Raw genomic sequence first — 115,343 nt, 5'->3', positions numbered from 1 at the left:
CGCCGGGTGTCGGCTCCCAACATCCGGGGCGGTGTCACCACCGCACCGGGGGTACGGGCCAGCTTCACGGGTATGCCGAGGACACGGTAGTCGCCGACGTCCAGCACCATACGGCGGTGGCGGACCTGCGGATCCTCCATCACCTCGGGCAGCGGCCGCACAGGGCTGGCCGGGATGCCATGCGCCAGCATGGAGCCGGCGGCTTCGTCCAGATCGATGTCCGCCATCAGCTGCGCGACCCGCCCGCTGAGTTCCAGGCGATGGGAGACTCGCTGGGCGTTGGTGCGGAAGCGCGGGTCGTCGGCGAGACCGGGATCGCCCAGGTACTCACACAGAGCGTGGAACTGGCGGTCGTTCCCACCGCCGACGAACAGCTGGTTCTCGGGCCCGCCGAAGGTCTCGTACGGTGCGACGTTGGGGTGGGCGGTGCCGATCCGCCGGGGTTCCTCGCCGTGCAGGAAGTAGTTGGCGGCCTGCGGATGCAGCAGACTGAGCGCGCTGTCCAGCAGGGCGAGATCGACCAGTTGGCCGCGGCCCGACCGACTCCGTTCGTGCAGTGCGAGAAGGACACCTGAGAGGGCGAGCATGCCGGTGGTGAGGTCGACCACCGGCATCGGCACCTTGACAGGACCGCCATCGGCCTCGCCGTTCATGTGCATGATGCCGCCGAACGCTTGCAATACCGCGTCGTAGCCGGGCAGTCCGCCCATCGGCCCGTCGTAGCCGAAACCGGTGACCCGGCAGTAGACGAGGCGGGGGAAGCGTTCGAGCAGGACGCCCGGTCCCATTCCCCAGCGGTCCATCGTCCCGGCCTTGAAGTTCTCGATGAGGACGTCCGCGTCCGTGAGTAGTTCCAGGAGCAGGTTCTGGCCTTCCGCGCTTCTCAGGTCGATGCTGATGTGTTCCTTGTTGCGGTTCAGGCCCGCGTAGTAGGCGCTGATCCGCTCCTTGCCCGCCGCTCCCCACTCGCGGGTCATATCGCCTTCCGGCGGCTCGACCTTGATGACGCGCGCACCGTGGTCGCCGAGCATCTGCGCACAGTAGGGCCCGGCCAGTACCCTGGACAGGTCCAGCACGGTCAAGCCGCGCAGGGCCCCGCCGCCGACAGATTCCTCGGAGGTCTCGATCCGGTTCACAGCGCTCGTCCTCCGTCGATCACGAACACTTGGCCGGTGACGAAGGAGGACCTGACGCCGTCGGTGAGAAACGTGACGGCGTGGGCGATGTCTTCCGCGGTGCCGAGCCGTCCGAGGGGAATGCCGTTCACGTACCGGCGCCGGACCTCGGCGGGTGATTCCCCGGGACGGCTGAACGCGTCGAACATCGGTGTTTCCAGGGCTCCGGGAGCCACACAGTTGACCCGGATACCGTCGGACGCGAGTTCCAGGGCAAGGGACTGGGTCAAGGACACCAGGGCCGCTTTCGCCGCGCAATAGGCGGTCAGCTCCGCACGGGCGCGGACACCCGCCACCGAGCTGACGTTGACGATGGCGCCTCCATCGCTCCGCAGGAAGGGGATGGCCGCACGGCTGGCGTGCACGGGCCCCATGAGGTTGACCGCGAGCGTGCGCTGCCACAGTTCGGACGTCGTGTCGGTGAGCGGAGCGCTGCCGGTCGCCGCCCCGGCACAGTTGACCACCGCGTCGAGACGGCCCCACACTCGTACGGCCTCCTCGACGGCGGTTGCCACCGCGTACTCGTCGGTGACGTCGGCCTTCCACGCGATGGCGGAGGCGCCGTCGGCCGACAGCTCACGGGCGACGCCCTCGGCGGCATCCACCTGGATGTCGAGCAGGAAGACCCGGTGGGACCGCTGGTGCAGTTCACGCGCCACGGCCCTGCCCACGCCGCTCGCGCCACCGGTGATCAGGGCGACGGGCCGGTCAGGCACCGTGTGTTCGCGGTTGTTCATGTGCTGCCTTTCGTGATGTTCGCGGTCAGCGGGGGATGCTGAAGGACGGCCTTGCGCACGAGGTAGGCGTCCAGACCCTCCGAGCCGCTTTCCTGGCCGTGCCCGGACGCCTTCACGCCTCCGAAAGGCGTCTCCACCCGCGAGAGCACCGTGGTGTTGACACCCACCACACCGGCCTCCAGGTCTTCGGAGACCCGGGTCGCGGTGGCGAGCGACTCGGTGAATACGAAGGCGCCCAACCCGTAGTCCGTGTCGTTGGCCCGCTGCACGGCCTCGTCCTCGTCCCGGAAGGTGGTGATGGGGACGACCGGGCCGAACACCTCGTCGGAGAAGACCCGGTGCCGCTCGCCGACGTCGCCGAGTACCGTCGGAGTGAAGAAGAACCCGGGTCCCTCCAGGCGCCCACCACCGGCGAGTATCCGCGCGCCCTGCTCCGCGGCCTCGTCCACCATGGCCTCCACGGCGTCCCTGCGGCGCGCGTTGGCCAGCGGCCCCATCTCCACGCCGCTCGCCAGGCCGTCGCCGACGCGGAGGCCGGAGGCTATCGATGCGAACGCCTCGGCGAACTCTGCGGAGGCCGATTCATGGACGAAGAACCGGCTGGGAACGTTACACACCTGCCCGGCATTGCGGAACTTCGCCTTCGCGCACGCCTCGGCAACCGCCTCCACGGACACGTCGGGGAAGATCAGCACTGGTGCGTTGCCGCCCAACTCCATCGTGGTGACGATGTTCGCCTCCACCGCGAGGTGTGACAGCTCGCGGCCGACCGCCGCGGAGCCGGTGAGCGACAGTTTCCGGATGACGGGGTCGGCGAGGAGATGTGCGGAAACGCCGGCCGGATCGCCGAGCACCATATGGGCCACGCCGGGAGGCAGCCCGGCGTCCGCCAGGGCCCGGAACAACTCGGCCACGGTGCCCGGTGTCTCCTCGGACGGTTTGAGGATGATCGGGCAGCCTGCCGCGAGGGCTCCGCCGAGCTTCCGGACCGATGAGGTGGCCGGGAAGTTCCAAGGGGTGAAGGCCGCTACGGGACCAATGGGCTCGGGGATCACACTGAGCCGGGTTCCGTGCTCGCCGGGTACGACCCGGCCGTAGGCCCGGCGCCCTTCCTCCGCGTACCAGTCGAGCATGTCGGCGGAGACCAGTACTTCGGCATGCGCTTCCCGGAGCGGTTTGCCCTGTTCCAGTACCAGGGTGCGGGCGATGTCCCCGCACCGCTCGCGCAACAGCGAAGCAGCCCTTCGCAAGATCGCACTTCGTTCCGTCGGGGACGTGCGCCGCCAGGGCCGGGCCGTCTCCCGCACGGCTTCCAGAGCCCGGTCGAGCTGCGCGGCACTCACGTGGCGCACCTCGGCCAGGGGTGTCTCGGAGGAGGGGTTGAGTACGGTCGTGTAGCCGTCCCCTTGCCCCTCCTGCCATTCGCCCGCTATGTACTGGCGGATGGCAGGGTACGGCGCTGTCACCGCGAGGTCCTTTCTTCGAGTGTGCCGCGGTCCGCTGATCCGGTCGGCGGCTCCGGTGAACCCGGTCGCGAGGCGGTGGGATGTGTTCCGGTCATGGCCGGCTGCGCAGGTGGCGCACGGCGACATGCCGGGCGCTCTCCTCGTCCAGGTATCCGGACAGCTGTGTGCCCTCCGCCCGGCGCAGGTTCGTCAGCGCACCGGTCAGTGCTTCGGGGCGGATCGCGCAGAGCTCGCGGACCACCGTGTCCACAGTTGCCCTCAGCTCGCCCGCTGGGCAGTGGATCGTGGCGAAACCTCGGTCCGCCGCCTCACGTGCCCCGATCTTCCGCGGTCGCAGCATCCAGTCCGCGGCGACCCCGGGCCCGAGGAGCCGGGTGAGCCACCACGCCACCCCGAAATCGCCCGCGAGCCCGGCCGTGAGGTAGGCGGTATTGATCACCGTGGCATCGCTCACGACGCGCAACGAGCACGCTGCCGCCCAACCGACCGCCAGTCCGGCGCACGCCCCGTTCAGCATGGCGACCGTGACCTGTGGAAGAGCCGCGAGACGTTCGACCGTGGCGGCCTGCCGTCTCAGCACGGCGACTTGTTCCTCCAGCGGCCCGGTCCGCGGAGGCCGCTTCAGGTCTCCCCCCGCGCAGAACGCCCGTCCGGCTCCCGCCAGCACCACGACTCGTACCGCGTCCGAGGTCCGCAACGTCTCCAGATGAGCGGCGAAGGCTTCGATCATCCGGTCGTCGACGGCGTTGAGACGGTCGGGACGGTTGAGGCGGATTTCGGCGACGTCACCCTTCACGACGAGCTTCACGCGGTCGTCCACCGATCCGGATGTCAGGGACACGGGAGCCTCCTTCGAGGGCGGTTCGGGGCGGCCGACTCGACGTCGTCCACGTGGTCGACGAGCAGGGTCGCGAGAGCCTCCGGCTGCTCCAGGGGGAGCAAGTGGGCGGAGTCGTCGACTACGTAGGAGGACGCGGAGGGGATGGTGGCGGCCAGATCGGCGGCCATGGCCGGAGTCGATCCCAGGTCCTCGCTGCCGGTGATCACCCGGGTCGGCGCGGCGATGTCCGGAAGACCTGACCACACCTCGATGTCGGCCTCGGTGAAGAGCCGGAAGCATGCGAGGAGCGCCTCCCGGTCGTGCCGGCGGATGGCCGCCGCGAGGTCATGTACGAGATCCTGGTCCCGCTTGAGCCAGTGAGGCCGGAACCAGCGGTCGAGCATGTCGTCGATCCCCGCCTCGAAGTCGCCCTCCATGAGGGCGAAACGCTCCCGGACCGCGGCTCTCTCCTCCTCCGTGCGGCGGCCGGCGGTGCTGACGAGGGTCAGGGAACGCACCAGGGTGGGGTGCCACCGCGCGACGTGTGCGGCGACGAGGCCACCTAGCGAAAAGCCCACGAGATGAGTGCGAGGCCGCAGGTGGGAGGCGGTGAAGCCCGCCATGTCGCGCAGAGTGAGCCCCTGGGGCACGAGGGCGCCCGGAGCATGACCGAGCAGCGGATGGGAATCCACGTCGAACCGGCCGGGCAGAAGCCGTGTGACGCGGTTCCACATGGTGGTGTCGAGGCCGAGGCCATGGATCAGGGCCACGTGCGGACGCTGGTCCGCGGTGTTCCGCACGGTGTCCTCCTAAGGTTCGTCGGCACAGGGGCTGCCGTGCTCCTGGTAGTGGCTGAGCGGTCCTCGTACGGTCAGGCGTGCACGGTGGACAGTGCGAGGTCACGCCACTGCGCCAGCTCACTCGCCACGTGCTCCAGCTTGGCCTCGACTCGTGCGACACAGTCCGCACCGAGCTGGATGCGCGTGGGCGGCTCGGGACTGTCGGCCACGGTGATCATCGCGGTGGCCGCCTTCACCGGGTCACCGGGCTGGGCGTGGTTGTTCTGCTCCGCCCAGACCCTGGTGCCACCCGCTGTGGCGGTGTAGTCGTCGATCCTCCGATGGGTGCGGTGCAACGAGCTGCTGTCCAGGAAGTCGGTGCGGAAGACGCCGGGCTCCACGACGGTGACCGCGATGCCGAGCGGTGCGAGCTCCGCCCGCATGGCCTCGCTCAGGCCCTCCACCGCGAACTTCGTGGCGCCGTAGACTCCCCAGCCCGCGCCTACGGTGAAGCCGCCCACGGAACTGATGTTGAGGACCCGGCCGGAACGCTGGTGACGCATGACCGGCAGGACCGCCCGGGTGACGGACAGCAGACCGAAGACGTTGGTGCCGAAGACGGCCTGGGCCTCATCGTCGGAGGCTTCCTCGACGGCTCCGAGGAGGCCCCGGCCCGCATTGTTGACCAAAACGTCGATCCGGCCGAACCGGTCAACGGCCGCATCGGCGGCTTGCCGCACCTGCTGCTCGTCGGTCACATCGAGAGGGAGCGCCAGCAGCCGGTCACCGCCCTCGGCAAGCGCCTTTTCCACTGTCCGGGGATCGCGAGCGGTCGCCACGACGGAGTCTCCCCGCTCGAGGGCCTGACGTGCGATCTCCAGCCCGAAACCACGGGACGCTCCCGTGATGAACCATGCCTTCATTCCATGCCTCCGGATGAACCGTGAGCGGTTCGTCGTGATGTCTGCGTCCGGTGTGGACGGGCGCACGGTGTCGCTCGCCCGGCCAATTACATTACGTGTCTAGCACGTAATGTAATTGGCCACAAGTGAGGACGTGTCCTGGAGTCGCGTGGACGCGCGTCCCACTGGATCAGAGACGGATGATCGCCCAGATGGTGTGGCCCGCTGCTGTCCTCCGGACACTCCAGGCGGCGGCGAGGGTTGCGACGATGTCGAGTCCGCGACCGCTCTCGGAGAGCGCGTCGCACCGATGGCGCGTGCGGGGTCCGCCGTTTCCGGTATCGGTCACGCTGAGGATCAGCTGTCCTGACAGGAGACTGACGGCAAAGGTGACGTACGGGCCGTGCCCGTGCCGGACCGCGTTGGTGAGAAGTTCCGTCAATAGCAGTAGCGCGGTGTCGATGGTGTCGGGTGCCAGCTGCCCCCGACACAGATGGGCACGGGCGAGACGCCGGGCGGTGGGGACGGAGACGTCCTGATGGGGGAGTGTCCAGATGCCGGCTGACTCACTCGTCACGGTCGGCGCTGTGGTGGCCATTTCGGCTCCCTGGGTGCTTGGCCCTTCTGCGTTACGTGTCCAGGGAACACCGCCGCTCGTGAGCTCCCTATGGAGGAACCACCCCACCTCCGGCGCTTTCGGTGTGGGAACGCCCACCGGCTCAGGGGCCTGGTGAGCTCGTCGGCGTCCTGCGCCGCGTCCCCGGCCACCGGGCTCGGGCGAATCGGCCCGAGCCGCCCTAGCGGTCCTCCAGCTCACAGATCTTGCCGAACAGGTCATGGAGGTGCAGAGCAATCCGCAGCTGGAGGGCTCGGGGCTCGGCCTGCCAGTCCGAGCCGAGCAAGGATCCCACCCGGTCGAGGCGCTTGATCACCGTGTTCGGGTGGACATAGAGCTCGCGCGCGGTCTGTGCCGCGCTGGAGCCGGTGGCGAAGAACACAGTGAGGGTCCTGATCAGATCGGATCCGTGCTCCTGGTCATACGCCTGGAGCTTTCCCAGAGTGCTCCCGAGGAAGGTCTTCAGCTGGGTGTCCCGCTGGGGATCCAACAGCAGGCTGTACAGGGCGAAGTCCCGCGTCGTGGCCGCCGCGCCCCGCCGGCCCAGCGCTTGCAGAAGTTGCAGGCAGCGGACCGCGACCGGGGCTTGGGCGGCCAGGTCACCGGTGCGGGGGTCGGCGGCATCCGCGGCGCAGACGAGCACCGGCCCGTCCGTCGCCGCGCTGAGCCGTCGCCTGACCCGGACGGCCGTGGCGCCTGGATCGTCGCCGGGCAGCACGGCCACGAGAGACCGGTTGTACTCGCCTCCCAGGCCCCCCTCGGCCAGGGCCGTCTCCCGAACGGCCTGCCGGGCCTCGGAGCGGGGGCTGTCGGGAAGTGCCGCCGCCACCACCACGTGCGGGCGAGCCACGTCGAAGTGCCGGGAGTGGGCGAACAGTTTGGTGCTTTCCCGGAGTGGCTTCGGCCTGCTCAGCAACTCCTCCAGCAGCTCGCCCCGTACCCTTTCCTCGGCGTCGCCGATGGCCTGCTCCCGCAGCGTCAGGAGGGCCACGATCTGGGCAGCCCGTTCCAGTGTGCGTACATCGAGGTCGGTGAGACCGTGCGTGGTGTGCAGCACCAGGGCGCCCAGATAGGTATGGCCGGAAGGGATGGCCGCCACGTACCGGGCACAACGGGTGGCCTTGTTCACCACGCAATGGCCACTGCGCTGGCTGGCCATGATGTCCTCGGCGATCTCGGACGGTACGGCCCTGCCGTACTGGGCATGCGCGTGTTCGCATTCCTCGCCGGCGGTGACGGGCCGGCCGCGTACGGAAGTGACCTCGTTGTTCTTGCCGACTAGCAGCAGGTCCTCCGCGAAAACATCCGCAAGAGCGTCCGCGACGTCGGTGACATCGGCGCCGCTGATCACGAGGTCTGTCAGTGAGTCGTGCAGCTGGGCCGAACGCTTCATGGCCGTGACGTGGTTCGCCACGGCACGGTGTTCTTCTTCCAGCCCGGCGAAGAGCCGTGCGTTGTGCAGGGCGACCGCGGCGTGATCCGCGAACGCGGTCAGCAAGGAGATCTCTTCCTTGCTGAAGACCCGCTCGATCCGGTTCGCGGCGAAGAGTATCCCCATCACCTCTCCACGCAGCATGAAGGGCGTGCCCAGTACGGAGACCAGACCGTCGTCGGCCAGGGCCCGGTCGAGTTCGGAATCGTGCCGGAAGCCGGTGCTGCGGTTGTAGCGCTGGATCTGCAGGGGAGCCCGGGTGCGTTCGATCACGCTGGACATGCCGCATCCGGACGGGACTTCCACATGCATGAAGGCGGGAGACGTCAGACCCACGCTGGCTTTGACGTAGAACCCGTCCGACGAGTCACTGCGCAGGCACAGGTAGACCGCGTCGGCGGACGGCACTACATCGTGCGCACGCCGCACGATGGAGTCCAGCGCCGTACCCACATCGCGGATCTGTGCCAGGTCGCAGGCGGTGCCGTACAGCGCGATGAGTTCCCGCTCGCGGCGCAGCCGTCGGTCCAGTACTTCACGGAGTCGACGTGTGGAAGCCCGCACCCGCTCCGCGCCCTCCGGGGAGACCCTGCTGACCAGAGCGTCCGCCAGGCCCTCTACTTCATGGCCGCGGGCGTCCGAGGCGAGCGCGTCGAGCAGGCCAGCTACGGTGTCGAGGGATGGCGCACTGCCGTGCGCTGGTGTCGTGACCATCCCGGCCTCCTTCGACGACGATGTCGACGGCCGCGTCAGGACGGAAGAGCCATTCCTTCGTGGAACACTCCACCGGTTTCATCCTACTTTCCCGTCGACTGGCGGAGTGCCCGCGGAGTGGGGCTCGTCGCTCCTCGGCCGGGGCACGGGGACAGCACGGTTCAGCCCTCGGGCGCCGCCGGATGCGCGGTCTGCTCCAGCCAGTCGCGGAAGACCTGGATCTTCGGGCTCTCCGGTCGCCCACCCGGCCAGACGAAGTAATAGCCCTCCGGCAGTTCGACCTCTCGGTCGATGGGTGCGACCAGGCGTCCGGAGCGCAGGTCTGAGCGGACCAGCTCAGGTTGTCCGATGGCGACCCCGAGGCCTTGCATGGCTGCCTCGTAGGCGAGGCTCGAACTTTCGAAGCGCAGCCCCCGTTCCGGGTCGACATCACCGCAGTCGGTCCCGGCCAGCCAGGTCGCCCAGTCGTGTGGCCGGGCGAGGGAGTGCAGAAGCGTGGTACGAGCCAGGTCTGCCGGTGTATGCAGCTTGGGCGGCCCGGTGGCCAGCGAAGGGGACGTCACCGGGATGAGGACGCACTGGCACAGGTGGAGCACGTGGAGCCCCGGCCACTGGCCGTTCCCGGAGCGGATCGCGGCGTCCAGGTCGTCCCGGTCGAAGTTGACATCGCGCGTCGACGCCGAGAGCTGGACTTCGATCTCCGGATGTGCCTCGTTGAACTCGGGCAGGCGGGGGATCAGCCATCGCATGGCGAATGTCGTGTAAGCCTGGATCTTCAGTACGGCGCGACGGCGGCGGCTCTGCAACCGCGCCGTGGCCTGGTCGATCGTGGCGAAGGCGGCGGAAATGTCGGCCAGGTACTGTTCGCCCTCGGGCGTGAGCACGATCAGCCGGTGGCGGCGCTCGAACAGCCGCACTCCGAGTTCGGTTTCCAGCAGGCGTACCTGGCGGCTGACGGCTCCCTGTGTCACGTGCAGCTCCTTGGCCGCGCGGGTCAGGCTGCCGTGCCGTCCGGCGGCTTCGAAAGCCTTCAGCGGGTTGAGCGACGGCAGTTGCCACCCCATCTATCGACTCCTTACATTACTTTTTCTCAGTTAATCATAGCTGAGAAATCGAGTGACCCAACTGCTTGAGCGTGGGTAGTTTCAAGCCAGCGGGCAGGCCGTCTGAAATCTCAGACTGATGCCAGCTTCACGATGGCGCGGGTCGCCCGAATCTCCCCAGCTCTGTGTCACCTCACGATGGCGCGGGTCGCCCGAATCCATGATCGATGTCAGCTCCACGATGACGTGAGGCAGAGACCATGAGTGAAACAACGTCCCTGACCGGAACCGCGGCCTCGACGGCCGATTCCCAGGAAACCGACCTTGATCGCACCAAGCGTCGACGCGCCGTCGTGGCCAGCGTCGTCGGGACGTCGATCGAGTGGTACGACTTCATCCTCTACAGCGTTGCCAGCGGACTGATCTTCCCCGCGTTGTACTTCCACGCGAGCGACCCGTTCGTCGCCACGATCAACGCCTACGCCGTGTTCGCCGTGGGGTTCTTCGCCCGGCCGATCGGTGCGCTGCTGTTCGGCCACTTCGGGGACCGTGCGGGCCGCAAGAAGACCCTGATCGCATCGCTGCTGTTCATGGGCATCGGCACGTTCGCCGTCGCCTTCGTACCGGGATACGACTCAGTCGGTGCCTGGGGTGCGGTGACCCTCACCGTCCTGCGGTTCCTTCAGGGAGTCGGCGTCGGCGGTGAGTGGGCGGGCTCGGTGCTCGTCTCGATGGAGTGGGCGAAGAAGGGCAACCGTGGTCTTGCGGCGAGCTGGCCGCAGGTCGGGGTGCCGATCGGTCTGCTGCTCGCGAACCTGGTCTTCGTCATCGTGGACAGTCTCACCGGCCCGGCCTTCATGGACTGGGGATGGCGGATTCCCTTCCTCAGCAGCATCGTGCTCGTGGGGCTCGGGTTCTACTTCCGCCGCACCGTGGAGGAGACCCCGGTCTTCGTCAAGGCCGCCGAGGAACAGCGCCTGGCACGCCGGCCGGTGTGGGAGGCCGTACGGCGCAACCCCAAGGAGATCCTTGTCATCGCTTTCCTGCGCATGGCGGAGATGTCCTTCTACCAGATCGCCACGGTTTTCGTCTTCACCTTCGGGACTGTGATCGCCGGGTACAGTCGCGGTTTTCTGCTCACCGCGCTCATGCTGTCCGCGGTCGTCTGCGGCGTCGCCATCCCGCTGTTCGGCGCCCTGTCCGACCGGATCGGACGCAAGCGGGTCTTTGTCACCGGAGTGGCTCTCTCCGGGATCTTCGCCCCGCTCTACATCTCCATGCTGGGCAGTGGCTCCGCTCCGCTCGCATTCCTCGCAATCCTTGTCGCCCTCGTGCCGTTCGCGATGTCGTACGCGTCCGAGGCCGTGCTCATAGCCGAGTCCTTCAGCCCCGAAGTGCGCTACAGCGGCGCCTCGGTCGGGTACCAGCTGTCCTCGATCGTTGCCGGTGGCCCGACGCCGCTCATCACGGCACTGCTCTTCAAGTGGGATCACAGCGGCTACGCGGTCGCCGGGTACGCGGTGCTCGGTGCGGTCATCAGCCTCATCGCCGTCTCGTTCCTCAAGGACCCCCGTACCGGCCGCCAAAGCTGTGCGTGAGCCGACGAACCGCGCATTCACCGAACAGGAGCGCATCGACATGGAAACCACTGCCCTTCTCATCGACGGCGAGTGGGCCACCGGCTCAGGCGAGCCGTTCGAATCCGTCAATCCCGCGGACGGCAGTGTCAACCGACTCATCGCCGCGGCCAGTCCGGCGGACGTCGACCGAGCGGTTGCCGCCGCCGCGGTCGCCCAGCCGGCCTGGCACGCCCTCAGGCCGGATCAGCGGGCGGCCGTGCTGCGCCGCATCGGCGACCTGCTGGAAACGCACGGTGAAGAACTCGCGCGGCGCCAGATGCGGGAGAACGGCAAACTGCTCGGCGAATGCCGGGCACAGGCCGCCGGCGCCACCGCTGCCTTCCGCTACTTCGCCGGAATCTGCGACACCATGGTTTCCGAGGTGGCCCCCCATCGCGGCGATTACCTGTCGATGGTCGTCTACGAACCCTACGGGGTGGTTGCCGCTATCACGCCGTGGAACTCCCCCCTGACACTGGAGTCGCAGAAGGTCTCGGCCGCCCTCGCGGCGGGAAACGCCGTGGTCCTCAAGACCTCCGAGGTCACGCCGACCATCGGGCTGGAACTCGGTCGGCTCGCGCTGGAAGCGGGGCTCCCCGCCGGCGTGCTCAACGTCCTCACGGGTCCGGGCGGGGATACCGGAGCGGCACTTGTCGAGCACCCGCGCGTCCGGATGATCTCGTTCACCGGCGGCACCGCGACGGGGCGCGCCATCGGTCGCTCGGCGGGGGAGCGCATGGTGCCGTTCGCCCTGGAACTCGGCGGCAAGTCTCCCCATGCCGTGTTCGCCGACGCGGACCTCGACCGTGCCGTGACCGGGGTCGCTAACGGGATCTTCACCTCCTCCGGCCAATCCTGCATCGCCGGCTCAAGGTTGTTCGTCGAGCGTTCCCAGTACGACGAGTTTGTCGGGCGTTTGGTCGAGCACACGTCCCGGCTCCGGGTCGGGCCGCCGGACAGGCCGGAGTCGCAGATCGCGCCGCTCTCCTCGGCCTCGCACAGGGACCGGGTCGAAGCGTTCGTGGACGAGGCGGTCGCCCAGGGGGCCAAGGTACTGTCCGGGGGCGCCCGCGCCCATGACCCGGAACTGGCCGACGGAGCCTACTACCTGCCGACCGTCCTCGCGGACCTGCCACGGAACGCACGCATCGTCCGTGAGGAGGTGTTCGGTCCGGTGCTGTGTGTTTTCCCCTTCGACGATGAGGCCGATCTCATCGCTCAGGCCAACGACACGGACTTCGGCCTGGCGTGCGGGATCTGGACCCGGGACTACCAGCGTGCCTACCGGGTGGGCCGGGCCGTGGAAGCCGGCACCGTGTGGATCAACACCTACAAGCAGATCAGCGTCGCGATGCCGTTCGGCGGCTTCAAGGCCAGCGGTGTCGGCAGGGAGAAGGGGCTGTACGGCATCCGCACCTACCAGGCCGCTAAGAGCATCTACTGGGGTATGCAGTGAGTGCCCTCCTCAGCGCGCCGATCGGCTTCGTCGGCCTCGGCGTCATGGGAGAACCGATGTGCGCGCATCTGACGGCACGCGCCAAAGGCCCGGTACTCGTCCATGACCTGCGCGATGATGCCGTCAGCAGGGCAGTCGCCGCCGGCGCCCGTGCGGCAGGCTCACTGGCCGGGCTGCGGACCCAGGCCCAGGTCGTGTTCCTGTGCCTGGCCGACGGTGAGGCGACGCGGGAGACGTGCCGGGCCCTGAGCGAGCCCGCGTCGGAAGTCCGACTCGTCATCGACTGCGGCACGACTTCAGTCGCCCTCACACAGAGTCTGGCCGGCGAACTCGCCGAGTACGGCATCGAGTTCGCGGACGCTCCCATGGCACGGATGCGGCAGGCGGCACGGGCCGGCTCGCTGAGCTTCATGGTCGGGGCCGCGCCGGATGTATTCACTCGCATTGAGCCGCTGCTCGCCACCATGGGCTCCGACATCCTGCACTGCGGGCCCGTCGGCAGCGGCCAGGTTGTGAAGACCATGAACAACATGGTCCTGTTCGAGACGGTGCACGCTCTCGCTCTCTCGGTGCGTGTTTGCCGGAAGCTGGGTGTCGATCCCCGGACCCTGCTCACGGCGCTCGGCCACGGCTCGGCAGACAGCGGGCGGTGCGCGTCCAAGGCCCGCACCTCGTCGATGAGCACTTTCCAACAGGGTCCTTCCCCGCGGACTACGCGCGCAAGGACCTCGCGCTCGCTCACGAACTCGCCGCGGCGACCGGCACCGACGACGCACTGCTGGCGGCGACCGACGCCGCGCTCGCCCGCGCCACCGCGGGCGGACGCGGCGACGCCTATTACCCCGTCCTGATCGATTTTCTGGGCACCACCTCGGACTCCGCCCAAGAAAGGCATGTATGACCGGCATCGAGTGCGCCATCGTCCGCGGCGGCACCAGCAAGGGGATTTTCATCGAACGCCATTTGCTGCCCGCTCCCGGCCGGGAGCGTGACGACGTCGTCCTGGACGTCTTCGGAAGCCCTGACGTCCGTCAGATCGACGGTCTGGGCGGAGCGGACAAGCTCACCAGCAAGCTCGCCGTCATTGGGCCGCCCACCCGGCCCGACTGCGATGTCGACTACCTGTTCGGGCAGGTGGGTACGGCGCTCGCGACCGTGGACTGGACGAGCAACTGTGGCAACATATCCGCCGGTGCGGCCGCCTACGCCGTACACCGCGGTTACGCCAAGCCGGCTGGCGGGGCCGCGACCGTGGCCATCCACCAAGTCAACACCGGCCGGCGCCTGCTCACGACCGTTCCGGTGACCGAGGATGGCCGGCCCGCATGGCAGGGTGACTTCGCCATCGGCGGCGTACCCGGCACCGGCGCCCGGATCGACCTGGACTTCGGCGACTTCGGCGGCGGCATCATGAAACGCGGGGTGCTGCCCACAGGCAACGCGGTGGACACGATTGACGTGCCGGGCATCGGACGCCTCGACATGAGCGTCGTCGACGCCGCGAACCTGTGCGTGTTCGTTCGCGCCACCGACGTAGGGGTGGACCCGCGCACCGGTGTGGACACACTCCAGGCGGACAGCGCACTGATCGATCGTCTTGAGGCGGTACGGGCACGGGTGTCACGGGAGATCGGGTTCCTCTCCGGCCCCGGTGTGGAGGAGGAACTGCGCTCCCGGGTCAACCCGTTGGCATTCGTCATCGCGCCGCCCACCGATTACGACGCCCTCAACGGAGTCCGGGTCCACGCGGCCGCACACGACCTCGTCTCCCGTTCCATGGCGCGCCGGGCGTTCTCCAAGGCGCATCCGGCGACCGGCTCGATCGGCACCGCCGTCGCCTCCGGCATCCCCGGCACCATCGCCCACGAGTCCTACCGGGGATACCCGGCCGACGGCGCACCGTACTCCGTCCGGATCGGTCACCCCGGCGGCACCCTCGACGTCACCGTGGAACGGGAGAACGACCCCTCCGGCACGCCACTCCTGCGGTCCGCCGTCATCGGCCGCACCGCTCGCGTGATCATGGAAGGCACGGTGTTCCTGAAGTGACCACGCCACTCGACTCCTTCGGCATCCGCCGTGCGGCCCACCTGGGCGGCAGGCTCCGTGCCTACCTGGACCTGCCCGCTCTGGCCACACACTTTCCGGAAGTGACCCGCCTCCCCGTCAGCCTGCTGATCCTGCTGGAAAACCTGCTTCGGCACGAAGACGGCGAATTGGTCACCGCCGCGCACCTCGAGCAGGTCGCGCGGCGCGGCCGCCACACCGGCGAGCCGGTGGAGATCGCCTACCACCCCAGCCGCGTGGTGATGCAGGACTACTCGGGGCTGGTCGCCCTGACCGACCTCGCCACGCTGCGGGACCGCGTCGCCCAGGCAGGCGGCGACGGAGCCGCGGTCCGCCCGGTACGTCCCGTCGACCTCGTCGTGGACCACTCACTCGTGGTCGACGTCGCCCGCACGCCCGACGCCCTCGACCGCAACCTGGACAACGAGTACCGGCAGAACAAGGAACGTTACGAGTTCCTGAAATGGGCCCAGGCCGAGTTCGACGGGGTACGTGTCGTCCCGCCGGGCAACGGGATCATCCACCAGATCAACTTGGAACATCTAGCGAACGTGGTGTGCGAGGACCCGAGCGGCCTGGTGCACCCCGAGACCCAGATCGGCACGGACAGCCACACACCGATGATCAACGGCCTCGGCGTGCTCGCCTGGGGAGTCGGCGGCATCGAGGCCGAGGCCGCGATGCTGGGCGAGCCCGTCTCGATGCTCGTACCCGACGTCGTCGGAGTACGGCTGACCGGCGCCCTGCCTGCCGGAGTGCTGGCCATGGACCTGGTCCTTACCCTCACTCAGCGGCTGCGCGAGGTCGGCGTCGTGGGACGGTTCGTGGAGTTCTTCGGCCCGGCGCTGGCGAACCTGACGGTCGCGGACCGGGCGACACTCGCGAACATGGCGCCGGAGTACGGCGCGACATGCGGAATGTTCCCTGTCGACCACAAGGTGATCGAACATCTCGGCGTCACCGGACGCGACCCGGCACGGACCCGGCTCGTCGAGGACTACGCCCGCGCCGTTGGACTGTGGGACGACCCGGCTTCCGTCCGTGACTACGCCGAGATCGTCGAGATCGATCTGGGCACGGTCGGGCGGAGCGTAGCCGGCCCCAAGCGGCCCCAGCAACGACTGGAGCTGCCGCAAGTCGCCGCGAGCACGCCCGCGCCACGGATCGGCGACCCATACGGTGCCCACGGCGACATCCCGGCGACGCTGGACCACGGCGACATCGTGATCGCGGCGATTACCAGCTGCACCACCACCTCCAACCCGCACGCGATGGTCACGGCGGGACTGCTGGCGCGCAATGCCGTGGCCCATGGCCTGACCGTCGACCCGCGGATCAAGACGTCCCTGGCACCGGGTTCGCGCTCTGTCACCCGTTACCTTGCCGAGGCGGGGCTGACCGAGGCGCTCGAGACACTGGGCTTCGCGGTCGTGGGCTACGGCTGCGCGACCTGCGTCGGCAACTCCGGCGCCCTCGACCAGGCAGTCGAGGCCGAGATACGTGACCGCGACCTGGACGTCGCGGCCGTACTCTCCGGCAACCGGAACTTCGAAGGCCGCATCCACCCGGTCGTACGATCGAACTACCTGGCGTCACCTCCCCTCGTGATCGCCTATGCGCTGGCCGGCACCATGCGCGCCGACCTGGACCGGGACCCACTGGGCACCGGCGCCGACGGCACACCGGTGTACCTCGCGGACCTCTGGCCCGATCCCGCTGAAACCGAAGCGATCACCGCCCGGTCCGCCGGACCGGACGCGTACGCCGGCGTCGATATCCACGCGGGTGGCCGACGCTGGGACATCCTCTCTTCCCCGGTCGGAACCCACTTCCCGTGGGACCGGAACAGCACCTACATCTCACCCTCGCCGTTCGTGGAACCCGCTGTACCCACCGACGGCCCGATCACCGCCGCGGTCCCCCTGCTCGTCCTCGGGGACAACGTCACCACCGACCACATCTCCCCCGTCGGCTCCATCGAATCAGACGGCCCCGCCGCCCGGCTGCTCACAGAACGTGGCATCGCGCGCGCGGACTTCAACTCCTACGGCGCCCGCCGGGGCAATGCCGACGTCATGGTGCGCGGCACGTTCTCCAACGTACGGCTGCGCAACGACCTCGTCGCCCCACTGACCGGCGGCCTCACCCGGCTTACGGGGGTCGGCGAACCGCTGGCCGTCCACGAGGCCGCCGACCTGCTCCGCAGGGTCGGGGTGCCGGCCGTCGTCGTGGCGGGTGCCGGCTACGGCGCCGGCTCCGCTCGTGACTGGGCCGCCAAGGGCACTCGAATGCTCGGCGTACGGGCCGTACTGGCGCGCAGTTTCGAGCGGATCCACCGGGCCAACCTGGTGCTCATGGGCGTGGTTCCGGTCGAACTCCCCGAAGACCCGGGCCCACTCGACGCCGACACCCGCATCACCGTCGACCTGCCGACCGGACCCGTCCCCGTACAGGCCCACGTCGAGGTTCACTTCGACCACCCGCGGTACGGGCGGCACACGGCCGCCGCCCTGGTGCGTGTGGACACCGCACAGGAGTCGGCCTACCTCGCTCAAGGCGGGGTGCTGCGCGCCGTATTGAACAAGCTCATCCAGCGGCACACGCCGCACACTCAGGAGGCAGTCGCATGACCACTCCGATACCGAGGACCCGCGCCATGTGCGCGGCCGACCTGAACGCCGTGGTCGACTGGTGGCAGACCGACATCGTCGACATCGAGCCCGGCGTGATCCGGCTCCGCGGTTATCCGGTCGAACAGCTCATCGGCCGAGTCTCCTTTCCCGCGATGATCTGGTTGATGCTCCGTGGTGAACTGCCGGAATCGCGGCACGCCGACCTCTTCGGCGCAGTGCTCGTCGCCGCCGTCGACCACGGACCCCAGGCTCCGTCGATCGCCACCGCCCGCATGGCGGCTACCTGCGGCGTCGGTATCAACAACGCGATGGCCAGCGGTGTCAACGCCCTCGGCGACGTGCATGGTGGCGCGGGAGAGCAGTGCATGCGGCTCTTGGCTCGCGTCATCGACGGGCAGGACAAGGGCGAGGAAGCCGCCTTCGCGGTGCGGCGTGAACTCGATGCCTGGCGCACGGAGCATGGGCGCTTCATTCCGGGATTCGGGCATCGCTTCCATCACGTGGACCCTCGGGCAGTGAGGCTGGCGGAACTGGTCGACGAGGCGCACGCCGCCGATCGGGTATCAGGGAAGTACCTGGCCGCGGCCCGGGAAGTCGAGCGGTCCCTCAGCAGTTCCGGCCGCAGCGTCCCGATGAACATCGATGGCATCGCCGCCGTTGTTCTACTCGAACTCGGCTTCCCCTGGGAGCTGGGCCGCGGTGTCTTCATCCTCTCCCGCAGCGTGGGAATCTGCGCGCACGCCTTCGAACAGACTCTGCAGGGTGGGCGTATCAAGGGCCCGACGCCCCCCGCCGTCGGCTTTCGCTACACCGGCCCCGGGCCTCGTTCGCTCCCCGAGGAAGGCAGCACGTCATGAACTTCCCGACGGACGAGTCTCCGACCGAACGGACGCTGCCCCTACACGGCGTCCGCGTGTTGGAGATCGGCCACACCATCCTCGGCCCGTCGTGCGGGATGCTGCTCGCCGACCTCGGTGCCGACGTCGTCAAGATCGAGCCCCCCGGCGGTGAGCGCACCCGTCGTCTCAAGGGCTTCGGCACCGGTTACTTCGGCTTCTTCAACCGTAACAAGCGCAGTGTCGAGGTCGACTACAAGACCGCCGACGGGCTCGCCGAGATCCGCCGGGCGATACTCGACGCGGACGTGCTGATCGAGAATATGGGACCAGGAGCGCTCCGCAGGGCAGGGATTGGGCCGGAGGAGGCCCGCGCCCTCAACCCACGGCTCGTCTACTGCTCGCTCAAGGGCTTCCTGCCGGGCCCCTACGACACCCGCGCCGCCCTCGACGAGGTCGTGCAGATGATGAGTGGCCTGGCCTACATGACCGGCCCCCCTGGCCGGCCGCTGCGGGCGGGTACGTCCATCACGGACATCCTCGGCGGAGTCTTCGGGGCGGTCGGCATTCTGGCGGCCCTGCGCGAACGGGACGTGACGGGCGAGGGCACCCTCGTCCAAGCCTCGCTGTTCGAGACCGCGGCCTTCTTGATGGGTCAGCACATGGCCTACGCGGCACTCGGCGACGGGCCCGTTCCGCCCATGCCCGCGCGGGTCAGCGCGTGGGCAGTCTACGAATTGTTCGAGACGGCGGACGACGAGCACCTGTTCGTCGGCATCACCAGTGACGCCCACTGGACCGGGTTCTGCCGGGTCTTCGAACGAGATGACCTGGCCGCCGCGCCGGAGCTCGCCACCAATGAACTCCGGATCGACGCGCGGCCGCGGCTCATCCCGGAAGTCGCCGCGATGCTCCGCGCCCTCCCCGTCGCGGAGCTGGAGAAGCGGTGCCATGACGCACGACTTCCCTACGCGCGTATCGCACGTCCGGAGGATCTCTTCGAGGACCCGCACCTCATGGCAAACGGCAGTCTCGCGGACACGACCCTTCCGTCGGGGGTGCGCACCAGACTGCCCAAACTTCCCATTCGACTCGGCGGTCGACCGTTCGGCCTGCGCCGCAACCCACCGGCCGGACCCGAGGCGCGAGGATGGTGGTCAGCTCTCTGATTCCCCGGACGTACACGGTACCCCGATGGGAAATCTGGCTGCCTGGCCGTGGGGACGGTCGTACCGAAAACCATACCGCTCTCCTACCGAGCGGAATTTCGCCGTGCGCAAAACCGCGCCAATTATTACACCCGGAAAAAGATGGATAACAGTGAAACGAGGGTTGACCGATCCGATTTCTGAGTGGCAGTGTGAATCTCGTTCAATCCACTCCTCCCGGGTTAGGAGGTGTTGAGGATGGAAATCAAGTTGGAGCGTTTCCGGTCAATCCGAAAGGATCGTCCGGCGCGTACTTCGATCTGATGTAGGGGGGTGGGGGCAGTCAGACCCCTGACTGCCCCCACCTGTCCATCAAATAAAAGGGGCGAGGCCATGGATACCGAAAACTTCCTCAGCTGGCTGTATCGACCTTTCATTGATCTGGGCGTGTGGGAGGCTGATGGAAATCCCTTGACTCTGGGAGCTCATCTGGCATCCAGGGCCCTGTATGAGAATGACGGCAGTTACCCGCGGCTCCATGGGAGCATCATGCCCTCGTCGAGAGAGGTGATCGTCAAGACTGCCGGTGCGATGCGTTACCTGGTCAAAGATCCTCGTGAACTGGGATCAGAGTGGAGGACACCTGAGTGGCAAGGGCTGTGTGACCACCTTGACGCATACAGCGGTCTTGATTCAGGAGCGCGGCTGCGATCGCTTTGGCTGCTGCACCGGATGGGGCTTCACGCGGTAATCCTGAAATGTGAGGTATCCGTGCGGCCGAGTGCGTCGGATGAAGGGATCTCGGAAGATGATGCAGCCCTGCTCTACATGCGCGGCCTCGCCAAGGTGATTCTTTTCTACGATGGACAGACCTCACTCGACACATCAGAGCTTGAGCAGGTCGTAGCCTATGGTCGGCCAGGCTGTTGGGGTCATGTGGAGGCTACGTACTTGCTGGCCCAGCTCAGTATCAAGTCATTGGACGACATCGATGGATTCAGGCACTACGTGCGCGAACATAAAAAATCCATCGGCGCAGTGGATTCAGAAGGACAAGAGCAATATAAACTCTTGAGCCGGTATCACCGCATCGGTGCGTTCTTGCCGCAGTTGGCAGGAGATCACGCCTCGATGAGCCGAGAGATGGACCAAGCGGAACATTACTGCCGACTCTTGTATGACGCTGATCTGGGCAACAGGGACGATTGGCAGATTCTGCGATACGGGGTTTTGGAGAGCAGGACAAAAGAGAATCTGCTCTGCGAAGACATCGAAGCCGCTGAACAGTATGCGGTCGACCTGGTCTCCCATGCCCCTGCGAGTCCGCAAGCCCGATGCACGTTGGGTCAAGTGTGCATCGAGAAGGGCGATCTTGACGGTGCGGTGGAGTCTTATCGCTGGGCGTCTGTTCTAGGGCCACAGGTGAGACACATATCGGAGTTTATGGTAGGTCAATGCATGGAAGCTCAAAAGCGTCTGCCAGAAGCTTGTGCCGCCTATTTCAGGTCAGTGGAATCCGATCCTCTGGCGATTTCCTCCGTAAGACGTCTGAGGGACGTTGCCGCGGTGGCGAGGAACTCACTTTTGACAACATGGGCGGATACGCGCTTGCGGTCTCTCTCCGCACTGAGTAAGGGATCTCAAGAAGATCTGCTGGCCTATCAGAAGTACGGCGGGATACTGGGAAAAAGCTGATGCGTTTCAGCGCAGCGCGGTTCTGCTGATTGCTTTTGCCTCAGGTGTCGAGCACTGCTGTGCGCAGCCTACAAGGGAGCGGGCCACATGGACGATCTGCGTTCTGAACTGAACCTCATGTACAACAGCTATTGTGCCTTCTATGCACTTGCATTCGGATGCACGTCAATCCATCGCGGCTACTATACGGACTTGGCAGAAGGAGTCGCGTTCCGCGATGCCACGGATCGTCTGACGCGCTATATTGTCGACCAGGCAGACCTGCGTGCTGATGACCATCTTCTCGATGTCGGCTGCGGGGCAGGGAATTCCGACTTCCTTATAGCGCGAGAAAAATGCTGCCGCGTGACGGGGGTGGATCTCGGAAAGGGACAAATTTTGAGCGCGCGCATGGCAGTTGAGGCGGCAGCGCTGTCACATAGATTGCAATTCATGGTCGCTGACGCGGAACATCTGCCCTTTCCGGATGATTCTTTTGATGCCGTTCTCTTGTTTGAGTCAATGTGCCATATGAAGGACAAGCGGGGCGCGCTCAGCGAAGCGAAGCGCTGTCTGAGGGCAGGGGGTTCGCTCATTATCGCCGAGACAGTAGAGCTGGCTGTTCCGGAAAACCAAGCGTGGCGCGCCCGGTTTGAGGAAGTATTGCCACTTACGTGTTTTCCGGCCGCTGGGCAGCTTGCCGGCCTGTGCTCTGACGTCGGCTTGGACGTCAAGGGTGCGATCGATCTCACCAGAGAAACGAGCCTGACTTATGCGCGGGGCCTCGCCGAAGCACTGACACGGCGGGCGGAAGTGGAGCAGTTCTTGGGGGAGGAAGCATGCAACGAGATCTATGACGAACTGCCTGAACTCGTTGAGGTGCTGAATGCCGAGTACCTCGGATATGAGGTAGTCATCGGAGCGAAACCCGCCATACAGCGAGCTGGTGCAGCACCGAAGACGATCCTCTGAGGCGGCGGGACGGCCGGATCCGCCAGGACCGTGACGGGGCCCGACGCCCATCGCTTGTGACATCTGACTCAGTTCATGTATGTGAAGGAGAAGTGTCTTGTTCGCTGAGAGCTCGGCAGACGAGCAGATCAAGGAGCAGGGTGACAACCGTGGCAGCCCGGCGGACAGTCGAAGGACGACGGTGTGGAAGCGCCGCACCTTTGTGTCAGCGACGGCCGGTGCCGGCGGTGCGGCGGTCGGCGGTGCGATGCTGGCTGTCTCGTCCTCCGGCGACGAGTCCGCTCCGGCCGCACCATCGAGTGATGTGTCCCTGACGATCAACGGCGAACGTCATGTGTTGACCGTCGACAATCGCACCTCCCTGCTGGACCTGCTCCGCGAGAGACTGGGGCTGACCGGTACCAAGAAGGGTTGCGATCAGGGTGCCTGTGGCGCCTGCACGGTTTTGGTCGACGACAAGCGGGTCAACGCGTGCCTGACGCTCGCCGTGCGGTGCGAGAGCAGCGCCGTCACAACCATCGAGGGCCTGGCCGACGGAGACCGACTGCACCCGCTCCAAAAGGCGTTCGTGGAACGCGACGCGTTCCAGTGCGGTTACTGCACACCCGGACAGATCATGTCCGGTGTCGGCTGCATCAGCGAAGGTCACACCGGGTCACGCGAGGAAATCCGCGAATGGATGAGCGGGAACATCTGCCGGTGCGGCTGTTACGTCAACATCGTTTCCGCCGTGCGGGACGCGGCGGACGGAAGGTAGGCGGTCGTTCATGCATCCTTTCTCCTTCACCAGGGCGCGAACGATCGACGCCGCCCTCGCCGCAGGAGCGCGGGGCGGCCGATACCTGGCGGGCGGCACCACGCTGGTTGACCTCATGCGCGAGACGGTCGAGCGCCCCAGCAGCGTCGTGGACATCAACGACCTGCCGTTGCACGAGATCTCCTCGACGTCGAGCGGTCTGCGCATCGGTGCGCTGGCTCGCATGAGCGATGTCGGGGCGCACCCCGCCGTTCGCACCCGCTACCCAGCGATCGCGCAGGCCCTTGAGCTGAGTGCATCCGCACAGCTTCGCAATGCGGCGTCCATCGGGGGCAACCTCATGCAGCGGACCCGCTGCACCTACTTCCGGGACGTCTCGGCTTCCTGCAACAAACGGGAACCGGGCACGGGCTGCGCCGCGCTCCACGGTCACAACCGCACCCACGCCATCCTGGGCACCTCGGAAGCCTGTGTGGCCGCGCATCCCTCTGACCTCGCCGTCGCGCTACTGGCGCTCGACGCGGTCATCCACCTACGCAGCCGTGCCGGCGCGCGCTCCGTACCCGTGGCGAACTTCCTGCTCCGCCCCGGAACCACACCAGAACGCGAGCACGACATCCGCCCTGGGGAACTCATCACCGCCGTGGACGTTCCTGCCGCCGCGCACACCAGGACATCGGGCTACCTGAAGGTACGGGACCGCCAGTCATACGAGTTTGCCCTGACCTCCGCCGCCGTAGCACTGCACATCGAAGAGGACGTCATCCGCTCCGCCCGTGTCGCTGTCGGGGGAGTGGCCACCGTTCCATGGCGGCTGCCCGCGGTCGAGCACCGGCTGCTGGGCGCCCGCCCTTCGCGACAACTCTGGGTCGACGCGGCGGCCAAGGCCGCCGACGGCGCCAGGTCGCTTCGGCATAACGCGTTCAAGGCTGAACTACTCCGGCGAACCGTAGCCCGCCAACTCGGCACTGTGGGAGGCAGGAAGTGACACCGTCAGCAGTCGGCGCACCCGTATCGAGGGTCGATGGCCACGCCAAGGTCACCGGTGCCGCCACCTACGCCGCCGAGTTCGAAGCGCCGCGCCTGGTCCATGCCGTCATGGTCAGCAGCACCATTGGTCTCGGCAGGGTGACCGGCATCGATACACGGGCCGCCCGCGCGCAACAGGGTGTGCTGGAGATCCTCAGCCACCTCAACGCTCCCGAGCTCCCGTACCGCGACTTCCGCACCTCCATTGACCCTCCCGTCGGGGAGCGGTTGCATGTCCTACAGGACAACCGGGTGCGATTCTTCGGTCAGCCGATCGCCGTGGTGATCGCCGAGACGCTGGAGACGGCCCGGCACGCCGCTGGGCTGGTCGAGGTCACCTACGCGGCGGAACAGCCGTCGACCGAGTTGGCGACTTCCCGGGCGCGCCCCCTTGTACCGGCCGGTGAGCAGGGGAACTACAGCCGGGGCGACGTCGATGCGGCGCTGCGCACCGCGCACAGGGTGGTCGACCGGAAATACCGCATGGTTCGCGAGAGCCACAATCCGATGGAGCCGCATGCCACTGTCGCCCGCTGGGAAGGCGACACACTCACCTTGTGGGACAAAACCCAGTGGGTGCAGTCGACAGCGCCACAGATAGCGGCAGTCTTCGGCCTGCCGAAGTCAGCCGTGCGCGTCATATCCCCCTACGTCGGAGGCGCGTTCGGCAGCGCTCTTCGTGCCTGGCCGCACGTGACGCTCGCGGCCATGGCCGCCCGGCACGTAGGGCGTCCGGTCAAACTTGTACTGACCCGCAAGCAAATGTTTTCGGGTACGGGGTACCGAGCTGCCGTTGACCAGAGGATCGCTCTTGCCAGTGACCGCAACGGGCGCCTTACAGGTCTCGTCCATGAGGCGCGCGCCGAGACTTCCCGCTATGAGCAACATCAGGACGCTGTCCTCGAACTGGCCCGCGTGCTGTACTCCGTGCCCAATGTCCGCGCCTCGTACCGGCTGATCCCGTTGGACGTCCCCACGCCCACCTTCGCGCGGGGGCCGGGTCGCACACCAGCTGCCTTCGCCATCGAGTCCGCGCTTGACGAGTTGGCGTACGAGTTGCGTATGGACCCCATCGAGCTGCGGCTGCGCAATGAGCCCGCGCGCGACGAGTCCACGGGGCGGCCGTTCTCCACCCGTCGGCTGAGGGAGTGCTTCAGCGTCGGAGCCCAGAAGTTCGGCTGGGAACGGCGGAACCCACGCGTGCGCTCCACCCGCGACGGACATTGGCTGATCGGCACAGGAGTCGCCACTGCGTGCTACCACACACTGCGGGGTGCCGCGCGGGCTCTGGCCCGGATCGACGCCGACGGCTCGGCCACGGTGTCGAGCGCAACCAGCGACATGGGCCCGGGAACCTATACCTCCATGTCCCAGGTGGCATCGGACGGACTCGGTGTCGCGATGAGCAAAGTCCGATTCCGGTTGGGCGATTCACACCTTCCCCTCGCCCCCTCTCACGGGGGTTCGCAGACCATGGCCAGCGTGGGATCTGCGGTACAGGACGCCTGCGACAAACTGCGGGAAGCCGCTATCGCCCTGGCTGTTGCCGACCCCCAGTCGCCACTGCACGGTGCCGACCCGCAACAGGTCCGCGTGCGAGGCGGTCGCCTGTTCCTGCGGAGTGCCCCCCACCGAGGCGAGACGTATGAGCGACTGCTGCGTCGGCAGCGGAGAACCCACCTGGAGGCAAGCGGCACCTATACGCCGGGAGAAGAAGTCGACCGCTACTCCAGCTACGCTTATGGCGCGGTATTCGCGGAAGTCGCCGTTGACGAGAGCCTTGGTCTCGTCCGGGTGCGACGGCTCCTTTCTGCCTTTGACGCAGGACGCATCATCAGTCCGAAGCTTGCCCACAGCCAAGCCATCGGAGGCATGGTCGGGGGCATCGGCATGGCGCTGCTGGAGCACTCCGTCACTGACCATAGGGATGGCCGACTCGTGAATGCCGGCATGGCCGACTACTTGGTCCCCGTTAACGCGGACGTGCCCGAGGTAGACGCGTTGTACCTCAATGGCGAGGACAAGACGGCGGATCCCATCGGAGTGAAGGGGCTGGGCGAAGTGACCATCGTCGGCGTCGCACCCGCGATCGCCAACGCTGTCCACCACGCGACAGGCCGCCGTGTCCAGAACCTACCGATCACCCTGGAGTCAGTGCTGTGAGCCGAGCCGCAGAGGCAACAACAATCGCAGGGAGTGGCCCCTGCACCCAGGTTGTCAGCGGTGCTCTCGACGGAGCACTCGCTGCCGTGGTTCAGCGCAGCCCGACGATGCTCGTAGGCCTGCCGATGGCGTTGACCTCGAACTGGGCGCGAGTGGCTTTCGCGCCCTCCACTTCGTAGCCAGCGTTGTTGACCATGCATGTGCGCCATGTCCCGGGCGTCTTTGTCGACCACGGTGGCGACAGTGACAGTGGCGCACCCCGCTCAGAGCTCAGGCGCGTAGCCAAGCGGGCCTGCGACGTGTCAAGAATCTGAGCGGTTCAGTGGCGAATGCGTGAGGGTGGCGATTCGGGTGACGGCGGAAGATCAGCGGACCGAACAGGATGTCGATGACGTCGTCCACCGCAATGGCCGGGCAACCTCGCCGGGGTCAAGGGCACGACGCCACAGGTCAGCGATGGCTTTGCGGCGGCCGTCCACCCTCTAGTGCATGCGGATCACCGCGTAGGTCTCGCCGTCTCTCGGCGGCCGCGTCCAGGAGCGGGTGGCGAACATGTGCAGTCGGCCGTTCATGATTGCGTGACGCGGTAGATGGGCACCGAACTCCGCGGTCAGCGCTTCCAACAGCGACCGTTCCACCTCGGCGCTGTCCTCCAAGCCACCGAAGAACCCGCTCGGGTCCAGCGCTTGCGGTATCTCCCCGCTGGACCGGACCTCTCCCGCGGCGTACGTGAACGCGTACTCCTCGACGCCGTCCCGGGCCACCGAAAGGTGGAAGAACGGCTCCCCGTGCCATGTCCTCAGGCCGCTCCACACCACCACCGCGCGAGTGCCCGCGCCGGCGGCCGCGGCCGGGGAGACGAACCGCCGCGGGTCGAACGGGGCGGGGTCGCCGTCGAAGGCGAAGCTCCAGCCGGTGCCGGCCCGGCCGACCGCCATAAGAGCCCTGTCGTCGTAGGACGAGAACTCCCTCTGGTCGTGCGGCGGCCTGTGGCGCGCCTCCCAGAAGGCCATGGGTTCGGTCAGCACGGTGCCGTCCCCGTCGGCGAGACGGCCGGGCAACCCCTCCGGCTCCACGCCTTCCACCAGGACGAACCGGTAGGAGGTGCGGTTGTTGCCCGGGTCCGGCTCCGCGAGCCACGCCAGGCCGCTCGTGTCGAGCCCGGCCGCCGGCCTAGGGGCCTCGCCGGTCTGTCCGCCCCTTGGAGTGGACAGCAGCTCGCGGCCCCGCTCCGGAGTCAGCAACGGCCCGAGCACCGGGTCCGCCACCCACCCCAGCGGCGCCAGGTGGTCCGGCCCCAGCGGCTCCCACAGGGGCAGCGCATTGATCAGTGTCCGCCATGCCCCGTCGGTGTCTCCCCACCGCGCCAGCTCCCGCGCCCGCTCAACAGCTTGCCCGAACGGACCGGCAGCCGTGTACCGGTACGTGCCGTTGCGCACCTGATCCAGCGTCGCGTAGGCCAGTGACACCAAGTCGTCGTCGGCACCCCGCAGATGGAGCGTCAGCGTGGAGTCGTCCCGGTAGGAGTGCGCCGCGTGCTCGGCGACCAGCGGTGGCAGCAGCTCGGCAGCGTACTGCCGGTCCGTCGCCAATCCGTCGAAGTACACCGTGGAGGTCTGTCCGAGCAGGCGGCGTATCTGGTCGCCGAGCCCGACGGCCCGAGGTCTGCCGTACCCCTTGGCCTCCTCCAGCGCCGCCCCGGCCCGTTCCCATCCGCCGCGCAGCGCCTCCAGCCGGGCCTCCTCCACCTGGGCGTCCAGCTTTCGCGTCGTGTCGTTGGCGAACACCGGCTCCTCGTCGTTCGGTTGCGCACGCAGGCTGTGGAACTCCCGGTGCATATCGCGCATGAACGCAAGGAAGTGCGGGTGCCGCTCGGGTGGCGCGGCCCGCCAGCTCGCCCACGTGTACACGGCCCACTCACCGTCCTCGTCCACGTCCTCGGGATCCAAGAGGACGTGGGTGATGTCGGACTCCACGTCGAGCTGCAGCCCGCGCCGCCAGATGTCCGACTCCCTCCGCTCCTCGGCCCCGGCATCCTCGTCCAGGTATTCCTCGAACATGTCCGCCAGGCCGGACTCGTTGTTGTGCCAGTGCGCGTCCCCGGTCCCCGCCAGCAGCCACACGAACCCGCCCGCATGCCGCCACCCGTCGCTGACCTTGAGGAACTCCCGGTACGACGGGGGGATCCGGCGGCCCAGGCGCTCTTCCATGGCTGCGATCCGCTCCTCGGACGCGGGCGGGAACCCCAGCCACCGCGACTGCCGGGCGGCCTCGTCGTCCTCGCTCCGCCCCTCGCCGTCCGGCAGGGAATCCGCCCACTCCCCGCTCCACCTGAGCAGGAAGGACCGCCAGTCGAATGCCATGGTGTCCGTCATGCACCCGAGGCTGCCACCTACCACTGACAGCGCTCCGCTGCTCGCTGCGGCCAGGACAACGGCGCCTTCCGCGATCAGTTGGCCGTCGCCCGGTCAACCGGCGCCCCACGCGACGACATCGCCGGCCGGCGCGCAAGCCTGGCCCCCGTGGTTTGGCCGAGGCCGCCTCAGGGTGTCGCGGGGCGGTCGAGTCCCCGTGCCTGCCGTGTGGCGGCGGCGAGGACCGTGAGGGCGTCCGGGACGGCGTGGGCGGTGCGCCAGGCGATCACGTGGTCGGGGCGGACCAGTAGGGCTCCACGGTCGCCGATGCCGCAGGCTTCGGTGGGCCACACCGATAGAGAGGCCCCCGTGCCCCCGATCAGTGAGTGACCCGCCAGGAGACTGCCCGTATTTACCGTCACGGTCGCTGGCCGGTTTCTCCCGCGTAGCTGCCGCGGTCAGGGCTCACCGCCACGCCCGCTCCAGCGCCCCGCGCAGCTCCGCCGCGCTCGCGTAGCCGATCTCGGGGCGCTCCCGCAGCGCCGTGTCGATGACCTCCGCGAGGCGTCGTGGGATGGCCGGGTCGCGGCGGCGGATCGGGATCGCCGGCTCCTGCAGGACGACCTGCCAGGGGTCCTTGGCGCGCGGGAACTCGCGCGGGGTCCTTCCGGTCAGCGTGTGGTAGATGCAGGCGGCGAATGCCCAGACGTCCACGGCCGGGGTGGCCTTGCGGAAGTCGATGACCTGTTGGCGCGGCATGAACATCGGTTTGCCCGCCGTGGTGCCGGTACGTGTCAGCCCGCTCAGGCCCGCCTGGTCAAAGGCCTTTCCGATGCCGAAGTCGGCGATCTTCGCCGTCGTCGAGCCGTCGGTCTCCTTGTGCAGCAGGATGTTGGAGGGGCTCAGGTCGCGGTGGACGACGCCCTGCCCGTGCGCGTGTTCCAGGCCCTTGAGCGCCTGCACCGCGATGGGCACCGCTTCCTCGACCGGGAGTCGCCCGCCGCGTTCGGCGACGAGCCGGTCCAGGCTGCCGCCGGTGCAGAACTCGGTCGTCAGATAGAAGGTTCCGTATCCGAAGCCCGCGTCGTGCAGCGCGACGACGTGCGGATGCTTCATTGCCCGGGTGATCGCCACCTCGCGCAGGAACCGGGCGCGCGCCGTCTCGCTCGCCGCCACCTTCGGCAGCATCACCTTCAGCGCCACCTCGACGCCGGTGGCCTCGTGCCGGGCCAGGTACACCGCGCCCATGCCGCCACGGCCGAGCTCCCGGATCACCGAGTAGCCGCGGATGGCCCTGAGGTCGGCGCGGCCGCCGTGCGCCAGCTCGAGCAGCAGCTTGAGCACGGCGTCGGGCCGCGCCTGACAGGCGGCGCACAACAACTCGCCGGGGCGGCCGCCCGCCTCGTCGTCCAGCTCGCGCTCGCACTTGGCGCAGCGCGCGAGCCTCACCGTGGCGACCTGCGGCCGCGTGATGTCGACGCGGAACACGGTGTCACCGAGGCGGATCCGGTCGCCGTCCTTGAGGTCGTGCTCGGGGTAGGAATCGGCGACGGCCTCCTCGGGGGTGAGGCCGCGGCGCCGCTGGCCGATCTTCTCCCCGTTGACGTACGTGCCGTTGAGGCTGCCGAAGTCGCGGATGCGGATGTCCGGCGGGTTGATGTCGAGCAGGCAGTGGTGGCGGGAGACGGTCTTGTGGTCGGAGTCGTCGGGCAGTCGCGGCGAACAGTCGGTGGAGCGGCCGAGGACGCAGGTGGTGCGCTCCTCGAAGACGTACGCGCCGGGCTTGACCCGGCCCTCGACGAGGGTGAGCGTGATGGTGGCCGAGGACGTCACAGAGGATCGTCTCCTGGTGTGTGAGGGGAGGGCTTCGGGGGACGAGACGGTGAACGTGAGCGTGCCGTCCGCGGCGTCGGACAGTACGCGTCCCGCTCCGCTCAGTCGGCCACCAGCTCCCAGTCGAGGTCCCAGAGCCGGATGCCGTCGTCTCCCGCCGTGACCAAGTTGCGCAGGTCGGGGGTGAGTTCGAGGTGCCGGATGCGTTGTTGGTGCCCTTCGAGCACGTGCAGGCACCGGCCGGTGGCGACCTCCCACATCCGTACGGATCTGTCGTGGCCGGCCGAGAAGGCGAACCGGGCGTCGGGTGTGAACCGCACGGCGGAGACCCAGCCCTCGTGCCCCGCGAACTCGCGTACGGACCGCCCGGCACCGGCGTTCCACAGCCGGATCGGTTCGTCCCCGGCGCCCGAGGACATGACCTGGTGTGTGGACATGGCCAGGCGGCCGTCGGCGCTCAGGCACGCCGACAGGATCGGTTCCCGGGGGCCGGTCCAGGTCCGCAGGCAGGCTCCGGTGTCAAGATCCCGCAGCCGGACCACGCCGCCTGAGTCGCCGACCGCCGCGAGCCGTCCGTCCGCGGACGTGGAGATCACGTTGACCGGGCCGTTCCCGGTGATCGTGGCGACGAAACGGTCGGCGTTCAGGTCCCATCGGCGCAGGACACCGTCGCCGCTGCCGAGCCAGGCGTACCTCCCGTCGCCGGTGAACATGATGGTCCGCCTCATGTCCCAGTCCGGAGTCAGCCGACGGCACTCGCCGTCGGCCAGTTGCCGCCGAATGACCGCGAGTGGCTTGGTGCCCTCGCACAGGACGTGCCGGCCGTCGTCGCTCAACGCCACCCCGCCCACCCTGCCCGCGTGATCGTTGAGGATGCGCGTGCACGCGCCGCTGTCCAGGTCCCAGATCCGTACGGTGCCGTCGCCTTGCCCGCTGACGGCGAGCCGCGCATCCGCGGCGACACCGATCGCCGTGATGGCGCCGTAGGAGAGGTGGCCGGCGTCCAGTGGCCGCGACCAGGCCGAGCGCAGCCGTACGTGGCGCGCCGAGCGGCCCAGTTCGTGCCAGGCGGCCAGGACCTGGGGCGCGCGCTCGTATCCCGGTATCTCCCGTGCGCGGGTCAACAGGCCGAAGGCTGTCCGGTGTCGGCCGTTCGACATCGCCTGGCGTGCGTCGGCGAGCAGTTCCTCGGCCAGTCCGCCGAGCCGGCTGACCTCCGCGTACTCGCGCGGCTTGATCACGTGCGGCTCGGCGGCGTATGCGGTACCGGGCAACCGCCAGCGATGCAGCGGGAGTTCGGGATGCCCGCCGACGGAGCAGCCGAACCGGTCGTCGCCGTCCGGGAATCCGACGTGGTGCATTCCGTACGCGTCGGCGGTGAAGGTCCGCAGACACCGGCCGCTGTTCAGCTCCCAGACCTGAACGGTGTGGTCGCCGGTCGTCCCGGACAGCAGCAGCCGCCCACCGTCGCCGAAGGCCAGGTGACTGGCCGCGGCGGTCAGCCCCGTCAACGTACGCGGCGTAGGGACCTGCCGGCCGTCCTCCGCATCCCACAACCGGATCACCCGGTCCTGGCCCGCCACCGCGACCATCCGCCCGTCGGGACTGAAGCACAGCGCATGCGTCGCCGAGCCGGCGGCCAGCACCCGGCACCGGCCATCGGCCACGCTCCACAGCCGCGCCCCGTCCTCCTCTGCGGTGAGCACATGGCGCCCGTCGGCGCTCACCTCGTACTGCGAGCCGTCGAGGTGGTTGCCCTTGAACGCTTCCCCGAGCGACCACCGGCAGGTCCCGGTCCGCGGTTCCCAGACCTGGACGCGCCCGTCCGCACCCTGCCACACACCGATGCGCCCGTCGGCACTCAGCCTGACCGGGCACCCCGTGGCGCGTGCTGCGGAGCGGATGACGCGGGTACACTTGCCCGCCCTGAGATCCCAGAACTGCACCGTGCCGTCGCGGCTCGTGGACAGTGCGTACGAGCCGTCAGGGGTGAGGTCGACGCCGAGCACCTGCGTGCGGTGGCCCTTGCCCTTGACCGCCAACCGCTGTGCGCAGGTCGCCGTGGACCACAGCCGGAGCACACCGTCCCAGTGGCCGCTCAGCGCGAGGCGTCCGTCGGGAGTGAACCGGATCGGCAGGTAGCCCATCACCTCGTGCCGGGCGAGCAGTTTCACCGGCGCGAACGGCAGCGCGAACGGCTCGCGGAATTCGCGGGTGCCGGTGTGGCGGGCATCGGCCACGGTTCCGGAGGCTGCCACCCGCAGCGCCGCCCGTACGTCGGTGTCGTCGGGCCGTTCGCGCGCGAGGGCGTCGAGCAGGTCGTGTGCCGCCGCGAGGTCGCCGCGTTCGAGGTGGACCCGGGCCAGAAGCAGCTGCACCTGCCAGGAGGACGCGCCGGAGCCGCGCGGGATCGCCTCCAACCGGGCGACGAGTTCCCCATCGGTGATCGCCCCCGTACGCCACTGGAACAGGCCACCGTTGTACACGGCCCCGACGTGGTGCGGGTCGACCGCGAGCGCCTGGTCGAAGGCATGCTCGGCGTCGGCGGCCCGGTCCAGGTCGAGGAGCGACAGGCCACGGTTGTTGAGCTCGTCGGCGCGCAGATCGGCGGCCTGCGACGTGGGACGCGGATACGCCGAGCCGGTCACCTGCTCGTAGATCCCGGTCAGTACGTCCGCGATGTCCGCCATCGAGGCCGGCCGGTGGGCCGGGTGCTGCCGCAGGCAGCGCCGGAGCAGGTGGGCGACTTCCGGCGGCGCCGCGACCGGATTCGAGGGGTCGGCCAGGTATTCCTCCAGCGCGAGACCAGCGACCGGACCAGCCGCCCAATGCACACCGCCGGTGAACATCTCCAGGACCGAGACCGCGAAACTGTAGACATCGCTGCGCCGCCCGACGGGCTCGCCCGCGAGCTGCTCCGGGGACGCGTAGCCGACCGTCATGCCGCCGGATGGCACCAACACGCTGACACCCGGCGCCATTTGGAGGTCAGTCGGGGCCGTGGCGGCCTTGGACCGGGCGAGACCGAAGTCGGTGATCTTCGCGGCGCCCGTGCCGTCGAGCAGAATGTTGGCCGGCTTCACGTCCTGGTGCACCAGGTCTCTGCGATGGGCGTGCTCGAGCCCACGGGCCGCTTGGACCGCCGTGTCGAGAACACGGGCGAGGGCCTGCCGCGCGTCCCCGGCGTGGAGGCGCCCGTCACCGATCCACTCGGCCAGGCTGCCGCCGTCGACGTACTCGGCGAACACCCGGGGGACACCGTCGATCACTCGCACGTAATGGCAGGCGCAGACGTTCGGATGGAGCCCGAGGGACACCCACGCCTCGGCCTCCCTGACGAACAGCTCCTGATCGCCGGGGCGCCGGAACAGCTCGGGCCGCGAACTCTTCACCGCCATGTCGATGCCCCAGGCGAGATGCCGTACCCGGTGCACGACGCCCATCCCGCCCCGGCCAAGCTCGCCGATCACCCGGTACCGGCCGTCGACGGTCTCGCCGGTCACCCAAACGGCCCGCGACGTAGGTGCGTTCACTGGCGATTCCTCATCGTGGTTGCGGCAGAAGCCGCTGTCCCGGAAGGCCCGGACGCAGAAGGCCCCGTTGTCAGATTCCGACGAGGGTCAGTATGTGACGCCGTCGATCCTGGTGTCGATGTTTCAGGCTCACCACGGGGGCGCGGGAGCGCGCCGTTCAGCCCTTCGCCGAGATGCCCACAGGGTACTGAGCTGGGCGTTCTCTGTCGTTGGTCGTCTCCGCATGAGTCGCTTTGTGCTCCGGTCCTTCCGTGTCGATGGCCTTGCGGCTCCCCGCCAACGGCCTGCGCGCCGACTGACCGCGTGCGTGATCGGCGTCCCGCGGGCGCACCGGAACGGCGCCGGACGTCCCAAACTGCATCCTGTTTAGGATACAAACTTGGATCCAAGGCAACAAGCATGTGTTTCAAGCGAGTTCCAGCGCTGCTTACCGGCCGAGCCCCGTGGATCAGGCCACTACGGGCGCCGCCTCGTTCACGGACGAGATGCGCGACTCAGGAGAGGTGAAGGTTCCCGGGCGCCCGTACGGCGTCCATCCTGCGCGACGCCGCGGCCTGTACGTCCTCGACATGGAGCCTGGCCTGACGCTCCGCCTGCTCGCGGTCACGGTCCAGCAGGGCAGCGATGATCTTCTTGTGGCCTTCGACGCAGATGACGGCCTCGTCCCGGGTGAACAGGGCGGCCATGTTGTAGGTGATGCCGAAGTCCCGGTTGCGCAGCCACTCGTCGAACAGCCGCTGATTGGCCGAAGCCCGCACGATCGCCTGATGGAACTCCCGGTTCAGCAGGCCCAGTTCGGCGCCGGGCTGTGCCACGTACTCCTCGACCGGGTCCTCGTAGAAGGCGGAGATCACGGCGAGCTGCTCCTCGGACGCGCGTACCGCCGCCAGCCCGGTGGCCATCGCCTCCAGCGCGCAGCGCACCTCGTAGATTTCGCGGATCTCGTCCGGCGTGTGCTCGCGTACGACCCAGCCCTGCCGCTCGCGCACCACCATGCCCTGGTCCACCAGGCGCATCAGAGCGGCCCGTACGGGCGTCCGGCTGGCGTTCAGCTCCGAGGCGACCTCGTCCTCGGGCAGCCGCTGGTTGGGACGGTAGACCCCCTGGAGGATGGCGGTGCGCATGTGCTCGTACGCGCGGTCGCTGAGGGACTCCCCGCTCCCGGCGCGGGGCCGCCTGCCACGAGTGCTGGTCTCCTGCGTGCCCGCCCGCCCAGGTCGCTCGACCATTGCCTCTCCTCCGCCGCGTCCGGACCACAAGTATTCCAGGCCGGCGAAAGGACGCGCTCCTCGGCGACGGCGCCACGTGCACGAGAACGGGTCGCCTGCGTGAACATCGACGACATGCCGGGTCGGCAGCGTTAGCCCTGGGCGGCGTTGAGTGAGGCGGTGTGCTCCCGCACCTGCTGCGGTGTCATGTAGGCGTCGGTCTGTTCGAAGTGCCGCAGCGACGGCTGTTCCTCGGCGAGGAACCCGATCCGTACGAAGTCGTCGCCCGCGGCCGCGTTCAGTATCCAGTTCGTCAACACCCGCGCCTTGGCGACATTGGTGCGCATCGCCCCCACGTGGTAGCCCCGGGCCACCGCCTGCGCGGGCATCCCATGCAGCTCGACGCCCACCGGCTTGGCGACCGCGTCCCTGCCGCCCAGGTCGACCACCAGACCGAGGTCCCTGTGCCGGTAGGACCGAAGCGACTCGCCGCGCAGCGCGGCGATGACGTTGTCCGCCACTGTCTTGGCCTGCCGGTGGGCGTGCTGCGCGGTGGGCGGGCAGACTGCGCCGTCGCCCCCCGTCAGGTCGGGTACGGCGGCGCCGTCGCCCAGCGCGAAGACGCCGTCGAAGCCAGGCAGCGTCATCTGCGCGGTGGTGGCGAGCCGTCCATGTACCGTCTCGGCCCCCAGCGTTTCCACCAGCGGGCTGGCGACCACTCCTGCGGTCCAGATCAAGGTCCGGGAGGGGACGACCCGGCCGTCGGTGAAGGTGACCTGGTCCGGCCTCGCCTCGGCGACGGACACGCCGAGCGAGATCTCCACCCCGCGCCGCTGGAGCACCTCCATCGCGCTGCGGCCGAGCTTGTCGCCCAGCTCGGGCATGAGTTTCGGCGCGATGTCAATCAGGTGCCATCTGATCAGGCTTGGATCGAGCCGTGGGTAGCGCCGCACCGCGTGGGTGGTGAGCCGCTGCAGGCAGGCCGCCGTCTCAGTGCCCGCATAGCCGCCTCCGACGACAACGAACTGCAGTCGGGAGATCTTCTCCTGCTCGTCGAGAGCGGCATCGGCCAGGTCGAGCTGGGCGATGACGTGGTCCCTCAGGTACGCGGCCTCGGCGAGCGTTTTCATGCCGCGCCCGTTTTCCTTCAGGCCGGGGATGTCGAAGGTGCGGGTCACGCTGCCGGGCGCGAGCACGATGTAGTCGTAGCGCTCGTTCGTCAGTTCCCCGGTGATCCGGCGGACGACGCAGACCTTCGCTCGGGCGTCCACGCCGATGGCAAGGCCCGGGATGATCTTGGTGCGGTACCTTCCGCGGCGCAGCGAGAGCGCCACCGACTGCGGAGTGAGTACGCCCGCCGCGACCTGCGGCAGCAGCGGCAGATACAGCTGGTAGGAGACCGGCGTGACAAGCGCGATGTCCGCGTCTCCGGGAGCGAGCCGGCGCTCCAGACGGCCTACGCAGGCGACGCCCGCGAAGCCTGCGCCCACGACGAGAATCCTGAGGCGCGCCACGGTGTCCCTCCCTTCTCGGGAGCCGCGTTTGCAGGATGCCGACTCATTGCGGCCGGCTTTACAAAACTCCGGCATTCGGTTCCTATCACCCATCCTCGTGGCTCACGGCACGATGCGCGCGCCGGTGTGAGGAGGCTCGGGCCTCAGCGACAGCTCCGGGAAGGGAACCGGGACTGGTCACGCCTCTGCCACGAGCCCGGACGGCAGCCATGGAATTCTGGAGCTTCCTGGCGGGCCTGGTGTCCGCCCGTCCTCCGGGTGCGGCGCACCGCAGATCACGAGTTCGGATGGCTACTCTGGATCCGCGAGCCGGAGGAGGTTGCGTCTGCATGGGTGACGGGCACGCGCCGGGGCCGTCTGGGCGGGAGGACGTGCTCGGAGCCGACTGGGAGAGCCATCGGCCCGCGGTCTTCGGTGTGGCCTACCGGCTGCTGGGGAGTGTGGCCGATGCCGAGGACGTGACCCAGGATGTGTGGTTGCGGGCGGCCGGGGCGGATATGCGGGATGTCGGCGATCCGCGGGCCTGGTTGGTCACGGTGGCCGCGCGGCGTTCGTACGACGTCCTCAAGAGTGCCCGCTTCCGCCGGGAGACCTATGTCGGGCCGTGGCTGCCGGAACCGCTGCTGACGGGGCCGGACGCATCGGAACAGGTCCTTGTCGACGAGTCCGTCGGTTCGGCGATGCTCCTGATCATGGAGGAGCTGAGCCCACCGGAGCGGGTGGCCTTCGTCCTGCACGATGTCTTCGGTCTTGAGTTCGGCCGGATCGCCGAGGTGCTGGATGTCTCCGTGCCGGGTGCCCGGCAGCTCGCCTCGCGGGCACGGCGGCGGGTGGCCAAGGCGAGGCAGTCCATGCCGCAGGCGCCGAAAGCGGAGCGTGAACGTGTACTCGCGGTCTTCCGCGCCGCGTACGAGGCCGGGGATCTGGCCGGCCTGGTGAGGCTTCTGCACCCGGACGCTGTCTATGTCACCGACGGCGGCGGCAAGGCTGCCGCGGCGCGCAAGCCCATCCATGGTGGTGAGCGCGTCGCCGAGGTGATGGTGCGCGTGGGCAGCCAGTGGCGTCCGGACTGTATCGACCTCGTCGAGGTCGGCGGCGAGCTCGCCCTGGTGTTCCGCCGGGAGGGCCGTGTCTACTCCGTGGACACGCTGCAGATCACAGACGGTTTGATAACCGCGTACCGCAGGGTGATCAACCCGGACAAGCTTTCTCACGTCTGAGCTGTCACACCCCGAGGGGCTGCCTCGTCTCCCTGATGAGAACCGAATCGACCAATCGGGACAGACGAAGGAACGCTCGCGGGCAGCTGAGATCGATCATGCGGACAGCATGCTTCCACCTCCTGCGCTCCTCCGCCGACGAGCCGCGATGAGCCCCGTGTGTGAACGGGCTGCGCGCTCGTGCGCCCTTCCCCAGTAAGGACTTTTATGCAGGCCATCACCGTTCGAGACCGTGACGCCGGTCTCGCCGGGCTGTCCCTGACGGACCTGCCCTACCCCCACGCGGCCGAGAACGACGTCATCGTGCGGGTGCACGCCGCGGGCTTCACCCCTGGAGAGCTGGACTGGCCAGGCACGTGGACCGATCGCGCAGGCCGCGACCGGACGCCGAGCGTGCCCGGCCACGAGCTGTCGGGGGTCGTCGAAGAGCTGGGGTTCGGCACCACCGGCTTGAGTGTCGGCCAGCGGGTGTTCGGCCTGGCCGACTGGGCCCGCAACGGCTCGCTCGCCGAGTACGCCGCGGTGGAGGCCCGCAATCTCGCGCCGCTGCCGGCGGACGTCGACCACACTCTGGCCGCCGCACTGCCGATCTCCGGGCTGACCGCCTGGCAGGGCCTGTTCGACCACGGCCGCCTGGCCACGGGCCAGACCGTCCTCATCCACGGCGCCGCGGGCGGCGTCGGCTCGATCGCGGTACAGCTCGCCCGCGAGGCCGGCGCCCGTGTCATCGGCACCGGCCGGTCCGCCGACCGGGACGCCGCGCTCGCGCTGGGCGTCGACACCTTCCTGGACCTGCAGACCGAGAAGCTGGAGGACGTCGGCGAGGCCGACGTCGTGTTCGACGTGATCGGCGGCGACATCCTCGACCGCTCGGCCGCCCTGGTCCGGGCCGGCGGCACGTTGGTCACCATCGCCATGCCGCCCAAGGTCCAGCCCGAGGGCGGGCGGGCCATCTTCTTCGTCGTCGAACCCGACCGCGCCCGGCTCACCGACCTCGCCACGCGAGTGAGGGACGGCCGGCTCAAGCCGGTCGTCGGCGCCGTACGGCCACTCAGCGAAGCACCCACCGCATTCGCCCCCGCCACCCGCACCCCGGGCAAGGCGATCATCCGCGTCGCGGAAGACCGGACAGGAGACCCATCGTGACCGGAACGCGGATCGCCAGTGGCCTGCTGGCCGTCGCCACGCTGACCGCGGCCACGGCCTGCACCGCCTCGGACCAGCCCGCCCACGCCAAGACGCCCACCGCGGCCGTGACATCGAAGCACCCCACCGAAACCGTCAAGACCCTGCTCCAGCAGGCCCTCCCGAATGTGAAGGGCAAGACGTTCACCTCGGTGGTCGTCGACTTCCCGCCCAACGCACGCGCGATGCCGCACCGGCACGGCAAGGCGTTCGTCTACGCCTACGTGCTCGAAGGCACCGTGCGCAGCAAGCTCGCCGGCAAGCCCGTGAGCACCTACCGCCAGGGCCGGAACTGGGTCGAGCGGCCGGGCGCTCACCACGTCCTCACCCAGAACACCAGCCGGACCGAACGGGCCAAGCTCCTGGTGGTCTACGTCTCCAACACCGGAGACAAGCTCAAGGTCGACGACCCGAGGTCGTAGCCCGTCTCTCACGGCGGCGCGAGGCGGCCCGAACGAATCGAAGGAACCATGACCAAGACGCAACGCGCCCACATCGGCAGGCAGCGCCCGAGCGCTTCGGTCAGTGCCGGCTGCCGATCTGCGCGGCTTCTAAGCGCGTCGGATCACCAGTACGGCCACGTCGTCGAGGTGATCCACCGCGACCGCGGCGTCGAGGATTCGGTCTGCCGTGGCCTCGACGTCCAGGCGGTCGTGGAGGGCCTGGCCGGCCAGCGTTCCCGCTCGTTCCAGCCCGGCTTCCAGGGTCAGCCCCGGCCCTTCGACGACGCCGTCGGTGACCAGGACCAGCGCGGTGTTCTCTTCCAGCGTGAAGCTGTCCTCGGGGTAGTCGGTCCCGGGCACGACTCCCAGTACCGGCCCGCCGGAAAGTGTGCGGACGTCGTGGCTGCCGTCGTCGCGTGCCAGGAGCAGCGGCACGTGGCCTGCGCTGGTGCCGATGACCTGTCCGTCGCGCGGATCGATGCGCAGCATGGTGCAGCTTGCGAAGCGTGGTGCGTCCATGGTGACGAGCAGCTCGTTGGTGCGGGTCAGCACGGCTCCCGGCCCCGGTTCGTGGGTGGTGATCGCGCGGATGGACGAGCGCACCTGTCCCATGAAAGCTGCGGCGTCCACGTCGTGCCCTTGGGCGTCGCCGATCTCCAGTGCGACCGCGCCGTCGGGCAACAGGAACGCGTCGTACCAGTCTCCGCCGATGTCGAGCCCGTGCCGGCCGGCCTGGTAGCGGGCGGCGATCTTCAGGCCCGGGAGGTGCTCGGGCAGTGTGGGGAGCATGCTCTGTTGGACCGCTGTTGACAGTTCGATATGGGCCTGTTGCAACCTGATGCGCCTGAGTGCCTGGCCTGCCAGCTCGGCCAGAGTGGTCATGAAGGCGAGCTGCTCCGGGGACGGGAGACACTCGCTGTCGTACGTCACCGCCCAGGCCCCCAGCGGCCGGTCACCCACCGGGCTGAGGGGGGTGATCGACATGGCGAGGTCGGGACCGGGCCGCCGGAGGGGCAGGCTGTCTTCATGCGGCCAACGACGGGCAAGCTCCTCCTGGTTGGGGATGAACTGTGGCTGGCCGGTGCGGATCGCACTGGCCAGGGGGCGCTCCTCATCCAGCGACAGGCCGTGCAGGGCGTCGGCCTGCCACGGGGGGATCTGGGCATCCGAGGAAACCCGCAGGCGCCCGTCGTCGACGAGCGCGAAGAGGGCGCCGGTACCGCCGAAGGCCGCGGCCAGCCGGGTCAGGACGACCTGCTGCAGTTCCTGCTCGGTGGCGGCGGTGAAGAGGGCGGAGGAGAATGCGGCGATCTCCTCGGTGCGCTGCCGCTCAGCACTCACGGCGGCCAGCATCTCCTCTCGGTGCGCCTCCATCTGGGTGTCGTCGCGGATCACCCCGAAGACCCTTTCGGGACCCGCATACCCCAAGGTGACCCTGCGAGTCTGGCTGGCCAGTACGCGCCAGCCATCGTGCTCGGTAAGGAACCGCGACCTGATCCAGGGGGACTGGGCGGCGTCCGAGCGCACCAGCCGCCGCAAGCCCATGCGGTCATCAGGATGGGCTTGCCGGATCACCTCGGACAGGGACACGGACGCTTGCGGGAAAAGCGCGGCCAGAGCAGGTGCGCCGCCCATCCATTCCACCTGGTGCTCAGGGGGCGAACACATGCACAGGCCGAGACCGGCGGACCTGGCCGCAAGCTGGAACGGGATCAGCAAACCGCCCAGGTCGTGCTTCGCGTCCAACGAATGCACCCACACGAACTGCTCGCCGCCTGCGGGATCCCTCACTGGCCGCGCCTCGACAAGGCAGACCACAGATGCTGTGCCTGTCCCGGGGAACTCCAGCACACGCATCGCAAGCCTCTTCGTGGTGGCCCCGTGCGTCAGCAGGTTCTCAGCCGCGAGACGCTGATTGTCGGGCAAGAGATCGCTGAAGGCGCGACCTACGCACTGTTCCCACGGCCTGCCCAGCGCCGTGGCCATCGCGGCGTTGAGGCGGCGGATGGCGCCATCCAGGGTCAAGAGAGCCGACGGGGTCGGCCTCTCAAGAAGTTCGTCCGATGCGTCCATCTGCCGCTCCCCGGGAATCGTTGAGCGAGACAACATCAACCAGTGCGGCCTTACGGCGCGCGGCGCAATGCCCCGATCGCGAATCGTGCAGGCGGCTGCCGAACTTTTTCACGTCAAGGGCGTCAATGCCGTCACCCTCGATAACGTGAGGGCGGCCAGCCAGGACAGCGCTTACGGCTGTCCGCTCGGAGCGATTGCAGAGATTCGGCAGCCGTGAGCAGGGAAGCCCCCAGCAAGACGATGTCTTTCACCAGGAACTGACCGGCGAGAGAGAGCTTTGGCTCTCCGCGCCTCTCCTGCCATGCCTCGGGCGTTGTGGCCAGGAAACTGAGAGTCGTGGCAAATATCCCAGCAGCCCCCAGGCTTCCCAGCGCCGAGGCTCTCGGCGCGAATGGTCTCGCCGCGATCAGTGATCCCACAACCATCTCTGTTACACCGAAGACCCTGGCCAGTCTTTGTTCGCCGATTTCGGTGAGGAGTCGCGAGAATACAGGGCTTGCGGTGACCAAGGGCCGAATATTCTCGACCTCATAACTTTCGAACTTGAGCCGCCCAATCGACAGGAGATTGAGCGCCAGTCCATAGCGGATCGTTGAGAATCCTGTGCTTTGAAGGCCCTTGTCGACCGTGGAACGCATTCTCATACGGGTGTCCCTTCACGTGCGCATGGCAGAACTCCCTACATCTGTTCAGCGTACGCCAGGTCCCACCTACTGGCACGCCGGCCCCGGACCTTTTCCGCATTTTCTATTAAGAGGACGTTTTATCCGGTGGGGCGGTACCCTCGTGCGATGAGGAACCCCTGGACGGTATCAATAAACCTGGGGGAGGAGACGGAATTCTCGTCTCGCGTGACGGCGCGATTCCGCCGGAGAGAAACAGCAGCACGGTCCCCGACCACCTCCCACGCACCCGCAACACCTCGAGGTCGACCAGCGCCCCGCTGCCGCGGCGGACTGCCCACCGAGGCTTCTCTCGTCGAGGTGCCGTGTTGACCATGGAGACGGGATGGGCAGCGGAACGGTTCATCGTTCGGGCGTTGTTATGCGCGCCGGTCGCTGTCCGCGCCGTGTCGGGGCGGGGTGCCTGTCGATGTGTCAGCCTGCGGAGCCCCTGGTCCAGCCCGGCACGGGGCGTTCACCGGCTACGAAATCCATGGGTGAGCCGACGGCCGGAGCGGGTCTGGAATTACGTCCGAGTGTTGTCAAAAATCCTCGGCCTTGGCAGGCTGTGCGCATGCGAGTCGTCAGAACGCAGTACGCGCTCCGGCCGCGGCAGGGGTCGGCCGACAGACGCGACGCCGCACAGACGCAGGAAGCGGAACCGCGGCGCGGTCAGAGTCCGACCCCCGACCTGCGGTCTGCGTAGCCGGTCGTCAGGCGCTGGTCGCGCCGCACACGAGCGGCGACGCCGACGACGCGGACGGGTTTCTCAAGTCCGCGGGCAGCACGGGGTGCTCTTCAGGGTGCCTTCCGGACGGGACACATCGGCCGGCCGCACACGGCGAGGCCGAGGCCCCTCCTTCCGCGAACTCAGAACCCCGTTCGACGCCGGACCGGCGTCCGCGCGCCGCCGATGGCTGCTTCGGATCCGATGTTCACCGGATCCGCCCGTCATGAACAGGAGTTGTGCCATGGAGATCAACCAGGACACCAGGGGCCGGCCCGACCGGGGAGGGAACCTGGTCTCGCGACGATGGCTGCTGGGGGCCTCTGCCGGGGCCTTCCTGGCTGTCGGCTGCAAGGAGGAAAGCCAAGGCAGCGGGCCGGACTCGGAGAAGAAGACCGGGGCTGAGGATGCCCCGCAGAACCGCGCTGCCGTCGTCGGCCCGAGCGGTGTACTGGGGGCAAACTTCAATGAGGACCCGACCGGAGTGGACAAGGCCGCGCTGAACGCCCTCGGCGCCACCTGGGTGCGCGGCTTCGTACTGATGGACACCATCAAGGACGGCACGGACCCCTTGCGGCAGCAGGCGATCCGGAAGCTCCTCGAGTTGCGCGAACAGGGGTTCGGTACGATCCTGGCGCTGAAATTCCAGTTCAGCAAGAAAGGTCAGACGGTCCCTTCCCCGACGGGGGAAGAGATGAAGGCCGAACTGGCCGCGGTGGACGAGGTGTTGCGGGCCGTACTGGACAAGGTGGACATCCTCACGGTCGGCAACGAGCCCTTCCTCGAAACCCACGAGGAGGAGAGGCTGACGAAGCTGAACCCCTTTTACCAGGAGGTGGCCAAACACGTCATCGCCTATCGGAAGAAGCAATTCCCTGACGGCTGCCGGACGCATCTCTACATGGGAGCCCTCAACCACCTCGACGATCCCCAAATGATCTCGGACGCGACCAGGGACTGGATCGAGTTCGTCAACGACACTCCACAGCTCGACGGTCTGGATATCCATCCACATGTGACCTCGGCTCAAGCCGCCCAGAAGTACCTCGACTACGTACTTCCCAGGCTCGACGACGACAAGAAGTTCCTCGTCACCGAGTTCTCGCTGGTAAACCACTATGAGAAGCAGATGACCCAGGCCATTCCCGCGGACTTCGTCGATGCCTATGAGGAGGATCTGGACATCACCCGGGAGACGAAGGTGTGGCAGCTTCTCAAGCTCGCCAAGGAACAGCCCTTCACGCAGAAGCAGTGGAACGATTTCCTGCGGATGAGCTCGTGGTTCGAGAGTCACAAGCACTTCATGCGGGATGAGGTGCGTAAGTACCGGGAGACGGACCAGTTGGCGGTGGCCACGTACGGTGTGATGCAGGGGAAGGCGATGGTGACGGGCATCGACGAGGACAAGAAGCCCTGGATGCTGAACACCCTGTACGTCCCCTTCACCGTTCAGCACGAGGGTGGCGAACTCCCACACAACTACACCGTCTTCGACGACTTCACGTCTCTGCAGCGCGAACAGGACCGCCTCCCGGTGCATCCGACGAAGGCACGCGTGTAGGCCGGGCAGCAGGTTCGTCAGCACCGGACCCGGCGGGCGGTGAGAGGTTCCTGCCTCCACGGCGACGGTCCCGCCCTCCCGGACGCGCTTCCGGCGGGGGCCGAGGGGCGCGTGATGGACCGCACGCGCGATGTCCTCGGGGGCGGGGGTGTGACGTTCGAGCGGTACTACCCGTCGATGCCGCTGTGCTAGCAGCGCATTGAGCTCGGCAGCCATCCGCTCCACTGCGACCGCATCAACGGAAGAGCCGCGAGGCGGGGGCCAGGAGGGCCCCGACGGCCACCATCCCCGCGAGCAGCGGCACCGGCAGGTGGGCGCCTGGCGTGTACTTCAGGAGAGTCGTCGGAGTCTGCGCGTTTCTGGTCTCGTGCGGCGGCGTAACCGGCGCTGAGGATGAGGTGGCATACGAGTACGGCCACCGCTGTGACTGCGGCTCCCTTGAGAGGCTGTACCGCTCGGGACATGTTTGCGGCTACGAGCTGTGGGGCGGCAGAGAGTTGCGGAGCGTCACTGCCCGCAAAAGGATCTCCCTCGCCTTATCGGGCCTCCCGAGCTCGTGCAGCACCAGGCCCACCTTGTTCAACGCCGAAACCAGGAGTTCTCCATACGAGGCGTCGGTGGCGGCGAGGGCCTTGTAGTAGCCGGCGGCTTCCTCGAACGGGACGAGGGCATCCTGTCCGCGGCCCAGTTGGTACAGGGCGGACCCGAGATTGTTCAAGGTGAGGGCCAGTTGTGGCACGAAGAATACGTTGTTCCGGGAGAGCTCCCGGAAGACGGCACATGACTCCCGGAGCGATGTGATGGCATCGTCCGGTCGCCCGCTGTTGCGGAGCTGATGTCGTCCGAGGTTGTGCAGGGCTACGGCGAGTGGGGGCAGATACCGGTCCGGCTCCTTCTCCGCCAACGGGCGGTGCACGAGGATCGCGGTTTCCAGGGTGCGACGGATCGCCAATTCCTCGGTCTGTGCTCCGTCCGGCCGTTGGAGTTCCCTCGAAGGTGAGTACACACGTCGACGGCGTGGCGATGGCGGCGGTGGGGTTCGCCGTCGCATCGTCGCAGCCTCTGCGGCGACGTCTCGTGCTTCGTGTGACTTGCCCAGTTCGTGAAGTACACCGGCCAGCTCGTCAAGGATGCCGGCAAGGCGTTCCGGCAATTGCGGAGTCAGCTGTTGGTCCGCCAAGTCCCGTATGGCCGTGCGGGCGTTCAAAAGGTCGCTCTCCGCCTCGTCCAGCCGGCCCAGCCGTCGCAGGAGGTGTCCTCTCAGGCCCAGGTCGAGGGCGATGGCGCCGAAGGAGTCCAGCTCCGGTACGGCGTTCGCCAAGGCCCAGCGGAACGAGAAGGCCTGCCCTGCGGCATCGGCGGCTTCGTCCGTGCGCCCGCACTCGTCAAGCCGGAGCGCGAGCAAATGCAGCGAGTTCGCCAGCGCTTCCGCGTTGGTCGAGTCGGCGTCCCATTCCTTCCGGCGGATCGCGACCGCCTCCTCGGTGACGACGAGCGCTTCGTCCGTCCGCCCCGTCAAGGCGAGTTGCCGTCCGGTCCATTCCAGTGCGTCGGCCAGATCGGGAAGAAGACCCGGTTGGACCTCAACCAACTTACGCAGGAAACCAGTTGCCGTGATGAATGAATTGAGAGCTTGATCCGACAGGCCCATCTCAGCTGTACAGATGCCGAAATCAATGATTGAGCGCACGTTGTCGGCGAAGTGGGTTGGAAAGTCGGCTTTGATGAGCTCCCTGCGCATCTCCATCGCATCGAAGGTCGGACGCGCTGACTCCTGGATCCGGCCAAGTGAACGCAGCCGCCTTCCCAGCGCGTTCAGTGCCGAAGCGAGCTGCGGCAGCACGGAGTCATGCGAAGTCTCCCGGAGAAACAGATAGATGGAGACGGCCTCATCGATGAATTCCAGTGCCGTCTCACCCTGTCCCAGGGCATGGGCATTGTCGCTGGCGGTCGAGAGGCATTCCGCGAGGAGGAGCAGTTCGCTGTCCGAGCCGTCGTCGACAAGTGCCCGAGCGACCTGGGCGGCCTCGGCGGACAGGGCATATGCCTTGAAGCGCAGGCTCCCGGTGTCCATCAGCGCTCGGCTCAGTCGGATCAGGGCTTTGGCCTGGAGGGGAAGCACGGAAGGGTCGGCCTCCGCCATGCTCTGCCTCCCGAGGTCCACCGCGTCTCCCAGGGGCTGGATCGCGTCGAACGGGCGCCCGGCGTGCAGCATCCGCAGCCCCAGCCTGTTCAGCAGCCGCATCCGCTCGTCCGGGACGGTCGTGGCCTCCAGCCGCCGTGGGGTGACCCGCTCACACGTGGCCACGGCTCCGGTGGCCAGGTCGAACCGCGCCAGCTCTCCGCTGAGATCCTCGATCGTGTCGTCGACCATGGTCAGCATGTCCAGGTCCACGTCTTCCATGGAGGCCAGTTGCAGAAGAGCGGTGCTGCCCGCATGAGTGGCGACTTCAGGGTGCGCTCCGAGCATCGGATAGAGGTACCCGGTGCCGACATGCGGCCATCGGGTGGCCGCGGCGGCGAGGAAGGTGACCGCACGCGTGATCCAGTTCCGCGGAAAGGCGTCGGAGAGGGGCTGCAGGAAGGTGGTGCAGATGGCGCCGGCCAAGCGGTCGGTGGGGTAGGCGGTGACGGGGCTGCCTGGGAGGGTGAGTGCCAGGAAGTCCTCGGCGAGGCGGTCCGGAAGCAGAGGCTGGAGCACCCCCTCCGGGAACAGCTCCGTGGGCGGGTAGCAGACGGAGTGGTCGGCGAGTAGTACCTCGGGCGGGATCTCGTCGATCACCACCCCGATCAGTTGCTCCGCATAGCTTCGATGGCTGAGGCCGATGAGGCTGGCCAGAAACACCATGCGTGCCATCACCGCCGGAGGAGTGCGGTAGCCGGACCCCGCCCCGGAAGTCTCGTAGAGCTGCTCCCAGTTCTCGTGCTCGCGGTCGAGCAGGTAGGCGGTGAGCCCAGTCATTCCGGCCGGGGCTCGCCGGCCGTGGGCCGCCGTGTCCACGGCCACGAGGGCGGCCATCAGCACCGCCAGGGTCAGCCCGAATTCCGCATCGTTCAGTGCGTCCGGGGGACTGATCCTTTCCGGTCGTGTGATCTGCCGGTAGTGCCGGGCGAAGCTGTCACGTGCGACGCCGAACAGACGCTCTCGCTGTTCTCCGGCCTCGGGAATCGGGGCCAGGTACTGGTCGGAGGGGTCGGCGTTCACCCTCAGCCGGTTCAGCCTCCCGCGGACCGCCGGCCACTGGTCGACCGACCGGGCCAGGAGCAGGACACGGGCAGGAACGTCCTTCTGCAGCAGCCGGTTGTGGAACAGCCAGCTCAGATGGGAGACGGGCCAGCGGTCCGCGTAGTCGACGAGAACGAGCACCCCCGCATGTCCGTCCAGACGCAGGTCCTGCTTGAGCTCCGCAGGGGGGTGGGTGTCGGTGCCGTGGACCGCGTCCACGACCTTCCAGCCCCTGGCGTCGGCATCGGAGGCCAGTTGGAGGGCGAGCCGGGTCTTGCCCTGTCCGCCCTCGCCGTGCAGCCAGCGGACGGCGAGGCGCTGCCCGGTGTCACGCCACGTGGTCAGCGCCCGTAACTCTTCGTCGCGTCCCGTGAAGTCGACCACCGCGGAGCGTGAGTCGAGCATCCGGGAGGGCTGGGCCCGCAGCCACTCGCTGTCCAGAGCGGTGACCGGCTGATGCTCGAAGAGGCGGTACACAGGCGTACCGTCACCGAAGACATGGATGTCGGCGCCGATTGTGCCGTAGGCGTATCCGGACTCGACCCTGATCTCCTGCAGAGCGTCCCACCCCGCGTCATCCGCACCCGGTCTCACTGCCGTCGGTCCTCACCGGTGGGAGGGTCCGATGGCATTCCCTGGTGGTAGTGAATGACGTTTCCGCCCATCGCCCCGTACACCGTTCCGTGATCACGGGCGATGTTGGTCATCACCCAGTTCCTCCCGCCCTTGGGGAGCTCGCTCTGTATCTCCTCAACGAGGCGACGGAGCTCCGATTCGGCGTCAGGATGTTCGGTCAGCAGCTGGACCAGCTCCAACTGCCACTGGCCTACGATCAGTTGCCTGGCCTGATCCGGATCGCCCGCCCGCTCGATCAGCGTCGCGTGGTGGTCCAACCGCCCTTCCAGAGACGCCCGCTGTGCGTCTCCCTCTCGCCGGAACAGGCGGATGATCCCATTGCGGCCCGTCTGCCACGCATCCGAGGCCATGGCTGACACGAGTGCCCCGGCCCCCGTACCCGCCAGGGCCGTGATCGCTTCCGGCACCATCGAGTCCCCCTCTCAACTAGCCATGTATTCACGGTACTGGCTCGTCGCGCTGACAAGGAGGACACACTCCGGCCGTTGATGCGGGGGCTTTGTTCACGAGTCGTGGTTCTGGCTCGACTTCCGTGAAGCGCACACGCCGACGCCGCCAGGCCGGAGGACCTCTGCCACGGTCAGTGGCAGGGCCACCCCTCCGGCCTCGACGAGTACAAGCCCTCCCTCGACGACCGCTGGAACCAGGGTTGCACCACACCGAGGTCGGACAGCTTCGTCTGAAGGCCGTCCTGGTCCACTGCCCACGACCTGCCGGGCCCGCACACTCCAAGGGCAGCAGCCGGGCCGGGCCGCGGCCGGGCGGCTGGGTGGTAAGAATAGGTACGTGTCGAAAGAGGCCCAGGTCAGCGCTCCGCGCACGCGCAACCGCTGGGGGGAGGGCGAGCGGCTGCGCGGGGAGATCCTCGCCGCGGCCAGCCGGTTGCTGTCCGAGCTCGACGGGGAGGACGGACTGACCATCCGCGGCGTCGCCCGCACCGCCGGTATCGCGCCGGCCAGCATTTACCAGCATTTCACCGATCGTGCCGCGCTCGTAGCGGGCCTCACCGACCATGAGTTCGCCCGGCTGCACACCGCGATGGAGGCGGCCGAGGGTCGCGTGGACTCCGGCGACGTGGTGGGCCGGGTGCGGGCGATGCTCCACGCCTCCTGCCGGTTCGCGATGGACAACCCAGGGCACTACCGGCTGATGACGGCCAACGGGCCTCCCCGGACCGCGCCCGGCGTCCGTCAGGCCGGGCCACTGGTCGACGTGATCGACCTGCTCGTCGCCGGCTTCGCGCGCTGCGCCGCGGCGGGGGTCGCGCTCCGGGTGCCCGCAGAGCGAGCTGCGGTGATCGCGTTCGTCGGCGCGCACGGTCGCGTCGCCCTCTTCCAGAACTCCGCCAAGCACACCGACGCGGACTCCGTGATGTCGTTCGTCGACGAGTTCGTGTCGCTCGTTTTTGCCTGAACGCCGCGTTTTCCCCCACTTCATCCCAGCTGTTCTCCTCTGCGGTGGCGATCTTGACCATGAGGGTGGACGTGCGCCCTCAAGATTCCTAACATCTGTTCAGTAAGTCTGTGAACGATCGTTTGGTAACTTTCTGTAGGGGGACCACGATGTCGAAGGTCGTGTCCGACGTGCCCCGGTACCCGACGGCGCGGGGCCGTTGCCCGTTCGACCCGCCGCCCGAACTCGATCGCAGGCTGCGGATCCCGACGCTGCGGCTCGCGGTGCCGCTGGACGAGATCAAGTTCAAGCAGGACATGGTCGTCTACGGGGTGCACGAACTCCCCGTGACGTGGTGAACCCGGAAAGGATCGACATGTTTCATCTTGATCACCTCTGCCTGGGCGTCCGCGAGTTGGGCGACGGCGTCCGCCGGGTGCAGGAGGAGACAGGACTCGCCCACTACGACGGTGGCGTCCTCGCCGCCGCCATCGCGAACACGATCTTCCCGCTCGGCGGGGACGTCTACCTGGAAGTCGAGGCGGTTACGGCCCCCGCAGCCGTGCGGGATGCGGGGGCCGCCTGGTTCGACCGGGCGGTCGCGGACGGCGACCGGTGGATGTTCTGGAGCCTGCGCGCCGACACCCTCGAGGAGCTGGCCGCGGTCGCGCAGCGGCTCGGCGGCGAAGTGGCGCGGCTTCCGGGGCGCGTCCAGCCCGACGGCACCCAGCGCATCATCACCACCGCGCCCGGCCCCGGCCGCGCGCTCGGCACGTGCTGGCGCCGGGGCCTGCCGAACTGGTTCTACCGGGAAGACCCGGCCACCAACCCGGACCGTGGGGCGGCGGAGCGCGGTGATCGCGGGGTGGCCGTGACCCGGCTGGAGATCGGCGCCGACGCCGGGGAACTGCGGGAGCACATCGGCGCCGAGACCTTCGAGCGGCTGCCGCTGGTGGTCGTGCCCGGCCGGCCGGGCGTGCGCGCGGTCACGGTGCGCACGGCGTCCGGGCGCGAGGTCACGCTGCGCAGGGACCCGGCCGACCTGTAGAGCCGTCGGGGACTACCTCACCGAGGGCTTCTGGCGCTCCAGCGACCCCAACGGCGCGCCCGTCGAGCGGGAAACCGACACCGGATGCCCCGAACTCGGCCGGACCGCCGAGCCCGTTCGGGCCTTCGCCGAGCCGATGAACAACCGGCAGGGCCGCCACCTCGGCGTCTGGATTGCGCGCGTGCAGGACGACGATCTGCGGCTCGCCCCGCATACCTTCACCACCGGCCTGGGGTGGGCCGTCCGCTCAGGTTGCCCAGTACCCCGACGCAGACCTGCGGGGCCTCCAGTCCGGTCGCCGGACGCCTGGCTGTGCGTGCCCGGGTCCGCCCACCAGGGGGCGGCGGGCTGTCATCTATATACGGTTCCATCAGCCCCGCCAGAAGTCGGCGAACTCACGTCGGTCACTGGGCTGTACGTGTCCCTCACTGGAACTCAGGAGGGCAGGTGGTGTGAGCTGCTTCCAGGAGGGTGCGGGTGATCCGGTCACGCATCGGTCGTAGCTCCTGGCCCTGGTAGGTGTCGGGAATCTGGCCATTGCGCCGGGGGACGAGCAGCAGGAGGTGGTCCCCGGTGGCGTATGCCTCGGCGGGGTCCGCGACGGCGGGGTCGGCGAGGTCGAAGCGTGTCGTGGCAGGGCCTGTGCTGGGCTTGAACCACCGGTCCACGGATACGGTCACGTGTACCCGGCCTTGGCTGGCCGGGCGTACCGCGGTCAGGTCGCCCTCTACTACGGCGGTCGCGCAGGCGAGCGCTTCTGGGAAGGTCTGTCCTCGGCCCGTGGTGTCGAGATCGGCTCCGGAGCCGTCGCCGGCGGTGACCGTCACTGTCACGACGATGGCGGCGACGCAGGCGGCTGCCGCTATGGCGAGTGCCGCGCGGACACGTCGCTGTTTGCGCCGGGGGCGGGTCGCCGCCGTGCGGGTGCCGACTGACGCCGCGCGGTCCGCAGGCGCCGTCGCCGGGCTCGCGCGCCCGGCCTCTTCCCCGATCAGCGCGAACGCCCGTCGCAGCCGGGTCTCCTCAGTCTCGGTCGGTTCGGTCACCGTGGATCACCTCCGTCTCGCGCAGCCGGGTGCGCAGTGCGGCCACGGCCGTGTGCAGGCGGCTTTTGACCGTGCCTTCGGGGACGCTGAGCAGCGTCGCGATGTCACGTACCGAAAGATCGGCGTAGTAGCGCAATGTCAGTATCTGACGCTGGTGAGGGGGCAGGGAGCCGAGTCCGTCCGCCACCGCGAGGGCCGTTGTGCGGTCGTCTTCGGTGTGCTCCGCGACGGGCTGCTGCGCCCAGCGGGCGGCGAGCCGGGCACGCAGCCCGTCGTCGCGCGCACCGGCCCGGTGCCAGTCCGCGGCGACGCGAGCCGCGACGACGCTGCTCCACGCGGAGGTGTCGCGAACCGTCGCGCGGGCCGGATCGGCGCGTTGTTCCAGCAGCTTCAGCCGTACCTCCTGCACCCCGTCATCGAGGTCGCCCCACGGCACGCCACCCAAGGCCAGGATCGCGCGCACGCGTGAGACGTCCACGTCGGTCCTGTCGGTCCTGTCGGGCGTAAGGGCGGGGGGCGTGTGTCTGTCGGGCTCGCGGGGGGCAGCGGCGTCCACGCGGCGCCCGATACGGCGTAGCGTGCGGCGGCGTCCGGCCATGGATTCCCTCCCTGTCCCTCCTAGGACGGAGGAGCTCCGGGAAACGTTCGGCGATGCCGGGCGATGAGCGGCCTTCCAGGAGAGCACGACCCATTTCGGGAATCCGGGGCCGAACGTCTCCGGCTCATGCGGGTGAGCGGAGGGGTAGGTCCACTTCCAGGCGGGTACGGCAAGTAGCAGCTCTCCCTGAGTGGTTGCCGCCACGGTTGGGTGGACGAGTCGGCCGCGCGGGTCGGCCGGTTCTGGGCCGCTCTTCCGGATCTTGTGGATACGATTTCGGGAAGGCCGAGTTGGGGGAGTACTGGATGGAACCGTTGACGGGCATGGTGCTCTCAACCGTCGGTACGGTCGCTTCGGGCGCGCTGTCCGGGGCCGGCGGCGAGATGGGCAGACGGACCTCCGAAAGGCTCTACGGACTGCTGAGGCGAGCGCGTGCCGAGGACGCGAGGCCCGCCGCCGGCCCGGACGGGGGCGACCGGCAGCACCTCACCTTGCCCATGAGCGAGTCCGAGCAGACTGCGGCCGCGCATCGCCTTCTGGACGTCGCCCGCAGGTCACCCGAGTTCGCCCGTGAGGTAATGGAGTGGGTGCGGGAGGCATCGTGGTTGGCCCCCCGCGCCGTGCCTGCCGTGGCGGACGACGCCTCCCGCCCGCAGATGCTGCCACCGGCGACTGCGGCGTTCACGGACCGGGAGGACGTGATCGCCGAGATCACGGCCCTGCTGGACGACGCGGGTCGCTCGCCGGGTGCTCCCACGGTGGTCGCCCTTACCGGGCCCGGCGGTATGGGTAAGACCGCCGCCGCCGTCCGGTGCGCCTACGAGCTGCGCGATCGATTCCCCGATGGGGTCCTCTTCGTCGACCTGGCCGGTGCGTCCGCCGGCACGGCGCTGTCGCCTTCCGACGTGCTGGCCCGGTTCCTGGAGCGGCTCGGGGTGCCACCGGCCATGGTGCCCGGCGATGAAGCGCGCCAACGGGACCTGTATCGCGACTGCACGGCCGACCGGCGCCTGCTCATCGTGCTGGACAATGTCCATGACGACGCACAGGCCATCGCGCTGCTGCCCGCCTCTCCGGAATGCCTCGTGATCGTGACCAGCCGGCACCGGCCGGGCCGCCTGGTGGCCGACCATGGGGCTCACCCGCTCACCCTGCGGCCGCTGTCCACCGCCGATTCCGTCCGTTTGCTGCGGCGCCTTGCCGGACGGTCGGCGGCCGCCGAGGTGGTGGTGCAGACGGTGGCGGAGGCCACCGGCGGGGTCCCGCTCGCGCTGTGCACCACGGGCGCCAGTCTCGCCGTACGCGAACACCTGACCTGGGAACGCGCGGCGCGGCAACTATCCGACCGGATCCACGGTCCTGGCCAGGGATACGACGCCATGCATGACGCGGAGCACCACGCCTCGGGCGGACCGGTCGACCCTGTCCGCATGGTGCAGGAGGTCACGTACGGTGAACTGACGCCCGAGTGCGCCGCGTTCTACCGTGCGATCGCTGTGTGGGCCTGGCCGACCGTGACCGTCCTGTGCGCCGCGCACTGTGCCGAAGTCTCGGAGGACCGGGCGCGCGAGATGCTGGAGGAGCTCGCCCGTATCCACCTGCTGGAAGAGGTCGGTGAGGAACGCTACCGCTTCCATGACCTGACCCGGGCCCACGCGCGTGAACGGGCGATCGAGGAGGACGGGCACGGCCGCATGGCCGCCGCGGTGCGACGGACGACGGTCGCGCACCTGCGGTTCGCGGCGGCGGCCGACTTCCGGGTGATGCCGCTGCGTTGGCGGCTCGGCCCTGCCTATCAGGGGTTCAGTCTGCCGGAAGGACGCGATCCGGCGGACGGCAAACACGCGCTGGCGAGCCTGCGCCGCGAGCGTGAGAATCTCGCTGCCGTCATCCAAGCCGCTGCGCACCATGGCTTCGATGACCTCGTCTGGCAACTGTGCGAGGCGATGTGGGGGCTGCATCTGTTCCTTGGATTCCACGCGCAGTGGATCGACACGCACCTGCTCGGGGTCGATGCGGCCCGGCGTAGCGCGGCGGACTTCGGCGACCGGCGCGCCCCGGGCCGGATGCTGACGCAACTCGCCTTCGGCTACCTGGGCCTCGGCCGGGGCGACGATGCCGCGACGGCTCTCGCAGAGGCTGCGGCCGCGGACCGCGACTGCGGACACCACCGCGGACAGGCGACCGCCGTCGAGGCGCTGGGGCTCCTCCACCGCAAGCAGTGGGAGTACGCGGAGGCCCAGGAGCGCTTCGAGGAGGCACAGCGGATCCTCGGGCGCATCCCGGAGGGCGGCGACGGCCGGCAGGACGTGCCCCGCGCCACGGCCATCCTCGAACACCACATAGGCCGCACTCAGGCCCTGCAGCGAGACTTCGCCCCCGCCTTCGCCCGGCTGAACGACGCGCTGGCCCTGTTCCGCCGACTGCCCGGCGGCGACCCGTACAACGAGGGCCGCGTCTATATGAGTCTGGGCGAGGCGCATATGGACGCGGGAGACACGGATCGCGCGCTCGTCTGCCTGGACCAGGCCGTCAAGGCCATGGAAACGGCGGGGGCGGGGCTGCAACTCGCCGATGCCACCGAACTGAGGGCCCGCTGCCATCGCCTCGCCGGCCGTCCGGGCCAGGAGGCGGAGGAATTGCGCACCGCTGCCGCGTACTACGAGGACAATGGCGACCGGGCCGGTCAGGACAGGGTCCGGGCGCGCCTGGGCGAACTCGAGGCATGACGGTCCCGGAGCACGGCGAGGGGACGGGTCACGCCGAAGGCGTCTTGACGCGTTCGATGGTGACCCGGTGTGCCGTGGAGCCGGTGCGTACGGTGATCTCAGGGGCGGCCTGCTCCAGCGTCCGCCCGCTCACGATCCAGGCGTAGAGAGCCGAGGCGTAGGCGGCAGGATCGCACAGGTCGGGTCGTCCGTCCGGACCTGTGGCGGCGGACAGGCGCACCAGCTCCCCGGCGCGGGTGCCTACGACGCAGCGGTCCGGGCCGTCGATGTAGGCGGCGAGCCCGCAGTGCGGATACCACGCGAGCGCTTCCGACGTCCAAGCGCCGGCTGGTCCGAGCCGAAGGTCGTCGTCGGCCGCGCGCCGGACGACGATGTCCGCGATCCGCAGCCGCCCGCTCTCCCGTGTCTCCTCGTCGACCACCGTGTGGACGCTGTCGACCTCGTGTGTCAGGTTCTCGTACGGGTCGGGCTCGTCGCCGGGCACGCAGCGGCGCACCACCCCGACTTCCGGGGGATCGGCCCTGACCATCTGCGCGAGTACGCGGACCGGCACGGTACGGCGGGCCGGCAGATAGGGCGGTAGGGGTAGTGGGTCGAGCAGGGCAGAGCGGCCTTCGGGCTCCGAGATGCCCATGAGGTCGTAGAACAGGCGCCGAAGGAGCGAGGCCGACTCTCCCGGCGACGAACTGGCCTGCTCCGCCAGCTCCTTGTACCGATTCTGCTCGTGGCACTCGATGGCCCGGTCGATCTGTGCGCGCAGGCTTTCGCCGCGTACCAGGAGAGGGGCGGTCCGCCCGAGGGCGGCGACAGGGGAGAGCGGGTCCAGATCCTTCTGGGGAAACGCACCGAGGAGGACGGGCCTGTCGATGGACGCCGCGTAGTAGGCGACGCTGGAATGATCGCCCAGGACACAGTCGGCCGCGATCAGCGCCTGTCTCCATCCTTCGAGTGGCGGGATCGCCTCCAGACCGGCCCGGCGGGCGGTGTCCAGCCAGGCGCGGACCTGTCCGGGGCCATGGCCGTGCCAGATGTTCGGATGCAGGACGGCGGCGCTCCGGTACTCGTCGGCCGGCAGTTCCGTGGCCAGGCGGGACAACAGCCAAGGCAGCACATCGTCCGTATCTGCCCCGCCGGCCACCGCCCGTCCGGTTCCTCCGGCCTCGGCACCGCCGCCGCCACCGAACAGCGAACGCGTCGCCCAAGTCGAGCTGACGACGATCAGCCGCTGCCCCGGGCCCACACCCAGGGCCCGGCGGAAGCGGTCACGCTGAGGAAGAGCGGCGAGGATGCGGTCGAAGCACGGATCCCCCGCGAGCACGGCGGTGGGAACAACCTCCGGGCACGAGGAACGCAGCCGCTCCAACTGCTCGGGGTGCGACAGGACCGTGGCAGTGGCGAGTGGGCTCCCATCCTCCAGCAGCCACTCCGGCGACAGGCCGAAGACCGGCGCTCGGCGCTCGGCGCTCGGCGCTCGGCGCTCGGCGCTCGGCGCTCGGCGCTCGGCGCGGCCAGCCTCTTATTGTAGCCGATTCCGTGTGACAATACGGCCAATTTCGCCCGTATTTGCCCCAGTTCGCCGCCATAGCTGGCGGCCAACGCCAAGTCGAACGTCGTGTCCTTGGCCTGTGTCCAGGGGAGTATCGGCAGCCCCGCCCCCGCCAAGAGCTCGGGCACCCCGGCCAGAAACGGGGAAGACCCGGTGCATGTGGCGAACAGCTGCACACGAATGTCATCGTGGAACAGGGGAAGTACATCCAACAGGCGTGTCGCAGACGTCACGTTGTGTACGACGAGCAAGACCCGTCGGCAGCCCGCACGGGTGACCCACCGTCCGGCGTCCTCGCCGACTGGTACCCGCACGCGTGCTACCGCCCCACCTGTCACCACCGTTGGCCCATTTCCCCTTGGCTGGATCAATCCGCCTCACCTGGCGTTTGGCCAGATGTTATCTAGATCCCACAGGGCTCGAACACTGCGCCATAGGTCGTGTCCGCAATGTCGGAGGAGCCAACGTCGTGGGCGAGGACAGCGAGGGCACTCCTCGCGCTCGAGCCGGTGCGGCCCCCGCGGCGGGCGGCCGACCGCAATGTCCGTCACGAGCCTTGCGTCTCTTCCGTTCGGGGCAGTACGCTCCCCGTAGAATTGAAGTTAGTTCAAACCCTGTCTTTCATGCGCGATCCGGCGCGCGGGTCCAACGGCATGATCGCCTTCCGGGCCGTGCCGGACGACTGCGACCGGTGGGCGGCGTACGGCTGTCCGGGCCGGTCGTACCACCGCACCTCCGGAAGGATCACCCCCGTGCCCGCGGGCCGTGTAGACACGCCTTGCCGTTGCGTTGGTCAAGCTAAACTGATATTGGTTCAGTATGGTCCTCGCCGCCGATGCACGACCCCTCGCTTCCGGCGTGCTGATCCACTCCGGAGAGCACGCCATGTACCTCGATCGGATCAAGGTGGTACCGGCATGATGCGGACTGGACGGGAGATCCGGGTCAGGACGTACCCGGTCGGCAGCGTCAGCCCGGACGACTTCGAGGTGGTCGAGGTCCCTGTGCCCCGCCCCGGGCCGGGGCAGGTGCTCGTACGCAACACGTGGACATCGGTGGACCCCGGCCTTCGGCTGCGGCTACGTCCCGACGCGCCCTCCGGCTATTTCGCCGCCTTCGCTCTCGGCCGCGCCATGGACGGCATCATGACAGTGGGGGAGGTGGTGGAGTCCCGGGCCGAGGGCTTCGCCCCGGGTGACGTGGTGTGGCACGCCCAGGGCTGGCGCGAGTACGCCGTCGTGGAGGCGGGTGCCGAGCAGCTCGGCGGACTCGGCACCCTGACACGCCTGGACGTGGATGAATGCGAGCCGCAGTGGTATCTCGGCCCGCTGGGCGGTATGGGTTTGACGGCCTACGCCGGTCTGCACGTCGTTGACGCGCTACGAGGTGGGGAAACGGTCTGGGTCTCGGCTGCTGCGGGGGCGGTGGGCAGCTTGGCCGTGCAGATCGCACGGCTCATGGGCAACCGGGTAGTGGCCAGCGCGGGCACCGACGACAAGGTCGACTGGCTGCGCGACCGCTTGGGCGCCGACGCCTTCAACTACCGGGCGGGGAACATCGGGGCAAGGCTGGGCGATATCGCGCCCGACGGAATCGACGTCTATTTCGACTCCGTCGGGGGGACCCACCTCGAGGCCGCCCTGTCACATCTGAGGAGGGGCGGGCGCGTAGCGATGTGCGGCTCGATCTCGGAGTACGAGTCCGGCTCGGCCGGGCCGCGGAACCTCTTCCTCGCGGTGTCCAAGGACCTGACCCTTCGTGGGTTCCGCGGGAGCAGCAACCTGCGTCTCATGGGGCAGATGCGACGCCAGATGACCGGGTGGCTTCGCAGCGGCGAGCTGGATTGTCGCGAGACCGTTTTCACGGGTCTGGAGTCGGCTCCGCATGCGCTGACGGAGATGATCGCCGGCCGAACGGCTGGAAAGACGCTCGTCAGCCTCGGCTGACTCGATGAATGAGATGCGCTGTGCCGGCGGTGGATGAACGCATCAGGGACGTCGACACCGAGCGGCTCCTGCTTTTGGAGGAGGAAGCGGCGCGGTTGGGCTTCAGCCAGCGGCTGCCGGTCGACTGGCTGCGGGAGCGAGCGGCGGTCGCGGCGGTGCACTATCTGTTCCCGGGACTGGAGCATCGGCTCAGTCATCGGCCGGAGGTGTCGCCGCAGTGGCGATGCGAGCTGTTGCTCACGGTCCGGACCGGCGAGGAGGTGTTGAGCCTGCCGATCGGCCGGACGCCGAAGTCCGTGCTCGTGGACGGCGACGGCTGATGACCGCGGGCGCGGTGGGTCAGGTGTTCCGGTGGCGCGGCAGCGGCAGCGGCAGCGGCGGCGGCGCGGACCGGTAGACCGGCGGTGTCGCGGAGAGCCCGATCGGGTTGCGGCACAGGGTCACGGCGCTGCCGTCGGCGCGGGGAAGCTCCACGGTCGGGGCGAGCCCGAGGTCGGTGGCGAGCGCGAAGGCGCCGGCGATGTCATTGACGATTCCGGCGGGCACACGCGCGCGGGTCAGCTCCTCTGCCCAGTCCTCGGCCCGCCTGGCCGCGAGCAGGCTTATCAGCTCCGTGCGCAACTGACCCCGGTGCCGCACCCGGGCCGTGTTGGTGGCGTACCGCTCATCGGCGGCCAGGTGCGGGGCGCCCAGCACCCGGCAGAGGTCGGTGAACTGGCGGTCGTTGCCCACGGCGAGCACCAGCTCGCCGTCGGAGCACGGGAGCGGTTCGTAGGGCGCGATGCTGGGGTGCTGGTTGCCCATCCGGGTGGGCACGACACCGCCGGAGGTGTAGGCGCTGGCCTGGTTGGCCAGCCCGGCGAGCAGGCACGACAGCAGGTCGATGTCCACCCGCTGGCCCTCGCCGGTGCGGGTCCGGTGATGGAGCGCGGTGAGGATGCCCGTGGTGGCGAACAGTCCGGCGAGCACGTCGACCACGGCCACACCGACCTTCTGGGGTTCGCCGGCGGGCTCCCCGGTGATGCTCATCAGCCCGCCGAGCGCCTGAACGAGCAGGTCGTAGCCGGGCAGCCGGGCGCCGGGGCCGCGTCCGAAGCCGGTGATCGAGCAGTAGATCAGGCCCGGGTTCCCGGCCCGGAGCTGCTCGTGGTCGAGGCCGAACTCCGCCATCAGTCCGGGCCGGAAGTTCTCGACGACCACATCGGCGGACAGGGCCAGCCGCCGCGCCTCGGCGCGATCGCGCGGATCGGACAGATCGAGCGCGATCGTGTCCTTGTTGCGGTTGACGGCCTGGAAGTAGGTGGCCTGGTCGTGCTGGTCGTGGGGCGGCCCCCAGGCGCGGGTGTCGTCGCCGGTCCCCGGGCGCTCGACCTTCGTGACGGTGGCGCCCAGGTCGGCGAGGAGCATCGTCGCGAAGGGGCCGGCCAGGACGCGGGCGAAGTCCAGTACCCGAAGGTTGCCAAGAGCGGTGGTCATCTGCGAGCCTCCAATCATCGATTTTCGAAAATCGAGATTCGAAGACTAGGGGCCCGCGACGCCGGGAACAAGGCTCCGAGAACAAGAGGAGAGTCGACGATGACCACTTCGGCAGCAGCTCCACTGGACTTTCTCTCCGTCGACCACGTCCTCTCCGATGAGGAGCGCGACATCCGCGACACCGTCCGGGCGTTCGTCCGCGACCGGGTGCTTCCCGGGATCGGGGACTGGTTCGACCAGGGGCGGCTGCCCCGGGAACTGGTGGGGGAGCTGGGCAGGTTGGGGGTGCTGGGAATGCACCTCGAGGGCTATGGATGCGCGGGGACGAGCGCCACCGCCTACGGGCTGGCGTGCCTGGAGCTGGAGGCCGGCGACAGCGGCCTGCGCAGCCTGGTGTCGGTGCAGGGCTCGCTGGCCATGTTCGCCATTCACCGGTGGGGCTCGGAGGAGCAGAAGCACCAGTGGCTGCCGCGGATGGCGGCCGGTGAGGCCATCGGATGCTTCGGCCTGACCGAACCGGACTCGGGATCGGACCCGGGCTCCATGCGGACCTACGCCCGGCGGGACGGCGACGACTGGATCCTGAGCGGCCGGAAGATGTGGATCACCAACGGTTCGACGGCCGATGTGGCGGTGGTCTGGGCGCGCACCGAGGAGGGCGTCCGCGGCTTCTTGGTGCCCAAGGGCACCAAGGGCTTCTCGGCCCACGACATCCACAAGAAGCTGTCACTGCGCGCGTCGACCACCTCGGAGCTGGTCCTGGACGAGGTCCGGCTTCCGTCCTCGGCGACGCTGCCCGGCGCCACCTCCCTGCGCGGTCCGCTGTCGTGCCTGAACGAGGCCCGTTTCGGGATCGTCTGGGGCGCGGCCGGAGCCGCGCGCGCCTGTCTGGCGGCCGCCGTCGACTACGGCACGACCCGGACGCAGTTCGGCAAGCCGATCGGGGGCTTCCAGATCCAGCAGCAGAAGCTTGCCCGGATGGCGCTGGAGGTCAACCGGGCGACCCTGCTGGCACTGCACCTGGGCCGGCTCAAGGACGCCGGCCGGCTGCGGCCCGAGCAGGTGAGCATGGGCAAGCTTGGCAACGTCGACGCCGCCCTGGACGTGGCCCGTACGGCCCGGCAGGTGCTGGGCGCCAATGGGATCACCCTGGAGTATCCGGTGATGCGGCACATGGCCAATCTCGAGTCGGTGGTCACCTACGAGGGCACCGCGGATGTGCACGCGCTGGTCATCGGGTCCGCGCTGACCGGGATCGACGCGTTCCGGTGAACCGTCACCGCTAGAGTCGGGACGATGACGACACACCAGAGCGGACCGGGAACGATGGCCCAGCACGCCCTCGAGGCGCTGCGACGGGCGATCGTTTCCGGCCGCTACCGGCCGGGGCAGCGGATCTTGCAGGAGGAGATCGCCGAACGCCTCGGGGTAAGTCTCGCCCCGGTCCGCGAGGCGCTGCGAGCCCTGGAACAGGAGGGGCAGGTCGTCTATCGGCCACGGCGCGGCTACTTCATCACCGAGCTGCACGTGGCGGACCTTCAGGAGATCTACGCGCTGCGACAACTGCTGGAGGAGCGCGCGGTGCGCCAGGCCCTGCCCGCACTCGACGAGGACGCCGTCGAACGGATCGCCCTCGCCGCCCGTGACTGCGCCGAGGCCGCCCGGCGCGGCGACGTCGCCGCGGAGCTGGAGGCAAACCGCCGGTTCCATTTCGGCATCCTGGAGTCCGCGGACCAACCGCACGCGGTACGCCTGATCCGGCTTCTGTGGGACTCCACCGAGCCCTACCGCGCGATGTACTACAACTCGCCGGAAGAGCGGGAGCACGCGGTCGAGGCCCACGACGAGATCCTCGGCGCGGTGCGGCGCAAGGCGGTGGACGAGGTGATCGCGGGGCTCGACGCGCACCGGGACCGCGCGCTGAAGACGCTGACCCGCATCCTCACCGACTGAACCGTATGACCCATGGCCGGTGGTGCGGGCGGCCAAGCCGCCCGGACCTCGGACGGTGTGCAGGTCATGCCCGCAGCCGGGGCGTTGCCCTTGTCAGTCGGGCAGCAGGTGTGCCACGAGGCTGTGTGTCCAATCGGGGGTGAGGGGGTCGTTGGTGAAGACAGCCCGGTAGTAGAGGGGTGCGAGCACAGCGTCCGTGGTGCGTTCCAGGGATGGAGGCTGGGTGCCTCGTGCCTGTTCCCGTTCGAGGATGGCTTCGAGCTGTCTCTGGCGTTCCCCGCGGCATGCGGCGGCGCCTTGTTCTCCGCCGATACCGATGGTGGCCCGTACCAAGGCGAGGGTGTCCGGGTCGCAGAGGTCCTTGGCGAGGTCGTACGCGTACCGCTCCAGGTCCCCGCGGAGGCTTCCGGTGTCCGGCACCACGATGTCGCCGGAGAAGCGGCTGGTCGCGACGTCGGCGAGCAGTTCGCCGACGGAGCCCCAGCGGCGATAGACCGTGGTGGCGTGCACGCCTGCGCGGGTGGCCACGACGGGGATCGTCAGTTCGCCGGCCTCGTCGGTGAGCAGCTCCCTGACGGCCTGGTGGACGGCCGCACGGACTCGGGCGGAGCGGCCACCGGGCCGGCTGTCGGTGCGGCGCGCTGATGATGTGGCAGGCATGCGACCAGTATTGCATTGATCACTGCCTTTTTAGCGCAGCGTTCGCTGCGTTTGTGCTACGCTCAAGTCGCTAACGCAGTGATCGCTGCGATGTATGTGGATCAGGAAGTGAGTTCAGCTGTGTCCAGTGCGGCCTTTCCGGGCTCTGTGATGAGCCCTCTGCAACTACGGGATGTCACGGTCGCCAACCGTGTGTGGATGTCCCCGATGGCTCAGTACTCCGCGGGAGCGGACGGGAAGCCGACCGACTGGCATCTCGTGCACTACGGTGCGCGAGCGGTCGGAGGAGCCGGGCTGATCATGATCGAAGCCACAGCGGTCGGGGCATCGCACCGGTGCACTGCGGCGGACCTCGGAATCTGGGATGAAGGGCAGGCCGTCGCGCACCGCCGTCTGACCTCGTTCATCTCCGGGCAAGGTGCGGTCCCCGCGATCCAGCTGCAGGCCGCGGGCCGCAAGGGATCGCACCGGCTTCCCTGGACCGGGCTGGGGCAGAACGACCCCGTGAGCGCGGCCGAAGGCGGCTGGGAGACGATCGCACCGTCGGCCGTCCCCTTCGGCAACCTGAGCACCCCCCGCGAAGTCGGCCACGCCGATATCGACGAGGTCGTGGAGGACTTCGGTCACGCGGCCGAGATGGCTCACCTGGCGGGGTACCAGGTGGTCGAGATCCAGGCGTCGCACGGATACATCCTCCATGCGTTCCTGTCCCCCCTCTCCAATAACCGGGCGGACGAGTACGGCGGAAGCCTCGAGAACCGGATGCGCTTTCCTTTGCGCGTGGCGCGAGCTGTCCGGCAGGCGTTCCCGGCGCAGAAGCCCGTCTTCGTCCGCATAACGGCCACGGACTGGGTCGACGGGGGTGTCTCCGTCGACGAGGCGGCGGCATTCGCCAAGGAACTCGCCGCCGTGGGCATCGATCTCCTCGACGTCACCTCCGGTGTGCTGGTGCAGGACATGCGGGCCCGGCCGCCGGCACGGGAAGGAGTGCACGTCGAGTTCGCCGACACACTCAAGCAAGCCTCGGGACTCCCCGTCGCCCCGGTTGGACAGATCGGCGACATAACACTGGCCGACGAAGTCGTGGCCAAGGGCCAGGCCGACGCGGTGCTGATGGGGCGGGCTCTGCTGCGCGATCCGTACCTCGTCCTGAACCACCGGCGCGACGACCCGTCGTCCTGGCCGAATCAGTACCACCGCGCCTTGTGAGATCACAGTGGCGGCCGGGGGGATGAAGGGAACACCCAATGGCAATCACACACAGCGCTGCACGGGGCCGTAAAGCCGGCGGGCCGGACGGCGCGAAGACACCGTACGCACCACCGGGCCGCGGTTCGCACCGCAGGCCCGGGAAGGGCTTCTTCTCGGCCATAGCCGTCGTCTACATCGCCTTCCTGGCCGCTTCCAGCGCACCTTCCCCGCTCTACGTGATCTACCAGCAGCAGTGGCACTTCGCGGCGTGGGCACTGACCGTCGTCTTCGCCCTGTACGTATTCGGTCTGCTGGCCTCGTTGCTCACTGTCGGAGCCCTGTCGGATCATCTCGGCCGCCGACCGGTACTCGCCGCCGCGATCGCGCTGGAAGTGGCCGCACTCGTTCTGTTCCTGCTCGCCGAGAACGTCTTCACCCTGTCCGCCGCACGGGTGCTGCAGGGCATCGCGACCGGGGCGGCGACGACCACCCTGAGCGCCATGCTTGTCGATCTCGAGCCCTCGCACGGGCGGGCAGGCGTCGTCACCTCCATAGCGCCCCTGAGCGGACTCGCGCTCGGTGCTCTGAGCAGCGGAGTGCTTGTCGAGCTCGCCCCGTCCCCGACCCAGCTGGTCTACGGATTGCTGCTCGTCGCAATGGCGGCAGCGGCGGTGGTCGTCTCCCTTGCACCTGAGACGTCGCCCCGTCGGCCAGGCGCTGTCGCCTCACTGCGCCCGCGGGTCGCGATGCCCGCGCACCTGCGCGGAGACTTTGTCCCCCTGGTGCCAGTGGGGATCGCCGCCTGGGCACTCGCCGGGATATACCTCTCCCTCGGCCCATCCGTCGCGGCCCGGTTGCTGGGGCTGAACAGCCACCTGGTCGGCGGCGTCGTCGTGACCCTCCTGACCGGCACCGGAGCGGTCGCGATCACCCTGCTCCGCGCCAGACCGGCGCCCTCGCTGCTGGCCCCCTCGTCCGCACTGCTCGGGATCGGCACCCTGACATCGCTCACCGGGGTGGTGGAAAACCTTGCCTGGCTTGCCGCCGTCGGCACCGTCGTTTCGGGTATCGGATTCGGTGCGTCGGTGCTGGCAACCTTCGGTACCTTGGCCCGCGTCGCCAAGCCGGACGAGCGCGGCGGTGTGTTCGCCATGGCGAACGTCATCAGCTACCTGGGAAACAGCGTGCCCTCCGTACTCGGCGGAATCGCCGTGACCAACATCGGGCTGAGGCCGGCCGCCGAGCTCTCCGCGCTGACCATTGTGGCGATCGCTCTGTCTGCCTTCGTGCTGCGCTTGAACCAGGTACGGGCGCGGCGGCCGGCGGTCATGCCCCCAGAAAGCGCCCCGTGCGGCTGAGGTGTCGAACGGCATCACCGCACCGACCGATACAGCTCTTCACCATGTTCACCATATTCAACAAGGAGACGTTGTGACCGACGTAAACAGGATGAAGAAGAACCTTGAGGTTCAGCGGGAGGACCACACGACGATCCGGTATACGGCCAGTGGGCCCGCCACGGGGCCGACCCTGGCGCTCATCCACGGCTGGGGGTGCAGCCGGACCGACTTTGACGCGGTTGCCGATCGTCTGCCCGAAAACTACCGCGCCCTCGCGATCGACCTTGCCGAGCACGGTGAATCGCGGTCAACGCGGAACACCTGGACGATCGAAGAATTCGCTCGCGATGTGGCCGCCGTACTGGAAGCCGAATCTGTGGACACGGTGGTCGTGGCCGGCCACTCTCTCGGCGGGGCAGTTGCCGTCGAAGTCGGCCGACAGCTCCCGGACACGGTCTCGCATGTGGTCGCCCTCGACGCGCTGCACTACCTGGGACTGTTCCCAGCGCAGAGCGAGGAACAGGTCGAGGCGATGCAGCACATGTTCCGTGAGGACTTCGCCGGAGCGGTGCGGGGCCTGGTCGAGGGTGGCTCGCCCGCCGGTACCGACGAAGCTCTCAAGAACACGTACTTCGAAAAGATGGTCGCCGTACGGCAGCCCGCCGGTCTGCACGCCATCGAAGGTCTGGTCCACTGGGACATGGACACAGCGCTGCGTGAGACCAAGCAGCCGATCACTGTGTTCGCGGTACGAGAACTGACAACGCAGGAAGCGATCGACCGTTACGAGGACCGCTTCGACATCACGCTCGTCGATCTGGGCAGCCACCACTTCCCGGTGGAGTCACCAGAGGGCACGGCCGAGCTGCTGGCGAATGTGGTGGGATCCAGGCAGGCATAGGAGCGCCGCAACCTGCCCCTCCGAGATCTGGATTACCGCGGAGGATCCGGCGAGATGCGGCGCCGGGACGATGATCAGCCGTTCTCGCGTCGGTCCAGCGTGGTGCCCACCACCTTCGGATTGCCTTGCGTCCAGGAGCCGGTGACTCGTCGTCGGGTGATCCGCCAGCCTTCGGTCGTGCGGGTGAGCCGGTCGTCGTACCGTCCCCCGATGAGGAACTGGTCGCCGCCTTCGGTGTCCGCGCGGACGTGCTGGGCCAGGAAGTAGGCCGTCGCTTCGGCGGTATCGCCGTCGATGGCGGTCTCGATGTTGGTGACCAGGTGTTGTGTGGTGTCCAGCGGCGGCAGGAACGCCTTGTAGTCGAGGAGCATGCTGTCCAGTCCGACGGCCTGGCCGGTGGCGAAGTCGCCCACGGCCTCGGGAATGAAGCAGGTGGCCAGCAGGTCCCAGTCGCGGGTGTCCATCGCGCGGGCGAGCCGGTACAGAACCTGAGCGATCTGGATCTGGTCCCGGGCCGGGTCGGCCGGCGCGTCCGCGGGGGTGGGGATGGGGGCGGGGGAAGTTGGCATGTGCGTTGTCCTGTCTGTGTCTTCTTGTTCGTCTGCTTCAGGTGCTGGGCTGTGGGGCGGGTCGCCGCTTGTGGCGGTAGAGCAGGGCGGTGAGGAGTGCTCCTGCGGTGTAGGTGCCGGCGCCCCACCAGTAGGCGACGGCGTAGCCGTGGGTGGCGGCCTGTGCGGTGGCGGCCGGTGAGGTGCCGTGTGCGGCGAGGTAGTGGCCGGTTGCCGCGGTGGCCAGCGTGTTGAGCAGGGCGGTGCCGATCGAGCCGCCGATCTGCTGGCTGGTGTTGACCACGGCGGAGGCGACGCCGATGGTTCCGGGGTCGACGCCCGAGGTGCCGGCCTGGAAGGACGAGGTGATGACGTTGCCGATGCCGAAGCCGATGAGCAGCAGGGCGGGCAGGACGCCGGTGGTGTACGTGCTGTCCGGCTCCAGGCCGGTGAGCAGGACCATGCCGACGGCGCCCAGCGCCATGCCGGTCGGCACCACCCTCCGGTGCCCGAGGCGGGGCAGGAAGACATTGGTCGCGAGTTGGGAGCCGATGACGAGCAGGACGACCATGGGCAGGAAGGCCAGGCCGGTCCGTATCGGTGAGTAGTGGAGGGAGTCCTGGAGGTAGTAGTTGACGAAGAGCGAGACGCCGAACATTCCGACGCTTGCCAGCAGGATGCCGCTGTAGCCGGCCGCCCGGTCGCGGTCGAGCAGGACGCCCGGTGGCAGCAGGGGGTGCGCCGTGCGCCGCTGCCGGGCGGCGAACGCCACCAGCAGCAGCGCCGAGGCGGTGAGCGGTGCCCAGCTGGGCGGCGAGGCCCATCCGTCGGTCTCGGCCTCGGAGAAGCCGAGGACCAGGGCGAACAGCCCGGCGGAGACCAGCACCGCGCCGGGGATGTCGAGGGCCGGCCGGGGTCCCCGACGCGGGGTGCGGCCGATGGACACGGTGGCCGCGGCCGCGGCCACCACGGCGATGAATACGTTGATGTAGAGCGTCCAGCGCCAGTTCAGACCCTCGGTCAGGAATCCGCCGAGCAGCACACCTATCGCGCTGCCGGCGCCCGCGGCGGCGCTGAACACGCCGAAGGCACGGGCGCGTTCCTTCGGTGCGGTGAACGTCGTGGCCAGGACGGCCAGTGCGGTGGGTGCCAGCAGCGCGCCCGCCGCACCCTGGAGCACGCGGGCGGCCACCAGCACGCCGAATCCATCGGCCGCGCCGCCCAGCGCCGACGCGGCGGCGAAGCCCACCAGGCCCGCCAGGAACGCGCGCTTGCGGCCGATCATGTCCGACACCCGGCCGCCGAGCAGCAGCAGACCGCCGAAGGCCAGTGAGTAGCCGGTGACGATCCACTGGCGGTCGCCGTCGGTGAAGCCCAGGTCCGTCTGGGCCGAAGGGAGCGCGATGTTCACCACCGTGCCGTCCAGGACCACCATCAGCTGAGCCAGTACCACCGCGCCGAGCACCCACCAACGGCGCGCGGCCGCGCTGCCGTCGGACTGGGGCGGCGCTCCGCTTTGAAGTGCAGCTTCCATGTGCCTCACCATAAACGAAACCAGTCAGTTCCGGAACTCGTACGTCTCGGAACTCGTACGTTCCGGAACTGACTGGTACGCTGTTGGAGGCTTCGGAAGGAGGGCGTCACGCATGCCAGGGCCAGGAGCGGCAGCCTCGACAGGCGGCGCAGGCGGGGCCGCGCCGGAACAGTCCGCGCCGGAACGGCCCGCCCCGCGGCTCGGGCGCAAACGGGACCACACCCGCGACGCGGAGATCCTCGAGGCCGCTCTCGACGTCCTCGCCGAGACCGGGTACGAGGCCATGACTATCGACATGGTCGCCACCCGCGCCAAGGCGGGGAAGGCCACGATCTACCGGCGGTGGGACACCAAAGGGCACCTTGTGCTCGACGCCGTCGCCTCCTTGAAGGACACCGCACTGTCCCCCGGCCGGCTGCCGGACACCGGCTCACTGCGCGGCGACATGATCGCGATGATCAACCCGCGCTGGCTCGGCGAGAGCGAGCAGCGCATCAAAATCCTGTCGGGTCTGATGTCCCTGCTCTACCGCGCCCCCGAACTCGCCGCCGCCGTCGACGCCGCGATCGTCGAACCGTCCGCCGCCGCCTACCGGCAGCTCATGGCGCGCGCCGTCGAACGCGGCGAGATCCCGGCGAGCACGGACATCGACACGCTCGCGCTGATCATCCCGTCCATGAGCGCGTACCGCGTGATGTTCATGCGCGGATGCGCGGACCGGACATTCCACGAAACCCTGGTCGACGAAGTGATACTGCCCGCGCTCGGCATCCGTACGTCACAGAGCGTCACAGATCGGCGGCCCGCCGTCTGACAGGCCACGCGGCACGGTCAGGCGCCTCCTGGGCCCCGCCGGGTGCCGGATTCGTCGAGCGCCTGTAGGCCCTGGACGAGCAGGTGCAGGCCGAATTCGAAGTGGGCCGTGAAGTCGGTGCCGGTGAGGGTGGGCAGGGCGGCGACGAGGTGCGGGAACGGCCCGGACTCCACGGCCTGGCGCAGGCGTTCGGGGTCCGCGTCCGCTTCGTCGCCGGGCCGGAGGGCGGCCTGTTCCTCCAGGGTGTGGCCGACCGTGAAGTTGGCCACCGCCATCAGGGCGCGAGCGGCGTCCGCATCGGTGAAGCCCGCCTCGCGCAGCACGCCGATGACGGATTCGGAGAAGCGCAGGGTGTGCGCCCCCGTCGAGTGCGTACCGGCGAATACCCGAGCGCCGTCGCGGTGGGTGAGCAGGGCCGTGCGCAGCGCTCGGGCCAGGTCGGCCAGGAGCTCATCCCAGTCGCCGTTCTCGCGGGGTGTGGGGATGTCGGCCAGCATCCGTTCGGCCATCGCGGTCAGCAGGTCCTGCTTGGTGGCGAAGTGGCGGTACAGCGCCCCGGCCTGCACCCCCAGGGAGTCGGCCAGGCGCCGCATGGTCAGGTCGTCGAGGCCGAGGGAGTCCAGCAGTTGCAGGGCGGTGTCGACGGTGCTCGACCGGTCGAGCCGGGCGGGCCTGCCTCGGCCGGGACTTGACGTGGAACTCATGGCTCCCACTATAGTGAACAGCGTTCTCGTGAACGTTGTTCACTAAATGGAGGGCCCTACCTATGCATGCCGATGTGATCGTCGTCGGTGCCGGACCGACCGGCCTGATGCTCGCCTGCGAGCTGGCGCTGGCAGGCGTCCGCACGCGGATCATCGAGCGGCGCACCGAGCCGCAGCGAGACTCCCGTGCGTTGACCCTGCATCCGCGCAGTGTGGAACTGATGGACCTGCGCGGCCTCGCGCCCCGATTCCTCGCGCTCGGCCGTACGGTGCCGGGCTGGCACTTCGCGGGCCTGGACACCCGGCTCGACTTCGCCGCGCTCGACAGCCGGCACGGCTACACCCTGTTCCTCCCCCAGGCGCGTACCGAATTCCTGCTCCAGGAGCGGGCGTTGGAGCTGGGGGTGGAGATCACCCGCGGCTATGAGAGCACCGGTCTCCGCCAGGCCGCGGACGGCGTCGAGGTGCAGGTCCGCGGACCGGGCGGCCGCGCCGAGACCCTGTACGCGCGGTATGTCGTCGGGTGCGACGGCGGTCGCAGCGGAGTGCGCGAGGCCGCGGGTATCGCCTTCCCGGGTGTGGACGAGACCTTGACCGGCGTACTCGGGGACTTCGCGGTGGTCGACGCCGATCCGGCCGCACTCGACCGGGCGCGGGCGCGCGGCGTGCTGGTGGCGCCCTTGGACGGTGGACTGACCCGCTTGGTGTATCTGGACCCGGAGCGGATGCGTACCCCGAGCGGTGTGCCCGTGTCCCTGGAGGAATTCCGTACGTCGCTGACCCGGATCTGCGGCTCCGACCTCGGGGTCGCCGAGTCGCGGTGGCTGTCGCGCTTCGGCAACGCCACCCGCCTCGCGGACAGCTACCGGCGCGGCCGCGTTCTCCTGGCGGGCGATGCCGCCCACATCCATTTCCCCGCGGCCGGCCAAGGGCTGAACACCGGTCTGCAGGACGCCATGAACCTGGGGTGGAAGCTGGCCGCCGAGATAAACGGCTGGGCGCCACCCGGTCTGCTGGACGGCTACGACGCCGAGCGCCGGCCGGTCGGGCGAGCCGTCACCGAGAACACCGAGGTGCAGACCCTGCTCGCGGAGTTGACGCTCGTCCCGCAGTATCACCGCCCCGCCGCCGCCCTGCGCGGCCTGCTGGACGAACTGCTGGGCATCCCGGAGGTCAATCGCCGGATCGCCGGCCAGGTTTCCGCGCTCGCCACCAGCTACTCGGACAGCGACGCCCACGCCGCCGACCCGTTGGTGGGCCGGCGGATGCCCGACATCGGATTCATCGAAGCCTCGTCGGCGGCGACACGGGCATACGAGCTGTTCTCCCGGGGCCACTTCGTCCTCCTCGGCCTCGCCGGAGACACCGGCTCGGGGCAGACCGTCGGCGACGGGTGGGACTCGCGGGTCACCGCCGTCGCCGTCGCCCGGCACGACGGCCATCCGGAACTGGACGGGGTCACCGAGGTGCTGGTCCGTCCCGACGGGCACATCGCCTGGGCCACTCGCGGCACTGAGCCGGACGCCAGGCGCGCCGAGCGGGTCACCGCCCTCGCCGCCTGGGCCGGCGCGACGCAAGGGATGGCCACCCGGTGACCGTGACCCGTCTCAACCCCCCGGGCGTGTACAACCCGTCCGACGCCATCACCCAGGTGGTCACCGTCGAAGACGTACGGCTGGTGCAACTGTCCGGTCAGGTCGCCTTCGACGCCGAGGGACAGTCTGTCGGACCGGGCGACCACGCGGCCCAGGCGGCACAGATCGCCCGCAATCTCGACGCGGCGCTCGCCTCGGTCGGCGCCACCCGGGACGACATCGTCCAGGAGACCGTCTTCGTCGTCGATTACACCCCCGAGCTACTGCCCGCGATCTTCGAACCGCTGCGGGCCGGAACGGTGCGGACACCGGCCAGCACACTGGTGGGCGTGTCGGCGCTCTTCGCCCCTGACTATCTGGTCGAGGTCCAGGTGGTCGCCGCGGTCGGCCCGGTTCCGGCCGCGACGCCGAGTGGGCCGCCGAGTGTGGGACGGGCGGCCGAGGAGGATCTCGAAGCGGCGCTCACCCGTCGCGCCTGGGCGGACCCGGCCTTCGCCGAGCAGCTGGAACGCGATCCGGGCCTCGCTCTGGCAGCGCTGGGTGTGACGGTGCCGCCCGGTATCGCGGTGCAGGTCAAACTGCAGAAACGCGACACTCTCTACTACCTCGTCCCGCCCGCGAAAGAGCCCGGTGAGCCGGACCGGTGCGAGGCGGTGAACCTCATGGACCAGTGGCGCAGCGGCGACACATTCGTCTGGGTTCTGCCCGAGCGGCTCAAGGCCGGGCTACTGGCCATGCGCCGCGGCTTCCACCGGTCCCGTCCCACCACCGATGCGAGGAGCAGCGATGACAGCTGACGCCGGCACCGCCCACACCCTGCAGATCGTCAACGACCCCACCTACCGTGCCAGGCTGTTCGCCGACCCGAAGCGGGTGCTCTGCGAGGAATCCGGCTACCGCCCGCGTGAGGACTTCGCCGTCGAGGTCGTCGAGGAGCGGGACGACACCATCGTCATCCTGCTGCCCGCGCGGCCGCGGGACGGCGAGGACTTCGAAGGGCGCCTGGCGGAGACCTCGCAGCGGGTCCACGACGTGCTGTTCTCCTCCGGGGTCGGTGGCTTCTTCATCCCCGATGACCGACTGAAGTGGATCCTGCGGGGCATCCGCTCCTCCTGGGCCGCCAGGGCCGAAGGGCGGTAGTCATGGCCACTTTCGTCCTGGTGCACGGGTCGTGGCTGGGCGGCTGGGTCTGGGAGCCGGTCGCCGCCGGGTTGCGGGCGTCCGGACACACCGTCCACTGCCCCTCGCTGACCGCGGCGGGCCCACATGTGGGACTGGACACGCACATCGACGACATCGTCGGGCTGATCGACGGTCAGGCTCTCACCGAGGTGGTCCTCGCGGGCCACAGCTACGGGGGCATGGTCATCACCGGAACCGCGTACCGGCGTCCGGCCCGCGTCCGGCGGCTCGTCTACCTCGACGCGTATCTTCCCGGGCCAGGCCAGGCGGCGTTCGACATCCAACCCGGGCTGCGTGACGCGTTCGCCGCCGCGGCGGCATCGCGGCCGATGACGGAGCCGTGGCTGGTTCCGCCCTTCGGCTTCGAGGCCATGGGGCTCGACCCGGCCGGACTGCGATGGGTCACCTCGCGGGCCGCACCGATGAACCGGGCCACCCACGAGGAACCCTTGCGCACCCCCATGCCGGGATACACGGACCCTCCGACGACGTATGTACGGTGCGGTGCCTCTCCCTTCTTCGCCGCCACGGCTGCCACGGCGAAGTCGCGGGGTGCCCGGGTCCTGTCCATCGAAGGAGCCGGGCACATGGCTCCCGTCTCCCACCACGACCGTGTGTGCGCGGTATTCCACGGCGAGAGCCGGTAGAGCCGGGCCCGCTCATTCCGCTGGAGCAGCCGGGATGCGCCGGCCGGGCCGACGCGGCGCCTGGCAGGTGGCCGGGCTCGACACCGCCGGGGTGAGCGCAGCGTGTACGGCACGAAGAGCGCCGTGCCATACACGGGCCATCTTCTCGTGACCCGCCTGGTTGGGGTGAATGCCGTCGGCGAGGTCGGCGGTGGTCATCGCGTCGTACATGTCCACGAGATGCACCCGCTGACCCTTCGCGGCGACCACCTCGGGAAGGGCCGCGTTGTAGGCCTTGACTCGCCGCTCCCGGGTGGGATTGGACTGCGGCGGAACCGTGGCGACGAACACCTCACAGACCGGCCGGGCCTCCTGGATGTGGTCGATCAGCCGGGCCAGGCGCGTCGGGGCCTGCGCGGTGTCGTAGTTCTGGTTCATGTCGTTCGTGCCGATCAGCAGCAGCACGGTGCGGGGGACACTGTGCCGCAGCCATGCCCGTATATGTGCGTCCAACTGGTCGATGCGCCAGCCGGAGTGTCCTTCGTGGTGGCGGGTGCCCAGTTCGACCGGGCCGTTGGCGAGGGAGCCGACGAAGTCGACGGCATGGCCGTCCGCGGCCAGCCGCTGCCGGAGTGCGACGCGGTAGCCACCGGGGTAGGCGTTGTGCCCATCGGTGATGGAATCACCCAGAGGCATGATGCGCACCCTTCCCGCGGACGTGCTGGAGTGGCCATCAGGGTGGAGTGGCGCTGCCACAGAGGGCTCCTTGGGGACGCAGGCGGTTGAAGGCCGTAGGGGGAGGGCGTGCGGTCTCCTCCGCCTACGGCAGCTCGGTCAGACCTTTGGCGGGATCGGCACGGTGGGGCTGATGCCGGTCGACCCGTTGATCATCTTGGTGACGGCGCCCGCCAGGCGCAGATAGAAGTCGGAGGAGACGCCGGTCCCGTCGGCGTCCAGGGTGAGGAAGTACTGGTCGGCGGGGATCATCGACTTGTCCGCCGCGGCCGGTGCGATGGCGGTGGCCTCGTCGTACTCGTCGAACATCGCGATGAAGGCGGACTTGGTGCCGCACCGGGCGGCGGCCACGGCCTGCTGCCACATGAAGTCACCGGCCCTGCGCGGGATCTCGTTGCGCGGCGCTCCCTCCTTCCAGTTGGACCAGGCGAATCCGGGATAGAGCACGGGCTGGTAGTCCTGCCCGTTCGCCCTCAGCCTGGCCATGTCGTCGTCGAACAGCTTCTGGTCCACGCTGGGGTTGCCGACGTTCCAGGGCGAGACCATGTTCAGGGCGGCATAGACGGGACCGAAGCCGGGCTTGGCATTGGCATCGGTGCGCCAGCCTCTGGGGACACCCCCGATGACGTAGGCGCCCTTGCTCTTGAACCAATTGATGAGTTCAAGGCAGCTGTCGACGCTGCCGGGCCGGTTGGTGAAGCCGAGGCCCCACAGGTGGACGACGGGCTTTCCGCCCTCGCGCGTGTAGGCCGGGGAATCGGGCAGGTGCAGCGTGCCGTTGATGGTGTTGGTCCAGTCGCTCTGGATCGTCGCCACCAGATTGGTGTCGTTCAGGCCGCTGATGTCGTACTCGATGTAGAAGCCGCGCCCGTACTTCTGTGCCGCGTCACGTGCCTTGCTCTGGATGTCATTGCGTTGCTTGAGGCGCGGCTGGCCGACCGCGACGATGTCACTGCCGAAACGCTGGAGAGCCGCGCCGTCTATCCCGTACTGCTGCATCCAGCGGAAGTGCTGGTCGATGACCGCGGTGGAGTAGGAGCTGAACAATGTGGCGGGCTTGCCGTTGCCCAACGGGGCGTACCCCGTCCGGAAGAGGGACCCGACGGGATAGGCCGATATATCCGGGTAGAGCTCGAACGTCTGGTTGCCGGGGGATGGTGTGGTGCCCTTGGACCAGTGCGTCCAGGTGTTGATCGGAGAGCCGTCGCCAGTGGCGGCGAACCACCCCTGGTACCCCACGTACACCTTCCCCTTGACCGCATCGGCCGCATACGTCCGCAGGTGCTTGGGCGCGGGACGCGCGCCCGAGGAACTCGCGGTCCGCGCATCGGCGGGCGTGAGACCGCCGATTCCGGCCCAGGCCGCTGCCCCCGCCGCGCCGAGAGCGCCGGTACCGCGCAGGAAACTCCGCCGGTTGTGGGAGTGTTCAGCCATTTCAGCTCCTCGCTTGGCGCTGTGTGTGAGACGAATCGACTGGGCCGCGCAGCCGCCCGGGAACCGCGCGCAGCGCCTCGTACCAGACGGCCGCCATCTTCCCGTAGCCGGCCTGGGTCGGGTGAATGCCGTCGGCGAGATCCGCGGTGGTCATCGCGTCGTAGATCTTCACCAGATGCGCGTGTGGCCCCTTCGAGGCCACGATCTGTGGAATCGCCGCGTTGTATGCCCTGACCCTGCTCTCGAGGGTGGCGTTGGACTGCGGCGGAATGGTCGCGACGAACAGCTCGCACCTCGGCTTGGCAGCCCGGATGTGGTCGATCAGCCGCGACAGGCGTGCGGGCGCGTTGGCGATGTCGTAGTTCTGGTTGAGGTCGTTGGTGCCGATGAGCAACAGGACCGTGCGGGGGTCGCTCTGCTGGAGCCAGGTGTTGATGTTGGCGTCCAGCTGGTCGATGCGCCAGCCGGAGTGCCCCTCATGGTCGTGATCGCCGAGCTCGGCGGGGCCGTTGGACCTGGAGCCCACGAAGTCCACGGTGTAGCCGCCGGCTGCCAGCCGCTGCCAGAGACCGACGCGGTATCCGCCGGGGTAGGGGGTGAATCCGTCGGTGATGGAATCGCCAAGCGGCATGATGCGCACACCGCCGTTGGACTCTCCTGGAACGTCCGCCGACGCTGGGGTTGATCGCAGTACGAGATGAGCGGCCACAAAGGCGCCGCCGAGAAGGGCCGCGCGTCTGGACATGGTGGCGTTCATGGGACTCCCGAGAAGACGGCTGCGAAGGGGCGTGCGGATGCGCGCACTCTCAGGCGCGGAATGGCACTCGGTCACCGAGCGCCGGGAGTAAGAAAATGCATTGGATTGCGTCGCGTCAATACGAAAGGCGTGCTCTGCCTTGAAGAATTCACGGCCGGAAAACTTGTTTTCTTCCGCGATGATGTGGGCGTCTCGCGCGTGAACTGGTCACGGACGCCGATCGGCGCCGGAGACGGCCGTCCTGCGGCACGCGTTCCCTCATGTGCGCGTGGGCAGTAAATACTTTTGCAGTCGTGCCCGGGTGGGTCACATCGCGGACCTCGTCCACGAGGCCGCGCGCGGTGAGGATCAAGGACGGGCCGGGCAGTCACCTCGCTGTGCCGCCGTGCGTGCGCAGGCGGGGAGCGAAGGCCATGTGGAACACGCCGGCCGCGGCGCCGACGGCCGCGGCGTTGGCGCTGAGCGTGGAGTAGGTGACCCGCACCGGGCGGACCCGGCGGGCGATCGGAAAGCGGTTGACCGCGGTGGAGATCTCCGCGAGATACAACTCCGCGACATCGGGCGGGACCGCGGGCCCGCCGACGATCATCAGGTCCGTGTCGTACAGGTCGGTCATCGCGACAGCGCCGCGGGCGACGACCCGGGCGACGCCGCGGATCGCGTCGATCGCCCGCGTGTCGCCGTCGGCCGCCGCCGAGCACACCGCGCCGTAGGCGTGCCGGCCCGGCGGCGTGTTCAGACCCGCCTGGGCCGCGCGTGCGACCACCGCGGACATCGGCGCGCACTCGGGAACCATCAACGGGCCTCCCTCGGGCGTCACTTGGCCGAGCGCGTAGGCGGCGAGCTCGCCGAACTCGCCGACGTTGCCCGAAGCGCCCCGGAACACGTCGCCGTTGAGGAACGCGCCGCTGCCCGCACCCGCGCCGAGATACAGGTACACGAAGTCGGCGCTGTTCCCGCCCGCGCCGAGCCACTGCTCGCCGATCGCCGCGGCCGTCGCGTCCTTCTCCAGGAGCACCGGCCGACCCAGCATCCTGCCCAGCTCGGCGCGGAGCGGCACCTCGCCCCACGCTGCCCACAGCGGCGGATTGAGCAGTACGCCCTCCTGCGCGTCCAGCGGGCCGGGCGCCGCGACTCCGACCCCGAGCAGATTTTGCCCGAGCGGCCCCGCGGCGGCGAGTGTGTGCTGGGTCGTGCGCGCCATCCACTCCATGCAGAACCGCGGGCCGCTGCTCCGCGTCACCGTGAGTGTGTGACGCGATCGTACGGTGCCGCACAGATCGACCAGTACATGGGTGATCAACTCGGGATCCACGTGGATGCCGATCGCACAGCCCGCCTCCGGACGCAGCCGCAGCGGCACCCGTGGCTTGCCGGTGCCGGTCGAGCGCCGCTCGTCGGCCACGAGGATCCCGGAGGTGAGCAGGTTGCGGGTGATCCGGGAGACCGCTTGCGGAGTCAGCCCCGTGCGCTCGGCGATCTCGGTCCGGCTGAGCGAACCCGCCACCCTGACCGACTCGATGACCAGCTTCTCGTTGAACGACCCCAACGCAGGCTGATCGAAGGCGCGGGGCACCGCGCGCCGCTGCCCGGTCGCCGCCGCGAGGTCCGGGCGCAGCCACCAAAACGGAGCGCCGCCCGGTGTCCGGGACCGCTCACGCGCCGTGTCCGACAGTGCGTCGAGGGCCACCCGCGCGGCCTGCGGCTGATGCTCCAGCTCGAGCTGGGCGAGCAGGGAGACGGTAGCGGCCCAACCCATCGACGCGGGCGCCACGTGCGTGCGGGTGTTCGCCGGCAGCCCGGCAGGTCCCGCCGCTCCACCCCAGGTGACGAGGTGGAGACGGCGCCCGGCCCAGCGGGCGAGCCGCCCCGCGGGCAGCGGCGGTGCCGGACGGACGGCCGCCCCCGGCGGCGCCGCGCCCTGCTCCATGTCGCCGGGGTGCGCGCCCCGCATCGCGGCGCCCAACGCCGCGTAGCGCATGCGCCGTTCGTCCGCGGTCGCCGCTCTGCTGCGCGGCTGCCCGCCGGGGACGGCGTCGGCGACGACGAGGAACGCCGCGCCGTCCGCACGGGCCCACGTGGCCAGGAGCTCGGGCCGCGCGCAGGCCAGTGGCGGCTCAAGAGGCAGACACTCGGGGGCCGTCGGGCCGTCGGGCCGGATCCGCCAGCGCTGCCACACCCGGCCGACCGCGGTGTGCGAGATCCCGAGATGGTCGGCGAGCGCCCTCGCCGACCACGTGCGCTGCGGCGAGGGCGGGCCCGCAAGCGTTGCCGCGACGACGTCCGCCTCGTCGATGCGCACCGGGCGTCCGCTGCGCGGCCGGTGCTCCAGACCGGCCAGGCCGTCAGCCGCGTACCGCTGCCGCCAGGCGGTCACCGTCGGCCGCGAGACACCCAGCCGGTGTGCGCTCCGCGATACGGACAGCCCCGCGGCCGCATCCCGCACGATCGCCACCCGTACCGCCCGCTCCGGTCTGTCCCCGGACCACGCATCGAGCTCCGCCAGCTCCCGCTCGGTCAGCGACACCTCACCCCACGTGGACACGGCCGCCCCTCACACCCCCACTTGAGAACGCAACATGCACCCGCACCGCCATCACCAGCCGCTGTCCGGGCGCGGCGGACTGAGCCGCGGACGCACCCGGCGGTTCGCCCCGGGGTGGGGCCGCCAGGCGCCGCGCACGTCATTCCGTGATCTTGAACGTGTCCTTCGAGTCGTTCTGGAGCTCGACCTGCCCCGGCAGCAGGTTCCGCACCTCGTTGCCGGAGAACGTCCCGGTCCCGGTGACTCCCGAGGAGACCCAGATGCCCTGGTTCGCCGGGCCGTCGATCGTGCTGTTCCGCAGCGTCACCTTTACGTTCTTCTTGGCGATGAACAGGCCCGCGCGCAGCGCGCCACGCATGACGTTGTCCGTCATGGTGACGTTCGTGAACGCGTCGGGGAAGTTCGATGTCGGTGACGGCGAGCCGATCTGCACCCCGTGTCGGACGCCGTTCCAGCCGCCGCCACCGAGCAGGACGTTTCCGCTGACCGTGGCGGATTCCAGCGGGTGGCCCGAGTCGCCGAACACGCCGACCTCCAGCGCGCTGTTCGAGGACACGCTCTTCACCAGGTTGTTCTTGAACTGGATGTCCTTGCCGCCGGCGATCCGGAGGCCATTGGCCCACCAGGGCGCGATCGCGGTGTTGTTCAGCACCCGGGCGCCGCTCAGCCGGCCGTTGTCGCCATTGGTGCCGGAGTCGGAGTAGACGGCGAAGGAGTCGTCGCCGGTGTTGCGGGCGAAGTTGTTCTGGACCGTGATGTCGTCGCCGCGCCTGTCCGGGCTGGGCGTATTGCTGTTGTTGATGTTGAAGCCATCGCCGTACGAGTCCGCGGTCCGGCTGTCGCGGATGGTGCCGCCCGTGCCGGACAGCCAGTTGGCGTCCGTGTGCCGGGTCCAGATCCGCTCGACCAGCCAGCCCTTGGCGCCGCTGGCGTTGATGCCGTAGTCGGAGCCGCCGGGGCCGCGGACGTCCCGGTAGATGGCGTTGGCGTCGATCTGGATGTCGCTCAGCCGGGTGCCGGAGCCGACCAGGATCTGGGAGCGCTGCTCGGCCGGCAGCGGCGGTTTGCGGTAGATCGTGGTGTACCACATACCGGCGCCACGCACGGTCACGCCGGTGAAGTCCAACGGCGCGGCCCCGTCGAAGCTGTTGGTGAGGTACTCGCCCTTCGGGATCCAGACCTTTTTGCCCTGTTCGCGGGCGGTGTCGACGGTCTTCTGGATGGCGATCGTCGAGTCCTTCCCGGACGTCGGGTCGGCGCCGTGGTCGACCACGGAGAGCGAGCCCTCGGGGCGGGTGCGCGCGTTCCCGACGTTCTCCAGGTCGACGGAGTCCACGTCGTAGTAGGCGGCCGTGTTGGCGGCCTCCTTCTTGAGCGTGATGGTGCTGCCGTCGGGGATCGGGGCGCCCTCCACCCAGACGGGGAATTCGTTGTAGAAGCGGTAGGCCGCCCCGCCGGCGTTCGGGTCGTCCGCGTTGGTGCCGGCGTGACGGTAGTTCCATGCCTGCCTGGAGCTGATCGTGATCGCCTGGCGGTACTTGCCGTCGACGTAGAGGTTCAGCGAGGCGTCGATGCCGCCGCCGTGCGGCGCGTCGGGGATGGAGGCGCGCACGACGAGCGTGTTGGCCTGCTTGCCGGTCTTGTTCACCACCGCCACCGACTGGCCGGTCCGGTCCAGCTTGGCGTAGGCGTAGCCGGATGCCTCGGTCTCCGGAGTGGCCTTGGTGGGCGCGGGATCGCCCGGCTTGATGGCGTGGACCTTGGCGCCGCCGCCGAGCGTCCCGGACTCCGCTTCGACGGTCGCGAAGGGGGTACGGGCGCCGGCTCGGGCGGGGGCCTTGGCGGCGGCCTTGGCTTCGGCGCCGGCTCCGGCTCCGGCCTCCGCATGCCCTTCGGTGCCGGGGAGGACGGTGAGGGCGCCGGCGCCGAGCAGTGCGGCACCGGCGACCCAGATGGAGAGTCGCCGGACTCTGCGGTGATGCATGTATGACCTCTCGTTCGCCTGAGCGGCGGTGGGGATGGGTGAGCCCTCAGGGCGTCACTGGGCGGACATGTAAGTCCATCCGATTGACTTACGTCAATGCGGTCGACAGGCCCTATTCACCGGAGACGCGGGAGAGTTGACTCGGCGGCATGAGCCCGCGCGTCCCGCCGAGACGCCGACGGAGCGGGTGGTACGGAGGCGATGTGGCAGGGGCGGCCGGGCGGTCGGCCGCCCGGCCGCAGAGCTCCTACGATATGGCTCTGACCGGCAGGATCACTGCCGTGTTCCGCGGCGCCCGACCCCGGTCGGCGGGGCCTCATGGCATACGGGAAATCCTCCACGCCAGGGGGAGGGCCGCCGACCGCGTCCGCATGACGAAGACTTGCCGGCGGCTTCGCCGAGTTCGTGTCACCGTCCGAGCGCACCACCCGGTACCCATCGCCGGGCGCAGCGAGTTAGTACAACGTATTGACAAAGAGCCGAGGCGGTTCATACGTTCGCAACCTGGCGCCCGGCACCGTCAACCGGTGGCATGTCCCCTCTCCTGCTCCTGCCAGACCTGCCGGGCGCGGTCCAGACCACCCCGAAAGCCGCGTCCTGCCACGCGGTGACGAATGGGAGCGTGCATCCACCTTGACCACCGACACCCGGCGGGCGCTGGTCGTCCGCGGCGGCTGGGACGGGCATCACCCCGTGACGATCAGCGACAGCTTCGTCCCGTACCTCGAGGATCACGGCTTCACCGTCGAGACCTCCGAGGACCTCGCGGTCTACGACGACGCGGAGCGCCTCGCCACCACCGACCTGATCGTCCAGTGCTGGACCATGGGCACCATCACCCGCGAGCAGAGCGCCAACCTCGCCGCCGCGGTCCGCGCCGGCACCGGCCTGGCCGGCTGGCACGGCGGCATCGTCGACTGCTTTCACGACCACGGCTACCACCTGCTCACCGGCGGCAAGTTCGTGATGCACCCGCCCGGCTACCTCGACCACGGCTACGAGATCGTGCCCGAGCGCGCCGGCCACCCCGTCGTCGCCGGGCTCGACGACTTCACCCTCCACTCCGAGCAGTACTGGGTGCTCACCGACCCGCACATCGACGTGCTGGCCACCACCACCTTCCCGCCGGACGAGCTCCACGACCGGCCCGCGGTGATGCCCGCCGTGTGGACCAGGACCTGGGGCCGGGGCCGGGTCTTCGTATCGACCATCGGGCACAAGCCCGACGACTTCGACGTGCCGGAGGTCCGGACGCTGACCGAGAGGGGACTGCTGTGGGCGAGCCGCTGAAGCCACTGCGCGTAGGCATCGTGGGCGCAGGAAGGATCAGCGGCGCCTACCTCGCCACCCTGACCAGGCTGACCTCGGTGGAGCTCACCGCCGTCACCGACCTCGACCGCGGCCGCGCCGAGGCCGCCGCCGCGCAGTACGAGGGCCAGGTCGCCGTGGCGGACTCCGTGGCCGACCTGGTGGCGCGGGAGGACGTGGACGCCGTCCTCAACCTCACCGTCCCGGCCGCCCACGCCGGCGTCGCGCTTCAGGCACTGCGCGCGGGCAAGCACGTCTACGGCGAGAAGCCCCTGGCCGCGAACCGCGAGGAGGCCGACGCCGTGCTCGCCGCCGCCCGCGAGAGGGGTCTGCGGGTCGGTTGCGCACCCGACACCGTCCTCGGCACCGGCACCCAGACCGCGCGCAAGGCGGTCGACGACGGCCTGATCGGCCGACCGGTCGCCGCTACGGCCTTCATGACCGGCGCCGGCCACGAGAAGTGGCACCCGGACCCGGAGTTCTACTACCGGCCCGGCGGCGGCCCGCTGCTGGACATGGGCCCGTACTACCTCTCCGCCCTGGTGCACCTGCTGGGCCCGGTGGTCAAGGTGACCGGCGCGTCCTCCCGCTCGCGCACGGAGCGCACCATCGGCGGCGGCCCGCGCGCCGGGCACAGCTTCCCGGTGGAGGTGGACACGCACATCACCGGCACCCTGGAGCACGCCGAAGGTGCCTTGTCCACGCTCATCATGAGCTTCGACATACGCGCCGCGCGCCTGCCGCGCATCGAGGTACACGGCACCGAGGCCTCGCTGTCCGTACCCGATCCGAACAACTTCGACGGCGCCGTCGAGCTGAACCGCGGCGACGGCTGGGAGACGCTGCCGGCCTCGGCCGGCTACCCGGACGCGGGGCGCGGCGCAGCCCTCGCCGACCTGTCCGAGGCCCTGTCGGCCGGCCGCCCGCACCGCGCGTCGGCCGAACTCGCCGCCCACGTCCTGGACGTCATGCTGACGCTCATGGACGCGGCGGAGCAGGGCCGGGCCCTGCCGGTCACCAGCACCTGCGAGCGTCCCGCCCCGGTCGCCCGCTGACCCCGTCCGCATCACCTCCCCGCTCGGCACCACCCGGTATCGCCGACAAGACCCGAAAGACAGGCCCTGGATGCACGACGACCGGAAGCTGGTCGAAGCCCGCCTGGAACGCGTCCTCAACGAACGCGTCCGGCCCGCCGTCCACTCCGCCACCACACCCCTGACCGTGGAGATCTGGTCCACGGCGGACGAGCCCGTCCCGGTGGCCGAGGGGCTGGCGGCACCGACCCGCACGATCGCCACCGGCACCCCCTGGGGTGCGCCGTGGGGGACCAGCTGGTTCAAGGTGACCGGCGAGGTGCCGGCCGAGTGGGCCGGAAGGACGGTCGAGGCCGTGCTCGACCTCGGCTTCACCCCGCGCACCCCCGGCTTCCAGTGCGAGGGCCTGGTCTACGAGCCCGACGGCACCCCGGTCAAGGGCCTCCACCCGCGCAACAACCACGTCCGCGTCGGCGCCCCGGCCGCCGGGGGCGAGCAGATCCACTGGCGCATCGAGGCCGCCTCCAACCCCGATCTCGAGGCGGACGGCGTGCCCTTCCGGCCGACCCGGCTCGGCGACCGGGCGACCGCGGGCGACGCGCCCCAGTACGTCCTCGGCGACATGGTGCTGGCCGTCTTCGACGAGACGGTGTGGAACCTGGTCATGGACCTGGAGGTGGTCGGCGAGCTGATGGCCGAGCTGCCCGTCGACGGCGCCCGCCGCTGGGATCTCCTGCGCGCCGTCAGCCGCGCGCTGGACGCCATCGACCCGCAGGACGTGAACGGCACCGCCCAGGCCGCGCGGGACGAGCTCGCCGGGGTGCTGGCCGCGCCCGCGAGCCCCGCGGCGCACCGCATCAGCGCCGTCGGCCACGCCCACATCGACTCCGCCTGGCTGTGGCCGCTGCGCGAGACGGTCCGCAAGGTCGCCCGTACCGCCTCGAACATGACCAAGCTCCTCGAGGACGAGCCGGAATTCGTCTTCGCCATGTCGCAGGCCCAGCAGTTCGCCTGGATCAAGGAGCACCGCCCCGAGGTCTACGCCAAGGTCAAGAAGGCGGTCGCGGACGGCCGCTTCGTGCCGGTGGGCGGCATGTGGGTCGAATCCGACACCAACATGCCCGGCTCCGAGGCGATGGCCCGGCAGTTCGTCCACGGCAAGCGCTTCTTCCTCGAAGAGTTCGGCATCGAGAACGACGAGGCATGGCTCCCCGACACCTTCGGCTTCGCCGCCGGTCTGCCGCAGATCATCAAGGCCGCCGGCTCCGACCGCCTCCTCACTCAGAAGATCTCCTGGAGCAAGACCAACTCCTTCCCGCACCACACCTTCGACTGGGAGGGCATCGACGGCACCCGGATCTTCACCCACTTCCCGCCGGTCGACTCCTACAACTGCGAGATGACGGGCGCCCAGCTCGCGCACGCCGCCCGCAACTTCAAGGAGAAGGGGGTCGCCAGGCACTCCCTCGCCCCGGTCGGCTACGGCGACGGTGGCGGCGGCACCACGCGCGAGATGGTCGCGAAGGCGGCGCGGCTGCGCGGCATGGAGGGCGCGCCGACGGTCCAGTGGGAATCTCCCGCCGACTTCTTCGAGAAGGCCGAGGCCGAATACCCCGATCCGCCGGTGTGGGTCGGCGAGCTCTACCTGGAGCTGCACCGCGCCACCCTCACCAGCCAGGCGCAGACCAAGCGCGGCAACCGGCGCGGCGAGTCGCTGCTGACGGAGGCCGAGCTGTGGGCGGCCACGGCGGCGGTACGGGCGGGAGCGCCGTATCCGTACGAAGAGCTCGACCGGATCTGGAAGACGGTGCTGCTGCACCAGTTCCACGACATCCTGCCGGGCTCGTCGATCGCCTGGGTGCACCGGGAGGCACGGGAGACGTATGCGCGGGTGGCGCAGGAACTGGAGGGCATCATCGAGGGTGCGCAGCGCGCGCTCGCCGGTGCGGGCACCAGTGAGCTGGTATTCAACTCGGCGCCGCACACCCGGCGCGGTGTCCCGGCCGGCGGCGCGTCGGCCGCTGCCGACGAGGGCGGCGGCGTCGTCCCGGTCCCGCGCGACGGCGGCGGCTACGTCCTCGACAACGGCCTCCTGCGCGTCGAGATCGACGCCCGCGGCCTGGTCGTCTCCGCCTACGATCGCGCTGCCGGCCGGGAGGCGATCGCCCCCGGGCAGGCGGCCAACCTGCTCCAGCTGCACCCCGACTTCCCCAACCAGTGGGACGCCTGGGACGTCGACGCCTTCTACCGCAACACCGGCAGCGACCTCACCGAAACGGCCGCTCTGGGCGTCGAGGGCACCTCGGTGCGTATCGTGCGCGCCTTCGGCGGCTCCCGCGTCAGCCAGCTCCTGTCCGTACCGAAGGACGTCAAGCGGCTCGACATCGACACCGAGGTCGACTGGCACGAGACCGAGCGCTTCCTGAAGCTCGCCTTCCCGCTGGACGTGAAGGCCGACCGGTACGCCTCGGAGACGCAGTACGGGCACGTCTACCGGCCCACCCACCAGAACACCAGCTGGGAGTGGGCGAAGTTCGAGGCCTGCAACCACCGCTTTGTGCATGTCGACGAGCCCGGCTGGGGCGTGGCGATCGTCAACGACGCCACGTACGGCCACGATGTGACCCGCGCGGTACGGACCGGTGTCGACGCGGGGACCACCACCACCGTACGGGCGTCGCTGCTGCGCGCGCCCCGCTACCCGGATCCGGAGACCGACCAGGGCGTACACCGCTTCCACCATGCGCTGGTCCCGGGCGCCACGGTCGGCGACGCGGTACGCGAGGGCTACCGCGCCAACCTGCCGGAGCGCCGCGTCACCGGCACCGCCGCCGGGGTGGCGCCCCTGGTCGGGGTCGACAATGACGCCGTCGTGGTGAGCGCGGTCAAGCTCGCCGACGACCACAGCGGCGACCTGGTGGTCCGCCTCTACGAGGCGAACGGCGCCCGCGCCCGCGCTGCCGTCCGCGTCGACGGCTTCGCCGCCGACCGGGCGGTCCTCACGGACCTGCTGGAACGCCCGCTCCCCGGCGACGAACGGCCGACCGTGGCCGACGGCGGCGTGGCGCTCGCGCTGCGGCCGTTCCAGATGGTGACCCTGCGGCTGCCGCGCGGCTGAGAGGACCGGACCGATATGACTGCCCCAACGGCACGCGCGGACCGTCCCACGGTGGTGTGCGTGATGAGCCCCGACGTCGCCGGTCTCGTACTGCCGACGGAGCTGCGCGATCAGCTGGCCGGGATGGTGCGGCTGGTCCCGGACCCGTCGGGTGCTCAGGTGCACGCCGCCTTCCCCGAGGCGCTTGCCGAGGCGGAGGTGCTGGTCAGCAGCTGGGGCTGCCCGCGGCTGACGGCCGATGTGCTGGCGCGGGCCCCGAGGCTGCGGGCCGTGCTGCACGCCGCCGGTACGGTCAAGTCGCTGGTGAGCGAGGCGGTGTGGGAGCGCGGCATCGTGGTCTCCTCGGCCGCCGATGCCAACGCCGGCCCGGTCGTCGCGTACACCGCCGCTCTGATCACGCTCGCCGCCCGGCGGACGCTGACCATGGCGGCGGGATACGGCGCCGGGTGGCCGGACCACACGCTCCGCTCGGGTGGCGACGGCCTGACGGTGGGCATCATCGGCGCCTCCCGCATCGGCCGCGGCGTGATCGCCCAACTGGCGCGCTCCGACGCGGGCTACCGGATCCTGCTCAGCGACCCGTATGTCACGCACGGGGAGGCCCGGTCGCTGGGCGCGGAGCCGGTGGAACTCGCCGAACTCTGCCGCCGCTCGGAGGTGGTGAGCGTGCACGCGCCGCTGCTGCCGGAGACGACGGGGCTGCTGGACGCGAAGCTGCTGGCGCTGCTCCCCGACGGGGCCGCGGTGATCAATACGGCACGGGGCGCGATCGTCGACACCGAGGCCCTGACGCGCGAATGCGTCTCGGGCCGGCTCGAGGCGTACCTCGACGTGACGGACCCCGAACCCGTGCCGCCGGGGCACCCGCTGGCTTCGCTGCCGAATGTGCTGCTCACTCCGCATATCGCCGGCGCCCAGGGCACAGAGGTGCGGCGGCTCGGGCAGTACGCGGTCGCCGAGCTCGCCCGCTGGCTGGCGGACGAGCCACTGCGGGGCGAGGTCACGCGAGAGGCGCTCGCCCGGCTGGCCTGAGCCTCCAATCACGCCGTCTTTCGATGATGAAAGGGCTCCACCTCATGACAACGGTTCAACGATCGGCCGCTCCGGCGGCCGAGGAGGGCAGAGGGGCGGACACCCGCCGGCCGCGGCGCCCGCGCCCGGCCGGCCGGCGAGACGTGGCGCTGTTCTGGTTCGCGATACCAGGGCTGACAGCGCTGCTGCTGTTCCACTACGTTCCGCTGCTCGGAAACGTCATCGCGTTCCAGGACTACCAGCCGTACATCGGCATCATGCACAGCCCCTGGAGCGGGCTGGACAACTTCGATGTCCTCTTCAACGGTGACGACCAGTTCCTGCGGGCACTGGTCAACACGCTGCAGCTGACGCTGATACAGGTCGTCTTCGTGTTCCCCGCGCCCATCCTCCTCGCCCTCGCTCTGAACAGCCTGGTCAGCGAGCGGGTCAAGAAGTGGGTGCAGAACGTGCTGTATCTGCCGCACTTCCTGTCCTGGGTGGTCGTCGTCGCCCTCTTCCAGCAGATGCTGGGCAACACCGGCATGCTCAACCTGTTCCTGCAGGCCCACGACTTGGGCACCTGGAACATCATCGGCAACCCGGAGCTGTTCAAGTCGCTGCTCACCTCCCAGGTCATCTGGAAGGACACCGGCTGGGGCACCATCCTCTTCCTGGCCGCCCTCTCCCGCGTCGACAGCGACCTCTACGAGGCCGCCGCGATGGACGGCGCCAGCCGCTTGCGGCAGACCTGGCACGTCACCCTGCCCGCGCTGCGCGGCCTGGTGATCCTGCTGCTCATCCTCCGCCTCGGCGACGCCCTCTCGGTCGGCTTCGAGCAGATCCTGCTGCAGCAGGGCGGCGTCGGCCTGGAGAACAGCGAAGTCATGGACACCTACGTCTACAACCACGGTCTCATCGGCGGGGACTGGGGCGTCAGCGCCGCCGTCGGCCTCGTCAAGGGGCTGGTCGGGGTCGCGCTGGTCCTGGGTGCCAACAAGGTCGCCCACCTCTTCGGCGAGGAAGGTGTCTACAAGTCATGACAACGCTGTCGCCAACCCACCCGGTGCGCCGCGGGCAGCGCCGGGCCTACAGCGCCATCCCCGGCGAGACCCCCGGCACCCCGCCGTGGCGCGCCCTGAAGTCGTCGATCCTGCTGATCTGCGTGGTCCTGGTGCTGCTGCCGTTCCTGGCGATCATCTCGACCTCGCTTGCCGACACCGCACAGGTCACCAAGGCCGGCGGCTATGTCCTGTGGCCCGACAACCCGAGCTTCTCCGCCTACTCGGCGCTGCTCTCCGGCGGGCTGGTCTCCAAGGCCATGTTCGTCAGCGTCGGCATCACCGCCGTCGGCACGGCCCTGTCGCTGCTCAGCTCCATCTCGCTGGCCTACGGACTCAGCCGGCCGGGCTCCTTCGGGCACAAGCCCATCCTGATACTGCTGCTGATGTCGTTGCTGTTCGTGCCGGGCGTCATACCCAGCTATCTGATGGTGAAGCAGCTCGGCCTGATCAACAGCTACTGGTCACTGATCCTGCCGACCATGATCAACGCATTCAACGTGATCGTGTTGCGCTCCTTCTTCATGGGCATCCCCAAGGAGCTCATCGACTCGGCGCGCATCGACGGCGCCTCCGAGCTGTCGATCCTGACCCGGATCGTGCTCCCGCTGTCCAAGGCGTCGGTCGCGGTCATCGGCCTGTTCTACGCGGTGACGTACTGGAACGCCTTCTTCAACGCGCTGCTCTACATCAACGACGCCGCCAAGTGGCCGATGCAGATGGTGCTGCGCACATACGTCGTCAACAACGCGGCTCTCAGCGGTGGCCAGGTCGACGTCGCGGCCGGCGTGCCGCTGCCGCCGGCACAGTCGCTGCAGGCGGCCATCCTCGTGCTCTCGATCGTGCCCATCGTGATCGTCTACCCCTTCCTGCAGCGGCATATGAACAAGGGCGTAATGGTCGGAGCGGTGAAGGGATGACGGTGATGAAGCCATCTATCAGCCGCCGCGGCTTTCTCGCCTCGGCCGCCGGTGCCACGGCCGGGCTCACCCTGGCCGGCTGCGGTGACTACGAGCCGGTCTCGGCCAGGGCGGCCAACGCCAAGGCCACGCTGCCCACGTACATCCCGTACCAGGGCGTGCCGACGTCGATGCCCGCGACGGCGGACGGCGTCTCGGTCGGCTACGAGCACTACCCCGCCGACCCCGTCGAGGCGCTGCCGGACGGCCCGCCCGCCAAGGGCCCCGCCATCGACATCATGACGCTGATCTTCAATCCGGTGCCGCCGCCGGTGGGGAGCAACGTCATGTGGCAGGCGCTCAACAAGAGCATCGGCTGCGACCTCAACTTCGAGATCACGCCGGTCGCCGACTACCCGAACAAGTTCGCCGTGACGCTCGCGGGCGGCGATCTGCCGGACGCGATGCTGATGCTGCCGCCGAAGGACAACGCCGCGGCGACGCCGGGCATGCTGGACGCCCTCTTCGAGGACCTCACCCCGCATCTGTCCAGGGACAACATCCGGGACTACCCGTACCTCGCCAACATCCCGACCGCTTCCTGGGGGCCCTGTGTGCTCAACGGCGGCATCTACGGGATCCCGATGCCCCGGCCGGTCTCCGGCGGTCCGATCTTCACCCGCCTCGACCTGCTCGAGAAGCTGGACGTCGACCCGAACCCGAACAGCTGGAAGGAGTACTTCCAGCTGTGCAAGGACGTCACCGACCGCAAGCGCAACCAGTACGCCATGGGCGACCCCATCACCGCGTTCGACACCACCATGCAGATGCTGGGCGGGCCCAACAAATGGCGTGAGGAAGGAGGGAAGTTCACCTTCTGGCTCGAGACCGAGGAGGCCAAGCAGGCCATGGACGCGGTCCGCCAGATGACGAAGGCCGGAGTCATGCACCCGGACGCCTACACCGTCACGGGCAAGGTCAAGGAGTGGTTCGGCACCGGCCGGGTCGTCATCAACCCCGACGGGGCCGCCGCGTGGAACGACTACTACACCACCTACGCTTCCGCGGCGAAGGGCTTCGACCTCGGCTACCTGATGCCGCCCAGCTGGGACGGTGGCAAGGGCACCTACTGGTCGGGCCAGTCCTATTACGGCGTTCTCATCATCAAGAAGGCGCCCAAGGCACGTATCAAGCAGATCCTGCGGGCGATGAACGCCCTTGCCGCGCCCTTCGGCACGGACAGCTATCTGCTGCGCAAGTACGGCGTCCGGGGCCCGGACCACACTATGAAGGGGGCCGACCCGATCCTCACGCCGAAGGGCACGGCCGAGGTCACCCTGCCGACGACGTTCGCCACGGACGCGCCCTTCACGCTCTACTACCCGGTCAAGCCGGAGATCGTGAAGACGCAGTACGCGTTCCAGAAGGACGCCGTCGAGCGGTTGGTCCGCAACCCCACCGAGTCCCTCTACTCGCCCACCAACGCCAAGAAGTCCGCACTGCTGCAGAAGGCCCTGGACGACACCCGCAAGGGCATCATGCAGGGCCGCGTCCCCCTCGAGGAGTGGGACGGCGTCATGCGCAACTGGCGCAAGGAGGCGGGCGATCAGATCCGCGCCGAGTTCGAAAAGGCATGGGAGACCCGCTACTGATGCACCGCCGTACCCCCGCCGAGGACCGCGCCCGCTGGGAGCGGACCGCCGACGACATGCTGCTCGCCGTCCGTCCGTACGCCACCGGAGGGCACGACCTGATCCACCTGCCTGGTACGCCGAGCCACAACGGCGCGCACAGCGACGGCCTCGAGGGGTTCGCCCGCACGTTCCTGCTGGCCGCGTTCCGGCTGGCGGGGGCGGCGGGCGCGGACCCGCACGACCTCGCCGGGTGGTACGCGGCCGGCCTCACCGCCGGCACCGACCCGCGGAACCCGGACCGCTGGCCGACCTTCACCGAGTGCAACCAGGCGAAGGTCGAGGCGGCCTCCATCGCGCTCGCGCTGCACGAGACCCGGCCCTGGATCTGGGACCGGCTGGACGCGAAGGTCCGGCAGCGGCTGCTGGACTGGCTGGCGCCGATGGTCGGCGATCCGATGCCGGGGAACAACTGGATCTGGTTCCAGGGCGTCACCGAAGCCTTCGCCCGGACCGTTGGAGGCGAGTGGCGCCAGCAGGACCTCGACCGGACCATCGCGCTGACCGATGGCTGGTACGCGGGCGACGGCTGGTACTCCGACGGGCTGACCGGCGCCGGACACCGCAACTTCGACCACTACAACGGGTGGGCGATGCACCTCTACCCGCCGTGGTTCTGCCGCATCCTCGGCGATGCGGCGCCCGCCGGGCTGCTGGACCGCTACCGGGAGCGGCTGCGGCGGTTTCTGGCGGACCAGCGGCTGCTGGTCGGAGCCAACGGCTCACCGCTGATCCAGGGCCGCTCGCTCACGTACCGGCATGCGGCGCTGGCTTCCGTGTGGACCGGCGCCGTCTTCGACGCCACACCGCTGGCGCCGGGGGAGACCCGGTCGCTCGCCACCCGCATGCTCGACCACTTCAACGGGCACGGGGCGCTGAACGCGCGGGGGCTGCTCACGCTCGGCTGGCACCGGCCCTTCCGCGGCATCCTGCAGAGCTACTCCGGCCCCGCCTCCCCGTACTGGGCGAGCAAGGGCTTCATCGGTCTCGCCCTGCCGCCGGACCACCCGGTGTGGACGGAGGAGGCGGCGCCGCTCGCCGTCGAAGCGGGCGACTTCGCACAGGCGTTGACGACGCCCGGCTGGCTCGTCTCCGGCACCGCCGCCGATGGCGTCGTACGCGTCGTCAACCACGGCGGCGACCACGCCGACCCGGCCCGCCCGCACGCCGACGACCCGTCCTACGCGCGCTTCGCCTACTCCACGCACACCGCGCCGGAGACCCCCGGCGACCCGACCGTCCCCGGCGGCAGCGCGGACGCCGATCCGCTCGACAACGCGGTCGTGCTGCTCGACGCGGCCGGGCGCGCCTCGCACCGGCGCCCTGTCACCCGTATCTCCATGGACGGCGCCACCGCCGTCTCGCGCTCGCGCGCGCACTGGCTCGACGACGCGACATGGGATGTGTTCGGCGGCCCCGACACCGACTACACCCTCGGCCCCTGGGTCACCGTCGGCTCCGCGCTGCGCGGCTCCGTCGAGGTCCGCGCCGTACGCGTCGACGGCGACCCCGGACCGGGCCATGCGCTGCGGGTCGGCGGCTGGGCCCTGGCCGTGGGCGACCCGCCACCGGACGCCGACACCGCCCGGCCTGCCTGCGCCGACGGCCTCCTGTCCCCGGCGGGCGGCCGCGCCCGGGTCGAAGGCGCCGACGGCCTCATCTCCCTCGTCGTGGGCGCGCGAGGGCTGCCCAACGGCGCGGTGAGACCGGGCTCCGACAGCAACGCCCTCGGCCCCGCCTCCGCCACCCCCGTCGTGGAGACCGAAGGCCCCGTGGCCCACGGCGCCCTTCACATCGCCCTGACGCACCTCGGCGGCACCGACCCCGCCGCCCTGCCCCAGGTCACCACCCGTGCCGACGGCACCACTCTGCTCGCCGACGTGACCTGGGCGGACGGCACCCAGGACACGATCCGACTCCCCGCCCCCGATCCCGACGCGTACGACCCCTGGGAGGACTACCACCGTGCATGACGACCGCAGGATCATCGAGAACCGGATCCGCAAGCTGCTCGACCGGGTCGTCCGCCCCGCCCTGTACAGCGCTGCCCGGCCGCTCTCGCTCAGCGCCTGGTTCGTGGACGGAGAGCCCGTGCCCGTGGCCGACGCGTTGACCGCCGCGTACGAGCCCTTCCAGCTCGGCTCGACATGGGGCGCGCCCTGGTGCACCACCTGGATGCGCGCGAGCGCCGAGATCCCCGCCGACTGGGCGGGCCGCCGCGTCGAGGCCGTCTTCGACCTGGACTTCGACCTCACCAAGGGGCCCGGCGGCCAGGCCGAGGGCCTCGTCCACGACGCCCACGGCGCGCCGGTCCAGGGCCTGCACCCGTACAACCGCAGCGTGCTCCTCGCCGACCCCGCCACCGGCGGCGACGGCGTCGACCTCCTCATCGAGCTCGCCGCCAATCCGCCCATCACCGGCAGTGCGGGGATCAACACCCACTACGGTTCGCGGGCGACGGCCGGCCCCGACCACCTCTACCGCCTCAAGCAGGCCGAGATCGCCGTCCGTGAGGACGACGTCTGGCACCTCATCCACGACATCGAGGTCCTCGGCGAGCTGATGGGCGAGCTCCCGCTCGGCTCCACCCGGCGGCACGAGATCCTTTACGCCCTGCGCCGCGCCGCCGACGCCGTCGACCCGGCCGACGTGGCGGGCACCGCCGCAGCGGCACGCGACCGCCTCGCCGACGTGCTCGCCCGGCCGGCGCACGCCTCCGCGCACACCCTCGCCGCCGTCGGGCACGCCCATATCGACTCGGCCTGGCTGTGGCCGGTGCGCGAGACCGTACGCAAGTGCGCGCGCACCTTCACCAACATGACGGCTCTCGCCCAGGAGTACCCCGAGCTGATCTTCGCCTGCTCCTCGGCGCAGCAGTACGCGTGGATGCGCGAGCAGCGCCCCGAGATCTTCGCCCGGATGAAGAAGGCGGCCGAGGAAGGCAACTGGGTCCCGGTCGGCGGTATGTGGGTCGAGGCCGACGGCAACCTCCCCGGCGGCGAGGCCATGGCCCGCCAGCTGGTCTACGGGCGGCGTTTCTTCGCGGAGGAGTTCGGCGTCGAGCAGAAGGGCGTGTGGCTGCCGGACTCCTTCGGCTACACCGCCGCCTACCCGCAGCTGGCCAGGCTCGCCGGCGCGGAGTGGTTCCTGACCCAGAAGCTCTCCTGGAACGAAACGAACAAGCTGCCGCACCACACCTTCCACTGGGAAGGCATCGACGGCACCCGCATCTTCACCCACCTGCCGCCCGTCGACAGCTACAACGCCTCGCTCACGGCGGCCGAACTCGCCCACGCCGAGCGCAACTTCGAGGACAAGGGGGTGGCCACCCGCTCGCTCGTCCCCTTCGGCTACGGCGACGGCGGTGGCGGCCCCTCCCGCTCCATGCTGGAGAAGGTCCGCAGGCTGCGCGACCTGGAGGGCTCGCCCAAGGTCGCCATCGAGGCGCCGGACGCCTTCTTCGCGGCGGCGCGTGCCGAGCGCACCGAGCTTCCGGTGTGGCGCGGCGAGCTGTACCTGGAGAACCATCGCGGCACCTACACCAGCCAGGCCCGCACCAAACGCGGCAACCGGCGCAGCGAAGCACTGCTGCGCGAGGCCGAGCTGTGGGCGGCGACGGCGGCGGTACGGGCGGGCGCGCCGTACCCGTACGAGCGCCTCGAAGCGCTGTGGCAGCGGGTGCTGCTGAACCAGTTCCACGACATCCTGCCGGGCAGCTCCATCGCGTGGGTGCACCAGCAGGCCGAGCGGGAGTACGGGGAGATCCGCGACGAGCTGGAGACGCTGATCGCGGATGCGGCCGGCCGGCTGCCGGGCGCTGCCGGAGCGCTGCTCAACGCGGGGCCGTACGCGCGCCGCGAGGTCGCCGTCGTCTCCGGCGCCGAACTCCCCGGTGCGCAGCGCCTGTCGGACGGGCGCAGCGTCGTCCTCGCCGAGGTGGACGCCCTCGCCTCGGGCGGCACGGTGGCCGCGCCGCGGCAGGAGGTCACGGCTGCCCCCGAGGGCGGGGGCTTCGTCCTCGACAACGGCGTGGTACGGGTCGTGGTCGACCGGCGCGGTCTGATCACCTCGGTCCGCCACCACGCCGCCGACCGGGAGTCGATCGCCCCGGGCAGCGCCGGCAACCTCCTCCAGCTGCACCCCGACGACCCCAACCTGTGGTCGGCCTGGAACATCGACTCCTACTACCGCGACACCGTCCGCGACCTCGACGAGGCCGAGTCGGTGACGCTTGTCGACGAGGGCCCGCTGCTCGCCTCGGTGCGGGTGGAGCGCGCCTTCGGCGCCTCCCGGATCGTCCAGCACCTCGACCTCGCCGCAGAGTCCCGTCAGGTGACGATCCGCACCGACATCGACTGGCAGGAGCGCGACACCGTACTGAAGGCCGCCTGGCCCCTCGACGTGCACGCGGAGCGCGAGAGCGCCGAGATCCAGTTCGGGCATGTGCAGCGGCCCACGCACGAGAACACCAGCTGGGACGCGGCCCGCTTCGAGCTGTGGGCGCACCGCTGGGTGCACGTGGGGGAGCGGCGCTGGGGCGCGGCGCTGCTCACCGACTCCACGTACGGGCACGACATCCGCCGCGACACCCGCGCGGACGGCGGCACCACGACCACGGTGCGGCTCTCGCTGCTCCGCTCGCCGCACAGTCCCGACCCGCAGGCCGACCGCGGGCGGCACGGCTTCAGCTATGCGCTGGTGGCCGGGGCCGGCATCGAGGAGGCCATCGCGGGGGGTTACGCCCTGAACCTGCCGCTGCGCCCGGCCCCGGCGTCGGCCGCCGCCCTGGTGTCCGTCGACACCGGCGACGTCGTGGTGGAGTCGGTGAAGCTCGCCGACGACCGCGGCGGCGATGTCGTGGTGCGGCTGTACGAGGCGTGCGGCGGGGCGGTGGCGGCGGCGCGGCTCACGGCGGGCTTCGAGCTCGCCGCCGCCTACGACTGCGATCTGCTGGAGCGGCCGGGCGCGCGGCTGGCCGCGTCCGGGGACGGGGCCGTGGTCCTGAGGTTCCGCCCGTTCCAGATCCGTACGCTGCGGCTGCGGCCTACGATGCCCCCGAGCCAGGGGGAGGTACGTTGACGACCGTGAAGCCCGAGAAGCCGGCCATCAGGCGCGGCACCAACCTGCCGCGGATGGCGGACTTCAACGAGTCCGTGATCCTGGACGCCATCCGCCGGCACGCGGACGGCCTCAGCCGGGTGGAACTCGCCCAGGCCACTGGCCTGTCGGCGCAGACCGTCTCGAACATCACGCGCCGGTTGCTCGACCAGGGTGTGGCGCGCGAGTCGGGCAAACAGCACACCGGCAGCGGCAAGCCCCGCACGCTGCTGGAGGTCGTGCCGAGCTCGCGCTACGCCGTGGGCGTTCACCTCGACCCCGCCGTGATCACCACGGTCCTGGTGGACCTGGCCGGCACCGTCGTCGCCCAGCGCAGCCGGCAGACGCCGAGCGGCGGCGACACCGACCGGACCACCGCCGACATGGCGGCATCGGTGTCGGCGCTGGTGGCCGAGTCCGGCATCGACGACGCCCGGGTGCTGGGCCTGGGCATCGCCGCTCCCGGCCCCATCGACGCGGAAGCGGGCTGGGTGGTGGACCCGCCGGAGCTGCCGGGCTGGGGCCGCTACCCGCTGCGCGATCGCCTGAGCGAAGCCACCGGCTTCCCGGCGCTGCTCGACAAGGACGTGACGGCGGCGGTGGTGGCCGAGCGTTGGGCAGGCGCGGCCACGGACAGCCGCAACCTGCTCTTCTTCTACCTCGGCACCGGCTCCGGCATGGGCCTGGCGGTGGAGGACACGGTGCTGCGCGGCGTGTCGGGCAACGCGGGCGAGGTCGGTGGCCTCGGCGCGTCCTTCTCGGCCCGTACGCTCGTCGACGAGGCCATCGCCCTGGGCGCGCTCGGCACCGAGTACACCTGCCTCGACCCGGCCGACGCCCAGCGCGGCCTGGAACGCCTGGCGGCGCTGGCCGCCGCCGGGGACGTAGCGGCGGACGGCATCATCGAGCGCCTGGCCATCCGCGTCGGCCGCGGCGTCTGCGCGGCGGCGACGCTCCTGGACGTGGACACGGTCGTGTTCGGCGGCCCGGTGTGGCAGCTGCTGTCCGATCGCCTCCTGACCACGATCGAGCCGATGGTGGCGCGGAGCCCATTCGTCAGACCGACCCATCCGACGACGGTCACGTCGACCACCCTGGGCGAAAACGTGGCGGCGATCGGCGCGGCCGCCCTGGTCCTGGACCGCACCCTGTCCGCTCAGCCCAGGTCGCTGCTGCTGGCCTGAAGCACCCGAAAGCGCCCGGCCGCCACGTCCTCGGCCGTGTGACGCCCGTCGGCGGCCCGCGTGCGGTGCCCGAGTGCGCGCCGATGTCCGCCCTCGTCGCGCGGGCCGCGGCGGCGGGCATGACCGTTCCGGACGGCGCGCTGCGGTACCCCCGTCACCTCCCGCCCACCCAAGGTCCCCCACTTCCCCGGAGCCCTGCACCATGCCTGGCCATCCCCGTCTGACCGAGCTGTTCCCGCCCTCGCTGGTCGCCGCCCGTATGCCGCGGATCGGCGAGTGGAGTCCCGTACCGCCCGCGGCGGACCGGGGCGCGTGGGAGGGCATCGGCAACGACACCCGCGGCCGCGTGCTGCAGGCGGCCGACTCGACGCTCGAAGAGCCGTGGCCGTCCCTGCCCGCCTCGCTGTTCGCCCGCTTCGCGCGCGACGGCGACCGCTGGGGTTACCAGGCGCCGGCCGCCGCGCGGCGCGAACGGCTCGGGTGGGCGGTGCTGGCCGCCGCCATGCGCCCCTCTTCCGCGGAATTCCTGGACGAAGTGATGGACGGCGTCTGGGCGCTGTGCGAGGAGACCAGCTGGGTGCTCCCGGCCCACGACTTCCGGGTCCTCGGCTCCCACGGCCGCAAACGCGGGCTGCTGCCGGACCCGGAGCGCCCCACCCTGGACCTCGGCGCCTCGATGACGGCCGTGCTCCTGGCGCTCACCGACGCGATCGCCGGCGAGGAGCTGGACCGGATCGACCCGCTGGTGCGCCGACGGCTGCGCCGGGAGGTCTCCACCCGGGTGCTGCGGCCGTATCTGGAACGCGACGACTGGGGCTGGTACGACGGTTCGACCGCCAAGCTGAACAACTGGAATCCCTGGATCCACTCCGAGCTGCTGCTGGCCACCGCGCTGACAGAGGAATCCGACGAGGTCCGCGGCACATTGGTCTCCCGCATCGTCCAGGGCCTGGAGAACTACCTGGCCGCGCACCCGGACGACGGCGGCTGCGACGAAGGGCCGCACTACTGGTGGCGCGCCGGGGCCAGCCTCTTCGAGTGCCTGGAGACCCTCACCTCGCTGCTCGGCACCGACGCGGGGGTCTTCGGCCATCCCCTGATACGCGCCATCGCGCGCTATCCCCTGGCCACCTGGATCGGCGACGGCTGGGCGGTCAACTTCGCGGACGGGCCGGCGCGTCCACGCGAGATGGGGGCGGCGGTGCTGCACCGGTACGGCCGCCGCACCGATCAGCCGGAGGTGTCCGCACACGCACGGGCGCTGCGCGGCGGCGCCGACGCCGCGATCCCGGAGCCCGGCGGGCCGTTCGACCTGCGCCGTATCTCGGATGCCCTCTTCGACGCCGACTGGCAGGCGGCCGGGCCCGCCCCCTTTCCACTGCCCGTACGCAGCTGGCTGCCCGACACCCAGGTCCTGGTCACCCGCGCAGCGGCGGGCACGGAGCGCGGGCTGCTGCTCGCGGCGAAGGGCGGCCACAACGACGAGAGCCACAATCACAACGATGTCGGCACCTTCATCGTCGCCCTCGACGCCCGGCCGCTGCTGATCGACGCCGGGGTCGGCACATACCGCAAGGAGACGTTCGGCCCGGAGCGTTACGGAATCTGGTCGATGACCAGCGAGTATCACAACGTGCCGATCGTCAACGGCCTCGGCCAGCCGCCGGGGCCGGGCTTCCGGGCGGCCGCGGTCGCCCACTGCCGCGACGGCACCACTGATGAGCTGAGGTGTGACCTCGCCGCGGCCTATCCGCCTGAAGCGGGGCTGACTCGCTGGCGGCGTACGTTCCGGCTCATCCGCGACGCGGACGACGACGGGCGCATCGAGATCGGCGACGCCTGGGGCTGCTCCGCCCCGCCGGGCTCACTGGCGCTGCACCTCCTGGCGGGCGGGGATGTGGCCCTCGCGGGCGGGGGCGGCCGGGCCGTCGTCAGCCCGTCGGCCGGACGTGGGCTGATCCTGGACTGGGACGCCGTGGCGTTCACCGCCTCAGTGGAGACGATCCCGCTCACCGACCCGGCCTTTACCCGCGTGTGGGGCCCGGCGATCCACCGGCTCGTCCTCACCGCCCGCCGGCCCGCGACCGAGGGCGAGCACACGCTGACGATGCGGCCGAATTCCGGGCGGGTGTAGAAGTACTCGCGCTTACGGCTCGGTGGGATCCCAGCCAGTCATCGTCCGATGCTCCGGTGCCATCGGATCTCGCCGTCGTGCCATTCGTCGGTGGGGGTGAGCCCGGCGGCAGTGGCGACGGCGGCGGATGCCCGGTGTGCAGGGTGGATATGGGCGATGACGGTGTGCACCGGCTGCCGGCTGAGCCAGTCGACAAGTCCTCGGGCTGCTTCGCCGGCGATGCCTCTTCCCTGCCACGGGGTCCCCACCACCCAGGCGATCTCGGCGATGGGGCCGTGGTCGGAGGGGCGGACCGTCGCCTGGACGGTGCCCGTCAGGTAGCACTCACCACGGGGCCGGATCACCCAGTTCAGCCAGGAGATGGCCGGATCGGGAGAGCCCGCGGTCATGCGTTGGTAGCGCGAGCGCAGGGCTTGCGGGGTCTCGGGAGTGCCGCCGATAAAGGTGTGCAGGGCCGGATCGGACAGTACGGCGGCCATCTCCTCGGCATGCCCGACGTGCAGCGGCAGCAGCTCCAGCCGCTTGGTATTGATGGTCTGGGCCACGAGGCCGCTCACGCGGCGGTGCGGGAGTCGGCGCCGCGGGGGGAATTTCGCGCCGTAGAGCTGGGCGGATGTTGTGATCGCCGCCTGGGCATGGTCGCAGTCCCGAGTGTTGTAGATGTCCTGGACAGCCTAACAGCCGGGCGTTCGCGATGCCTTGGTGTCTGGTCCAGCGGCTCGCGTCGGCACGTCTGCGTCCTGCCGCTCAAGGCCCGGCCGCGCCCGGGACCGTGTCGAGCAGTGACATCGGGCGCCGAGGTGATCTCGTCCGCGATCACCACCTCGGGCCGGCGGATCAGCCCGTGCGCGATCGCGATCCGCTGGCGCTGCCCACCCGAGCACTCGTGGGGATACTGTTGGATGGTGTCCGCGGGCATCCTGACGGTCTCGAGCCAGTGGACGCTCCCCGTCGTCGGCCGGATCGTACCGGTGAGGGTCTTCGCCAGAGTGGACTTCCCCGATACCGACTCCCCCACGATGCCGACGGTGTGTCCCCTGGTGACGTCCATCGTGATCCCGTGCAGGATCCGCGTCGCCCTTCTTCCCCAGCCGTAGCTCACCTCGAGGTCACGGACCTGGACGGCCGCCGTCTGTGCCGCAGTCTGTGCCGCCGTCTGCTCAGCCATGCGAGTGCTCCTTCGCCGCTTCCGGGGTCCACGTCATGCGGGTGCCGGGCGGATTCCACGGTGAGGTCCGCCGCGTCGATCCCCTCCACCACCTTGCCGAACATGATCGAGGTGCCGAGCGCGGCTCGGTCGCCAGCGCCGTCGCGATCACCGCCCGCTGTCGCATGCCGCCCGAGAGTTCGTGCGGATACTGCTTCATGCGGCGCTCCGGCTGCGTCAGGCGCACCACCCGGAGCGCCTCCACCATGCGGCGCCTCGCCGCCCGCGCACCCATGCGCTTGTGGGTGCGCAGCACCTCGGTGAGCTGGGTGCCGAGCGCCAAGGTCGGGCGCGGCGAGTACGGGCTGCCGCGCCTTCATAGATCCGAGCGCATGCAATCGCGAACAGTGGACCTCATGGAATTCGCCAACGCGATGGCATTTTCGCGGTAAAATCCAGTTCGAATGTGAAAGGTCTCTTCGGACGGCAGTGCGACGACCGCATGTGTGATGCTGGCGTAAATTGAGTGGAGCTGCCCGAGTGTGAAGGTGCATATGTCAGATGCATTTTCCGGCATCTGCGTTACCCCTTTCGCGATGTTTTCCAGTTCCCTTCTGGGGCTGCCCGTGCAGAGTTCTGTCATGGCGTCTTGGTCATGGGCCTCCAAGGTGAGCGCAATGCACTCCCGGAACAGGGCTGCCTGTGCAGGCGTGAGCTTCAACGACAGGCTTCCCGCATCACATGACTGGATTTGAATCCTTGCTCTCATTTTGGCCCGCATCTCTCCGAGTTGAAAGACTCTCCTGAAACGATGGCGTTCTCCATGCCCGGCGTGCGGTGTGGGATCAGCGTCACGGCCTGTCCGCCCACCTGTCCGGCCGTCGGGGTGCGGCCGGGGCGGGCGTGCTCGTCGGCGAGCCGTTCACTCATCCGCTCAGAACCCGCTCGGCGACGGTGAGTTCGTCCCGCTCGGCCCGTCCCCCCCAGGGCGACGATCTTCGCCGCGGGCATCAAGCTGTTCACCGCCGACCCGGTCCCTCACATTCGTTGCTGCGGCGCCTGCGTGTGGCGCTGATGTTCTATCGGAACGTCGCTCTGGTTCAAGTCTGCGCTGTGCCGACCTTCCTAGGCTTCGGAAGTAGCGCAATCCCGGGCGGTTGTAGGCCCCACGTACTTGAAAGACGAGAGACCCGTGAACCAGGAAATTCCGGCCGCGTGGCCGTCGTCACGGGTGCCGGTGCCGGCCTCGTGGGGTGGCTGTCGCACACAGGTTCGCACCGACGGGTACGCCGGGGTGCTCGTGGTCGCGCCGAGGTGGCTGCGAGGGAGCCCCTCAAGGAGGGCCCGGACGGGGCGGACGCGCATCCCCGGTGGGGGATGTCCTGGCCTCGCCGCTGTCCGTCGAAGCACATCGCCAACCGCGGCCAATCCACCGTACTGATCCACGGTCTGGCCGGATGTGCCATCAAAGTGCCCCGAGGAGCACGGCGCGTCGCCCGCCAAGCGGCCTAGTGATATCCGTGACCAATCATGGAACCTTTCGGGTCAGATATGCATGTATCTGACTGTGGCAGGACTAGCGTTGGCCAACGGTTGCGGATGAGTAGCCAGGTCGGCATGAGCTCGTTGCCCAATTGCGCGAGCCAGACCAGATCTGGCGGGTACCACAGAAACAGGGTGTGCATGGCAGCTTCGGCAGACTACGACGGCAGCGATGTGACGGCGGCTCCCTTCCGGGTGCTCGGGCCGCTTGAGGTGAGCGGCAAGCTGGGGGCCGTGTATGTGGCACCGGGGCGACAGGAGATCGTCCTCGGGGCTCTGGTGCTCGAACTGAACCGGGTGGTGGAGACCACCTATCTGGTGGATGTCATCTGGACTCACGATCCGCCGAAGACCGCACGCACCCAGGTGCAGATCTGCGTCTCCCGGCTCCGCAAGGCGCTGGCTGACGGGGGAGTCGACGCCACCATCGAGACCCGCGCTCACGGGTACATCCTGAGGGCGCCGGAGGGCGCGACCGACGTCGGCGACTTCCATCGCCTGGTAACTGAGGCGCATGCCCTGGCCCGTGATGGACTGAAGGCGCCCGCGGTGGACGCGCTCCGCCGGGCGATAGGCCTGTGGCGGGGCCGGTGCCTGGCCGGTGTACCCAGTGAAGTCCTGGCCGGTACGGCGGCGCAGCTGGACGAGAGCCGCCTGGAGGCGGTGGAGACCCGCATGCGGCTGGAGCTGGAGCTGGGCCGTCACGAGCACCTGGTCGGCGAACTGCAGCAGCTTGTCGCCGGGCATCCGCTGCGCGAGCGGCTGCGGGGGCATCTCATGCTGGCGTTGTTCCGCTCGGGTCGGCAGGCGGAAGCGCTGGACGCCTACCACCAGGGCCGCGCGTTGCTCACCGAGGAACTGGGCCTGGACCCGGGAAGGGAACTGCGCGACCTGGCGCAAGCGATCCTGACCGACGACGCCGATCTGGCACTGGCGGAACCGGCCGAGCCGCATTCTCTCGTGGTGACGCCGCTCCCCGAGGGGGGGCAGGAGCGTGGTGCCGATCCCAACCCGGTGGTGACCCCGAGGCAGCTTCCCGCCGACATCGGCGACCTCGTGGCCGATGACGTGATCGTTGCGGCGGTCTGCGACGCCGTCACCGTGGGGCGGGAGAGGGGGCAGCTGAACGTGGTCGTGGTGCTCGGCGGACCTGGTATCGGCAAGAGCACGTTGGCCAGGCATGTGGCGCACCGGCTGGCGGCCGGGTACTTCCCGGACGGACAGCTCTACTGCGACCTGCGAGGGCCGGGCGGACAACCGGTGGGCTCCGCCGAGGCGCTGGGGCGGTTCCTCCGGGCGCTGGGCGTACCGGGCCAGGCCATTCCCGATGGGCTGGATGAGCGCGCGAAGATGTACCGCAGTCTGCTGGCCGATCGCCGGATCCTGGTGTTGCTGGACGACGCGGTGAGCGAGTCGCAGGTGATGCCGCTGCTGCCCGGAACCGGCAGCAGCGGTGTGCTGGTCACCAGCCGCGGCCAGCTCACGGCGCTGCCGGGCACCCGCCGGTTCGACTTGGAGCCGCTGGACCAGGAGCAGGCCGTCCAGCTCCTGGGGCGGATCATCGGAGAGCATCGTGTGGAGGGCGAGCGGGAGGCGGCACGGGCCCTCATACGCCTGGTGGGCGGGCTGCCCCTCGCGCTGCGTATCATCGGCGCGCGGCTGGCCGCGCGCCCGCACTGGTCACTGACCTCCATGTGGCACCGGCTTGAGAACGAGCACCGCCGGTTGGACGAGCTGGCATACGGCGAGCTGTCGATCCGGGCGAGTCTTTCCCTCAGCTACGACGGTCTGGCGGCGGCCGACCGTCGCCTGTTATGTCTGCTCAGTCTGGCCGAGGGGACGGAGATTCCGAGCTGGCTGGGTGCCGCCCTTATCGACGACCGCACGCCGAACCCCGCTGACCTGCTGGAACCGCTCATCGACAGGCGGCTCCTCGACATCACCGCCACGGATCAGGGCGGGGAGTTCCGATGCGGACTGTCGCAGATCGTGCGGACGTTCGCGCACGAACGGCTGCCCCTGGAGATCCCCGAGGCGGAACGCGCCGGAGCGGTGCGGCGGATGGTCGGTGGCTGGATGGCGCTCGCGGAGAGGGCGCACAAAGAGATCTACGGCGGTGCGTACACCATCGTGACGGGCCGGGGCGAACGGTGGCATCCGCCGGAGGAGCATGTCCGGCGGTGCCTGCGCGACCCGCTCGGATGGCTGGAGAGCGAGCGGACCAACCTGTTGAACGCGGTCGAGTTGGCGGCCCGGTCCGGGCTGGACGAGTTGTGCTGGGAGCTGGCCACGACTCTGGTGACGCTCTTCGAGGCCCGCGGCTATCCCGAGCTCTGGGAGCGCACCCATCAGGTGGCGCTGACCGCGGTACAGGAGGCCGGCAACGAACGGGGCCAGGCGGCGGTTCTCGGCTCGTTGGGGACCCTGCATCTGCACCGGGGCGAGTATGAGGCGGCAGGCCCTTACCTCAGCGCCGCTTTGGAGATCTTCGAGCGGATCGGGGAGCTGAGCGGCCAGGCGCTGTGCCTGCGTGACCTGGCGCGCATCGAGCGGCACCATGGCAACGACGATCGGGCGCTGGCCCTCTACGAGAGCGCCGAGCGCAACTTCGTACGGGCGCAGGACGTCATCGGCCGGGCCTACGTGCTGGGCGAGATGGCAAACATCACGATGCGGCGAGCGGACTTCGCGCGAACCCGTTCGTATCTCGACGAGGCTCTCGGGATCTGCCGGTCGGCCGGCTTCGACCGCGGCCAGGCCCTCGCACTGCGGCGGCTGGGCCAAATGCAGACGTACCAGCATCAGTACGAGGCGGCGGAACGGACCCTGCTCGAGGTCCTCGCCATGGTCAGAGCGAGCGGCGACCTGGTCGGAGCGGGGTATGTGCTGCACGACCTCGGCCGGGTCAATGCCCATCTGCGTCGCGTGGGACAGGCCGTCCAGTACTACTCGCAATCGGCCAGGATTCGCGAGCGGATCCTGGACCACAGCGGGGCCGCTGCCGTACGGGCTGACATCGTTGCCATCCTGGGCAGACCGAAGACGTCGGTCGGCTGATACCGGGAGGCGTGCCGACCCGTCAGGTCCACGGCGTGTTGCGGGGTGTTTCGTCGTGCGGTGTCACGGCGACCGGGTCCTGCTGCACGCCGTGCTGATCTCCTACGGCGCCCAGCGCGACGACGGCCCCCGCGGCAGCCGGCAACTTCTTGATGGGCATCTCAGTTCTCCTCCCTCCGCGATCCGTCCCTCGCGATCCGTCCGGGCGTTGCTGAAACCAGCGTGGACCAGGTGCCCATCGCGGCCGCATGCTCGCGCTATCACCGCCTTATTCCGGTCCCGTCCCGCCGTGGATGCGCCGTGATGCCGGGCCGATAGGGCGACACCGGAGATTGGGTCCTGCCGACTTCGGCGCCCCTTCGGGGGACGGCCCTCAAGGAGTGGTCCGAATGACCGTAGTGACCCGGGACGCGGTGACTCCCGCCGCGTTCGGCGTCCTGGAAACCGAATCGCGGCGCGGCACAAAGACCCCCGCGACAGCAGCGGTAGACCTTGTCAGGGAGTTGCCACGGAAGGGGAAGGAACCGGTGCGTGTGCTCCAGGGCCTCTCCTTGACCGTGGCTCAGGGGAAGGTGCACGGCCGATGACGATGGACGCGGAGTTCTACTCCCGGGTGGCGGAGCGGTTCGGCGGCTACTTCAGCGATGCGCGGAGCACCGACGTATTCCCCGACGGCCGCCCGGACGCCGTCTTCGACGAACTGGTGACCGCGCTGGGAACGCCGCACGCCCGACTGCTGGATGTCGGCTGCGCCGACGGGCGCAGTCTGTTGCGCGTCTCCGGTGCGTACGGCGCCGCGACCGGGATAGATCTGTCGCCGTCGATGCTGGAATGCGCCGCGCGGTATCGAGCGGAGGCAGGCCAGGAGCACGTCACGTTCGAGCTGTGCGACGCCGCCCACACGGGGCTGCCCGATGGGCACGCCGATGTGGTCACCTCCCGCCGCGGTCCGCTGATCGCCGGAGAGTTCGAGCGGGTGCTCCGCCCCGGTGGGGCCGTGGTGTACATGGGAATCGGGGAGCAGGACGCGCGCGAGCTGAAGGAAACGTTCGGTCGCGGCCAGGACTTCGACAGCTGGAACGGCAGGCCATTGTCGGAGGAGATTGCTCTGGAACTGTCCGATGCGGGCTTCGTCGTGACAAGAAACCAGGCGTTCCGGTTCGAGGAGTTCTACCATTCGGCGGGCGATCTGGACACTTTTCTGCACCAAGTGCCAATCATTGACAACTACGATTCGGCGGCGGACAAGGAGGCGTTCGATCGATATGTCGCCGCGGCGACAGTCGATCAGGGCGTCCGGCTGAGTCGGCATTGGTTCATAGTGCAGGCGCAGAAGCCGACGGCCGTCGAGCCGTCCCACTCATAGGAAACGGTGCGCCATGGAGCAGGATCTCGTAGTCAACGAAATCTTCGGTCCGACCGTCCAGGGCGAGGGCCGGTCCCTGGGACGCAGATGCGCGTTCCTGCGACTCGGCGGGTGCAACCTGTCGTGCACGTGGTGCGATACGCCGTACACGTGGGACTGGACCGGAGCCGCCGAGAGCGGGATCGCCCACGATCCGCGCAAGGAGCTGCACCGCCGTCCGGTCGGAGATGTCCTCGCAGAGTTGCTCGCATTCGACACCGAGCTGATCGTGATATCCGGCGGTGAGCCCCTGGGCCAGCAGGAGCGGCTGATTCCTCTGGTGGCGGCACTGACCGGACACGGTAAAGAGATCGAGATCGAGACCAACGGGACGCACGCCGCGCACCCCGAACTCATCGCCGCCGGCGTCAGGTTCAACGTCTCGCCGAAGCTGTCGCACTCGGGCGACCCCCTGCAGCGCAGGATCGTCCCTGACGCACTCACCAGTCTCTCGGCACTGCCGGAAAGTACGTTCAAGTTCGTCTGCCAGAACACCGGCGATCTCGAAGAAGTGGCCCAGCTGGTTGCCACCTTCGACCTGTCCTCGGTATGGATCATGCCGATCGGGCGTTCCGCCGACGATGTCACAAAACATATGAGCGAGTTGGCCGACGCTGTGGTGGAGCGCGGCTGGAACCTGACGACCAGACTTCACACCTTGTTGTGGGACGACAAACGCGGCGTGTGAGCAACGGCACACGCAAAGGAGAAGGGAACTCGGATCGATGACATTTCGAATCACGAAGAAATTTGACTTCTCGGCCAGTCATCGGCTTACCGGCCTTGCTCCTGAGCACCAGTGTGCCCGAATGCACGGGCACAACTATGTGATCGAGTTGGAGCTTGCAGCCGACGATGCGGATCTGTTGCCCGTGGGCTTCGTTCGAGACTACGGAGACTTGTCCGCATTCAAGGTCTGGCTGGACAACCATCTTGATCACCGGCATCTGAACGATGTGATGGACGAAAATCCGACGGCTGAGAATATGGCAGCCTGGGTCTACAAGACATGGTCGATGGAGTTTCCCGAGCTGACCTGCGTGCGTGTCTCGGAAACTCCCAAGACTTGGGCCGAGTACCGGCCGTGAGGTCAGTGACTCCGAAGCCCAGACGAAAGGTGACCGCATGTCGGTGACAGAATTGGACCTCGATGGTGACTCGTCGGCGTCGAGGACGACCGAGGATCCACTGGTCGGGCTCGCCCGTCAACTGCTGGAGGAGATCGGCGAGGACCCGAATCGCGATGGACTGCGCGACACACCTGCGCGGTTCGCTCGCTGGTGGCGAGAGTTCATCAACTACGACCCGGGTTCGCTGGGCACTCTCTTCGAGTCCATCGGCACGAGCCAGCTCGTAGTTGTCTCAGACATTCAGGTCTGGTCCCTGTGCGAGCATCATCTCCTCCCGTTCAACTGCTCCGTGACGATCGCCTACCGTCCGACGGGGCAATTGCTCGGCCTGTCGAAGTTTGCCAGGGTCGCCCATCAGTACGCGCACAAGCTGCAGGTCCAGGAGCGTCTCGTGGACCAGATCGCGCTTGAGATCAGCACCCTGAGCGGTACCCCGGACGTCGCGGTCATAGCGAAGGGCGAGCACCTTTGCATGTCGATGCGCGGCATCAAGGCCGCCGCGCAGATGACATCGACCGCATATCGCGGGGAGTTCAGCACGGACCCCGGGCTCCGGGGCGAGCTGTTCGACTTGCTCCGGGTGTAACGAGCCATACCGCATTTTCCCCGGTCTGAGTTTTCGTACTCAGTGGGATCGAGATGGCTGTCGTCGTCGTGTCGCTCGGATCGCGCGGTCGCGCGGTTGCTGGACCATCGGCCGTGCGAGACACGGACGGCCGATGGCAACGCATGGCCCGGCAGGGTTTACGACACATGCGAATCCGGTCCGGTCGACATGAAAGGACAACGATGAACGACAATGACTCTTTGACGCCCGCGGAAGCGGTTCGCCTGCTCCCCGCGCTGGACGCCGACCGGCTGGTGGCCGACCTTATGACGGCGCGCGACCACCTGTGGGACCAACAGCGCGTGTACCGGGACGGGGCTGTGGTCAGGCAGGCCGAGGAGGACTGGCGCTGCCTCGCGGTGCGCAGCCCCGGTGGTGACAAGACACGTACCGACCCGGGCGGCCCCGGTGGTGAGGAGTTCGCCGATACCGAGTGGCTGGCCCATATGCCGTATGTGCGGGAGATCCTGCGCTCGATTCCCGGACCCCTCTTCGCGGCCCGATTCATGGATCTTGGACCCGACACCGTCGGATACCGCCATTGCGACTTCAAGTTCGCCCCGGACTGGGGTATGGCCCGGCTGCACATCCCCGTCATCACCCACGAGAAGGCCTCGCTGGAGCTTGACGGAGTGACCTACCGCTGGCAGCCCGGTGAGTTCTGGTTCGGTGACTTCAGCCGCATGCACCAGATCGAGAACCTTGGTCCCGAGCATCGGGTGCATCTTGTCGTGGACGTACTCGTCACTCCGGAGCTCGCACAGCTGTTCCCGGCTGACTGGGCCGACTACTTCAACGGCCCGGATGTGCTCTACAACCGGCCGTCGGTGGCCTTGGCCGACAGCGAGCGGGAAGCAGCTCCCTGTTCGTTCGACGCGCCGGAGCACCTGCTGGAGGTGGAGGAGTTCGGGTCGCTCACCGGCCCGCAACCGCAGGCCACCTTCCACGTCGTCGACACCGGCACGGGTCTCGCCATCCGATCTCCCCGGGACCACCTGTTCCCGCTGGTGGCCCTCGGCGGACACGAGTACCGCCTGGTCGGGTGGAGCGAGGAGCGAACCGTGACCATGCGGCTGGACGGTCCGCGCCCCGAGGTCGAGCTGACCTACCGCAGGGGCCGGCGAGCGACCCGGCTGGTCGTCCCGGCCATGCCGGCGGCATGACCAGCACCGGGCAGTACTGATCCCCCCATCCATTTCCATTCGCCGGAAGGCGACGCATGCCCAAAACCGTCGCAATCGTGTCCGGCGGCCTGGACTCGGTCACCATGGCCTATCACCTCCAGGCGCAAGGACACACACTCCGACTGCTGTCCGTGAACTACGGGCAACGCCACCTCATCGAGCATGAGTTCGCCGAGAAGGCGGCTCGAACGCTCGGGGTGCCGCACGACGTCGTCGATCTCAGCCCGGTCGGCAAGCTCATGCACGGCTCCTCGCTCACCGACCCGGACGTCGACGTGCCGGATCAGAAGAGGGAGTCGCCCGGCGAGAGCCCGAACGTCGTGCCCAACCGCAATGCCCTGCTGCTGTCCGTCGCCTTCGCGGTCGCCGTCGCCGAGAAGGCGGAAGCGGTGGCCATCGGGGTGATCGACGACGCGCAGGCCGCGCCCGACGCCAATACCGCGTTCCTCGACTCCTTCCTCGCCATGGAGAAGATCGCGACCCGCGGATACGCGCACCCCGAGCTGACCTTGTCGGCGCCGCTGGCCGAGCTGCGCAAGAGCGGTGTGGTGTCGCTCGGAGAGGAGCTCGGCGTCCCCTGGACCGAGACCTGGACCTGCATGCGTGGCGGCGCGCTGCACTGCGGACGGTGCGCTTCCTGCTGGGACCGGCAGGAAGCGTTCCGAGACGCCGGGGTGACCGACCCGACGGCTTACCAGACCAGCCATGCGAAGGAGCTGCCATGACCGACCACTTTCCGGTGCTCGACCTCCGTGACGCCGCCGGTTCGGAAGAAACCCGGGCAGAGTTCCTGAACCGGTTGCGCAAGGCCATCCACGAGGTCGGCTTCTTCCAGCTCGTCGGTCACGGTATCGAGGACTCCGACGACATGCTCGAGCTGGCCCGCCAGTTCTTCGCCCTGCCCGAGGCCGATCGGCTCGCGCTGAACATCCTCGACTCGCCGCTGTTCCGCGGCTACTCCGAACTCGGCCGCGAACACACCAAGGGCATCCCCGACCAGCGCCAGCAGCTGGACATCGGTCCGGAGCAGCCCGAGAGGACGTCCGCGCCCGGCGATCCCGCCTACCGGTGCCTGATCGGCCCGAACGAGTGGCCCAAGGCGATGCCCGAGCTGCGGCCGGCCATCGAGTCATGGATCACCCGGCTGACCGATCTGTCGCATAAGCTGCTTCGGCTGATGCTCGAGTCGCTCGCCGCCCCCGCCGGGTTCCTGGACGACGTGGTCGACCCGGATCCGCAGATCCATCTCAAACTCCTGCACTACCCCGGTCCCACGCAGACGAGCGAGGACACCGGCTCCGGCCAGGGGACCGGCATCCACAACGACCTCGGGCTGCTCACCCTGCTCGTCCAGGACGGCAACGGCGGTCTCCAGGTCGCGGTCGAGGACGACCAGTTCGTCGATGTGCCGGTGATCCCGGGGGCGTTCGTGGTCAACCTGGGAGAGCTGCTGGAGGTGGCGACGAGGGGCTACGTGCGTGCCACCCTCCACCGGGTGGTCCGGCCCGCCCCGGGCGTCAACCGCTACTCGATTCCCTTCTTCTACAACCCCCGGCTGGACGCCACGATGCAGCCACTGCCCAGCCCATATGTCGAGGGCGCCGGCGGAGTCATCGACGTCGCCGACAACCCGCTGTTCGCACTGTACGGCGACAACGTCATGAAGGGTCTGATCCGCTCCTTCCCCGACATCGTGGCCCGGCACCACCCGACTCTGGCCGCGACAGCCGGGTCCGCGAATTCCTGACCGGGAGCCGCGGGCCGGGGCCGGCCGGCTCATCGCCGAGCACGGAAGCCCCCGTGACCTTGTTCTCGACCAGATCACCGCTGGCAAGGTCAGGCCGGAGGGATTGTTCGTTCGCCGGGCCACTCACCCGGAGGAGGCGCCCACGAAGCGCCCCGACCCTGGTCGGATCCGAGGTACGCGCCATCCACGCGGCCTCGGACGACGCGGGGCGGCAGCGTTCCACGAGCGAGGCAGATCGGCAGTCGCCGGGAACGGCCGTCCGGGCGGACGGCGTCGCCGGCCGGGTGACGCCGGGCAGGGCGGCCGGGATCCGGCACCGACTGACCGGCGCCACCCTGCCGAGGGGCGTCACCGCGGCAGGCGCTCGCCCGGTACGGGGGCTTCGCCGCCGGGCCGGCCGCCGCACTGCAAGGACTCGGTGGCCCGGTTGGCCCAGGAGTACGCGAAGAGGCGGCAGTTGCCGGCCGGGGAACTCCGCTGACGGGGACCGAACGAACATGAGACAGGGCGAATTTCATGAGGATCAACCTTCTCGGGCCGCTCCAGGCATACGGGGACGATGACCGCGTCGACCTGGCGCCGGCCGCCCAGAAAGTACGTCAGACACTGGCACTGCTCGTGCTGAACGCGGGCCGGGTGGTGCGCTTCGAGCAACTCATGGACGAGCTGTGGGACGCCGACCCGCCGGCCAGCGTGCACACCGCTCTGCAGACGTATGTGTACCAGCTCAGGAAGCGGTTCTCGCTCGGCAATCCGCGGAGCGGCGGCGCGGTACGGGCCGCCGGACCGCTGCTGGGCACGGTCGACGGCGGCTACCAGCTGTCGCTGCCCGCCGACCACGTGGACGTCTTCCGGTGCGAGCCGCTGCTCGCCCGCGCCCGTGCGGAGTTCCGTGACGAGGACTTCGCCCGAGCCCGTGACACGGCCGCCGCGGCGCTGCAGCTGTGGCGGGACGATGCGCTGGTGGACGTGCGCAAGGGGCCCGCGCTGCAGGCGGAGGCGGTCCGCCTGAAGGAGTTGCGTACCAGCGCACACCACCTGCGGATCGAAGCCGACCTGCACCTCGGCCGGCCCCACGAGGTGCTCGGCGAGCTCACCTCGATGGCCGGGCGGGAACCCACGAACGAGTGGGCCCAGCGCAATCTGATGACGGCTCTCTACCGTATGGACCGGCGGGTGGAGGCGCTCCAGGTCTACCAGCGGGCACGCGAGCGGATCGCCACCGAGCTGGGTCTCGACCCTTCGCCCGAACTCCAGGCCCTGCACACGGCCGTGCTCACGTCGGACGAGGCGCTGCTGCGTCCCGCCGGGCGGCTCACGGCCATGACCGCCGCCACCCGGGCGCCCTGCCATCTGCCCGCCCCGCGCGAGCGCCTGATCGGACGCGCCGGCCAGCTGGCGCGCCTGACCTCGGTGCTGGCCGGCCGGGCGCGGGAGGACCGGCCGCTCGTGATCGTGGGGGGCGCTCCCGGCATGGGGAAGAGCGAGCTGTGCCTGCACGCCGCGCATCAGGTGAGCGGTCACTACCCGGACGGACGGCTCTACGCACGTCTGCGTGACGGCGCCGGCCGGCGGGTGCGGCCCGCCGAGATCCTCCGCTCGTTCCTGCGTGGACTCGGCGCGACGGAGGAGCAGTTGCGGCTGGGCACGACCGACCTGAGCCTGCTGTTCCGTAGCTGGACCGCCGACCTGCGCGTCCTGGTGGTGCTCGACGACGTCTGCGACGTACAGGACTTGACGCCGCTGCTGCCGTCCGGCGGCGGCTGCGGCGTGGTGATCGGCAGCCGACGGCGGCTGTTCGTGTCCTCGTCGGCGGTCCACGTCGAACTGGCCGGACTGGCCTTCGACGACTGTCTGCACCTGCTGGCGTCCTCCGTGCCGAGGCACTGGATCACCATGGACCCGGAGGGGCTGCGACGGCTGGCCGAGCTGTGCCGGGGGCTGCCGGGAGCGCTCTTCGCGGTCGCTTCGCAGTTGCGCCGCCGCCCGCACTGGACGGCCCGGCAGGCCACTGCCTGGGCTCTCGCGTCCGGGGGCGCCGACAGCGATCCGCTGGGCGTGCGGGCCGGATTCGACCGGACGCTCGCGATGCTGCCCGCCGAGTCGCGGTCCCTGGCGTACGCGCTGTTGTCTCCCAGCGTCCCCGATCGGCTCACGCCGGCGCTTGCCGCCGCGGCCCTGGGGATCACCGACCAGCGGGCCGAGGATCTGCTGGAGGAGCTGTCGGAGAGCTATCTGCTGCGCGCGCGGCACCCGTGTGTGAACGGCCGGTTCTCCTACGAATGGGAGCCCGGGGTACGCCCGTTCGCGGCGCGGCAGAGCAACGCGCCGGTCATGTGCTCGGCCTGACGGTCACGCCAAGCTCCGTGACCGCCGGGATGACCCCACGCAGGACCGTACCGGCCGGAATGTCCTGCCCGAACCGCCCAAGCAACCGAACCTTGGAGAACCGTCATGCCACAGCGCCCGAAACTCGTCCTCGCCGGTCAGTTGTCCGTGTATCCCTGGGTGTTCGAAGCAGCCGAGCGTGCCGGTATCGACCTGATCCTCGTCCCCAGGGGGGACGACTCGGCGGAGGTCGCCGGGCGGGCCAAGGCGGTGGTCGAACTGCTGCCACTGGACGTCGACGAAAACCCGGAAAGTGCGCTGTCCGAGCTCGTCGACCGCTATCGGCGGGAGCCCTTCGACGGAATCATGGCGGGCAACGAGAGGGTCGTGCCGTTCGTGGCGCGCGCCGCTCGGGAGCTGGGCCTCGCCGGTCTGACCGAGGAGGCGGCGGCCGTGGTGCGCGACAAGCGCGTCATGCGCCAACGCCTGCGGGAGGCGGGTCTGGGCGTGCCCGGCTTCGTGGTCATCGAGGATCCGGACGGCTGGACCGACGCGCTGACCTTGCGGTTCCCCGTCGTGGTCAAGCCGGCGAACGGCCACTCCAGTCTCGGTGTGATCCGGGTGGACGACAAGGACAGCCTCGAGCAGGCCGTGGCCCGCACCTGGAAGCTCATCGAAGCCCACCACCTGGGGGCCGCCGACGGATCGACCCCGGAATCCGGTGTGTTGGTCGAGGAGTACCTGGACGGGCCGGAGGTCTCCGCCGAATCCCTCGTGTACCAGGGGCAGGTACGGGTCTGTGGCATCAGCTGGAAGGGGGAACTGGCGGGGCCCTACTTCGAGGAGACCACGTTGCGGGCCCCCGCCCAGCTGCCCGCCGAGATACTCGCCGCGATCGAGGCGGAGGTGATCGGTGCGCACCACGCCTTCGGCGTCACGGAGGGCACCACGCACACCGAAGTGCGGCTGGTCGGCGGGGTGCGGCCGGTGCTGCTGGAGATGGGCGCGCGCATCGGCGGCGGGGGCTTCATGCACCACCTCGTCCACCTCAGCAGCGGGATCGACCTGGCCGCCGAGGCGATGCGCATCCACCTCGGCCGGGAACCGCTCTGCTGGCGTGAGGAGCCGGTACCGGTCGGCCATGTGGCGGCCTATCAGGTGGCGGTCGGCAGCGGCGGACGGATGAAGCGGATACGCGGCTTGGACTCGGTGCGCAATGACCCGCGGGTGGACTACGTGGTGGAGGCCGTGAGCCCCGGCACACTGGTGGTCCCCTACCCGGACCACTCCGGATACCCGGTCATGGTGATCTCCCGTCATGAGTCGGACGCCGAGGCCGAGGCGTACCGCGCCCACCTCGCACGGACGCTGCACGTCGAGTACGAAGAGCAGGATTGAGCACGCGCCACGGCGCGGCACCGAGGGGCTGTTCAACCGTTTGTCGTGGACGGTTGAACAGCCCCTCTCCTTTCCCTGCCAAGTCTTTGTCGCAACGCACTTGAGTCGCGATTGAGCCGTCTCGGGCGGTCCCGTGCCACACTCGGCCTCATGCTCCACAGGCGTGCTGATCAATCTCTGATCGAACGGACAAGGCAAATTCGCGGGGGCCTTATGGGAACCCCGCTGATTCCCTTGGCGGACGAGCAGTGCGACATCGTCGCCAAGTTGGAATTCTGTAATCCCACGGGGAGTAGTAAAGACCGTTCGGCGCTGTGGATTCTGGAACAGGCAATCGTTCGCGGGGAGATAGCGGACGGCACCACGGTGGTGGAGTCGTCGTCCGGCAATTTCGCGTTGGCTCTGGCTTTTTACTGCCGGATGCTCGGTATCTCGTTCGTTCCGGTCATCGATCCGAACTGTAATGAGGCCACCGAGGCTCAGTTGCGGCTGCTGTGTGAGCGGGTGGAGAAGGTTGCGCTCCGTGATGAGGCGGGGAGCTATCTGAAGAGTCGGCTGTCGCGGGTGCAGGAGTTGCTGCTTGAACTCGATTCGGCTTATTGGCCCAACCAGTATGCCAATCCGGATGCCCGGGACGCGCATTACCGTTTTACCGCGGGTGAGTTGATCGCGCAGGCGGGTCCGCTGGACTATCTGTTCGTCGGTGTGGGCACGGGTGGCACGATCGCCGGGCTGTCCCATCGGGTGAAGGAAGTGTATCCGGA

The 115,343-nt window shown here is 69.2% G+C and carries 90 protein-coding genes and 1 pseudogene (1 of these 91 running past the window's edge); 54 read left to right on the top strand and 37 right to left on the bottom strand.

The window, feature by feature from the left end; translation table 11 throughout:
• The 9 genes from J2Z30_RS35585 to gcvA form a co-directional block, all read right to left on the bottom strand.
• Positions 1 to 1,136, bottom strand: partial view of a CaiB/BaiF CoA transferase family protein gene (locus J2Z30_RS35585; protein WP_044578050.1) — the 5' portion only. 115 nt of this gene lie to the left of the window's left edge; the window shows 1,136 of its 1,251 coding nt (coding positions 1-1,136); its start codon is at positions 1,134 to 1,136; its stop codon lies off the left edge, out of view.
• Positions 1,133 to 1,912, bottom strand: coding sequence for an SDR family NAD(P)-dependent oxidoreductase (locus J2Z30_RS35580; protein WP_044578052.1), 780 nt, complete (start codon positions 1,910 to 1,912; stop codon positions 1,133 to 1,135). Before J2Z30_RS35580 ends, J2Z30_RS35585 begins: the two co-directional genes overlap by 4 nt.
• A complete protein-coding gene (locus J2Z30_RS35575; RefSeq protein ID WP_044582178.1) occupies positions 1,909 to 3,378 on the bottom strand; it encodes an NAD-dependent succinate-semialdehyde dehydrogenase in 1,470 nt (489 codons plus the stop codon). Before J2Z30_RS35575 ends, J2Z30_RS35580 begins: the two co-directional genes overlap by 4 nt.
• A gap of 91 nt (positions 3,379 to 3,469) precedes the next feature.
• On the bottom strand, positions 3,470 to 4,219 hold the full coding sequence (locus J2Z30_RS35570; RefSeq protein ID WP_052701671.1) for an enoyl-CoA hydratase/isomerase family protein: 750 nt from the start codon (positions 4,217 to 4,219) through the stop codon (positions 3,470 to 3,472).
• Positions 4,210 to 4,998, bottom strand: coding sequence for an alpha/beta fold hydrolase (locus J2Z30_RS35565; protein WP_052701672.1), 789 nt, complete (start codon positions 4,996 to 4,998; stop codon positions 4,210 to 4,212). The genes J2Z30_RS35570 and J2Z30_RS35565 overlap by 10 nt, the downstream gene beginning before the upstream one ends.
• 71 nt (positions 4,999 to 5,069) lie before the next feature.
• Positions 5,070 to 5,900: an oxidoreductase gene (locus J2Z30_RS35560; protein WP_044578055.1), complete on the bottom strand. Its 831-nt coding sequence runs from the start codon at positions 5,898 to 5,900 to the stop codon at positions 5,070 to 5,072.
• A 169-nt stretch (positions 5,901 to 6,069) separates the two neighbouring features.
• Positions 6,070 to 6,477, bottom strand: coding sequence for an ATP-binding protein (locus J2Z30_RS35555; RefSeq protein WP_044578056.1), 408 nt, complete (start codon positions 6,475 to 6,477; stop codon positions 6,070 to 6,072).
• A gap of 199 nt (positions 6,478 to 6,676) precedes the next feature.
• The gene (locus tag J2Z30_RS35550) at positions 6,677 to 8,641 is read right to left on the bottom strand and encodes a helix-turn-helix domain-containing protein (RefSeq protein WP_044578059.1); all 1,965 of its coding nucleotides are present in this window, start codon (positions 8,639 to 8,641) and stop codon (positions 6,677 to 6,679) included.
• A 161-nt stretch (positions 8,642 to 8,802) separates the two neighbouring features.
• A complete protein-coding gene (gene gcvA / locus J2Z30_RS35545) occupies positions 8,803 to 9,705 on the bottom strand; it encodes a transcriptional regulator GcvA (protein ID WP_044578061.1) in 903 nt (300 codons plus the stop codon).
• 239 nt (positions 9,706 to 9,944) lie between these two features.
• Between gcvA and J2Z30_RS35540 the strand changes: the two genes are divergently transcribed.
• The 12 genes from J2Z30_RS35540 (at position 9,945) to J2Z30_RS35485 (ending at position 26,038) form a co-directional block, all read left to right on the top strand.
• Complete coding sequence (locus tag J2Z30_RS35540) at positions 9,945 to 11,282, top strand: MFS transporter (RefSeq protein WP_044578062.1); 1,338 nt, start codon at positions 9,945 to 9,947, stop codon at positions 11,280 to 11,282.
• A gap of 40 nt (positions 11,283 to 11,322) precedes the next feature.
• Positions 11,323 to 12,759, top strand: coding sequence for an aldehyde dehydrogenase (locus tag J2Z30_RS35535; protein WP_044582181.1), 1,437 nt, complete (start codon positions 11,323 to 11,325; stop codon positions 12,757 to 12,759).
• Positions 12,756 to 13,610 carry an NAD(P)-dependent oxidoreductase gene (locus J2Z30_RS35530; RefSeq protein WP_052701673.1) on the top strand — a complete coding sequence of 285 codons (855 nt, stop codon included), beginning with the start codon at positions 12,756 to 12,758 and terminating at the stop codon, positions 13,608 to 13,610. Before J2Z30_RS35535 ends, J2Z30_RS35530 begins: the two co-directional genes overlap by 4 nt.
• Positions 13,611 to 13,656: 46 nt before the next feature.
• Positions 13,657 to 14,808: a PrpF domain-containing protein gene (locus J2Z30_RS35525; protein ID WP_044578065.1), complete on the top strand. Its 1,152-nt coding sequence runs from the start codon at positions 13,657 to 13,659 to the stop codon at positions 14,806 to 14,808.
• Positions 14,805 to 17,456: an aconitate hydratase AcnA gene (gene acnA / locus J2Z30_RS35520; RefSeq protein ID WP_052701674.1), complete on the top strand. Its 2,652-nt coding sequence runs from the start codon at positions 14,805 to 14,807 to the stop codon at positions 17,454 to 17,456. The genes J2Z30_RS35525 and acnA overlap by 4 nt, the downstream gene beginning before the upstream one ends.
• Positions 17,453 to 18,316, top strand: a complete 864-nt coding sequence (locus J2Z30_RS35515; RefSeq protein WP_209468976.1) for a citryl-CoA lyase — start codon at positions 17,453 to 17,455, stop codon at positions 18,314 to 18,316. The genes acnA and J2Z30_RS35515 overlap by 4 nt, the downstream gene beginning before the upstream one ends.
• The gene (locus J2Z30_RS35510) at positions 18,313 to 19,464 is read left to right on the top strand and encodes a CaiB/BaiF CoA transferase family protein (protein WP_044578066.1); all 1,152 of its coding nucleotides are present in this window, start codon (positions 18,313 to 18,315) and stop codon (positions 19,462 to 19,464) included. The genes J2Z30_RS35515 and J2Z30_RS35510 overlap by 4 nt, the downstream gene beginning before the upstream one ends.
• Positions 19,465 to 19,836: 372 nt before the next feature.
• Positions 19,837 to 21,138 carry a tetratricopeptide repeat protein gene (locus tag J2Z30_RS35505; protein WP_209468975.1) on the top strand — a complete coding sequence of 434 codons (1,302 nt, stop codon included), beginning with the start codon at positions 19,837 to 19,839 and terminating at the stop codon, positions 21,136 to 21,138.
• 87 nt (positions 21,139 to 21,225) lie between these two features.
• Positions 21,226 to 22,089 carry a class I SAM-dependent methyltransferase gene (locus J2Z30_RS35500; RefSeq protein WP_078957014.1) on the top strand — a complete coding sequence of 288 codons (864 nt, stop codon included), beginning with the start codon at positions 21,226 to 21,228 and terminating at the stop codon, positions 22,087 to 22,089.
• A 247-nt stretch (positions 22,090 to 22,336) separates the two neighbouring features.
• Positions 22,337 to 22,846, top strand: coding sequence for a (2Fe-2S)-binding protein (locus tag J2Z30_RS35495; RefSeq protein WP_078957403.1), 510 nt, complete (start codon positions 22,337 to 22,339; stop codon positions 22,844 to 22,846).
• Between the two features lie 10 nt (positions 22,847 to 22,856).
• Positions 22,857 to 23,834 (top strand): FAD binding domain-containing protein, encoded by a 978-nt coding sequence (locus tag J2Z30_RS35490; protein ID WP_044578069.1) that lies wholly within the window; start codon positions 22,857 to 22,859, stop codon positions 23,832 to 23,834.
• A complete protein-coding gene (locus J2Z30_RS35485; RefSeq protein ID WP_044578070.1) occupies positions 23,831 to 26,038 on the top strand; it encodes a xanthine dehydrogenase family protein molybdopterin-binding subunit in 2,208 nt (735 codons plus the stop codon). The genes J2Z30_RS35490 and J2Z30_RS35485 overlap by 4 nt, the downstream gene beginning before the upstream one ends.
• A 482-nt stretch (positions 26,039 to 26,520) precedes the next feature.
• Here J2Z30_RS35485 and J2Z30_RS35480 read toward each other — a convergent pair whose 3' ends face one another.
• The 6 genes from J2Z30_RS35480 to J2Z30_RS35455 form a co-directional block, all read right to left on the bottom strand.
• Complete coding sequence (locus tag J2Z30_RS35480; RefSeq protein ID WP_044578072.1) at positions 26,521 to 28,413, bottom strand: SMI1/KNR4 family protein; 1,893 nt, start codon at positions 28,411 to 28,413, stop codon at positions 26,521 to 26,523.
• Positions 28,414 to 28,580: 167 nt separating this feature from the next.
• Entirely contained in the window at positions 28,581 to 28,745 is a 165-nt protein-coding gene (locus tag J2Z30_RS35475; RefSeq protein WP_209468974.1) for an aromatic-ring hydroxylase C-terminal domain-containing protein, read from the bottom strand.
• A 112-nt stretch (positions 28,746 to 28,857) separates the two neighbouring features.
• Positions 28,858 to 30,225, bottom strand: a complete 1,368-nt coding sequence (locus J2Z30_RS35470; RefSeq protein ID WP_044578074.1) for a protein kinase domain-containing protein — start codon at positions 30,223 to 30,225, stop codon at positions 28,858 to 28,860.
• A 101-nt stretch (positions 30,226 to 30,326) separates the two neighbouring features.
• Positions 30,327 to 33,758 carry a serine/threonine-protein kinase gene (locus J2Z30_RS35465; protein WP_044578077.1) on the bottom strand — a complete coding sequence of 1,144 codons (3,432 nt, stop codon included), beginning with the start codon at positions 33,756 to 33,758 and terminating at the stop codon, positions 30,327 to 30,329.
• Between the two features lie 494 nt (positions 33,759 to 34,252).
• Positions 34,253 to 34,987 carry a GntR family transcriptional regulator gene (locus tag J2Z30_RS35460; RefSeq protein ID WP_052701676.1) on the bottom strand — a complete coding sequence of 245 codons (735 nt, stop codon included), beginning with the start codon at positions 34,985 to 34,987 and terminating at the stop codon, positions 34,253 to 34,255.
• 131 nt (positions 34,988 to 35,118) lie between these two features.
• Positions 35,119 to 36,480, bottom strand: a complete 1,362-nt coding sequence (locus tag J2Z30_RS35455) for an NAD(P)/FAD-dependent oxidoreductase (protein ID WP_044578079.1) — start codon at positions 36,478 to 36,480, stop codon at positions 35,119 to 35,121.
• A gap of 329 nt (positions 36,481 to 36,809) precedes the next feature.
• On the opposite strand from J2Z30_RS35455, the gene sigJ reads away from it, so the two are divergent.
• From sigJ to J2Z30_RS35440, 3 genes are all read left to right on the top strand, one after another.
• Positions 36,810 to 37,700, top strand: a complete 891-nt coding sequence (gene sigJ, locus J2Z30_RS35450; protein WP_044578082.1) for an RNA polymerase sigma factor SigJ — start codon at positions 36,810 to 36,812, stop codon at positions 37,698 to 37,700.
• A 207-nt stretch (positions 37,701 to 37,907) separates the two neighbouring features.
• Positions 37,908 to 38,846: an NADP-dependent oxidoreductase gene (locus J2Z30_RS35445; protein WP_044578086.1), complete on the top strand. Its 939-nt coding sequence runs from the start codon at positions 37,908 to 37,910 to the stop codon at positions 38,844 to 38,846.
• Positions 38,843 to 39,307, top strand: coding sequence for a cupin domain-containing protein (locus tag J2Z30_RS35440; RefSeq protein ID WP_044578087.1), 465 nt, complete (start codon positions 38,843 to 38,845; stop codon positions 39,305 to 39,307). The genes J2Z30_RS35445 and J2Z30_RS35440 overlap by 4 nt, the downstream gene beginning before the upstream one ends.
• A 129-nt stretch (positions 39,308 to 39,436) precedes the next feature.
• Here J2Z30_RS35440 and J2Z30_RS35435 read toward each other — a convergent pair whose 3' ends face one another.
• Together J2Z30_RS35435 and J2Z30_RS35430 are read right to left on the bottom strand one after the other, a co-directional pair.
• Positions 39,437 to 41,401: a SpoIIE family protein phosphatase gene (locus J2Z30_RS35435; RefSeq protein WP_063790995.1), complete on the bottom strand. Its 1,965-nt coding sequence runs from the start codon at positions 41,399 to 41,401 to the stop codon at positions 39,437 to 39,439.
• A gap of 131 nt (positions 41,402 to 41,532) precedes the next feature.
• Complete coding sequence (locus J2Z30_RS35430; RefSeq protein ID WP_078957016.1) at positions 41,533 to 42,045, bottom strand: YkgB family protein; 513 nt, start codon at positions 42,043 to 42,045, stop codon at positions 41,533 to 41,535.
• A 989-nt stretch (positions 42,046 to 43,034) separates the two neighbouring features.
• On the opposite strand from J2Z30_RS35430, the gene J2Z30_RS35425 reads away from it, so the two are divergent.
• Positions 43,035 to 44,351: a hypothetical protein gene (locus J2Z30_RS35425; protein WP_078957017.1), complete on the top strand. Its 1,317-nt coding sequence runs from the start codon at positions 43,035 to 43,037 to the stop codon at positions 44,349 to 44,351.
• 472 nt (positions 44,352 to 44,823) lie between these two features.
• Here J2Z30_RS35425 and J2Z30_RS51460 read toward each other — a convergent pair whose 3' ends face one another.
• A complete protein-coding gene (locus J2Z30_RS51460) occupies positions 44,824 to 47,796 on the bottom strand; it encodes a tetratricopeptide repeat protein (RefSeq protein ID WP_209468973.1) in 2,973 nt (990 codons plus the stop codon).
• A gap of 371 nt (positions 47,797 to 48,167) precedes the next feature.
• Positions 48,168 to 48,623: a hypothetical protein gene (locus J2Z30_RS35415; RefSeq protein ID WP_044578090.1), complete on the bottom strand. Its 456-nt coding sequence runs from the start codon at positions 48,621 to 48,623 to the stop codon at positions 48,168 to 48,170.
• 376 nt (positions 48,624 to 48,999) lie between these two features.
• On the opposite strand from J2Z30_RS35415, the gene J2Z30_RS35410 reads away from it, so the two are divergent.
• From J2Z30_RS35410 to J2Z30_RS35400, 3 genes are all read left to right on the top strand, one after another.
• Positions 49,000 to 49,626 carry a TetR/AcrR family transcriptional regulator gene (locus J2Z30_RS35410; RefSeq protein ID WP_107073399.1) on the top strand — a complete coding sequence of 209 codons (627 nt, stop codon included), beginning with the start codon at positions 49,000 to 49,002 and terminating at the stop codon, positions 49,624 to 49,626.
• Positions 49,627 to 49,775: 149 nt separating this feature from the next.
• Positions 49,776 to 49,964, top strand: a complete 189-nt coding sequence (locus J2Z30_RS35405) for a hypothetical protein (protein WP_044578093.1) — start codon at positions 49,776 to 49,778, stop codon at positions 49,962 to 49,964.
• A 17-nt stretch (positions 49,965 to 49,981) separates the two neighbouring features.
• Entirely contained in the window at positions 49,982 to 50,653 is a 672-nt protein-coding gene (locus tag J2Z30_RS35400; RefSeq protein WP_044582190.1) for a VOC family protein, read from the top strand.
• A gap of 425 nt (positions 50,654 to 51,078) precedes the next feature.
• Here the strand turns inward: J2Z30_RS35400 and J2Z30_RS35395 are convergent, their stop codons facing one another.
• Positions 51,079 to 51,699 (bottom strand): hypothetical protein, encoded by a 621-nt coding sequence (locus J2Z30_RS35395; protein WP_044578094.1) that lies wholly within the window; start codon positions 51,697 to 51,699, stop codon positions 51,079 to 51,081.
• Positions 51,677 to 52,297: an RNA polymerase sigma factor gene (locus J2Z30_RS35390; protein WP_078957018.1), complete on the bottom strand. Its 621-nt coding sequence runs from the start codon at positions 52,295 to 52,297 to the stop codon at positions 51,677 to 51,679. The genes J2Z30_RS35395 and J2Z30_RS35390 overlap by 23 nt, the downstream gene beginning before the upstream one ends.
• A gap of 305 nt (positions 52,298 to 52,602) precedes the next feature.
• Here J2Z30_RS35390 and J2Z30_RS35385 point away from each other — a divergent pair, with 305 nt between their 5' ends.
• Positions 52,603 to 55,026 (top strand): tetratricopeptide repeat protein, encoded by a 2,424-nt coding sequence (locus J2Z30_RS35385; protein ID WP_044582191.1) that lies wholly within the window; start codon positions 52,603 to 52,605, stop codon positions 55,024 to 55,026.
• Positions 55,027 to 55,054: 28 nt separating this feature from the next.
• Here the strand turns inward: J2Z30_RS35385 and J2Z30_RS35380 are convergent, their stop codons facing one another.
• The gene (locus J2Z30_RS35380; protein WP_245388814.1) at positions 55,055 to 56,389 is read right to left on the bottom strand and encodes a hypothetical protein; all 1,335 of its coding nucleotides are present in this window, start codon (positions 56,387 to 56,389) and stop codon (positions 55,055 to 55,057) included.
• A 1,100-nt stretch (positions 56,390 to 57,489) separates the two neighbouring features.
• Here J2Z30_RS35380 and J2Z30_RS35375 point away from each other — a divergent pair.
• Together J2Z30_RS35375 and J2Z30_RS35370 are read left to right on the top strand one after the other, a co-directional pair.
• The gene (locus J2Z30_RS35375) at positions 57,490 to 58,518 is read left to right on the top strand and encodes an NADP-dependent oxidoreductase (protein WP_044578100.1); all 1,029 of its coding nucleotides are present in this window, start codon (positions 57,490 to 57,492) and stop codon (positions 58,516 to 58,518) included.
• An 8-nt stretch (positions 58,519 to 58,526) separates the two neighbouring features.
• A pseudogene (locus tag J2Z30_RS35370) lies at positions 58,527 to 58,790 on the top strand (hypothetical protein); the annotation flags it as partial.
• Between the two features lie 67 nt (positions 58,791 to 58,857).
• Here the strand turns inward: J2Z30_RS35370 and J2Z30_RS35365 are convergent.
• On the bottom strand, positions 58,858 to 59,994 hold the full coding sequence (locus tag J2Z30_RS35365; RefSeq protein ID WP_044578104.1) for a CaiB/BaiF CoA transferase family protein: 1,137 nt from the start codon (positions 59,992 to 59,994) through the stop codon (positions 58,858 to 58,860).
• 99 nt (positions 59,995 to 60,093) lie between these two features.
• Between J2Z30_RS35365 and J2Z30_RS35360 the strand changes: the two genes are divergently transcribed.
• Together J2Z30_RS35360 and J2Z30_RS35355 are read left to right on the top strand one after the other, a co-directional pair.
• A complete protein-coding gene (locus J2Z30_RS35360) occupies positions 60,094 to 61,266 on the top strand; it encodes an acyl-CoA dehydrogenase family protein (protein WP_044578107.1) in 1,173 nt (390 codons plus the stop codon).
• A gap of 24 nt (positions 61,267 to 61,290) precedes the next feature.
• Positions 61,291 to 61,947, top strand: coding sequence for a GntR family transcriptional regulator (locus tag J2Z30_RS35355; protein ID WP_044578108.1), 657 nt, complete (start codon positions 61,291 to 61,293; stop codon positions 61,945 to 61,947).
• 93 nt (positions 61,948 to 62,040) lie between these two features.
• On the opposite strand, the gene J2Z30_RS35350 is transcribed toward J2Z30_RS35355, so the two are convergent.
• Complete coding sequence (locus J2Z30_RS35350) at positions 62,041 to 62,607, bottom strand: TetR-like C-terminal domain-containing protein (RefSeq protein ID WP_044578110.1); 567 nt, start codon at positions 62,605 to 62,607, stop codon at positions 62,041 to 62,043.
• Positions 62,608 to 62,697: 90 nt separating this feature from the next.
• Between J2Z30_RS35350 and J2Z30_RS35345 the strand changes: the two genes are divergently transcribed.
• The 3 genes from J2Z30_RS35345 (at position 62,698) to J2Z30_RS35335 (ending at position 66,039) form a co-directional block, all read left to right on the top strand.
• On the top strand, positions 62,698 to 63,816 hold the full coding sequence (locus J2Z30_RS35345; RefSeq protein ID WP_044578113.1) for an NADH:flavin oxidoreductase/NADH oxidase: 1,119 nt from the start codon (positions 62,698 to 62,700) through the stop codon (positions 63,814 to 63,816).
• 38 nt (positions 63,817 to 63,854) lie between these two features.
• Positions 63,855 to 65,156: an MFS transporter gene (locus tag J2Z30_RS35340; RefSeq protein ID WP_078957019.1), complete on the top strand. Its 1,302-nt coding sequence runs from the start codon at positions 63,855 to 63,857 to the stop codon at positions 65,154 to 65,156.
• 73 nt (positions 65,157 to 65,229) lie between these two features.
• Positions 65,230 to 66,039: an alpha/beta fold hydrolase gene (locus J2Z30_RS35335; RefSeq protein WP_209468972.1), complete on the top strand. Its 810-nt coding sequence runs from the start codon at positions 65,230 to 65,232 to the stop codon at positions 66,037 to 66,039.
• A 74-nt stretch (positions 66,040 to 66,113) separates the two neighbouring features.
• Here the strand turns inward: J2Z30_RS35335 and J2Z30_RS35330 are convergent, their stop codons facing one another.
• The gene (locus tag J2Z30_RS35330; protein WP_044578117.1) at positions 66,114 to 66,608 is read right to left on the bottom strand and encodes a nuclear transport factor 2 family protein; all 495 of its coding nucleotides are present in this window, start codon (positions 66,606 to 66,608) and stop codon (positions 66,114 to 66,116) included.
• 37 nt (positions 66,609 to 66,645) lie between these two features.
• Positions 66,646 to 68,121 (bottom strand): MFS transporter, encoded by a 1,476-nt coding sequence (locus J2Z30_RS35325; RefSeq protein ID WP_245388812.1) that lies wholly within the window; start codon positions 68,119 to 68,121, stop codon positions 66,646 to 66,648.
• A gap of 112 nt (positions 68,122 to 68,233) precedes the next feature.
• Here J2Z30_RS35325 and J2Z30_RS35320 point away from each other — a divergent pair, with 112 nt between their 5' ends.
• The gene (locus tag J2Z30_RS35320) at positions 68,234 to 68,935 is read left to right on the top strand and encodes a TetR/AcrR family transcriptional regulator (RefSeq protein WP_044578119.1); all 702 of its coding nucleotides are present in this window, start codon (positions 68,234 to 68,236) and stop codon (positions 68,933 to 68,935) included.
• Between the two features lie 17 nt (positions 68,936 to 68,952).
• Here the strand turns inward: J2Z30_RS35320 and J2Z30_RS35315 are convergent, their stop codons facing one another.
• Positions 68,953 to 69,639 (bottom strand): TetR/AcrR family transcriptional regulator, encoded by a 687-nt coding sequence (locus J2Z30_RS35315; RefSeq protein WP_078957020.1) that lies wholly within the window; start codon positions 69,637 to 69,639, stop codon positions 68,953 to 68,955.
• 62 nt (positions 69,640 to 69,701) lie between these two features.
• Here J2Z30_RS35315 and J2Z30_RS35310 point away from each other — a divergent pair, with 62 nt between their 5' ends.
• The 4 genes from J2Z30_RS35310 to J2Z30_RS35290 are packed head-to-tail and all read left to right on the top strand — an operon-like array spanning position 69,702 to position 73,063.
• The gene (locus J2Z30_RS35310; protein WP_044578123.1) at positions 69,702 to 71,234 is read left to right on the top strand and encodes a monooxygenase; all 1,533 of its coding nucleotides are present in this window, start codon (positions 69,702 to 69,704) and stop codon (positions 71,232 to 71,234) included.
• On the top strand, positions 71,231 to 72,031 hold the full coding sequence (locus tag J2Z30_RS50095; RefSeq protein WP_308280204.1) for a Rid family hydrolase: 801 nt from the start codon (positions 71,231 to 71,233) through the stop codon (positions 72,029 to 72,031). The genes J2Z30_RS35310 and J2Z30_RS50095 overlap by 4 nt, the downstream gene beginning before the upstream one ends.
• Positions 72,021 to 72,374 carry a hypothetical protein gene (locus J2Z30_RS35295; protein ID WP_044578125.1) on the top strand — a complete coding sequence of 118 codons (354 nt, stop codon included), beginning with the start codon at positions 72,021 to 72,023 and terminating at the stop codon, positions 72,372 to 72,374. Before J2Z30_RS50095 ends, J2Z30_RS35295 begins: the two co-directional genes overlap by 11 nt.
• Before the next feature lie 2 nt (positions 72,375 to 72,376).
• Positions 72,377 to 73,063 (top strand): alpha/beta fold hydrolase, encoded by a 687-nt coding sequence (locus J2Z30_RS35290; protein ID WP_044578127.1) that lies wholly within the window; start codon positions 72,377 to 72,379, stop codon positions 73,061 to 73,063.
• A 12-nt stretch (positions 73,064 to 73,075) separates the two neighbouring features.
• Here the strand turns inward: J2Z30_RS35290 and J2Z30_RS35285 are convergent, their stop codons facing one another.
• The 5 genes from J2Z30_RS35285 to J2Z30_RS35265 form a co-directional block, all read right to left on the bottom strand.
• Positions 73,076 to 73,738, bottom strand: coding sequence for an SGNH/GDSL hydrolase family protein (locus tag J2Z30_RS35285; RefSeq protein ID WP_245388811.1), 663 nt, complete (start codon positions 73,736 to 73,738; stop codon positions 73,076 to 73,078).
• A gap of 138 nt (positions 73,739 to 73,876) precedes the next feature.
• The gene (locus tag J2Z30_RS35280; protein ID WP_044578131.1) at positions 73,877 to 75,211 is read right to left on the bottom strand and encodes a glycoside hydrolase family 99 protein; all 1,335 of its coding nucleotides are present in this window, start codon (positions 75,209 to 75,211) and stop codon (positions 73,877 to 73,879) included.
• A 1-nt stretch (position 75,212) separates the two neighbouring features.
• A complete protein-coding gene (locus tag J2Z30_RS35275; RefSeq protein ID WP_044578134.1) occupies positions 75,213 to 75,968 on the bottom strand; it encodes an SGNH/GDSL hydrolase family protein in 756 nt (251 codons plus the stop codon).
• 367 nt (positions 75,969 to 76,335) lie between these two features.
• The gene (locus J2Z30_RS35270) at positions 76,336 to 78,513 is read right to left on the bottom strand and encodes an ROK family protein (protein WP_052701679.1); all 2,178 of its coding nucleotides are present in this window, start codon (positions 78,511 to 78,513) and stop codon (positions 76,336 to 76,338) included.
• Between the two features lie 139 nt (positions 78,514 to 78,652).
• Entirely contained in the window at positions 78,653 to 80,497 is a 1,845-nt protein-coding gene (locus tag J2Z30_RS35265) for a right-handed parallel beta-helix repeat-containing protein (RefSeq protein WP_044578136.1), read from the bottom strand.
• Between the two features lie 633 nt (positions 80,498 to 81,130).
• Between J2Z30_RS35265 and J2Z30_RS35260 the strand changes: the two genes are divergently transcribed.
• The 11 genes from J2Z30_RS35260 (at position 81,131) to J2Z30_RS35210 (ending at position 99,034) form a co-directional block, all read left to right on the top strand.
• On the top strand, positions 81,131 to 81,787 hold the full coding sequence (locus tag J2Z30_RS35260) for a ThuA domain-containing protein (RefSeq protein WP_078957021.1): 657 nt from the start codon (positions 81,131 to 81,133) through the stop codon (positions 81,785 to 81,787).
• Positions 81,772 to 82,860, top strand: a complete 1,089-nt coding sequence (locus J2Z30_RS35255; protein ID WP_044578138.1) for a Gfo/Idh/MocA family protein — start codon at positions 81,772 to 81,774, stop codon at positions 82,858 to 82,860. Before J2Z30_RS35260 ends, J2Z30_RS35255 begins: the two co-directional genes overlap by 16 nt.
• Positions 82,861 to 82,930: 70 nt before the next feature.
• On the top strand, positions 82,931 to 85,957 hold the full coding sequence (locus J2Z30_RS35250) for an alpha-mannosidase (RefSeq protein WP_044578141.1): 3,027 nt from the start codon (positions 82,931 to 82,933) through the stop codon (positions 85,955 to 85,957).
• Between the two features lie 15 nt (positions 85,958 to 85,972).
• The gene (locus J2Z30_RS35245; RefSeq protein WP_044578144.1) at positions 85,973 to 86,989 is read left to right on the top strand and encodes a hydroxyacid dehydrogenase; all 1,017 of its coding nucleotides are present in this window, start codon (positions 85,973 to 85,975) and stop codon (positions 86,987 to 86,989) included.
• Positions 86,990 to 87,033: 44 nt separating this feature from the next.
• The gene (locus J2Z30_RS35240; RefSeq protein WP_078957022.1) at positions 87,034 to 88,011 is read left to right on the top strand and encodes an ABC transporter permease; all 978 of its coding nucleotides are present in this window, start codon (positions 87,034 to 87,036) and stop codon (positions 88,009 to 88,011) included.
• Entirely contained in the window at positions 88,008 to 88,949 is a 942-nt protein-coding gene (locus tag J2Z30_RS35235) for a carbohydrate ABC transporter permease (RefSeq protein ID WP_044578147.1), read from the top strand. The genes J2Z30_RS35240 and J2Z30_RS35235 overlap by 4 nt, the downstream gene beginning before the upstream one ends.
• 5 nt (positions 88,950 to 88,954) lie before the next feature.
• Entirely contained in the window at positions 88,955 to 90,580 is a 1,626-nt protein-coding gene (locus J2Z30_RS35230) for an extracellular solute-binding protein (protein WP_044582199.1), read from the top strand.
• Positions 90,580 to 92,592 carry a DUF2264 domain-containing protein gene (locus tag J2Z30_RS35225; RefSeq protein ID WP_052701680.1) on the top strand — a complete coding sequence of 671 codons (2,013 nt, stop codon included), beginning with the start codon at positions 90,580 to 90,582 and terminating at the stop codon, positions 92,590 to 92,592. Before J2Z30_RS35230 ends, J2Z30_RS35225 begins: the two co-directional genes overlap by 1 nt.
• Positions 92,585 to 95,698: an alpha-mannosidase gene (locus tag J2Z30_RS35220; protein WP_044578149.1), complete on the top strand. Its 3,114-nt coding sequence runs from the start codon at positions 92,585 to 92,587 to the stop codon at positions 95,696 to 95,698. The genes J2Z30_RS35225 and J2Z30_RS35220 overlap by 8 nt, the downstream gene beginning before the upstream one ends.
• Positions 95,699 to 95,751: 53 nt before the next feature.
• The gene (locus J2Z30_RS35215) at positions 95,752 to 96,900 is read left to right on the top strand and encodes an ROK family transcriptional regulator (protein ID WP_044582201.1); all 1,149 of its coding nucleotides are present in this window, start codon (positions 95,752 to 95,754) and stop codon (positions 96,898 to 96,900) included.
• 202 nt (positions 96,901 to 97,102) lie between these two features.
• Positions 97,103 to 99,034, top strand: coding sequence for a heparinase II/III domain-containing protein (locus J2Z30_RS35210; RefSeq protein ID WP_044578152.1), 1,932 nt, complete (start codon positions 97,103 to 97,105; stop codon positions 99,032 to 99,034).
• A gap of 38 nt (positions 99,035 to 99,072) precedes the next feature.
• Here J2Z30_RS35210 and J2Z30_RS35205 read toward each other — a convergent pair whose 3' ends face one another.
• The 4 genes from J2Z30_RS35205 to J2Z30_RS35190 are packed head-to-tail and all read right to left on the bottom strand — an operon-like array spanning position 99,073 to position 100,962.
• Positions 99,073 to 99,591, bottom strand: coding sequence for a GNAT family N-acetyltransferase (locus J2Z30_RS35205; RefSeq protein WP_044578154.1), 519 nt, complete (start codon positions 99,589 to 99,591; stop codon positions 99,073 to 99,075).
• Positions 99,588 to 100,202: an ATP-binding cassette domain-containing protein gene (locus J2Z30_RS51115; protein WP_052701681.1), complete on the bottom strand. Its 615-nt coding sequence runs from the start codon at positions 100,200 to 100,202 to the stop codon at positions 99,588 to 99,590. Before J2Z30_RS51115 ends, J2Z30_RS35205 begins: the two co-directional genes overlap by 4 nt.
• Entirely contained in the window at positions 100,195 to 100,524 is a 330-nt protein-coding gene (locus tag J2Z30_RS35195) for an ATP-binding cassette domain-containing protein (RefSeq protein ID WP_245388810.1), read from the bottom strand. The genes J2Z30_RS51115 and J2Z30_RS35195 overlap by 8 nt, the downstream gene beginning before the upstream one ends.
• A gap of 33 nt (positions 100,525 to 100,557) precedes the next feature.
• Positions 100,558 to 100,962 carry a hypothetical protein gene (locus tag J2Z30_RS35190; RefSeq protein ID WP_209468970.1) on the bottom strand — a complete coding sequence of 135 codons (405 nt, stop codon included), beginning with the start codon at positions 100,960 to 100,962 and terminating at the stop codon, positions 100,558 to 100,560.
• 902 nt (positions 100,963 to 101,864) lie between these two features.
• Between J2Z30_RS35190 and J2Z30_RS35185 the strand changes: the two genes are divergently transcribed.
• The gene (locus J2Z30_RS35185) at positions 101,865 to 104,780 is read left to right on the top strand and encodes an AfsR/SARP family transcriptional regulator (protein WP_044578159.1); all 2,916 of its coding nucleotides are present in this window, start codon (positions 101,865 to 101,867) and stop codon (positions 104,778 to 104,780) included.
• A gap of 22 nt (positions 104,781 to 104,802) precedes the next feature.
• Here the strand turns inward: J2Z30_RS35185 and J2Z30_RS35180 are convergent, their stop codons facing one another.
• Positions 104,803 to 104,940, bottom strand: coding sequence for a hypothetical protein (locus J2Z30_RS35180; RefSeq protein ID WP_209468969.1), 138 nt, complete (start codon positions 104,938 to 104,940; stop codon positions 104,803 to 104,805).
• 423 nt (positions 104,941 to 105,363) lie between these two features.
• Between J2Z30_RS35180 and J2Z30_RS35175 the strand changes: the two genes are divergently transcribed.
• The 10 genes from J2Z30_RS35175 to J2Z30_RS35130 form a co-directional block, all read left to right on the top strand.
• Positions 105,364 to 106,146 carry a class I SAM-dependent methyltransferase gene (locus J2Z30_RS35175; protein ID WP_052701682.1) on the top strand — a complete coding sequence of 261 codons (783 nt, stop codon included), beginning with the start codon at positions 105,364 to 105,366 and terminating at the stop codon, positions 106,144 to 106,146.
• Between the two features lie 13 nt (positions 106,147 to 106,159).
• On the top strand, positions 106,160 to 106,873 hold the full coding sequence (locus J2Z30_RS35170; RefSeq protein WP_044578165.1) for a 7-carboxy-7-deazaguanine synthase QueE: 714 nt from the start codon (positions 106,160 to 106,162) through the stop codon (positions 106,871 to 106,873).
• Between the two features lie 37 nt (positions 106,874 to 106,910).
• Positions 106,911 to 107,273 carry a 6-pyruvoyl trahydropterin synthase family protein gene (locus tag J2Z30_RS35165; protein ID WP_044578167.1) on the top strand — a complete coding sequence of 121 codons (363 nt, stop codon included), beginning with the start codon at positions 106,911 to 106,913 and terminating at the stop codon, positions 107,271 to 107,273.
• 37 nt (positions 107,274 to 107,310) lie between these two features.
• A complete protein-coding gene (gene folE, locus J2Z30_RS35160; RefSeq protein WP_044578169.1) occupies positions 107,311 to 107,901 on the top strand; it encodes a GTP cyclohydrolase I in 591 nt (196 codons plus the stop codon).
• A gap of 203 nt (positions 107,902 to 108,104) precedes the next feature.
• The gene (locus tag J2Z30_RS35155) at positions 108,105 to 109,085 is read left to right on the top strand and encodes an aspartyl/asparaginyl beta-hydroxylase domain-containing protein (protein WP_044578172.1); all 981 of its coding nucleotides are present in this window, start codon (positions 108,105 to 108,107) and stop codon (positions 109,083 to 109,085) included.
• A gap of 56 nt (positions 109,086 to 109,141) precedes the next feature.
• Entirely contained in the window at positions 109,142 to 109,831 is a 690-nt protein-coding gene (locus J2Z30_RS35150; RefSeq protein ID WP_044578173.1) for a 7-cyano-7-deazaguanine synthase, read from the top strand.
• Positions 109,828 to 110,853 carry an isopenicillin N synthase family dioxygenase gene (locus J2Z30_RS35145; protein ID WP_044578176.1) on the top strand — a complete coding sequence of 342 codons (1,026 nt, stop codon included), beginning with the start codon at positions 109,828 to 109,830 and terminating at the stop codon, positions 110,851 to 110,853. The genes J2Z30_RS35150 and J2Z30_RS35145 overlap by 4 nt, the downstream gene beginning before the upstream one ends.
• 516 nt (positions 110,854 to 111,369) lie before the next feature.
• Positions 111,370 to 113,202, top strand: coding sequence for an AfsR/SARP family transcriptional regulator (locus J2Z30_RS35140; protein WP_052701683.1), 1,833 nt, complete (start codon positions 111,370 to 111,372; stop codon positions 113,200 to 113,202).
• Between the two features lie 105 nt (positions 113,203 to 113,307).
• Positions 113,308 to 114,579: an ATP-grasp domain-containing protein gene (locus J2Z30_RS35135; RefSeq protein WP_044578179.1), complete on the top strand. Its 1,272-nt coding sequence runs from the start codon at positions 113,308 to 113,310 to the stop codon at positions 114,577 to 114,579.
• Between the two features lie 150 nt (positions 114,580 to 114,729).
• Positions 114,730 to 115,343 (top strand): pyridoxal-phosphate dependent enzyme (locus J2Z30_RS35130; RefSeq protein WP_245388809.1); only part of this gene is annotated, 614 nt, incomplete at its 3' end.

It is taken from the genome of Streptomyces iranensis (assembly GCF_017874715.1).
In the GTDB taxonomy this organism is placed as follows: Bacteria; Actinomycetota; Actinomycetes; order Streptomycetales; family Streptomycetaceae; genus Streptomyces; species Streptomyces iranensis.
This window is presented reverse-complemented; position numbering and strand designations above follow the sequence as displayed.

Excerpts from the sequence above, each read along its gene's own strand:
- J2Z30_RS35580 (WP_044578052.1), bottom strand. The coding sequence starts at position 1,912 with ATGAACAACCGCGAACACACGGTGCCTGACCGGCCCGTCGCCCTGATC.
- J2Z30_RS35560 (WP_044578055.1), bottom strand. The coding sequence starts at position 5,900 with ATGAAGGCATGGTTCATCACGGGAGCGTCCCGTGGTTTCGGGCTGGAG.
- J2Z30_RS35555 (WP_044578056.1), bottom strand. The coding sequence starts at position 6,477 with ATGGCCACCACAGCGCCGACCGTGACGAGTGAGTCAGCCGGCATCTGG.
- J2Z30_RS35550 (WP_044578059.1), bottom strand. The coding sequence starts at position 8,641 with ATGGTCACGACACCAGCGCACGGCAGTGCGCCATCCCTCGACACCGTA.
- gcvA (WP_044578061.1), bottom strand. The coding sequence starts at position 9,705 with ATGGGGTGGCAACTGCCGTCGCTCAACCCGCTGAAGGCTTTCGAAGCC.
- J2Z30_RS35540 (WP_044578062.1), top strand. The coding sequence starts at position 9,945 with ATGAGTGAAACAACGTCCCTGACCGGAACCGCGGCCTCGACGGCCGAT.
- J2Z30_RS35535 (WP_044582181.1), top strand. The coding sequence starts at position 11,323 with ATGGAAACCACTGCCCTTCTCATCGACGGCGAGTGGGCCACCGGCTCA.
- J2Z30_RS35525 (WP_044578065.1), top strand. The coding sequence starts at position 13,657 with ATGACCGGCATCGAGTGCGCCATCGTCCGCGGCGGCACCAGCAAGGGG.
- J2Z30_RS35515 (WP_209468976.1), top strand. The coding sequence starts at position 17,453 with ATGACCACTCCGATACCGAGGACCCGCGCCATGTGCGCGGCCGACCTG.
- J2Z30_RS35510 (WP_044578066.1), top strand. The coding sequence starts at position 18,313 with ATGAACTTCCCGACGGACGAGTCTCCGACCGAACGGACGCTGCCCCTA.
- J2Z30_RS35505 (WP_209468975.1), top strand. The coding sequence starts at position 19,837 with ATGGATACCGAAAACTTCCTCAGCTGGCTGTATCGACCTTTCATTGAT.
- J2Z30_RS35500 (WP_078957014.1), top strand. The coding sequence starts at position 21,226 with ATGGACGATCTGCGTTCTGAACTGAACCTCATGTACAACAGCTATTGT.
- J2Z30_RS35495 (WP_078957403.1), top strand. The coding sequence starts at position 22,337 with ATGCTGGCTGTCTCGTCCTCCGGCGACGAGTCCGCTCCGGCCGCACCA.
- J2Z30_RS35490 (WP_044578069.1), top strand. The coding sequence starts at position 22,857 with ATGCATCCTTTCTCCTTCACCAGGGCGCGAACGATCGACGCCGCCCTC.
- J2Z30_RS35480 (WP_044578072.1), bottom strand. The coding sequence starts at position 28,413 with ATGACGGACACCATGGCATTCGACTGGCGGTCCTTCCTGCTCAGGTGG.
- J2Z30_RS35460 (WP_052701676.1), bottom strand. The coding sequence starts at position 34,987 with ATGGTCGAGCGACCTGGGCGGGCGGGCACGCAGGAGACCAGCACTCGT.
- sigJ (WP_044578082.1), top strand. The coding sequence starts at position 36,810 with ATGGGTGACGGGCACGCGCCGGGGCCGTCTGGGCGGGAGGACGTGCTC.
- J2Z30_RS35445 (WP_044578086.1), top strand. The coding sequence starts at position 37,908 with ATGCAGGCCATCACCGTTCGAGACCGTGACGCCGGTCTCGCCGGGCTG.
- J2Z30_RS35435 (WP_063790995.1), bottom strand. The coding sequence starts at position 41,401 with ATGGACGCATCGGACGAACTTCTTGAGAGGCCGACCCCGTCGGCTCTC.
- J2Z30_RS35430 (WP_078957016.1), bottom strand. The coding sequence starts at position 42,045 with ATGAGAATGCGTTCCACGGTCGACAAGGGCCTTCAAAGCACAGGATTC.
- J2Z30_RS35425 (WP_078957017.1), top strand. The coding sequence starts at position 43,035 with ATGGAGATCAACCAGGACACCAGGGGCCGGCCCGACCGGGGAGGGAAC.
- J2Z30_RS35415 (WP_044578090.1), bottom strand. The coding sequence starts at position 48,623 with ATGGTGCCGGAAGCGATCACGGCCCTGGCGGGTACGGGGGCCGGGGCA.
- J2Z30_RS35405 (WP_044578093.1), top strand. The coding sequence starts at position 49,776 with ATGTCGAAGGTCGTGTCCGACGTGCCCCGGTACCCGACGGCGCGGGGC.
- J2Z30_RS35400 (WP_044582190.1), top strand. The coding sequence starts at position 49,982 with ATGTTTCATCTTGATCACCTCTGCCTGGGCGTCCGCGAGTTGGGCGAC.
- J2Z30_RS35390 (WP_078957018.1), bottom strand. The coding sequence starts at position 52,297 with ATGGCCGGACGCCGCCGCACGCTACGCCGTATCGGGCGCCGCGTGGAC.
- J2Z30_RS35385 (WP_044582191.1), top strand. The coding sequence starts at position 52,603 with ATGGAACCGTTGACGGGCATGGTGCTCTCAACCGTCGGTACGGTCGCT.
- J2Z30_RS35375 (WP_044578100.1), top strand. The coding sequence starts at position 57,490 with ATGATGCGGACTGGACGGGAGATCCGGGTCAGGACGTACCCGGTCGGC.
- J2Z30_RS35365 (WP_044578104.1), bottom strand. The coding sequence starts at position 59,994 with ATGACCACCGCTCTTGGCAACCTTCGGGTACTGGACTTCGCCCGCGTC.
- J2Z30_RS35360 (WP_044578107.1), top strand. The coding sequence starts at position 60,094 with ATGACCACTTCGGCAGCAGCTCCACTGGACTTTCTCTCCGTCGACCAC.
- J2Z30_RS35355 (WP_044578108.1), top strand. The coding sequence starts at position 61,291 with ATGACGACACACCAGAGCGGACCGGGAACGATGGCCCAGCACGCCCTC.
- J2Z30_RS35350 (WP_044578110.1), bottom strand. The coding sequence starts at position 62,607 with ATGCCTGCCACATCATCAGCGCGCCGCACCGACAGCCGGCCCGGTGGC.
- J2Z30_RS35345 (WP_044578113.1), top strand. The coding sequence starts at position 62,698 with ATGTATGTGGATCAGGAAGTGAGTTCAGCTGTGTCCAGTGCGGCCTTT.
- J2Z30_RS35340 (WP_078957019.1), top strand. The coding sequence starts at position 63,855 with ATGGCAATCACACACAGCGCTGCACGGGGCCGTAAAGCCGGCGGGCCG.
- J2Z30_RS35330 (WP_044578117.1), bottom strand. The coding sequence starts at position 66,608 with ATGCCAACTTCCCCCGCCCCCATCCCCACCCCCGCGGACGCGCCGGCC.
- J2Z30_RS35325 (WP_245388812.1), bottom strand. The coding sequence starts at position 68,121 with ATGGAAGCTGCACTTCAAAGCGGAGCGCCGCCCCAGTCCGACGGCAGC.
- J2Z30_RS35320 (WP_044578119.1), top strand. The coding sequence starts at position 68,234 with ATGCCAGGGCCAGGAGCGGCAGCCTCGACAGGCGGCGCAGGCGGGGCC.
- J2Z30_RS35315 (WP_078957020.1), bottom strand. The coding sequence starts at position 69,639 with ATGAGTTCCACGTCAAGTCCCGGCCGAGGCAGGCCCGCCCGGCTCGAC.
- J2Z30_RS35310 (WP_044578123.1), top strand. The coding sequence starts at position 69,702 with ATGCATGCCGATGTGATCGTCGTCGGTGCCGGACCGACCGGCCTGATG.
- J2Z30_RS35295 (WP_044578125.1), top strand. The coding sequence starts at position 72,021 with ATGACAGCTGACGCCGGCACCGCCCACACCCTGCAGATCGTCAACGAC.
- J2Z30_RS35290 (WP_044578127.1), top strand. The coding sequence starts at position 72,377 with ATGGCCACTTTCGTCCTGGTGCACGGGTCGTGGCTGGGCGGCTGGGTC.
- J2Z30_RS35285 (WP_245388811.1), bottom strand. The coding sequence starts at position 73,738 with ATGCCTCTGGGTGATTCCATCACCGATGGGCACAACGCCTACCCCGGT.
- J2Z30_RS35280 (WP_044578131.1), bottom strand. The coding sequence starts at position 75,211 with ATGGCTGAACACTCCCACAACCGGCGGAGTTTCCTGCGCGGTACCGGC.
- J2Z30_RS35275 (WP_044578134.1), bottom strand. The coding sequence starts at position 75,968 with ATGAACGCCACCATGTCCAGACGCGCGGCCCTTCTCGGCGGCGCCTTT.
- J2Z30_RS35265 (WP_044578136.1), bottom strand. The coding sequence starts at position 80,497 with ATGCATCACCGCAGAGTCCGGCGACTCTCCATCTGGGTCGCCGGTGCC.
- J2Z30_RS35250 (WP_044578141.1), top strand. The coding sequence starts at position 82,931 with ATGCACGACGACCGGAAGCTGGTCGAAGCCCGCCTGGAACGCGTCCTC.
- J2Z30_RS35245 (WP_044578144.1), top strand. The coding sequence starts at position 85,973 with ATGACTGCCCCAACGGCACGCGCGGACCGTCCCACGGTGGTGTGCGTG.
- J2Z30_RS35240 (WP_078957022.1), top strand. The coding sequence starts at position 87,034 with ATGACAACGGTTCAACGATCGGCCGCTCCGGCGGCCGAGGAGGGCAGA.
- J2Z30_RS35235 (WP_044578147.1), top strand. The coding sequence starts at position 88,008 with ATGACAACGCTGTCGCCAACCCACCCGGTGCGCCGCGGGCAGCGCCGG.
- J2Z30_RS35230 (WP_044582199.1), top strand. The coding sequence starts at position 88,955 with ATGAAGCCATCTATCAGCCGCCGCGGCTTTCTCGCCTCGGCCGCCGGT.
- J2Z30_RS35225 (WP_052701680.1), top strand. The coding sequence starts at position 90,580 with ATGCACCGCCGTACCCCCGCCGAGGACCGCGCCCGCTGGGAGCGGACC.
- J2Z30_RS35215 (WP_044582201.1), top strand. The coding sequence starts at position 95,752 with ATGGCGGACTTCAACGAGTCCGTGATCCTGGACGCCATCCGCCGGCAC.
- J2Z30_RS35210 (WP_044578152.1), top strand. The coding sequence starts at position 97,103 with ATGCCTGGCCATCCCCGTCTGACCGAGCTGTTCCCGCCCTCGCTGGTC.
- J2Z30_RS51115 (WP_052701681.1), bottom strand. The coding sequence starts at position 100,202 with ATGGCTGAGCAGACGGCGGCACAGACTGCGGCACAGACGGCGGCCGTC.
- J2Z30_RS35190 (WP_209468970.1), bottom strand. The coding sequence starts at position 100,962 with ATGCGGGCCAAAATGAGAGCAAGGATTCAAATCCAGTCATGTGATGCG.
- J2Z30_RS35185 (WP_044578159.1), top strand. The coding sequence starts at position 101,865 with ATGGCAGCTTCGGCAGACTACGACGGCAGCGATGTGACGGCGGCTCCC.
- J2Z30_RS35180 (WP_209468969.1), bottom strand. The coding sequence starts at position 104,940 with ATGCCCATCAAGAAGTTGCCGGCTGCCGCGGGGGCCGTCGTCGCGCTG.
- J2Z30_RS35175 (WP_052701682.1), top strand. The coding sequence starts at position 105,364 with ATGACGATGGACGCGGAGTTCTACTCCCGGGTGGCGGAGCGGTTCGGC.
- J2Z30_RS35170 (WP_044578165.1), top strand. The coding sequence starts at position 106,160 with ATGGAGCAGGATCTCGTAGTCAACGAAATCTTCGGTCCGACCGTCCAG.
- J2Z30_RS35165 (WP_044578167.1), top strand. The coding sequence starts at position 106,911 with ATGACATTTCGAATCACGAAGAAATTTGACTTCTCGGCCAGTCATCGG.
- folE (WP_044578169.1), top strand. The coding sequence starts at position 107,311 with ATGTCGGTGACAGAATTGGACCTCGATGGTGACTCGTCGGCGTCGAGG.
- J2Z30_RS35155 (WP_044578172.1), top strand. The coding sequence starts at position 108,105 with ATGAACGACAATGACTCTTTGACGCCCGCGGAAGCGGTTCGCCTGCTC.
- J2Z30_RS35150 (WP_044578173.1), top strand. The coding sequence starts at position 109,142 with ATGCCCAAAACCGTCGCAATCGTGTCCGGCGGCCTGGACTCGGTCACC.
- J2Z30_RS35145 (WP_044578176.1), top strand. The coding sequence starts at position 109,828 with ATGACCGACCACTTTCCGGTGCTCGACCTCCGTGACGCCGCCGGTTCG.
- J2Z30_RS35140 (WP_052701683.1), top strand. The coding sequence starts at position 111,370 with ATGAGGATCAACCTTCTCGGGCCGCTCCAGGCATACGGGGACGATGAC.
- J2Z30_RS35135 (WP_044578179.1), top strand. The coding sequence starts at position 113,308 with ATGCCACAGCGCCCGAAACTCGTCCTCGCCGGTCAGTTGTCCGTGTAT.